The sequence below is a fragment of the uncultured Sphingobacterium sp. genome (assembly GCF_964277905.1).
Classification (GTDB): Bacteria; Bacteroidota; Bacteroidia; order Sphingobacteriales; family Sphingobacteriaceae; genus Sphingobacterium; species Sphingobacterium siyangense.
Genome location: NZ_CAXYKD010000032.1, coordinates 1 through 115,343, shown reverse-complemented (window position 1 = coordinate 115,343; position 115,343 = coordinate 1). Strand labels below are relative to the sequence as shown.

At 39.3% G+C, this 115,343-nt stretch carries 109 protein-coding genes, 1 pseudogene and 2 riboswitches (1 of these 112 running past the window's edge); of the genes and pseudogenes, 35 read left to right on the top strand and 75 right to left on the bottom strand.

Going from position 1 to position 115,343, the window contains the following annotated elements:
• Window positions 1–477, bottom strand: the 5' end (the start) of a protein-coding gene (locus tag ACHWSC_RS15230) for a lysylphosphatidylglycerol synthase domain-containing protein (protein ID WP_075994618.1). It extends 498 nt beyond the left edge of the window; 477 of the gene's 975 nt are visible here — the first part of the coding sequence; the start codon lies at window positions 475–477; its stop codon lies off the left edge, out of view.
• 100 nt (window positions 478–577) lie between these two features.
• Between ACHWSC_RS15230 and ruvC the strand changes: the two genes are divergently transcribed.
• Window positions 578–1,144, top strand: a complete 567-nt coding sequence (gene ruvC, locus ACHWSC_RS15225; protein WP_088160095.1) for a crossover junction endodeoxyribonuclease RuvC — start codon at window positions 578–580, stop codon at window positions 1,142–1,144.
• Here ruvC and ACHWSC_RS15220 read toward each other — a convergent pair whose 3' ends face one another.
• Window positions 1,145–2,191, bottom strand: coding sequence for a hypothetical protein (locus ACHWSC_RS15220; protein ID WP_046674895.1), 1,047 nt, complete (start codon window positions 2,189–2,191; stop codon window positions 1,145–1,147).
• 387 nt (window positions 2,192–2,578) lie between these two features.
• On the opposite strand from ACHWSC_RS15220, the gene ACHWSC_RS15215 reads away from it, so the two are divergent.
• Window positions 2,579–3,052 (top strand): Lrp/AsnC ligand binding domain-containing protein, encoded by a 474-nt coding sequence (locus tag ACHWSC_RS15215; protein ID WP_046674894.1) that lies wholly within the window; start codon window positions 2,579–2,581, stop codon window positions 3,050–3,052.
• A 35-nt stretch (window positions 3,053–3,087) separates the two neighbouring features.
• Here the strand turns inward: ACHWSC_RS15215 and ACHWSC_RS15210 are convergent, their stop codons facing one another.
• The 34 genes from ACHWSC_RS15210 to rplC form a co-directional block, all read right to left on the bottom strand.
• On the bottom strand, window positions 3,088–4,152 hold the full coding sequence (locus ACHWSC_RS15210; protein ID WP_394677299.1) for a M20 family metallo-hydrolase: 1,065 nt from the start codon (window positions 4,150–4,152) through the stop codon (window positions 3,088–3,090).
• Window positions 4,142–4,948, bottom strand: a complete 807-nt coding sequence (gene proC, locus ACHWSC_RS15205; protein WP_205399880.1) for a pyrroline-5-carboxylate reductase — start codon at window positions 4,946–4,948, stop codon at window positions 4,142–4,144. The genes ACHWSC_RS15210 and proC overlap by 11 nt, the downstream gene beginning before the upstream one ends.
• 27 nt (window positions 4,949–4,975) lie before the next feature.
• Complete coding sequence (gene argB / locus ACHWSC_RS15200; protein ID WP_205399882.1) at window positions 4,976–5,773, bottom strand: acetylglutamate kinase; 798 nt, start codon at window positions 5,771–5,773, stop codon at window positions 4,976–4,978.
• A gap of 51 nt (window positions 5,774–5,824) precedes the next feature.
• Complete coding sequence (locus ACHWSC_RS15195; RefSeq protein WP_394677298.1) at window positions 5,825–6,787, bottom strand: acetylornithine carbamoyltransferase; 963 nt, start codon at window positions 6,785–6,787, stop codon at window positions 5,825–5,827.
• Between the two features lie 144 nt (window positions 6,788–6,931).
• Window positions 6,932–8,077, bottom strand: coding sequence for an aspartate aminotransferase family protein (locus ACHWSC_RS15190; RefSeq protein WP_201666556.1), 1,146 nt, complete (start codon window positions 8,075–8,077; stop codon window positions 6,932–6,934).
• Between the two features lie 157 nt (window positions 8,078–8,234).
• Window positions 8,235–8,738 carry a 50S ribosomal protein L17 gene (rplQ, locus tag ACHWSC_RS15185; protein WP_120333132.1) on the bottom strand — a complete coding sequence of 168 codons (504 nt, stop codon included), beginning with the start codon at window positions 8,736–8,738 and terminating at the stop codon, window positions 8,235–8,237.
• Between the two features lie 108 nt (window positions 8,739–8,846).
• Window positions 8,847–9,839, bottom strand: coding sequence for a DNA-directed RNA polymerase subunit alpha (locus ACHWSC_RS15180; protein ID WP_046674887.1), 993 nt, complete (start codon window positions 9,837–9,839; stop codon window positions 8,847–8,849).
• 96 nt (window positions 9,840–9,935) lie between these two features.
• Window positions 9,936–10,544, bottom strand: a complete 609-nt coding sequence (gene rpsD, locus ACHWSC_RS15175) for a 30S ribosomal protein S4 (RefSeq protein WP_394677297.1) — start codon at window positions 10,542–10,544, stop codon at window positions 9,936–9,938.
• A gap of 60 nt (window positions 10,545–10,604) precedes the next feature.
• Window positions 10,605–10,994, bottom strand: coding sequence for a 30S ribosomal protein S11 (gene rpsK, locus ACHWSC_RS15170; protein ID WP_046674885.1), 390 nt, complete (start codon window positions 10,992–10,994; stop codon window positions 10,605–10,607).
• Window positions 10,995–11,004: 10 nt separating this feature from the next.
• Window positions 11,005–11,382 (bottom strand): 30S ribosomal protein S13, encoded by a 378-nt coding sequence (rpsM, locus tag ACHWSC_RS15165; RefSeq protein ID WP_046674884.1) that lies wholly within the window; start codon window positions 11,380–11,382, stop codon window positions 11,005–11,007.
• A gap of 30 nt (window positions 11,383–11,412) precedes the next feature.
• Window positions 11,413–11,529 (bottom strand): type B 50S ribosomal protein L36, encoded by a 117-nt coding sequence (ykgO, locus tag ACHWSC_RS15160; protein WP_013665024.1) that lies wholly within the window; start codon window positions 11,527–11,529, stop codon window positions 11,413–11,415.
• Window positions 11,530–11,574: 45 nt separating this feature from the next.
• A complete protein-coding gene (gene infA, locus ACHWSC_RS15155; RefSeq protein WP_002997456.1) occupies window positions 11,575–11,793 on the bottom strand; it encodes a translation initiation factor IF-1 in 219 nt (72 codons plus the stop codon).
• Between the two features lie 74 nt (window positions 11,794–11,867).
• Window positions 11,868–12,650, bottom strand: coding sequence for a type I methionyl aminopeptidase (gene map, locus ACHWSC_RS15150; RefSeq protein ID WP_120333131.1), 783 nt, complete (start codon window positions 12,648–12,650; stop codon window positions 11,868–11,870).
• Between the two features lie 9 nt (window positions 12,651–12,659).
• Complete coding sequence (gene secY, locus ACHWSC_RS15145; RefSeq protein ID WP_046674882.1) at window positions 12,660–13,997, bottom strand: preprotein translocase subunit SecY; 1,338 nt, start codon at window positions 13,995–13,997, stop codon at window positions 12,660–12,662.
• A gap of 3 nt (window positions 13,998–14,000) precedes the next feature.
• Window positions 14,001–14,447 carry a 50S ribosomal protein L15 gene (rplO, locus tag ACHWSC_RS15140; RefSeq protein WP_046674881.1) on the bottom strand — a complete coding sequence of 149 codons (447 nt, stop codon included), beginning with the start codon at window positions 14,445–14,447 and terminating at the stop codon, window positions 14,001–14,003.
• Window positions 14,448–14,566: 119 nt separating this feature from the next.
• Window positions 14,567–14,746 (bottom strand): 50S ribosomal protein L30, encoded by a 180-nt coding sequence (rpmD, locus tag ACHWSC_RS15135; RefSeq protein ID WP_046674880.1) that lies wholly within the window; start codon window positions 14,744–14,746, stop codon window positions 14,567–14,569.
• 5 nt (window positions 14,747–14,751) lie between these two features.
• Window positions 14,752–15,270 carry a 30S ribosomal protein S5 gene (rpsE, locus tag ACHWSC_RS15130; RefSeq protein ID WP_075990876.1) on the bottom strand — a complete coding sequence of 173 codons (519 nt, stop codon included), beginning with the start codon at window positions 15,268–15,270 and terminating at the stop codon, window positions 14,752–14,754.
• A gap of 12 nt (window positions 15,271–15,282) precedes the next feature.
• Window positions 15,283–15,636: a 50S ribosomal protein L18 gene (gene rplR / locus ACHWSC_RS15125; RefSeq protein WP_088160091.1), complete on the bottom strand. Its 354-nt coding sequence runs from the start codon at window positions 15,634–15,636 to the stop codon at window positions 15,283–15,285.
• Between the two features lie 5 nt (window positions 15,637–15,641).
• Window positions 15,642–16,196, bottom strand: a complete 555-nt coding sequence (rplF, locus tag ACHWSC_RS15120) for a 50S ribosomal protein L6 (protein ID WP_088160090.1) — start codon at window positions 16,194–16,196, stop codon at window positions 15,642–15,644.
• A gap of 21 nt (window positions 16,197–16,217) precedes the next feature.
• Window positions 16,218–16,619, bottom strand: coding sequence for a 30S ribosomal protein S8 (gene rpsH, locus ACHWSC_RS15115; protein WP_223584601.1), 402 nt, complete (start codon window positions 16,617–16,619; stop codon window positions 16,218–16,220).
• A gap of 136 nt (window positions 16,620–16,755) precedes the next feature.
• Complete coding sequence (rpsN, locus tag ACHWSC_RS15110) at window positions 16,756–17,025, bottom strand: 30S ribosomal protein S14 (RefSeq protein ID WP_028071569.1); 270 nt, start codon at window positions 17,023–17,025, stop codon at window positions 16,756–16,758.
• Complete coding sequence (gene rplE / locus ACHWSC_RS15105) at window positions 17,018–17,587, bottom strand: 50S ribosomal protein L5 (protein WP_046674875.1); 570 nt, start codon at window positions 17,585–17,587, stop codon at window positions 17,018–17,020. Before rplE ends, rpsN begins: the two co-directional genes overlap by 8 nt.
• Window positions 17,587–17,931, bottom strand: a complete 345-nt coding sequence (gene rplX, locus ACHWSC_RS15100; RefSeq protein ID WP_070570406.1) for a 50S ribosomal protein L24 — start codon at window positions 17,929–17,931, stop codon at window positions 17,587–17,589. Before rplX ends, rplE begins: the two co-directional genes overlap by 1 nt.
• 2 nt (window positions 17,932–17,933) lie before the next feature.
• Window positions 17,934–18,302: a 50S ribosomal protein L14 gene (gene rplN, locus ACHWSC_RS15095; RefSeq protein WP_046674873.1), complete on the bottom strand. Its 369-nt coding sequence runs from the start codon at window positions 18,300–18,302 to the stop codon at window positions 17,934–17,936.
• A gap of 1 nt (window position 18,303) precedes the next feature.
• Window positions 18,304–18,558: a 30S ribosomal protein S17 gene (rpsQ, locus tag ACHWSC_RS15090; RefSeq protein ID WP_046674872.1), complete on the bottom strand. Its 255-nt coding sequence runs from the start codon at window positions 18,556–18,558 to the stop codon at window positions 18,304–18,306.
• 14 nt (window positions 18,559–18,572) lie between these two features.
• On the bottom strand, window positions 18,573–18,791 hold the full coding sequence (gene rpmC / locus ACHWSC_RS15085; protein WP_046674871.1) for a 50S ribosomal protein L29: 219 nt from the start codon (window positions 18,789–18,791) through the stop codon (window positions 18,573–18,575).
• Between the two features lie 92 nt (window positions 18,792–18,883).
• Entirely contained in the window at window positions 18,884–19,306 is a 423-nt protein-coding gene (gene rplP / locus ACHWSC_RS15080) for a 50S ribosomal protein L16 (protein WP_046674870.1), read from the bottom strand.
• Between the two features lie 59 nt (window positions 19,307–19,365).
• Window positions 19,366–20,160, bottom strand: coding sequence for a 30S ribosomal protein S3 (gene rpsC / locus ACHWSC_RS15075; RefSeq protein ID WP_120333130.1), 795 nt, complete (start codon window positions 20,158–20,160; stop codon window positions 19,366–19,368).
• 11 nt (window positions 20,161–20,171) lie between these two features.
• Entirely contained in the window at window positions 20,172–20,606 is a 435-nt protein-coding gene (gene rplV / locus ACHWSC_RS15070; protein ID WP_077438121.1) for a 50S ribosomal protein L22, read from the bottom strand.
• A 6-nt stretch (window positions 20,607–20,612) separates the two neighbouring features.
• Window positions 20,613–20,879, bottom strand: a complete 267-nt coding sequence (gene rpsS, locus ACHWSC_RS15065; RefSeq protein WP_002997495.1) for a 30S ribosomal protein S19 — start codon at window positions 20,877–20,879, stop codon at window positions 20,613–20,615.
• Window positions 20,879–21,706: a 50S ribosomal protein L2 gene (rplB, locus tag ACHWSC_RS15060; RefSeq protein ID WP_046674867.1), complete on the bottom strand. Its 828-nt coding sequence runs from the start codon at window positions 21,704–21,706 to the stop codon at window positions 20,879–20,881. Before rplB ends, rpsS begins: the two co-directional genes overlap by 1 nt.
• A 6-nt stretch (window positions 21,707–21,712) precedes the next feature.
• Window positions 21,713–22,003, bottom strand: a complete 291-nt coding sequence (gene rplW, locus ACHWSC_RS15055; protein ID WP_075990874.1) for a 50S ribosomal protein L23 — start codon at window positions 22,001–22,003, stop codon at window positions 21,713–21,715.
• Window position 22,004: 1 nt separating this feature from the next.
• Entirely contained in the window at window positions 22,005–22,634 is a 630-nt protein-coding gene (gene rplD, locus ACHWSC_RS15050) for a 50S ribosomal protein L4 (RefSeq protein ID WP_075990873.1), read from the bottom strand.
• Between the two features lie 5 nt (window positions 22,635–22,639).
• Complete coding sequence (rplC, locus tag ACHWSC_RS15045) at window positions 22,640–23,257, bottom strand: 50S ribosomal protein L3 (protein ID WP_046674864.1); 618 nt, start codon at window positions 23,255–23,257, stop codon at window positions 22,640–22,642.
• Window positions 23,258–23,596: 339 nt separating this feature from the next.
• Here rplC and ACHWSC_RS15040 point away from each other — a divergent pair, with 339 nt between their 5' ends.
• Window positions 23,597–24,067, top strand: coding sequence for a DinB family protein (locus ACHWSC_RS15040; protein ID WP_394677296.1), 471 nt, complete (start codon window positions 23,597–23,599; stop codon window positions 24,065–24,067).
• A gap of 150 nt (window positions 24,068–24,217) precedes the next feature.
• On the opposite strand, the gene ACHWSC_RS15035 is transcribed toward ACHWSC_RS15040, so the two are convergent.
• The 7 genes and pseudogenes from ACHWSC_RS15035 to ACHWSC_RS15005 form a co-directional block, all read right to left on the bottom strand.
• The gene (locus ACHWSC_RS15035; protein WP_394677295.1) at window positions 24,218–25,171 is read right to left on the bottom strand and encodes a helix-turn-helix transcriptional regulator; all 954 of its coding nucleotides are present in this window, start codon (window positions 25,169–25,171) and stop codon (window positions 24,218–24,220) included.
• A gap of 512 nt (window positions 25,172–25,683) precedes the next feature.
• Window positions 25,684–25,875 (bottom strand): annotated as a pseudogene (locus tag ACHWSC_RS15030) (glucuronyl hydrolase); the annotation flags it as partial.
• Between the two features lie 132 nt (window positions 25,876–26,007).
• The gene (locus tag ACHWSC_RS15025) at window positions 26,008–26,472 is read right to left on the bottom strand and encodes a hypothetical protein (protein ID WP_394677294.1); all 465 of its coding nucleotides are present in this window, start codon (window positions 26,470–26,472) and stop codon (window positions 26,008–26,010) included.
• A 590-nt stretch (window positions 26,473–27,062) separates the two neighbouring features.
• Window positions 27,063–28,337 carry a glycoside hydrolase family 88 protein gene (locus ACHWSC_RS15020; protein ID WP_394677293.1) on the bottom strand — a complete coding sequence of 425 codons (1,275 nt, stop codon included), beginning with the start codon at window positions 28,335–28,337 and terminating at the stop codon, window positions 27,063–27,065.
• A gap of 42 nt (window positions 28,338–28,379) precedes the next feature.
• A complete protein-coding gene (locus ACHWSC_RS15015) occupies window positions 28,380–29,645 on the bottom strand; it encodes a DUF2264 domain-containing protein (protein ID WP_394677292.1) in 1,266 nt (421 codons plus the stop codon).
• A gap of 169 nt (window positions 29,646–29,814) precedes the next feature.
• On the bottom strand, window positions 29,815–31,575 hold the full coding sequence (locus ACHWSC_RS15010) for a RagB/SusD family nutrient uptake outer membrane protein (protein WP_394677291.1): 1,761 nt from the start codon (window positions 31,573–31,575) through the stop codon (window positions 29,815–29,817).
• 14 nt (window positions 31,576–31,589) lie between these two features.
• Window positions 31,590–34,868 carry a SusC/RagA family TonB-linked outer membrane protein gene (locus ACHWSC_RS15005; RefSeq protein ID WP_394677290.1) on the bottom strand — a complete coding sequence of 1,093 codons (3,279 nt, stop codon included), beginning with the start codon at window positions 34,866–34,868 and terminating at the stop codon, window positions 31,590–31,592.
• Window positions 34,869–35,004: 136 nt separating this feature from the next.
• On the opposite strand from ACHWSC_RS15005, the gene ACHWSC_RS15000 reads away from it, so the two are divergent.
• A complete protein-coding gene (locus ACHWSC_RS15000; protein ID WP_394677289.1) occupies window positions 35,005–38,880 on the top strand; it encodes a response regulator in 3,876 nt (1,291 codons plus the stop codon).
• A gap of 195 nt (window positions 38,881–39,075) precedes the next feature.
• On the opposite strand, the gene ACHWSC_RS14995 is transcribed toward ACHWSC_RS15000, so the two are convergent.
• Together ACHWSC_RS14995 and ACHWSC_RS14990 are read right to left on the bottom strand one after the other, a co-directional pair.
• Window positions 39,076–40,323 carry a glycoside hydrolase family 88 protein gene (locus ACHWSC_RS14995; protein ID WP_394677288.1) on the bottom strand — a complete coding sequence of 416 codons (1,248 nt, stop codon included), beginning with the start codon at window positions 40,321–40,323 and terminating at the stop codon, window positions 39,076–39,078.
• Window positions 40,324–40,492: 169 nt separating this feature from the next.
• Window positions 40,493–42,634 carry a glycosyl hydrolase family 95 catalytic domain-containing protein gene (locus ACHWSC_RS14990; RefSeq protein WP_394677287.1) on the bottom strand — a complete coding sequence of 714 codons (2,142 nt, stop codon included), beginning with the start codon at window positions 42,632–42,634 and terminating at the stop codon, window positions 40,493–40,495.
• A 384-nt stretch (window positions 42,635–43,018) separates the two neighbouring features.
• On the opposite strand from ACHWSC_RS14990, the gene ACHWSC_RS14985 reads away from it, so the two are divergent.
• From ACHWSC_RS14985 to ACHWSC_RS14975, 3 genes are all read left to right on the top strand, one after another.
• Entirely contained in the window at window positions 43,019–44,287 is a 1,269-nt protein-coding gene (locus ACHWSC_RS14985) for a Gfo/Idh/MocA family oxidoreductase (RefSeq protein WP_046674856.1), read from the top strand.
• Between the two features lie 12 nt (window positions 44,288–44,299).
• A complete protein-coding gene (locus ACHWSC_RS14980; protein ID WP_394677286.1) occupies window positions 44,300–47,701 on the top strand; it encodes a DUF1080 domain-containing protein in 3,402 nt (1,133 codons plus the stop codon).
• Window positions 47,702–47,852: 151 nt separating this feature from the next.
• Window positions 47,853–49,103: an ROK family transcriptional regulator gene (locus ACHWSC_RS14975; protein ID WP_075990861.1), complete on the top strand. Its 1,251-nt coding sequence runs from the start codon at window positions 47,853–47,855 to the stop codon at window positions 49,101–49,103.
• Here the strand turns inward: ACHWSC_RS14975 and ACHWSC_RS14970 are convergent.
• The 8 genes from ACHWSC_RS14970 to ACHWSC_RS14935 form a co-directional block, all read right to left on the bottom strand.
• A complete protein-coding gene (locus tag ACHWSC_RS14970; protein ID WP_182983476.1) occupies window positions 49,100–49,459 on the bottom strand; it encodes a CoA-binding protein in 360 nt (119 codons plus the stop codon). The genes ACHWSC_RS14975 and ACHWSC_RS14970 overlap by 4 nt on opposite strands.
• A gap of 128 nt (window positions 49,460–49,587) precedes the next feature.
• The gene (locus ACHWSC_RS14965) at window positions 49,588–50,778 is read right to left on the bottom strand and encodes a serine hydrolase (RefSeq protein WP_075990859.1); all 1,191 of its coding nucleotides are present in this window, start codon (window positions 50,776–50,778) and stop codon (window positions 49,588–49,590) included.
• Between the two features lie 382 nt (window positions 50,779–51,160).
• The gene (locus ACHWSC_RS14960) at window positions 51,161–52,792 is read right to left on the bottom strand and encodes a 2-oxo acid dehydrogenase subunit E2 (protein WP_394677285.1); all 1,632 of its coding nucleotides are present in this window, start codon (window positions 52,790–52,792) and stop codon (window positions 51,161–51,163) included.
• A gap of 29 nt (window positions 52,793–52,821) precedes the next feature.
• On the bottom strand, window positions 52,822–53,817 hold the full coding sequence (gene pdhA / locus ACHWSC_RS14955; protein ID WP_046674850.1) for a pyruvate dehydrogenase (acetyl-transferring) E1 component subunit alpha: 996 nt from the start codon (window positions 53,815–53,817) through the stop codon (window positions 52,822–52,824).
• 243 nt (window positions 53,818–54,060) lie between these two features.
• Window positions 54,061–55,443, bottom strand: coding sequence for a histidine--tRNA ligase (gene hisS / locus ACHWSC_RS14950; RefSeq protein WP_394677284.1), 1,383 nt, complete (start codon window positions 55,441–55,443; stop codon window positions 54,061–54,063).
• Window positions 55,444–55,467: 24 nt separating this feature from the next.
• Window positions 55,468–56,208 (bottom strand): ribonuclease III, encoded by a 741-nt coding sequence (gene rnc, locus ACHWSC_RS14945; protein ID WP_088160073.1) that lies wholly within the window; start codon window positions 56,206–56,208, stop codon window positions 55,468–55,470.
• 84 nt (window positions 56,209–56,292) lie between these two features.
• Window positions 56,293–57,546: a beta-ketoacyl-ACP synthase II gene (fabF, locus tag ACHWSC_RS14940; RefSeq protein ID WP_046674847.1), complete on the bottom strand. Its 1,254-nt coding sequence runs from the start codon at window positions 57,544–57,546 to the stop codon at window positions 56,293–56,295.
• A gap of 27 nt (window positions 57,547–57,573) precedes the next feature.
• Window positions 57,574–57,810 carry an acyl carrier protein gene (locus tag ACHWSC_RS14935; protein ID WP_028070665.1) on the bottom strand — a complete coding sequence of 79 codons (237 nt, stop codon included), beginning with the start codon at window positions 57,808–57,810 and terminating at the stop codon, window positions 57,574–57,576.
• 287 nt (window positions 57,811–58,097) lie between these two features.
• Here ACHWSC_RS14935 and ACHWSC_RS14930 point away from each other — a divergent pair, with 287 nt between their 5' ends.
• Complete coding sequence (locus tag ACHWSC_RS14930) at window positions 58,098–58,592, top strand: IPExxxVDY family protein (RefSeq protein ID WP_232475665.1); 495 nt, start codon at window positions 58,098–58,100, stop codon at window positions 58,590–58,592.
• A 134-nt stretch (window positions 58,593–58,726) separates the two neighbouring features.
• A complete protein-coding gene (pyk, locus tag ACHWSC_RS14925; RefSeq protein ID WP_394677283.1) occupies window positions 58,727–60,154 on the top strand; it encodes a pyruvate kinase in 1,428 nt (475 codons plus the stop codon).
• A gap of 47 nt (window positions 60,155–60,201) precedes the next feature.
• Here pyk and ACHWSC_RS14920 read toward each other — a convergent pair whose 3' ends face one another.
• Window positions 60,202–60,531 (bottom strand): hypothetical protein, encoded by a 330-nt coding sequence (locus tag ACHWSC_RS14920; protein ID WP_394677282.1) that lies wholly within the window; start codon window positions 60,529–60,531, stop codon window positions 60,202–60,204.
• A gap of 379 nt (window positions 60,532–60,910) precedes the next feature.
• On the opposite strand from ACHWSC_RS14920, the gene ACHWSC_RS14915 reads away from it, so the two are divergent.
• From ACHWSC_RS14915 to metE, 3 genes are all read left to right on the top strand, one after another.
• Window positions 60,911–62,743: a sensor histidine kinase KdpD gene (locus ACHWSC_RS14915; RefSeq protein WP_205399923.1), complete on the top strand. Its 1,833-nt coding sequence runs from the start codon at window positions 60,911–60,913 to the stop codon at window positions 62,741–62,743.
• A gap of 102 nt (window positions 62,744–62,845) precedes the next feature.
• A complete protein-coding gene (locus tag ACHWSC_RS14910) occupies window positions 62,846–63,535 on the top strand; it encodes a response regulator transcription factor (RefSeq protein ID WP_172840643.1) in 690 nt (229 codons plus the stop codon).
• A gap of 186 nt (window positions 63,536–63,721) precedes the next feature.
• Window positions 63,722–63,825, top strand: a riboswitch (SAM riboswitch).
• Between the two features lie 78 nt (window positions 63,826–63,903).
• Entirely contained in the window at window positions 63,904–66,216 is a 2,313-nt protein-coding gene (gene metE, locus ACHWSC_RS14905; RefSeq protein WP_120333103.1) for a 5-methyltetrahydropteroyltriglutamate--homocysteine S-methyltransferase, read from the top strand.
• Between the two features lie 100 nt (window positions 66,217–66,316).
• Here metE and ACHWSC_RS14900 read toward each other — a convergent pair whose 3' ends face one another.
• On the bottom strand, window positions 66,317–66,847 hold the full coding sequence (locus ACHWSC_RS14900; RefSeq protein ID WP_075994615.1) for a hypothetical protein: 531 nt from the start codon (window positions 66,845–66,847) through the stop codon (window positions 66,317–66,319).
• A gap of 422 nt (window positions 66,848–67,269) precedes the next feature.
• Here ACHWSC_RS14900 and ACHWSC_RS14895 point away from each other — a divergent pair, with 422 nt between their 5' ends.
• A complete protein-coding gene (locus ACHWSC_RS14895) occupies window positions 67,270–67,860 on the top strand; it encodes a helix-turn-helix domain-containing protein (protein WP_120333102.1) in 591 nt (196 codons plus the stop codon).
• Window positions 67,861–67,891: 31 nt separating this feature from the next.
• Here ACHWSC_RS14895 and ACHWSC_RS14890 read toward each other — a convergent pair whose 3' ends face one another.
• A complete protein-coding gene (locus tag ACHWSC_RS14890) occupies window positions 67,892–68,257 on the bottom strand; it encodes a hypothetical protein (protein WP_075990850.1) in 366 nt (121 codons plus the stop codon).
• Between the two features lie 174 nt (window positions 68,258–68,431).
• On the opposite strand from ACHWSC_RS14890, the gene ACHWSC_RS14885 reads away from it, so the two are divergent.
• The gene (locus ACHWSC_RS14885) at window positions 68,432–68,827 is read left to right on the top strand and encodes a single-stranded DNA-binding protein (protein WP_394677281.1); all 396 of its coding nucleotides are present in this window, start codon (window positions 68,432–68,434) and stop codon (window positions 68,825–68,827) included.
• A gap of 53 nt (window positions 68,828–68,880) precedes the next feature.
• Here the strand turns inward: ACHWSC_RS14885 and ACHWSC_RS14880 are convergent, their stop codons facing one another.
• The gene (locus ACHWSC_RS14880; protein WP_394677280.1) at window positions 68,881–69,288 is read right to left on the bottom strand and encodes a hypothetical protein; all 408 of its coding nucleotides are present in this window, start codon (window positions 69,286–69,288) and stop codon (window positions 68,881–68,883) included.
• Window positions 69,289–69,943: 655 nt separating this feature from the next.
• On the bottom strand, window positions 69,944–70,603 hold the full coding sequence (locus ACHWSC_RS14875) for a helix-turn-helix domain-containing protein (protein WP_394677279.1): 660 nt from the start codon (window positions 70,601–70,603) through the stop codon (window positions 69,944–69,946).
• A 91-nt stretch (window positions 70,604–70,694) separates the two neighbouring features.
• Between ACHWSC_RS14875 and ACHWSC_RS14870 the strand changes: the two genes are divergently transcribed.
• From ACHWSC_RS14870 to ACHWSC_RS14835, 8 genes are all read left to right on the top strand, one after another.
• On the top strand, window positions 70,695–71,084 hold the full coding sequence (locus tag ACHWSC_RS14870) for a YbjN domain-containing protein (protein WP_046674974.1): 390 nt from the start codon (window positions 70,695–70,697) through the stop codon (window positions 71,082–71,084).
• A gap of 4 nt (window positions 71,085–71,088) precedes the next feature.
• Window positions 71,089–71,796, top strand: a complete 708-nt coding sequence (locus ACHWSC_RS14865) for a PspA/IM30 family protein (protein WP_120333100.1) — start codon at window positions 71,089–71,091, stop codon at window positions 71,794–71,796.
• Entirely contained in the window at window positions 71,780–71,977 is a 198-nt protein-coding gene (locus tag ACHWSC_RS14860; protein WP_120333099.1) for a DUF4177 domain-containing protein, read from the top strand. Before ACHWSC_RS14865 ends, ACHWSC_RS14860 begins: the two co-directional genes overlap by 17 nt.
• Window positions 71,978–71,988: 11 nt before the next feature.
• The gene (locus ACHWSC_RS14855) at window positions 71,989–72,714 is read left to right on the top strand and encodes a hypothetical protein (protein ID WP_394677278.1); all 726 of its coding nucleotides are present in this window, start codon (window positions 71,989–71,991) and stop codon (window positions 72,712–72,714) included.
• 120 nt (window positions 72,715–72,834) lie between these two features.
• Complete coding sequence (locus ACHWSC_RS14850; RefSeq protein ID WP_394677277.1) at window positions 72,835–74,949, top strand: flotillin family protein; 2,115 nt, start codon at window positions 72,835–72,837, stop codon at window positions 74,947–74,949.
• Between the two features lie 82 nt (window positions 74,950–75,031).
• Window positions 75,032–76,462, top strand: a complete 1,431-nt coding sequence (locus ACHWSC_RS14845; protein WP_394677276.1) for a serine hydrolase domain-containing protein — start codon at window positions 75,032–75,034, stop codon at window positions 76,460–76,462.
• A 22-nt stretch (window positions 76,463–76,484) separates the two neighbouring features.
• Window positions 76,485–81,329, top strand: a complete 4,845-nt coding sequence (locus tag ACHWSC_RS14840; protein WP_394677275.1) for a DNA repair ATPase — start codon at window positions 76,485–76,487, stop codon at window positions 81,327–81,329.
• 155 nt (window positions 81,330–81,484) lie between these two features.
• Window positions 81,485–82,441: a Fic family protein gene (locus ACHWSC_RS14835; protein ID WP_394677274.1), complete on the top strand. Its 957-nt coding sequence runs from the start codon at window positions 81,485–81,487 to the stop codon at window positions 82,439–82,441.
• Window positions 82,442–82,582: 141 nt separating this feature from the next.
• On the opposite strand, the gene ACHWSC_RS14830 is transcribed toward ACHWSC_RS14835, so the two are convergent.
• From ACHWSC_RS14830 to ACHWSC_RS14785, 10 genes are all read right to left on the bottom strand, one after another.
• Window positions 82,583–83,038, bottom strand: coding sequence for a hypothetical protein (locus ACHWSC_RS14830; protein WP_394677273.1), 456 nt, complete (start codon window positions 83,036–83,038; stop codon window positions 82,583–82,585).
• A gap of 479 nt (window positions 83,039–83,517) precedes the next feature.
• The gene (locus ACHWSC_RS14825; protein ID WP_394677272.1) at window positions 83,518–85,224 is read right to left on the bottom strand and encodes a bifunctional alpha/beta hydrolase/class I SAM-dependent methyltransferase; all 1,707 of its coding nucleotides are present in this window, start codon (window positions 85,222–85,224) and stop codon (window positions 83,518–83,520) included.
• Between the two features lie 63 nt (window positions 85,225–85,287).
• On the bottom strand, window positions 85,288–86,724 hold the full coding sequence (locus tag ACHWSC_RS14820) for a hypothetical protein (protein ID WP_394677271.1): 1,437 nt from the start codon (window positions 86,722–86,724) through the stop codon (window positions 85,288–85,290).
• Window positions 86,706–87,461, bottom strand: a complete 756-nt coding sequence (locus ACHWSC_RS14815; RefSeq protein WP_394677270.1) for an SDR family NAD(P)-dependent oxidoreductase — start codon at window positions 87,459–87,461, stop codon at window positions 86,706–86,708. The genes ACHWSC_RS14820 and ACHWSC_RS14815 overlap by 19 nt, the downstream gene beginning before the upstream one ends.
• Window positions 87,458–88,486 (bottom strand): patatin-like phospholipase family protein, encoded by a 1,029-nt coding sequence (locus ACHWSC_RS14810; RefSeq protein WP_394677269.1) that lies wholly within the window; start codon window positions 88,484–88,486, stop codon window positions 87,458–87,460. The genes ACHWSC_RS14815 and ACHWSC_RS14810 overlap by 4 nt, the downstream gene beginning before the upstream one ends.
• Window positions 88,487–88,536: 50 nt before the next feature.
• Window positions 88,537–89,367: a phosphatidate cytidylyltransferase gene (locus ACHWSC_RS14805; protein ID WP_394677268.1), complete on the bottom strand. Its 831-nt coding sequence runs from the start codon at window positions 89,365–89,367 to the stop codon at window positions 88,537–88,539.
• On the bottom strand, window positions 89,360–89,962 hold the full coding sequence (locus ACHWSC_RS14800; RefSeq protein WP_075990835.1) for a CDP-alcohol phosphatidyltransferase family protein: 603 nt from the start codon (window positions 89,960–89,962) through the stop codon (window positions 89,360–89,362). The genes ACHWSC_RS14805 and ACHWSC_RS14800 overlap by 8 nt, the downstream gene beginning before the upstream one ends.
• A 162-nt stretch (window positions 89,963–90,124) precedes the next feature.
• Window positions 90,125–91,609 carry a TPM domain-containing protein gene (locus ACHWSC_RS14795; protein ID WP_394677267.1) on the bottom strand — a complete coding sequence of 495 codons (1,485 nt, stop codon included), beginning with the start codon at window positions 91,607–91,609 and terminating at the stop codon, window positions 90,125–90,127.
• A 180-nt stretch (window positions 91,610–91,789) separates the two neighbouring features.
• On the bottom strand, window positions 91,790–93,112 hold the full coding sequence (locus ACHWSC_RS14790; RefSeq protein ID WP_394677266.1) for a gluconate:H+ symporter: 1,323 nt from the start codon (window positions 93,110–93,112) through the stop codon (window positions 91,790–91,792).
• 16 nt (window positions 93,113–93,128) lie between these two features.
• Window positions 93,129–94,640: a gluconokinase gene (locus ACHWSC_RS14785; protein WP_394677265.1), complete on the bottom strand. Its 1,512-nt coding sequence runs from the start codon at window positions 94,638–94,640 to the stop codon at window positions 93,129–93,131.
• A gap of 11 nt (window positions 94,641–94,651) precedes the next feature.
• Between ACHWSC_RS14785 and ACHWSC_RS14780 the strand changes: the two genes are divergently transcribed.
• A complete protein-coding gene (locus ACHWSC_RS14780; RefSeq protein ID WP_183043864.1) occupies window positions 94,652–94,834 on the top strand; it encodes a hypothetical protein in 183 nt (60 codons plus the stop codon).
• Window positions 94,821–96,236 carry an NADP-dependent phosphogluconate dehydrogenase gene (gene gndA, locus ACHWSC_RS14775; RefSeq protein ID WP_394677264.1) on the top strand — a complete coding sequence of 472 codons (1,416 nt, stop codon included), beginning with the start codon at window positions 94,821–94,823 and terminating at the stop codon, window positions 96,234–96,236. The genes ACHWSC_RS14780 and gndA overlap by 14 nt, the downstream gene beginning before the upstream one ends.
• Window positions 96,237–96,359: 123 nt before the next feature.
• Here gndA and ACHWSC_RS14770 read toward each other — a convergent pair whose 3' ends face one another.
• The gene (locus ACHWSC_RS14770) at window positions 96,360–97,991 is read right to left on the bottom strand and encodes an ABC-F family ATP-binding cassette domain-containing protein (protein WP_075994613.1); all 1,632 of its coding nucleotides are present in this window, start codon (window positions 97,989–97,991) and stop codon (window positions 96,360–96,362) included.
• 84 nt (window positions 97,992–98,075) lie between these two features.
• On the opposite strand from ACHWSC_RS14770, the gene trmD reads away from it, so the two are divergent.
• From trmD to dusB, 6 genes are all read left to right on the top strand, one after another.
• The gene (gene trmD, locus ACHWSC_RS14765; RefSeq protein WP_394677263.1) at window positions 98,076–98,753 is read left to right on the top strand and encodes a tRNA (guanosine(37)-N1)-methyltransferase TrmD; all 678 of its coding nucleotides are present in this window, start codon (window positions 98,076–98,078) and stop codon (window positions 98,751–98,753) included.
• Window positions 98,754–99,011: 258 nt separating this feature from the next.
• Window positions 99,012–100,415 carry an anthranilate synthase component I family protein gene (locus tag ACHWSC_RS14760; RefSeq protein ID WP_394677262.1) on the top strand — a complete coding sequence of 468 codons (1,404 nt, stop codon included), beginning with the start codon at window positions 99,012–99,014 and terminating at the stop codon, window positions 100,413–100,415.
• A complete protein-coding gene (locus tag ACHWSC_RS14755; protein ID WP_075990830.1) occupies window positions 100,412–100,705 on the top strand; it encodes a chorismate mutase in 294 nt (97 codons plus the stop codon). The genes ACHWSC_RS14760 and ACHWSC_RS14755 overlap by 4 nt, the downstream gene beginning before the upstream one ends.
• The gene (locus tag ACHWSC_RS14750) at window positions 100,692–101,267 is read left to right on the top strand and encodes an aminodeoxychorismate/anthranilate synthase component II (RefSeq protein ID WP_070561612.1); all 576 of its coding nucleotides are present in this window, start codon (window positions 100,692–100,694) and stop codon (window positions 101,265–101,267) included. The genes ACHWSC_RS14755 and ACHWSC_RS14750 overlap by 14 nt, the downstream gene beginning before the upstream one ends.
• An 11-nt stretch (window positions 101,268–101,278) precedes the next feature.
• On the top strand, window positions 101,279–102,061 hold the full coding sequence (trpC, locus tag ACHWSC_RS14745; RefSeq protein ID WP_394677261.1) for an indole-3-glycerol phosphate synthase TrpC: 783 nt from the start codon (window positions 101,279–101,281) through the stop codon (window positions 102,059–102,061).
• Window positions 102,062–102,245: 184 nt separating this feature from the next.
• On the top strand, window positions 102,246–103,241 hold the full coding sequence (dusB, locus tag ACHWSC_RS14740; RefSeq protein ID WP_394677260.1) for a tRNA dihydrouridine synthase DusB: 996 nt from the start codon (window positions 102,246–102,248) through the stop codon (window positions 103,239–103,241).
• Between the two features lie 67 nt (window positions 103,242–103,308).
• Here the strand turns inward: dusB and ACHWSC_RS14735 are convergent, their stop codons facing one another.
• From ACHWSC_RS14735 to ACHWSC_RS14725, 3 genes are all read right to left on the bottom strand, one after another.
• Complete coding sequence (locus tag ACHWSC_RS14735; RefSeq protein ID WP_394677308.1) at window positions 103,309–104,778, bottom strand: lipopolysaccharide biosynthesis protein; 1,470 nt, start codon at window positions 104,776–104,778, stop codon at window positions 103,309–103,311.
• 44 nt (window positions 104,779–104,822) lie between these two features.
• Window positions 104,823–105,104 carry an acylphosphatase gene (locus tag ACHWSC_RS14730; RefSeq protein WP_046674815.1) on the bottom strand — a complete coding sequence of 94 codons (282 nt, stop codon included), beginning with the start codon at window positions 105,102–105,104 and terminating at the stop codon, window positions 104,823–104,825.
• Between the two features lie 118 nt (window positions 105,105–105,222).
• Window positions 105,223–106,398 (bottom strand): amidohydrolase family protein, encoded by a 1,176-nt coding sequence (locus ACHWSC_RS14725; protein ID WP_394677259.1) that lies wholly within the window; start codon window positions 106,396–106,398, stop codon window positions 105,223–105,225.
• 228 nt (window positions 106,399–106,626) lie between these two features.
• Window positions 106,627–106,752: riboswitch (TPP riboswitch) on the top strand.
• A gap of 54 nt (window positions 106,753–106,806) precedes the next feature.
• Here ACHWSC_RS14725 and ACHWSC_RS14720 point away from each other — a divergent pair.
• The 5 genes from ACHWSC_RS14720 to ACHWSC_RS14700 all read left to right on the top strand — a co-directional run bounded on the left by ACHWSC_RS14720 (window position 106,807) and on the right by ACHWSC_RS14700 (window position 112,378).
• The gene (locus tag ACHWSC_RS14720) at window positions 106,807–109,242 is read left to right on the top strand and encodes a TonB-dependent receptor (RefSeq protein ID WP_394677258.1); all 2,436 of its coding nucleotides are present in this window, start codon (window positions 106,807–106,809) and stop codon (window positions 109,240–109,242) included.
• A gap of 140 nt (window positions 109,243–109,382) precedes the next feature.
• Window positions 109,383–109,841 carry a D-aminoacyl-tRNA deacylase gene (dtd, locus tag ACHWSC_RS14715; RefSeq protein WP_075994611.1) on the top strand — a complete coding sequence of 153 codons (459 nt, stop codon included), beginning with the start codon at window positions 109,383–109,385 and terminating at the stop codon, window positions 109,839–109,841.
• Window positions 109,842–109,857: 16 nt separating this feature from the next.
• Window positions 109,858–110,184 carry a nucleotide pyrophosphohydrolase gene (locus ACHWSC_RS14710; protein ID WP_075990824.1) on the top strand — a complete coding sequence of 109 codons (327 nt, stop codon included), beginning with the start codon at window positions 109,858–109,860 and terminating at the stop codon, window positions 110,182–110,184.
• Between the two features lie 62 nt (window positions 110,185–110,246).
• The gene (ggt, locus tag ACHWSC_RS14705) at window positions 110,247–111,947 is read left to right on the top strand and encodes a gamma-glutamyltransferase (RefSeq protein WP_394677257.1); all 1,701 of its coding nucleotides are present in this window, start codon (window positions 110,247–110,249) and stop codon (window positions 111,945–111,947) included.
• A gap of 56 nt (window positions 111,948–112,003) precedes the next feature.
• Window positions 112,004–112,378: a hypothetical protein gene (locus ACHWSC_RS14700; protein ID WP_159731427.1), complete on the top strand. Its 375-nt coding sequence runs from the start codon at window positions 112,004–112,006 to the stop codon at window positions 112,376–112,378.
• 60 nt (window positions 112,379–112,438) lie between these two features.
• On the opposite strand, the gene groL is transcribed toward ACHWSC_RS14700, so the two are convergent.
• The 3 genes from groL to secG all read right to left on the bottom strand — a co-directional run bounded on the left by groL (window position 112,439) and on the right by secG (window position 115,235).
• Window positions 112,439–114,076 carry a chaperonin GroEL gene (gene groL, locus ACHWSC_RS14695; protein WP_070561631.1) on the bottom strand — a complete coding sequence of 546 codons (1,638 nt, stop codon included), beginning with the start codon at window positions 114,074–114,076 and terminating at the stop codon, window positions 112,439–112,441.
• Window positions 114,077–114,243: 167 nt separating this feature from the next.
• Window positions 114,244–114,519, bottom strand: a complete 276-nt coding sequence (groES, locus tag ACHWSC_RS14690; RefSeq protein ID WP_088160030.1) for a co-chaperone GroES — start codon at window positions 114,517–114,519, stop codon at window positions 114,244–114,246.
• Window positions 114,520–114,821: 302 nt separating this feature from the next.
• Window positions 114,822–115,235 carry a preprotein translocase subunit SecG gene (secG, locus tag ACHWSC_RS14685; protein WP_394677256.1) on the bottom strand — a complete coding sequence of 138 codons (414 nt, stop codon included), beginning with the start codon at window positions 115,233–115,235 and terminating at the stop codon, window positions 114,822–114,824.
• Window positions 115,236–115,343 lie beyond the last annotated feature (108 nt).

The window sequence follows — 115,343 nt, the reverse complement described above, 5'->3', positions numbered from 1 at the left end:
TGTTAAAGGAGTAGAAAGAAATTTACAGATAAACCAAGCGATACTTAGTGATCCCGCAACGCTTGTGAGCACCAATTGCGCAAATAATCCAACGCCCATCGCTACAGCTCCTTTTGCTCGATGTTGGGGCTGTAGAAAAAGTACCCGCCCGCCATATTCTCCAATCCTATTGGGTGTAAAAATAGCCCAGGTAAGCCCGCAGAAAACGGATTGGAAAGCCTTCCAAAATGAAATATGCTCCAGTTTAGATGCAAGATACCGCCATTTCACAACTTCAAGCAACCAATTGACAAGCATTAAAACCACAATTAAAATAAGGGTCCAAACAACCGAATGCTGCTCCAAACCGGCAATTAGGGTTTTGAACTTCTCAATATTGCTCCTATCGGATACCTTCACAACGATATACCAGGTCGCTAGGGCGAAAACCAGTATCTTCAATAAAAGACTGATGTATTTTTTTTGTCTTCCAGTCAACTTTTGATAATTAGAGAGCAATGTTACTAAATTTTAGCCAAATGATTAAGTTTTGTCGAACGCAATCCGCGAATAAAACGCAAAATTTGTATTATTGTATATGCAGAAGGAAAAGGCGAAAGAAAGAATAATTTTAGGTATAGACCCCGGAACAGTAATACTTGGATATGGTATTATCAAAGAAGTCGGCAATAACATATCCTTGGTCTCAATGGGGGTCATCAAAATGGGACATTTAGATGACCATGCCCTAAAACTACAACGTATATTCAAAAAAACTTCTGCTCTAATGCAGGAATACAATCCCGACTGCGTAGCTCTTGAATCACCATTTTATGGCAAAAACATACAGGTCATGCTCAAATTAGGGCGAGCGCAAGGTGTTGCCATGGCGGCGGCCCTGGCGCAGGATATCCCAATCTTTGAATATTCCCCAAGAAAGATAAAACAATCCGTTACAGGGAATGGAAATGCGACAAAGGAGCAGGTTTCCGCTATGCTAAAAAATCTATTAAAATTTGAGGAAACACCACAATTTTTAGATGCCACCGACGGATTGGCAATCGCTGTCTGCCACTCCTTTCAGAAAAATGCAGTATCAGGCAGCAGCAAGTCGTACACTGGATGGTCCGCCTTTATCAAAGACAACAAAGATCGAATCAAGTAATTACATTTGTACCTGACGAATCACATTCTTCACATTCAACTCAACAATATCCGTCATCGTTTTACACTTGAGGTAAGAGTTATTTTGATAAAATTCAGCATAGCCTTCACGTAACTGTTTGATATTCTCCTGCGTCGAAAGGACCTGCGTTTGCGAAGCATCCCTTAGATCAGCGATCCGATGTCTTTCACTTCGGACTCTATGCACAATGGAAGAACGCTCCTCCTGTTGGTATTGCAGCACAGTTTTTTCATTTAGATGTTCCATCGCTAATTTGACATAGGGAAGATTCTCCTTAAAAAATTGAGGCATATATACTTTCGGATTTCCTTCATAAAACTGCTGGTCAAAATCTATTGCCCGAATTCGAAACTGGAAATCATCAAAATCTGGTGTAATCTGCATCACAAAATTGTAGGCCCTCATATCCCCCAACAAGGTAATAATACATCGTTCATTAAACTTGACAAATTCTTTGGAAATCCGGGTCAGATTATAATCAGGCGAGAACATACGTGTTTTCGAAAAAGTGTCCCCGGGGATTCCAACAATATGTTCTTCAACCAAAGTATCATGGTCTACCATATAATTCACCTGATTGGGCGACAATATTTCTTCCAACTCCAATCCATATATTCGCGACGCATCGGCTTGCTTGATGTAAAAATAATCGTACACATCATTTAAACGGTTTACGATACGAATTCGAAATGGTTTAGTATTGCCAAAGCCACAGTACTCTACACGATCAATATACTTATGCTGGACGATTCGCGTATTACCTGATGCTTTCAGTTTAGCATAAATCACCTTCAATCCGTCATATAATTGGTCGATAAGATATTGCGGATACAGTGGAGTCTCCCAAAAAGTATCGTTGCCAAATTTATCCATGACAGGTACTGTCTCCGTAAAATTCAGTAGATCTTTGTATCCTATCGGCAACTTTTCGTCTCGCTGATACAGCTTAAGGTATTTATGAAGCCCTTCCCCTACTTCAAAAATTGGTTTCTTTTTCGAAATCTTTACATCTTGAACTTCTTCCATCTCTATTCCGTATTTTATTTTTCGTTTACTCAAACATCACACAGTCTGCTATATTTTGCCCCATCATATGCTAAATTCGAACTGATTAGATTTTCAATATGCTAACTGTTTTTCCTACTTCTAAAAAAGGCAATACTAAATTAATTTATCATAATCTTGATATCAAACATGAAAACAATCACTTAACCTATAATAAGATCACCATGAAACAATTATAATCACTTTCAATCAAAAACATATAACATTATCAATATGAATAAGTATTTTTTATTAAATTTACATCTATAAACCGAAAATTCTTAGTAATTTTGAAATAAATTTAATTATTTTAGCTATTGGTCAGATCTTGATGCAACGACCAATTAATGAACACAAAAACCATTGTTAATGGAAAATCAATATGCAAACTATGATCTAGACAATTTGGATATCCAAATCTTGTCTATTCTAATGAACGATGCCTCTATTCCTTATACAGAAATAGCAAAAAAGCTAATTGTATCAGGTGGTACAATTCACGTTAGAATGAAGAAGATGGAAGAACTAGGTATCATTAGAGGGTCAAATCTAATTATCAATCCTCAAAAAGTCGGATTTGATATCACGGCCTTTTTGGGTATCTATCTTGAAAAAGGTTCACAATATGCAGATGCGGTAGATAAATTGAAAGAAATCAAAGAAGTGGTCGAATTACACTATTGTACTGGCCAATACAGTATTTTTGCAAAAATTATCTGTAGAGATACAGTTCACCTGAGAAAAGTATTGAATGAAGATATTCAATCCGTACCAGGGATTCAACGTACCGAGACGATCATCTCTCTCGAGGAGAGTATCAAACGTCAAATCAGCTTAGTCTAGTATAAAAAAAGCTTCCATAAAAATGGAAGCTTTTTTTATACTATCTTTTCTAACATTGCGATATAGAGATCGATCCCTGCTCTAATTTCATCGATATAGATAAACTCATCTGCCATATGCGACCGCGCGCTATCGCCAGGTCCCAGCTTCAGAGAAGGGACAGGAATAAGAGCCTGATCGCTCATCGTCGGTGAACCGTATACTTTACGTCCCAATACAATGCCTGCTTTGACAATTGGATGCGTTTCAGGAATAGAAGAAGACTTCAGGCGCGTCGATCTCGCTGTGACCTCTGATTTTACATGAGCCTTGATAATATCCAACGTCTCTTCATTCGAATAAGCATCTGTGGTTCTGACATCGACAACAAAGTTACAAGTAGCCGGTACCACATTGTGCTGTGATCCTGCCTGAATCACGGTTACCGACATCTTAATTGGGCCTAAGGTTGACGAAGTTCTTTCAAATGTATAATTTTGAAACCATTCAATATCCTTGATCGCTTTATAGATCGCATTATCGCCCTCATTACGTGCGGCATGTCCAGCCGTTCCTAAAGCGGTACAATCCAACACCATTAGCCCCTTTTCTGCAATTGCCAAATCCAATAAGGTAGGTTCACCCACAATTGCAAAATCAATTGGACCGATATCATCCAAAACAGATTCTACACCGTTCTTACCTGAGATCTCTTCTTCAGCACTGGCGACCAGACAGAAGTTATACTTCAATTCCGTCTGCTGGTAAAAATACAAAAATGTAGCTATCAATGATACCAAACAGCCCCCAGCATCATTGCTCCCCAAGCCGAACAATTTATCTTCCTCTACAGTTGCTGCCAAAGGATCTCTCGTATAACCTGTATTTGGTTTTACTGTATCGTGATGGGAATTAAGCAATATCGTAGGTTTAGTGATATCATAATGGGCGTTATACACCCAGACATTATTGCCTTTCCGATGTGTTTTTATATCACGCTCCTGAAAGAAGCGATCAATTAAATCTGCCGTGAACTCTTCCTCTTTACTTAAAGACGACAGTCCAATTAATTGTTTTAAAAGGGCCAGAGCATCCTCAAATAGACGCTGTTTATCCTTCATGGTATAGTCCTCCTGCTTTATCCGCAGACAGTTTAATTCCTTTTATAAAAGCAGAACTAAAACCGTTATGTTCCATTTCGTTCAATCCCGCTATTGTACATCCCTTTGGTGATGTTACCTTATCAATCTCTCCTTCTGGATGAGCATTGGTATGCAATAACAAATCAGCAGCGCCTTTTGCAGTTTGAACTGCCATTTTTAATGCGTCATGCGCATGAAATCCGATTTCAACTCCACCTTGTGAAGCAGCACGAATAGCACGTAGGAAGAATGCGATACCGCAAGCACACAATGCCGTTGCCGATGTCATAAGGTCTTCATTAATGACAACCACTGAACCAACAGTTTCAAACATCTTCTCAACCTCCTTCAAACTATCGTCTGAAGCATTATCGCTGGCGATACAAGTCATTGATTGAGCTATTGCTATTGCTGTGTTGGGCATTGCCCGTATAACTGTGGTATCTGCCCCCAACTCTGCTTTTAAATCGGCACAAGAGACTCCTGACACGATGGAGACAAAAATCTGATTTGTCTTTTCAATTACAGGCGCCACTTCCACCAATACCTTTTTTAGTTGCTGAGGTAGTATTGCGAAAACAACAATATCAGCCCCCTTTACAGCTAGCCTATTATCATTACTTACTGAGAAGCCCTGGCTCGCTTCTTCGGCCAGTGCATTCAAATTTCTCCTCGTCAATGTAATATCGGCAGCATTCGCAAATTCACTTTTTACAAGTCCTTTTGCCAAAGAAAGACCGATATTACCGCTTCCGATAATGGTGACCTTTTTCATAGCGATCGTTGGGTTTAGGTTAGATTTTTATTTTAATGTCAAGCAAGTGCCAAATTGTCCTTGTTGAAACAAATGCAAATTATTAGCATTTCCAATATAGACCTCTTGAACACCTTTATTTATAGCATTGAATGCATTTTGCAACTTAGGGATCATCCCGTCATTCACCACGCCGGATTCCTTAAGATATTCAAACTCTTCTGACTTAATCGTTGGGATTACTGAATTCTCATCTGTTACATCGCGTAAAACGCCGTTCTTCTCAAAACAATAAACCAGAGAAGTTTCATATAATGAAGCCAAAGACACCGCCAATGAAGAAGCTATAGTATCCGCGTTGGTATTGAGCAATTGTCCAAGGCCATTGTGTGTAATAGCTGAAAACACAGGAACAAACCCTGCTTCCAAAAACTTTTTGATGGCCAGGGTATTTACAGAGTCATGCAACAAATCACCTACAAAGCCATAATCGATATCTTTTACAGGACGCTTTATAGCTTTTATGACATCCCCATCAGCTCCGGTTAATCCGACAGCATCGCATTTCAAATTTTGCAACTTAGCAACGATTGTCTTGTTTGTCAATCCAGCGTATACCATTGTTACAATGCGTAACATTTCCTCATTTGTAACACGACGCCCTTCTATCATTTGGGCTTCAATTCCAAGTTCACTAGCCAGGCGAGTCGCTATTTTACCACCGCCATGTACAAGAATCTTCTTCCCTGACAGTGCAGAGAACTTTTCCAAAAAAGAATCCAATTGGCGTTCATCATCAATAATATTCCCGCCAATTTTAATTATATTTAATACACTATTAGCCATTACGCAACTTTTCCCAATAAAAATAGTTTTTCAATAATCTATAGGATTGGACTATGCCAAATCCTCTAACATACGTTTCAAAACAACCTGAGCAGCCCATACACGGTTGCTAGCCTCTTTAATCACGAGTGAATTTGGTCCATCTAAAATCTCAGAAGACAATTCAAGATCTCTTCTTACTGGCAAGCAATGCATTACTTTGGCATCATTCGTCAAATTGAGCTTCTTGTTATCCATCATCCAATCTTCATCAACACCATATACCTCGCCATATTCTTGATAAGAAGACCAGTTTTTCACATAGACAAAATCAGCATTCTTTAAACTTTCTTCAAGATTATTAGATATGGTTGCTCCAGCAGTAAATTCTTCACTTAACTCATAGCCCATAGGTTGAGCTATCGTAAAATTGACTAATCCCTCTTCTTGTGCTTTGCACATCCATTCTGCAAAAGAATTAGGTACCGCTTGAGGTAATGCCTTAACATGCGGAGCCCAAGCCAATACCACTTTCGGCTTTTCAGTCTTCTTGTACTCAGTGATGGTAATCATATCTGTCAAACTCTGCAGTGGATGGCGTGTTGCACTCTCTAAAGAAACAACAGGAACACCACAGTACTTAATGAATTTGTTGAACAGGTCTTCACTATAATCCTCTTCACGATCTTTCAATTTTGGAAAGGAACGAAGTCCCAAAATATCACAATACTCGCCCATAACAGCAGCGGCCTCGCGAATATGTTCAACAGTTGTCCCGTTCATCACAACACCATCCTGTGTTTCAAGCGCCCAACCATCTTTATCCATATTCATGACCATCACATTCATGCCCAAATTCATTGCCGCTTTTTGTGTGCTCAAACGCGTACGCAAACTCGGATTCAAAAATACAAGTCCCAACGTTTTATGTTGACCAAGGTCCTGATTGTCATATGGTGCCGCTTTCAAAGCTAACGCTTCTTGAACAACGTCCGCTACACTAGACACATCCTTAACAGAGAAAAACTTTTTCATCTATATTTATTTATTCGAGTGCATTTCCAACGGGCAATCAATAGGCCCGTCACACTCAGTATATATTCTAACTACTACAGCGCAATCAAATTTACATGAGCCAATGTGTGGCTATTGGATAATTTGATCGACAGCTTTAAGGTTCTATGCAACCGTTACTGCTTTGATATGTGCTTTCAATGCCGATAAAAACTGATCAGCATGATCTTTCGTAATATTCAAAGCGGGCAACAAGCGAATCACATAAGGCTTAGCCTCTCCTGTAAAGATACGGTTCTTTAACAAGAGATCTTTCTTCACATGGGCCAAAGATTCAGGTAGTTCTATACCGATCATTAATCCTCGGCCTCTCACTTCTACAATTTCTTCGATTTGCTTAAGCTCATCAATAAGATATTGTCCGACTTGAGCCGCATTCTCCATCAGTTTATCTTGTTGGATAATCTCCAATACAGCCAGTGCGGCAGCACATGCGAGATGATTGCCACCAAATGTCGTCCCCAAACTCCCGTAAGTCGCTTTAAATTTGGGCGATATACTGATTGCACCGATTGGAAAACCATTGCCCATACCTTTTGCCATCGTGTAAATATCGGCTTCGACGCCCGAATAGTCCTGTGCATAGAATAAGCCTGTTCTTCCATATCCACATTGCACTTCGTCCGCAATAAACACAGCATTATATTGATCGCAAAGAGAGCGAATCAACTGAAGAAACGATACTGACGCTTCCCTGATTCCACCTACGCCCTGAATACTTTCTACGATAACAGATGAAATTTCATTACCATATGATGCGAAAGCCTCAGTCAAAGCCTCTTCATCATTGAAAGGAAGAAATACAATATTATCGGTCTCGTTGACGGGAGCCACGATACTCGGGTTATCTGTTGCCGCTACGGCCAATGAGGTTCTTCCATGAAAAGCTTTTGAAAACGCTATGACTTTTTTTCGCTTATTGTAAAAAGAAGCCAGCTTCAATGCGTTTTCATTTGCTTCCGCGCCAGAATTGCAAAGAAATAAATCATAATCAACCTTTCCCGAAACTTCCCCTAGCAATCGGGCAAGTTCACGCTGAATTGGAATCTCGACAGAGTTGGAATAGAACCCAATACGGTTCAATTGTTCTGTGATGCGTTGTACATAATGTGGGTGCGTGTGTCCGATCGATATCACAGCATGGCCACCATACAAGTCCAAGTAAGCATTTCCTTCGGCATCCCACACCGTTGATCCATTAGCCTTTACTATGTTAATGGGATTAATGGGATAAACATCAAATGGTTTCATCTTAATGAATTATAGATTGATAAACGAAATAGCTAGTAATAGAAAAAGCTATCAGATTTTAGCAATACAAATATATTAGTTATAACGGTAGGAATGGTCATAAAATAAAAAAAGTCCCCTTAAAAAGAGGACTTTTTTATGCTAGATCAGAAGAAGACTATTCTCCGTCTACTTTTTCTTCACTTTCTACTTCAGCTTTAACTTCTGCAGGAGCTTCAGTTTCAGCAGTAGTAGCTTTTTTAGCACCACCACGACGACGAGTAGCTTTTTTCTCAGCAGCAGCAGCTTTTTTACCGTAGATTTCGTTGTAATCAACTAGTTCGATGAAAGCCATTTCCGCGTTATCACCTAAACGGTTTTCCATTTTGATGATACGAGTGTAACCACCTGGACGGTTAGCTACTTTTTCAGAAATTTCGCGGAATAAGATAGAAACAGCGTCTTTATCTTTCAAATAAGCGAATACTGTACGACGAGAGTGTGTTGTGTCGTTTTTAGATTTAGTAATCAAAGGCTCAACATACGTACGTAATGCTTTAGCTTTAGCCAAAGTAGTTGTAATACGTTTGTGTAGGATTAATGATGTTGCCATGTTAGCCAACATTGCTTTTCTATGGCTATCCGTACGGCCTAAGTGATTTACTTTTTTTCCGTGTCTCATTTTGATTTTATTATACTAATCGTACCGTTTTTGTATATGTCATTTATGTGAACATCACATATCCAGACAGCCAAAAGGAATTACGACTAGTGGTCGCTTAATAAATTATTATTCTTCGTCTAATTTGTATTTTGCCAAGTTCATTCCGAATGATAAACCTTTCGATTTAACCAATTCTTGGATTTCACTTAACGATTTTTTACCGAAGTTTCTGAATTTCAACATATCAGCTACGTCATAAGTTACTAACTCAGCCAATGTGCGAATATCCGCAGCTTTCAAACAGTTCAATGCACGAACTGAAAGATCAAGATCTACTAATTCTGTTTTCAAGATCTTACGCATATGTAAGATTTCTTCATCAACAACTTTAGTTTCTTCTTTCGTTTGAGACTCAAGAAGCATATTCTCATCAGAGAATAAAATAAAGTGTTGAATTAAGATCTTAGCAGCTTCTTTCAAAGCTTCTTCGGGGTGAATTGAGCCATCAGTAGAGATATCCAACAACAATTTCTCGTAGTCAGTCTTTTGCTCTACACGGTAATTCTCAATGGTATATTTAACATTCTTGATCGGAGTAAAGATCGAATCGATTGCGATAACACCTACTGGAGCATCAACAACTTTATTCTCATCAGCATTTACGTATCCACGACCTTTGGCAATACTCAATTCCAATTCAATTGTCACTGAATTATCCATGTTACAGATTACCATGTCTGGGTTTAAGACCGTAAAGTTATTAGAGAATTTTGTGATATCACCAGCTAAGAATTGCTCTTGACCATTGATTACTACAAATACCTTTTCGTTGTCACCAATCTCACCTGTTTTTTTGAAACGAATTTGTTTCAAATTCAAGATAATTTCAGTTACGTCTTCAACAACACCTTTGATCGTTGAAAATTCGTGCGAAACGCCAGAAAACCTTATCGACGTAATTGCATATCCTTCTAAAGAGGACAATAGAATACGGCGCAAAGCATTACCAATGGTTACACCAAAACCAGGCTCCAATGGACGAAATTCAAACGTACCATCAAAATCCGTAGATTTTTGCATGATAACTTTATCCGGTCTTTGAAATGCTAAAATTGCCATTTATTTTCTTTTAATGTTTTATTTGTAATAATAATTGTAATACAATAGAAGATGCATACCCCAAAAATTGGACTATGCATTCTTCTATTTTATTTATTATTTAGAGTATAACTCAACGATTAAGTTCTCTTTGATGTTTTCAGGAATGTCAGCTCTTTCTGGATAGCTTAAGAAAGTACCTGTCAATTCTTTCGCATTCCACTCTAACCAAGAAAATTTGTTTACAGTACGACCTGTAACTGAATTTGTGATGGCTTCAAGTGTTTGAGAACGTTCACGAACTGCTACAACGTCACCTGGACGCAAGCTATATGATGGAATGTTAACAACTTCGCCGTTAACAGTAACGTGTTTATGGGATACCAACTGACGAGCAGCGGCACGAGAAGTAGCGATACCTAAACGGTAAACTACGTTATCCAAGCGAGCTTCTAACAATTTCAAGAAGATCTCACCTGTAATACCTTGTTTAGAGGCAGCTTTAACAAATAAGTTTGAGAACTGACGCTCCAATACACCGTAAGTGTATTTTGCTTTTTGTTTTTCTAACAACTGAATAGCATATTCAGATTGTTTACCTCTGCGTTTAGAAGCTCCATGTTGTCCAGGAGGGTAATTTTTCTTTTCTAACGCTTTATCTGGGCCGAAGATCGGCTCTCTAAATTTACGGGCAATTTTGGACTTAGGTCCTGTATATCTAGCCATTTTCTTTTACAATTAAAGTATCTATCAGCCTATAGCCGATGAATCTTATCTTTAAATTAATTAAACTCTTCTGCGTTTTGGAGGACGACAACCGTTGTGAGGAAGTGGAGTGATATCTTTGATAGTAGTCACATCAATTCCTACTGTTTGCAATGTTCTGATTGCCGATTCGCGACCAGCACCAGGTCCTTTAACAAACACTTCAACTTTACGTAAACCCAAGTCGTGAGCAACTTTTCCACAGTCTTGTGCAGCTTGACCAGCAGCGTATGGAGTGTTCTTTTTAGAACCACGGAAACCCATTTTACCAGCACTAGACCAAGAAATAGTTTGACCTTGATTATTTGTCAAAGTTACAATGATATTGTTAAACGTTGCGTTAATGTGAGCCTGACCTACAGGTTCGATAACAACGATACGCTTTTTTGCAGCTTTTTTAGTTTTAGCCATTTCTTATTTATTATTTAGTAGCTTTTTTCTTGTTTGCAACTGTCTTACGTTTACCTTTACGAGTACGTGAGTTGTTTTTAGTACGTTGACCACGAACTGGTAAGTGTTTACGGTGACGCAATCCACGGTAACAACCGATATCCATTAAACGTTTGATGTTTAATTGAATTTCGGAACGCAATGCACCTTCAACTTTCAATTCGTCGTTAATGATGGTACGAATTGCTGCCAATTGCTCATCATTCCACTCTTGTACCTTCACATCTTCGCTGATACCAGCTTTTTCCAAGATATATTCAGCTCTTGTACGACCGATACCAAAAATATAGGTAAGGCCGATCACACCTCTTTTGTTTTTAGGTAAATCAATACCTGCTATCCTTGCCATATAATATTAAGCTATTATTTTTTTAATGAATTAACCCTGACGTTGTTTAAACTTTGGGTTCTTTTTGTTGATTACAAAAACTTTACCTTTACGACGGATGATCTTACAGTCCGCGCTACGTTTTTTTATTGATGCTCTTACTTTCATGATATTTATTTTTTCAAAAGCTTGCGCTAATACAAGGGCTTACGGCTATTTATAGCGATAAGTAATCCTTCCTTTAGTCAAATCATACGGAGACATTTCCAATTTAACTTTATCACCAGGTAAAATTTTGATATAGTGCATGCGCATTTTACCAGAAATATGGGCAATGATTTCATGTCCATTTTCCAACTCTACCCTAAACATAGCATTAGAAAGTGCCTCTCTAATTATACCGTCTTGTTCTATTGAGGCTTGTTTAGCCATATATTCTCGATTAAATTTAATTTAAAAGCCTGCGAACAGGAGTGCAAAGATAAATAAAAATAATTGAAAACCAACTACTTTTTGTTCAAAACTTTCTCTACATGTTCGAATGTCAGCAACACATCTGGTTCTCCTTTTCGGATTGCAACCATCTGTTCGAAGTGCGCTGATAATTTCCCATCCACTGTACTTACTGTCCAACCATCATCCCAAAAACGCACACCCGCACGCCCCGCATTGATCATCGGTTCGATACAAATAACCAAACCCTCTTCCAATTTAGGACCAGCACCTCGTTTTCCATAATTAGGAACCTCAGGTTTTTCATGTAAGTGATAACCAACTCCGTGTCCAACCAGCTCGCGAACAATTCCGAATCCGAATTTGTTCACATACTCCTGAACAGCTGAAGAAATATCCCCAACACGTTTACCAGCCACCGCCTGTTCAACACCTTTGTACAATGATTCCTTTGTTACATCCAATAACAACTGTGCTTCCTCAGATATTTCACCTACACCAAAGGTGTATGCTGAATCACTGATAAAGCCGTTCAGATTGACACCACCATCGACCGAAACAAGATCTCCATCTTTAATTTCATAATCACTTGGAAAGCCGTGTACAATTTGATCGTTGACAGATATACACAAAGAATATGGAAATCCCTGATAATTTAAGAACGCAGGCGTCCCGCCGTTATCATGAATATACTCATAAGCTAATTTATCAAGAGATATAGTCTTTACCCCAGGTTTAATCACTTTTGCGATTTCACCAAGCAATTGCGAAAGCACATCTGCTGACTTCCGCAATTGCTCTATATCTTCTGCTGACTTATAAAATACTTTAGACATCTAAAGAAATTAAATTGCCGAATGATCCATTCCCTCAACAGACGCGGCCGAACGACCTTTAATACGACCTGTTTTCATTAATCCATCGTAATGACGCATCAATAAATGAGATTCGATCTGTTGCAAAGTATCCAACACCACACCTACTAAAATCAATAATGACGTACCACCGTAGAAGTGCGCAAATTGATTATTAATACCAAACAAACTTGCAATAGCAGGTAGAATAGCAATGATCGCTAGGAAAATTGCACCTGGAAATGTAATATTTGATATTACGCGGTCTATAAAATTACTAGTTTCCAATCCCGGTTTAATACCCGGTACAAAACCTCCGTTCTTCTTCATGTCGTCCGACATCTGTTGTGGGTTCACCATAATCGCTGTATAGAAAAACGTAAATGCGATAATTAACACCGCAAATGTCACGTTATATGCTACAGAAGTATAGTTACTCAACGAAGTCAAAAATTCCGACTGAAGATTTGGGAAGAACTGTCCTAAACTCATTGGCACAAACATGATTGCCTGCGCAAAAATGATAGGCATTACACCTGCAGCATTTACCTTTAAAGGTATATACTGACGTACTCCACCGACTTGCTTGTTTCCAACGATTTTCTTCGCGTATTGTACAGGGATCTTACGAACACCTTGTACGATCAAGATCGTAAAGATCACAACAAAGAACAAAGCTACAAATTCAAGCAACAATGGAATTGGACCACCACCACCTTTCGCCATTCTAGAAACCCATTCCGCAGTGATACCACTTGGCAATTGAGCGATAATACCAGTCATGATGATCAAAGAAATACCATTACCGATACCTTTATCAGTAATTTTTTCCCCTAACCACATCACAAATAAAGTACCGCCTGTCAAAACTATAGCAGTTAGAATAGTGAATAATGGGTCAGCTATTGTCTTAGCACTTGGCTCGATTTGAGTACGTACATAAGCAAAAGCCTGAAGCAAAGTAATCCCTAAAGTTAAATAGCGAGTAATTTGATTCATTTTTTGACGACCACTTTCCCCTTCCTTCTGCATCTTTTGGAAGTAAGGAACCGCGATGCCCAGCAATTGAACAACAATGGATGCCGAGATATATGGCATTACCCCTAAAGCAAAGATAGCCGAACGAGAGAAAGATCCCCCCGCAAACATATCCAGTAAGCCCAATAAACCCTCTTTTTGACCAGAAGCCAAAGCATGAGGATTTACACCTGGTAATACCACGTGACATCCAATACGGTAAATCAAAAGAAAAAGTAAGGTATTTAGAATACGCGTACGTAAATCATCGATTTTCCAAATATTGGTTAAGGTTGTGATTAGTTTCTTCATTTATTAAATTTTAACGATAGAACCGCCTGCAGCTTCAATAGCTTTTTGAGCAGAAGCAGTAAACGCGTGCGCTGTTACTTCAACTTTAGCTTTCAATTCACCGCGACCCAAGATTTTAACTTTGTCATTTTTAGACACTAAACCATGAGCTTTCAATGCGTCGAAATCTACAGCTGTTAAATTGTATTTCTCGATCAACGCTTGTAAAGTATCTAGGTTTACACCATTGTACTCAACACGGTTGATGTTTTTGAAACCAAATTTAGGCACACGACGTTGCAAAGGCATTTGACCACCTTCGAAACCGATTTTCGTAGAGTGACCTGAACGAGAACCAGCACCTTTGTGACCACGCGTTGAAGTACCACCACGACCAGAACCAGTACCACGGCCAATACGTTTGCTACTTTTTACTGCACCTTTTGCAGGTTTTAAATTACTTAAGTTCATTTTTAAACTAAATTGTGCTAGCCCTTCGCTCTCACTAAACAGGTACTAGCGATTAAAAAATAATGATTATTAATAACAAGTAATGGAAGAAGCCCAAAGACCTCTTCCATATGCTAATATTAAATAGTTTCGATAGCTACTAAATGGTTTACTTTACGTACCATTCCAATAATTGATGGAGTAGCTTCAACTTCTACTGAGTGGTTGATTCTTTTCAAACCCAATGCCTCAATAGTTTTCTTTTGGCGCTCGCTTCTGTCGATAACGCTCTTTATCTGGGTGATTTTGATTTTTGCCATGATAATTAACCGTTAAATACTTTATTCAAATCGACACCGCGGTGTTGTGCTACTGTATACGCATCACGCATTTCTGCTAAAGCAGTTACAGTTGCTTTTACCACGTTGTGTGGGTTAGAAGAACCTAATGATTTAGCCAATACATCTTTGATACCAGCAGACTCCAATACTGCACGCATTGCACCACCTGCTAAAACTCCTGTACCACCTACAGCTGGTTTAATCAAAACTGAACCACCAGAATATTTACCATATTGCGCGTGAGGAACAGTACCTTTGATAATAGGAACTTTTACCAAATTTTTCTTTGCGTCATCGATACCTTTCGTGATTGCTTCAGTTACCTCTTTAGCTTTACCTAAACCGTAACCTACGATACCGTTTTCATCACCTACTACAACAATTGCAGAGAAGCTGAAAGTACGACCACCTTTAGTAACTTTAGCTACACGTTGGATACTTACTAAGCGATCTTTTAATTCAATTTCGCTTGATTTTACTCTTTTTATATTGCTTAATGCCATTTCTTTCTATGATTAAAAGTCTAAACCGCCTTCGCGAGCACCTTCAGCCAAAGATTTGATACGGCCATGGTATAAGTACCCATTACGGTCAAAAACTACTTTATTAATACCTGCTGCTACTGCTTTTTCAGCCACCAATTTACCTACAGCTTTAGATTGATCAACTTTGTTACCAGATGCAACAAACTCTTTTGACAAGCTAGATGCAGCAACTAATGTTTTACCTGCATTGTCATCAATGATTTGCGCATAGATACCTTTGTTACTTCTAAAAACCGATAAACGTGGACGTTCAGACGTTCCAGCAAGGTTTTTTCTGATTCCTTTTTTGATTCTCTCTCTACGAGATGCTTTTTGTCCTGCCATGATTATTATTTTTTAGCTGATTTACCTGCTTTTCTTCTCAATACTTCACCTGCAAACTTAACACCTTTTCCTTTGTAAGGTTCTGGTTTACGGAAGCCACGGATTTTAGCCGCTACCTGACCGATCAATTGTTTGTCAGCACACTCTAAAGTGATTGTAGGGTTTTTACCTTTGTCAGCAGTAGTTGATACTTTAACCTCGTTTGGCAATACAAAAACAATCTGGTGAGAGAAACCTAAAGTTAACTCTAATACATTACCAGTACTTGAAGCACGGTAACCTACACCGACTAACTCTTGCGTAGTTTTGTAACCTTCAGTCACACCGTGAACCATGTTAGCCAACAGGGAACGGTATAGACCGTGTAATGCTTTGTGTTTCTTTTGATCAGTTGGACGTGTTACAACGATATTACCCTCTTCTTGAGCAATCGTGATGTCACGGTCAACTTGTTGTGTTAATTCGCCTTTAGGACCTTTTACTGAAACTAAGTTTTTGTCCGAAATAGTAACAGTTACCCCAGCAGGGATAGCGATAGGCGCTTTTCCAATTCTTGACATTTCTTTGTGCTTTTACCTAGATTAATAAACGTAACATAAAACTTCACCACCAACATTTTGAAGTCTAGCTTCCTTATCTGTCATTACACCTTTCGATGTTGACAAGATAGCAATACCTAAACCGTTCAAAACACGAGGCATAGTATCAACGCTTGCATACTTTCTTAAACCAGGTTTACTCACACGTGTCAACGTACGAATAGCCGGAATTTTGCTAATTGGATTATATTTCAATGCGATTTTGATCGTACCCTGTACGCCATTCTCATCGAATTTGTAATTAGCAATGTAACCTTTATCAAAAAGAACTTTAGTGATCTCTTTTTTTAGGTTCGATGCAGGAATTTCAACAACCCTGTGGTTGGCCTTGATGGCATTCCTTACTCGTGTAAGGTAATCCGCAATTGGATCTGTAGTCATTATATATGAAAATTTGTGACAGCGGTTTCCCTCCCAACCGTTGGTATGGGACCTTCTATCTGTTAAACAATTTTAAAATGCAAAAACCCCGGCAATCCTCAGTTGAATTGCCCGGGCAAAATTAAGTATTTTTTTTTAATTACCAAGAAGCTTTTTTCACCCCTGGGATTTTGCCATCTAAAGCCATCTCACGGAATGTTACACGAGAGATACCGAATTGACGCATATATCCTTTAGGACGGCCAGTCAATTTACAACGATTGTGTAAACGTACTGGAGAAGCATTTTTAGGCAATTTATCTAATGCAACGTAATCGCCAGCAGCTTTTAATTCTGCACGTTTTGCCGCATATTTAGCTACCAATTTAGCGCGTTTTACTTCGCGTGCTTTTAATCCTTCTTTAGCCATTGTTATTAGTATTTTGATTTTTAAATGGTAAACCGAATTGTTTCAACAATTCTAAAGCCTCAACATCATTTTGAGCAGAAGTCACGAAAGTGATATCCATACCTTGGATCTTGTTGATTTTATCAATGTTGATCTCAGGGAAAATGATTTGCTCAGTGATACCTAAGTTATAGTTACCACGTCCGTCGAAACCTTTATCGTTGATACCGCGGAAGTCACGAATACGTGGAAGCGATACTGCTACCAAACGATCCAAGAATTCAAACATATTGTTGTCACGTAAAGTAACACGTGCCCCTACAGGCATACCTTTACGTAATTTAAAGTTTGAAATATCTTTTTTCGATTTTGTAGCAACGGCTTGTTGACCTGTGATTAAAGTCAACTCAGCAATAGCGTTATCGATTAATTTTTTGTCAGCTGTTGCAGCTCCTACGCCTTGTGAAACAACGATTTTCTCAAGTTTAGGAACCTGCATAATACTTTTATACTGAAATTTTTCTTGAAGTGCTTTACGGATTTCTTCCGCATATTTCACTTTTAATCTTGGTACGTAAGTCATTATTTAATTTCCTCCCCTGATTTTTTAGCGTAACGAACTAATTTACCATCTGCATTTAACTTACGACCTACACGTGTAGTTGCACCTGTTTTAGGATCGATAACAGCTAAATTAGAGATGTGAATACCAGCTTCTTTCTCAATGATACCACCATTAGGATTAGCTGCACTTGGTTTAGTGTGTTTTTTTACGATGTTAGCGCCCTCAACGATAGCTCTATTTTTATCCACTAAAACAGTTAATACTTTTCCTTGAACACCTTTAGAGTTACCAGCGATAACTTTCACTAAATCACCTTTTTTAATTTTGATTTTGTGCGTAGTTGTTTTTGTTTTCTGTGCCATAATTATAAAACCTCCGGTGCTAATGATACAATTTTCATGAACTGTTTCTCACGCAACTCTCTAGCAACAGGGCCAAAGATACGTGTACCACGTGGTTCATCATTATTATTTAATAATACAGCGGCGTTGTCATCGAAACGGATATATGAACCATCTTTACGACGGATTTCCTTTTTCGTTCTAACGACTACTGCTTTAGAAACGGAACCTTTTTTCACGTTTCCTGAAGGCATAGCGCTTTTCACCGATACAACAATCTTATCTCCGATTGATGCATAACGCTTGCGCGTACCGCCCAATACACGGATTACTAAAACTTGTTTAGCACCGCTATTGTCAGCTACATTAAGTCTTGATTCTTGTTGTACCATGTTATTTAGCTCTTTCTATAATTTCAACTAATCTCCAGTTTTTTGTTTTACTCAGCGGACGAGTTTCCATGATTAATACCGTATCGCCGATACCGCAGGTATTAGTTTCGTCATGAGCTTTAAATTTAGTAGTTTTTTTAACGAACTTACCATAAATCGGGTGTTTCACTTTACGTTCCACTGATACCACGATAGATTTGTCCATCTTGTTGCTAACTACTAAGCCGATTCTTGTTTTTCTTAAATTTCTTTCCATTTCGACTTTAAATTTTACGCCTCAGAGGCTGTTTCATTTTTAGCTGCAGCTTTGCGTGCACTGATCTCTGTACTGATACGAGCGATAGTTTTGCGTGCTGCTTTGATCACGTTAGGGTTCTCAATAGCTGAAACAGCATGTGCAAATTTCAATTTTGTAAGGGCTGTTTTCTCTTCTACAAGACGAGCTTTTAAGTCCTCATTAGATAATTCTAAAATTTCTGAATTTTTCATGTTTTTTCAGTTGTTATTTGGGTTATCATCGCTTTATATATAGCGTTAGGGGTAACGGCCCTAACGCTTAAATGATGACATTACCAAGATTTTTATGCTTCAACGTAGTCTCTACGAATCACAAACTTAGTTTGAACCGGAAGTTTTTGAGCTGCAAGGCGTAAAGCTTCTTTGGCAATTTCCAAAGGCACACCTTCTGCTTCAAATAACATACGGCCTGGGCGTACTACTGCTACCCAGTATTCTGGAGCACCCTTACCTTTACCCATACGTACCTCTGCAGGTTTTTTCGTAACAGGTTTGTCAGGGAAAATACGAATCCAAACTTGACCTTCACGTTTCATATAACGTGTAACCGCAATACGAGCTGCCTCGATTTGACGACTAGTGATCCATGCTTGCTCCATTGTTTTGATACCGAAAGAACCGAAAGCTAACTCCGCTCCACGAGAAGCGTTACCTTTCATGCGGCCTTTCTGCATCTTTCTGAACTTCGTTCTTTTTGGCTGTAACATGTTCGTATACTTTTTAAATCTGCTTTTTCAGCAGGTTTTTGTTGTAATCTAAATAACTATTAATCTTTTTTCGGACCACGGTTGTTTCCACCACGGTTGTTTCCACCACGGTTGTTTCCACCGCGACCACCTTTGTTGTTACGGTTGTCACGACGTTCGCCACCACCTTCGTGGTTGCCACGTGATTTTACACCAGATGCTTGACCAATGTTTGGAGATAAGTCACGTTTACCGTAAACCTCACCTTTACAGATCCAAACTTTGATACCGATTTTACCGTATGTAGTCAATGCTTCAGCTAAAGCGTAGTCGATATCAGCACGCAATGTGTGTAAAGGAGTTCTTCCTTCTTTGTATTGTTCAGTACGCGCCATTTCAGCACCACCTAAACGACCAGAACACATGATTTTGATACCTTCTGCACCCATACGCATTGTAGAAGCGATTGAAGTTTTCATTGCACGACGGAATGAAATACGTGCCTCTAATTGTTTAGCGACACCTTCAGCTACTAACTTAGCATCTAACTCAGGGCGTTTGATCTCGAAAATGTTGATTTGAACATCCTTTTTAGTCAGTTTTTTCAACTCTTCTTTGATCTTGTCAACTTCTTGACCACCTTTACCGATAACGATACCTGGACGAGCAGTGTGAATTGTAACAGTGATACGTTTTAAAGTTCTTTCGATAACAACTTTAGCTACACCACCTTTTGCAATACGAACAGAAAGATATTTTCTGATTTTTTCGTCTTCAACTAATTTATCGGAATAGTTTTTACCTCCGAACCAGTTAGAATCCCAACCTTTGATGATTCCTAATCTGCTACCTATTGGATTTGCTTTTTGTCCCATTTCTCAATAAATTAGTTTTGTTCAACGTTTAATTTGCTATCAACTACCAACGTAACGTGATTTGAACGTTTACGAACTCTGTATCCGCGACCTTGAGGAGCTGGACGCAATCTTTTCAATTGACGACCGCCACCTACTGATACTTCTTTTACAATTAGTTCGCTTTCTTCCACTGATTTACCTTCGTTTTTGGCTTCCCAGTTTTTGATTGCAGATAATAATAATTTTTCTACACGAGCAGCAGCTTCTTTACTTGAGTGTTTCAAAATGTATAATGCATTTTCAACACGTTGACCGCGAATTAAGTCTACCACTAAACGCATCTTACGAGGCGAAGTAGGGCAGTTCAATAATTTGGCATCCGAAGCTCCTCCTTGTTGAGCTTTCTCTTGCTCTTTACGTTGTCTAATTAAGACAGACTTTTTAAGTTTTTTTGTTGCTTCCATTACCTATTATTTTTTCTTTTCTGCGTGGCCTCTGAATGTACGCGTAGGCGCGAATTCACCAAGCTTGTGACCTACCATATTCTCTGTTACATAAACAGGGATAAATTTATTCCCGTTGTGCACTGCGAAGGTATGGCCAACAAAATCAGGTGAAATCATTGATCTACGAGACCATGTTTTGATAACTGACTTTTTGTTAGTTTCATTCATAGAAAGAACTTTTCTTTCTAAGTTGTGATCGATATAAGGACCTTTTTTAATTGAACGAGCCATTATTTTTTCCTTCTCTCAATGATGTAACGATTCGATGTTTTCTTCTTGTAACGTGTTTTGAAGCCTTTAGCTAATACACCTGTACGTGAGCGTGGGTGACCTCCTGAAGTACGGCCTTCACCACCACCCATAGGGTGATCTACTGGGTTCATCGCAACACCACGAACTCTTGGACGACGACCTAACCAACGTTTGCGACCTGCTTTACCTAACACTTGGTTAGATCTTTCATGGTTCGATACAGAACCAATTGTAGCAACACAAGTCAATAAGATCATACGTGTTTCGCTCGAAGGCAATTTGATGATGGCATATTTACCATCACGAGCAGACAATTGAGCATAAGTACCAGCCGAACGAGCAATTGAACCACCTTGACCAGGATTTAATTCAATGTTGTGGATGATAGAACCCAATGGAATGTTTGCTAATGGTAATGTATTACCAACTTCTGGGGCAACTTTATCACCTGCGATTACAGTTTGACCAACTACTAAACCAGCTGGAGCAAGGATGTAACGTTTTTCACCATCAGCGTAATGCAACAAGGCAATACGAGCAGTACGATTTGGATCGTACTCGATAGTAGCTACTTTTGCAGGGATATCTTTTTTATCGCGTTTGAAATCAATTAATCGGTATACTTTTTTATGTCCCCCACCGAGATAACGCATAGTCATTTTACCGGAGTTATTACGACCGCCTGATTTCTTGTTGATTTTTACTACTAACGATTTTTCAGGAACGTTTGTAGTAACATCAGAGTAGTCAGCGCCTACTCTAAAACGAGTACCAGGGGTTACCGGTTTGAATCTTTTAACTGCCATTTTTTATTATATAGTACTGTAAAAGTCAATAGTTTCGCCGTCTTTAATAGTAATGACAGCCTTTTTATACTTAGGAGCTCTACCAGATACGAAACCTGCTTTTGTGTAACGGCTTTTTGCTTTACCAGCTACTACTGCAGTGTTTACAGCAAGAACTGTAACACCAAACATAGCCTCAACAGCTGCTTTAATCTGGATTTTGTTTGCTCTGTGATCTACTTTGAAAGCGTAACGGTTTAATTTTTCCGTTAACATAGAAGCTTTCTCAGTCAAGATAGGTTTTTTAATAATTTCCATATTACTTAGCTAATGCTTCCTCCAAAGATTTAACAGAATCTGTAGTCAACAATAATTTTGTTGCGTTCAATACATCATATGTATTTAAATCAGATGCAACAATAACTTTTGCTTTTTTCAAGTTTCTGCTTGATTTATAAACAATTTCATCGTAAGCTGGCAATACCAACAATGTTTTCTCATCAGCTACATTCAACGCATTGATTAAAGCAACATAATTTTTAGTTTTGATAGCATCGAATTTTACTTCATCCAATACCACAATGTTATTATCTTTTGCTTTGTAAGACAACGCTGATTTACGTGCTACTTGTTTCAATTTTTTGTTCAATTTGAACGAGTAGTCACGAGGTTGAGGACCGAATACACGACCACCACCATTAAACAATGGAGATTTGATAGAACCCGCACGAGCACCACCAGTACCTTTTTGTTTGTGTAATTTACGAGTAGAACCCGCGATTTCGTTACGTTGTTTAGATTTGTGAGTTCCTTGGCGTTGGTTCGCTAAGTATTGTTTCACATCCAAATAGATCGCATGATCGTTAGGCTCTAACCCAAATACCGACTCAGGAAGTTGCACCTTGGCACCTGTTTCTTTACCTGATAAATTTAAAACTTTAACTTCCATCTCTACTATTTGTCTACGATTACATAAGAACCTTTAGCTCCTGGAATGGAACCACTAACAACGATAAGGTTTTGCTCAGCGTAAACTTTCAACACCTGTAAGTTTTGAACTTTAACTCTGTCACCACCTGTACGACCAGCCATGCGCATACCTTTGAATACGCGTGAAGGCCATGATGAAGCACCTAATGAACCTGGAGCACGTAATCTGTTGTGCTGACCGTGAGTCGCACCACCTACACCACCAAATCCATGACGTTTCATTACACCTTGGAAACCTTTACCTTTTGAAGTACCGACTACATCTACGTACTCACCTTCTTCAAAAAGAGTAACGTCAACTACGTCACCAAGTTGTTTTGCATCTGGGAAAGTTTTAAACTCTACCAACTTACGCTTAGGCGTTGTGTTTGCTTTCGCAAAGTGCCCTTTCAAAGGAGCTGTCGTGTTTTTCTCCTTAGCTTCGTCGAAACCAAGTTGAATTGCCGAGTAGCCATCCTTTTCTTCCGTACGTATCTGCGTAACCACGCACGGCCCGGCCTGAATCACTGTACAAGGAATATTTTTCCCATCAGCGTTAAACAGGCTCGTCATTCCTACTTTTTTTCCAATAATACCTGACATGTTGTAAATTAATTAATTAAAAGTCCTTCGAAGCAGTAGGGCTTCGCTCAAGACATACTATTCCCATTAAGGGAATGCAAAGTTACAAACATTTTTATAACTGTCAAATAATTAGTGAATTATTTTTTTTATTTTCTAGATCTTTTCTTTATCCGCGTCAAATTTCCGAATAATACCTATCCAGCTCTCCGCTCCGATTAAATCACCTCCAGAAAAATAAAATTACTTGCATTTATTCCTGCTGCCATACAGTTGTCACAGATCACCCTAATTTTGAACTGTCGTACAACGCAGAAGGCGATGTATTGCTTACTATAAAAATTTTAAAATACGAGCATCATGAAAACAGAAATCATTTCCAAAAACGAGCTACTTCAGCATTGGTTAGGCCACAGAAACCTAACAAGACAGACTATTGAAAAATTTCCAGAAGAAGGATTGTTCAATTACAAAGTAGAAGGCATGCGCACTTTTGCAGATATGATTAAGGAGCTATTAGGTATTGCTGTGCCAGGACTCCAAGAAATTGTCACCAACAAGAGCGGCGAACTCAATGAGAATCTCAGTTATTCGACCAAAGCACAATTGCTTCAGGCCTGGGATGAAGCTACTCCTCAGATCAGTGAACTGTTCAATCAAATTCCAGAAGAACGCTTTGCCGAAGAATTCAACCTATTCGGCCAGTACAAATCGCCAGTCATTCACAGCATCCTCTATTTTATCGATAATGAAATCCACCACCGTGGCCAAGGATTTGTTTATCTAAGATTACTTGGTATAGAACCTCCATTTTTTTGGGAAAGAGGGTAAATAGATAATGTCTGCAATGAAAATTCCTTCTTAACAGAGCGCTGAAGCTTATTTTTAGTACAGCCTACAAATGACTTGTTCGGTACCTGGCCTTTCAGCCGAACAAGTTTTTTGCGTACAATAGCGCAAGGTTGATTTCGTCGTTTTTGACTAAACTTGCTCCAATGCCGATGAGAGCAGCCGCTTTACGACCTCTTTTAACGATTCGGGTTCAATAATTGTTCCTTTATCGGCAAACATCAGATACCAACGCGCAAAGCCATTCTCCATATTAATGCTTTCAAAATGCATTTCCACGTAGTTATCAGTGACCGTTTCTTTTTGGAAACCAAAATAGTGGCGATCCCATTCCATATAGCGGGCCATATCCTTGTCCACCTGCACAACAACTTTTGTCGTGGGAACGTCATGACGTTTATTCAGAAAAGATGAAAGTTCAGGATGCTCCTTTGCAAAGTCATCGGCAAGTATTCTAATCTTGTTTATTCTGTCCAAACGGAATTGCCTATAATCTTTCCGTAATCTACAAAAAGCAAGGACATACCAAAATTTGCTCTCCACAAAAATACCCACAGCTTCGATTTCACGCCTTTCTGGAGTTTTATCCGAAGGTTTGGAATAATAGATTTCCACACATTTCTTTGCTGCGATACTTTCGATCAGTATATTGGTGCCATGGGTAAGCTTCTCATTGAATTGATGACGCCCACCGCGCACCAGAAAGTTATCCCCTACTAAGGCCACCTGTTCTTTTTCGTTGCCCCGCAATATAGCTTTCATTTTCAGCAATGCTGTTGTAAAATGATGCGCAAGATTCCGATCTGTATACTTTTCCACCAGTTTCTCCGCTGCGACAAAACTCAATGCCTCCTCTCGGGTAAATTGCAGAGGTGGCATCTTATATCCCTCCACTAAAGAGTACCCACTTCCAGCTTCACCATAAATTGGTATTCCGGCCTGCATCAAAGAGCGGATATCGCGGTAGATTGTCCGCAGACTTACTTCATATTTTTCCGCCAACGCAGCGGCTGTCACCACAGGCTTTGCTTGCAGGTGCATATAAATAGCGAGTATGCGGTCGAATCTCTTTTGAATATCGGTCATTGGGATAAAGGTACAAAAAGCCCAAATGATTTAATGAATCTCACAAAAAATGGCAAAGTTTTAAATTATGCAACACGGCAAATATAATACAGCAAAATATATAGTTCTGCTCGTGTATCTTTATCGAAAGTATATCAAATATAAAGCTTACCTGTAACTGGCTTCTTCAAGAGCAAATAATTAACAAGTTAATATCAGATTCCTAATTAAAAAAGGAGTAATACTATTTTTACTAGGGGTTAATAGGGGTACTACCCCTGTTAACCCCCTGCTAACCCCCTGTTATCCCCCTATAAAACCCCTATTAATATAGAAAATAATATACTACCCATATGCACTAGATGAAAGAGATCGTATTTGACAGAAAATAGAATCAAATACCACATGAAGAAAGTTGTTTTTAGATTGAGAGCGTTAAATCCAATAAAACAAAAAAAAGTGAAGTACCTTATATACCTCACTTTTCCACATTGTGTTAATAACTTTGTTGAAAACTTAAAAAGGGTCACTCATTAGCGCTTGATTACCTTTTCTCCTCGGAGCAACCGGTCATATCGCACCAATGCCTCCACATAATAGTAATCGGCATAGGTCAAAGGCACATCTACTTCTGTTTTATGTGGAATTGATCCGACACTATACTTCAAGATATAGCCACCGGCTTCTTTATAATCTGCTTTGTAGGGTTTAGAAGAAAGCGACTGCTACATCTGCTTAGCCTTCACGATGTAGCGGATCAAAAATTCTTTCGGCTTCTACCATCGTATTCGACCGAAATAGTAAATAGCTGCCCCAATGAAGACATTGAGACAGCAATATTAATTATTTTGGGCAACTTAATTGCTTCCGACATCTAACGATGTACAGCCAGTATCGCTCAAATAAACATTTTCGAAAGTGAAAGATTGTCCGGAGCCCGAATGACCGCAGCTCATCGCATACCACATTGTTAACCAACTAGGGCAACTTGCATAAATATCATAATTTCCACTTTGAATATTAACGGGATAGGAAAGCGTATTCGCAGCGACTACAACATGCTGTGTGGTTCCTCCTGGAAAATTCCCACTAAAGGTCAAATAAATGGGGGAATTACTAAAGTTATACACATAGAAGTCGAATGTGCCACTTAGCGTTTTAATATTCGTTTTGGTATTTTTTTTTGCACCAACGTTTTCCGTAGAAATTACATTTCGTTTATTAGATAGTTTGACAACTGGTACACTCAAATCTCTAGCTTGAACGAACAAACCGGTGACAATAAATAACGCAAAGGCTATTACAAATGATTTTTTTAACATAATTTAAAAGTGTTTATAAATAATTGACTATTTCAATAAGCTTTTTTTGAGATATAGCTTATCAACAATTGGTTCTACCTTAACTAAATCATAAGCGGCCTCCTTTCTTTTAGATAAATTGACTAAAGTTTCTCAATCATTAGCGAAGATGCCTCATCATTAATAATTATGGTCGGAAGATCAACGGCGTATCGCTTTAAAAAATCCTCCGTAAAAAAATAGGTTTACTATCTATTAATCCGCCCAAATGATTACTTTGACCAAAGTATACTATTTTGAAATACAAGAACTTACCGACCCCTAAAAAAACACTAATCAGTGCAATTTCAATAAATCTGACTTTACTTTGTTTTTTTAATTCTTTATTAGATTTATGATATTGGCAACTTATAAACGGAGCGGTATAGATCTGACACATCCGAGTAACAGATCTCGCTAAATATGATGTGTCTGTCGCGACTATTATAACAGGAGATGCTCCAATGAAAATATGGGGTTGGTTGAAACGGTATTTTCCCAAGTACACAAACGTCTAAAACTGTCCCTAAAACAACACTTATTTTAAGAACAGTTTAAAGGTCCCGTATCGTCTATTGTTTAATCACTTTCTCGCCATTAAGCAACCGGTCATACCGAACCAATGCCTCTACATAATAGTAATCAGCATAGGTTAAAGGAACATCAACCTCTGCTTTATGTGGAATCGAACCAACACTATGTTTTAAAATATAGCCACCGGCTTCTTTATAATCTGCTTTGTAGGGTTTAGATGATAAAGACCGCAACATCTGCTCAGCCTTTGAGATATACAGCTGGCTTTCACCACCTGTTGTGTATTGCGCCAGTTCCAGCAAAGCCGAAGCGGTCACCGAAGCGGTCGACACATCACGAAGATCTTTCTGACTATAATATTTACTGTCCGGTGTAAGCTTGTTTTGGTCCATATCCCAATAGGGAATTAGATCTTTTGGAAGGTTGGGATGATTCAGATAAAACTGCGCAATATGTCGAGCTTGCTCCAAATATTTCTTGTCGCCGGTCTCGCGGTACATCATCGTATAACCATACAGTCCCCAAGACTGTCCCCTAGCCCATGCAGACTCATCAAACGCACCTTGAGCAGTCTTTCTCGAAATAATGCTTCCATCCTTTGGATTGTAATCCACGACATGGTAGGAACTGTAATCTTTTCGGTAGTGATTGACCATCGTTGTATTGGCATGTTGCACCGCAATATCACGATAACGCTTATCACCTGTCATTTTGGAAACTTCCGTCAGAAACTCCAGGTTCATCATGTTGTCAATAATCACTGGGTAAGTCCAAGGCTGGCCATCCCAGTTTCTGCCCCCATCCCATGATCGGATAGTTTTGGGTGCTTCGTGGAAACGGGTCGCCAATGAGGCTGCTCCGGTACTTAAAATTTCCTTATAAGCAGCCGAATCTCCCGTCAAGCGTAATGCATTACCAAAGCTGCAGTACAACATAAAACCCAAATCATGTGTTCCCTTGTTGTTCTTTTCCTTTTCGAGTTCCTTCAACTTACTTTTTGCTTCCGTCAAAAGTTTTTCATCCTTGGTATATTCATAGAGATAGAGTACTGTACCGGGATAAAATCCAGAGCACCACCAACTCGAACCCCAATTCACATATTTTCCATCTTTATAGGTTGTAGGCATATCCGATTCATCGATCGATGCTGCGAGGTAGGCGATCTGCTTGTGTGCATCTTGTAAATTGGTACGGACAAATTCTTTGTCAAGCCCCAATTTCACTGTCCCTAAGTTTCGCTGACTGGAACAGGAAATTCCCTGCATTCCTAGTCCGATCATTAAAGCCCCCGTAATATAGTGTTGTATCTTCATTTTATCCAGTCCTTAATCTTTACTTTTTTATTCTTTTTTCGTTTAATAACTTACATAATAGTCCTTGGGAAATTGCTCGGCACTCCAGCATTTCTGAGAAGTCCAGGGTTGTGAAGCACAGGTCCAGAACTCATCGTCTGCTGGTAATCCCAAAGGCAAGAATGACAGGGAGGCCACATACATAGACCCTGCATTTGTATAGTAATCTGCGAGATTGGATTGTTTATCACCCACCACTCCCATACGCAGCCATCCTGACGGGGCAAAGGTTTTGTCTATATAAATATGCCTTAATATCGCTGTAAGAGCTGCCCGGACCTGTCCTTTTGAGATATCTTCAGGTAGCTTGTTTTCTAAAGCAACTGTCGCCAAAGGTTGGAACGCTGCATTCTTATAAGTTGACGAGCGACCGACAACGACATAGTGACCTTCTGGAGAAATCATACGTTCCAAATGATGTGCATAGCGCTGCATTCGTTTATACGCTCTATCATACATTTCTTTATATTTTCCGCCGGCGGTAATATTATGGCGTAGCGACTCCACCTGCATGCAGTGAATCACATACCCATTGTAATGATCAAAACTAAAACGGGCGCCGTCGCTGTACCAGCCATCTCCGACATACCACTCCTGATCAAATTTATTGACTGCATAATCGATCTTCTCACGAGCGCACTCCTCCCCGATGCTATAGAGAAACGTCTCTGTCATCGCGGCAAACAGCAACCAATTACTCTCATTCGGCTTGATCTTCCGCAACAGTTTGAATTCTTCAACTACTCTTTTTTTACTCACTTGGTCCAAAGGCTGCCATAAAGCCTGTGGGGCCCTCAAAAAAGCCAGCGCAAGATGTGCCGCATCGACGAGTGTTTGGGATGAAGGGCCTCGCCAGGTAAAATAATCCGGCGATTTAGGATCGACACCATATTGTATACCGAGTAATGCTTGGTTACGTAATTTTTTACGCAATTGACCTTCTTCAGTTGGGTCATCCCGTAAGGCCAACCAAGGAGCCATACCTGCCAACAAGCGACCGAAAGCTTCCAAATAACCGACTCCAGGGTCTCGACTATCAAAAGTAGGACTCACTTCCATCGGCATATTTTTACGCCATTGTTGCTTACTGATATTGCTTAATATTGGAGCAGCCATCTTATGTAAAATAGATACCCAATAGGCGCGATCGTTTTCGTTAACGCTTGTCTTATTGTCCAAACTGCTTGCCTTTGCTTCCACTGGTAAAGACGCCGTTAATACACCAACGCCAGCTCCACCTAACAATTTTAATAGGAATCTTCTCTTCATCGATAATGGTTTATAAATTAATGTGAGCTAATTAACGCTACACAAAACATTAAAAATCTTTATTTTACGTTATAAAAGCAAGCAAAAAGAAATCAATCGCTCCAGCAAACGATTGCATGAGCGATTGATAACAACTTTTTTACGTGAAATAAAAAATTACACTTATTTTTTAATCTTCCCAGCCACTATTTTGTGTCAAGGCTGTGTTGCGTTCCCGCTCCACTTGTGGGATTGGCCATGTATAGAGCTGATCACCTCTCCAGTCATACGGAGAAACGACTCCTCCCCATGCTTGTTTAATACCATTTCCTGTATAAAAAGAAGTTTCTTTCAGTGTTTTCCAACGCAACTCATCAAAGTAGATAACACCTTCACACATCAACTCACGACGGCGTTCTTCACGAATTTCTTTCCGAAGATCCTGCTCACCAATTCCTAACGATAACTCGCCAACTCCTGCACGCTTTCTGACATCATTTACCTTAAGCACAGCTTCGCCTGGTTTTTTCGACTCATTCAATGCCTCCGCCCATAATAAAAGGATATCCGCATAACGCATGACGATATAATCATATGCGCCAGCTTCTCTGTTTGGGATACCTGGATTAGCACCTTCGTAAACAAACTTACGTGGGTAGTAGTAAAAATCAGTGACGATATCCGTTCTCAAATCAAATACGCTACCAAACTCCTGTCTATATGGCCATCTAGAAGTAAAGGTCTGATCTGTTGCACCATTGGCTCCCACAAATGTAGAATATGGTAGAATGACATTACTAGCTAATCTAGGATCACGATCTTCATAGGCTTTCTTCAGGCGTTCTTCATTACCGGTAGGCAAATACAAAGACATATCAAGCTTATTTTTCGTCCGTTTTTCTATGTTCGATATTTCAGTAGCAGTCAAATTATTCCGAAGGAAAAAAACTTCCCTTTGAGCCGGCGCCATCTGGTTATAACCAGGCAAGTAATCATCCCAATTAAACTTGGACCCATCTTTGCGCTGATAACGGTCTGCCGCATCAGGGTGAACTAAATAAGTATTCCAATTGGATCCAAATGCTGAGCGCGACCCAAATCTGAACTGATAATCCGAACCGTATCCTGCCAATGCGATATTCTGAATACTAAATATAATCTCCGGACTTTGTTCATTATCTCCTTTAAATAGAGACGCATAATTACTAAACAAACTGTGTCCCAGGTTTTTAACTTGCTCGAAATCAGCAATTGCTTTTGCCCATTCTTGCGTATACATATAAACCTTACCACGGAGCGCATAAGCGGCAGATTTTGTCACCCGGCCAAAGTTTGCATTTCCTTTATCATAGCGATTTGGTAACTGAGCTTCGTTGATACAATCCGTGAGATCTTTAATGATAAAGCTCCAAACTTCTTGTTCAGTATTCCTTGGTTTATCAACTTTGTCCCATTCGATTGGATCAGTATAAATAGGCACTCCTTTATACAACTGATTCAATCGATAATAGTAGTAGGCGCGCAAGAATTTTACTTCTGCAGCTAATTTAGCCTTTTTCTCTGCTCCCACTGGTGACACATTGGTTATCCCATATAACGCATTATTGCTGCGATGAACCCCCTCATATAAATTTTGCCATGTGGATGAAAAGATACCCGACGAACTTGTTGCAGTCGCATTCATTAAGGTTGAATTGTCCCTTCCCTGAAGGGTAGCATAGGTATCATACACATAAAGCATCTGACCAAGGCGCAAAGCTTGGTAAACACCATTTACCCCCTGATCTGTAAGATTCTCGGTCAACCACATATTGTTGGTTAATACTTGAGTTTTTGGTACCGTGTCCAACAAATCCTTCTGACAAGAAGAAAGTAAAGCCGCTGTACTAAACACTATTCCCCACATCACGTTCCTACTCCACACATTACATCTTTTTATATTATTTCTCATGATCTCTTTCTTTTTTAGAATCCAATATTCAAACCAAATGCAAATTGCTTCATTGTAGGATATTCTGCTCCAGATCCAACCTCCGGATCCAACCCAGGAAAATCAGTAAACATCAGTAGATTCTCTCCTGAGAAAAACACCCTTAAACTTCGTACTTTGATTTTTTCAGTTAATCTCTTGTCAAGGGTATAACCTACTTGTAGATTCCTGAGCTTCAAGAAATTTGCATTATACAACCAATAATCACTTGATTGATTATTTATATTCTCAGCAGAGGTACCTAGTTTTAATCTTGGTAAATATCCATTTTGATTAGTGCGTGGATCATCGGGTGACGCCGGATTATAGAAATAATGATTTTCCGCGACTCGTGTTGTCACTTGATTTCCACTTATTAAAATATTGCTATTATAGCCATGGTCAGTCCAATAATACTGACCACCTGCTTCTCCTGCCCAAATCATAGACATATCAAATCCTTTATAGGAGAATCCTAAATTGAAACCGTAAATGTATTTGGGACTTGTAGAAGTTCCGGTAAAATATTGATCTGCAGTATTCCCATAAATACCATCACCATTTAAATCAGCATAAATCAAGTCACCATAATACATTCTCGTCGTACCATAACTATCACCAATAGCTTGTGAGGAAGATAAAAATGAATACCCTGCAGCTTTCATTGCTTTTGCCCATTCGTAATCCTTATCTGTTCGGATCATACCTGTTGTTGGTCCACCATTGATATTAACAGAGCCATCTGCATTAAAATAAGTTCCATTACCTTTGTATACTTGACGCAAATAGAATTCATCTAGGCGATAACCTTCAAGTCTACGATTTAATCCTCCAGTGGATACATCACCTAAATTAGTCTGCCAGACCATTTTTCCGGATCCATCGTCTACCATTCCTTGTATCAACTTACCTTCATATTCCGTAACCCTATTTTTATTAAATGCAAAGTTGCCCCCTATATTATAATGGAAATCGCCAATTTTATCTCGCCAATTCAAATTTAGCTCAATACCATTGTTACGCATAGAAGCTTGATTATAATAAGGTGGGCTAGCTGTACCGGCTGAAATTGGCATCTGCGCTGTGCGAATGATGTTTGAAGTTTTACGATCATATAAATTAAACTCCACAAAGGCACGGCGATTTAATGTGGCAAATTCTAAACCCAATTCCTTGTTCTCAGAATCTTCCCACTGCAATACATTATTTCCAAATCGAGACAATCGAAGACCATTAGCCTGCGCCCCGTTGAAAGAATAACCCACCTGTCCATACACACCATGCCATCCATATACGTTCAGATCATCTCCGCCATCATTCCCTAGTTTACCCCACGATCCACGAATTTTAATATCTTGCACATAAGGATTTACTGCTTTCATAAATGATTCCTTAGACAATATATATCCTAACGAAACAGAAGGGAAAGTTCCATATTTCTTGCCAAGACCAAATTTTGAAGAACCATCTCTACGTAAGCTAAATTCGGCTAAATATTTCCCATCATAATCATAGCTAAAGCGTCCGAAGAAAGAACGCATTGAATTGTCAGATTCGAATCCTCCAATGCTGTTCATTTCTGTTCCCGTACCAACATTTGTAATAGTGGCGTCTATCAAACCTTTTGTCGAAGCACTAAATCCTGAATCATTATAATAAAATTCATTGTGGCCAACTAATGCACTAATCGAATGTTTATCAATAGTCGTACTATAGCGTAAAACATTATCAAAGGATTTTCGATAAATTTTTTCATAGGATTGTCCGGTCGTCGACTGTGCTAGATTAATAGGGCTCGTGATGATATTCATTGTAGAAAAATCATATCGTGGCGCCGGGTCTGACCAGCTTTTCACTTCATCAAAGCGGCTCTGATAGTTAAATTTGGTCTCAAACGTTAAACCCTTCCAAAGTTTGATATTGGCAAACAATGTTGAATTCAAACGTGTACGTTCATTGCTTCCCTTGTTATCATAAAGATAGGTCAGTAAGTTATTTAATTGAGAGGATTCCCCTGAACTCAGCACTGCCCCTCCAAATTTACCATCATACATCGGATAAATTCCTGGGGTAGTTTGACGCAAATAATTATAAAGGTTCGCATCCGAAGCCATAGAGCGATCTTCTTTGACAACAAATGTCTGTGTACCCACTGTTAGAAAGTCGGTAATATCTGTTTCCAAATTGACCCGCCCTTCATACCGTTTCATTCCTGTATTGTGCATAATACCAGGATTGTCTTGTATTCTTCCAGATAGGTTATATCGGATCTTATCACTGCCCCCCAATACACTTACATTATGACTCTTAAGCCAGCCATCCTCATAAATCCAATCACCCCAATTGGTATTTGGATAGGCAACGTAATTTGGTATACCCTGTGCAGTCAATCCATTTGGATCTGCATTAGCCGCTGTCCAAGCATCAATAGCACTTTGGGTGTAAGGACCTTTTTCGCCAATATTTTCAGCCGCTTCTTGGAACAAAAGCATATGCTTCAGATAATCGCTTTGAAAGACAGGTTTAATACTCGGTGTCGTACGGGAAAACAAACCTGAGTATTTTATTTGTGGAGCTTGTCCACCCTTTCCTTTTTTTGTTGTAATTAATATAACACCATTTGCTGCCCGCGCACCATATATCGCTGCAGATGAAGCATCCTTTAATACTGATATCGTTTCAATATCTTCCGGATTTACCGCATCCATTACCCCCTGAATACCGTCAATAATCACCAAAGCTTCATTATTGTTCATGGTACCTGTACCACGTACGCGAATGGTTGCTCCATCACTCCCGGGCTTACCATTACCGACTTTTACCTGAACTCCTGCGGCAAGACCCGAGAGTGCCGAAGATACGTTCGTTACCGCTCTACTTTCAAGCTTCTTGCCATCAATCGTCGCAACCGACCCTAACAATTTCGCCTTCTTCTGTTGTCCGTACCCCACGACTACAACTTCATCAATGGCAGCACTTGCACCGTCCATAGTTACATTGACGACATTGCGACCATTGACAACAACCTCTTGATTTTGATAACCGATATAGGAAACTAAGATGGTTGCATTGGAGCCAACTGACAATGAATAGGTACCGTTTGCATTTGTAGAAGTAGAAACACTTCCACCCTTTTCTCGAATCGTTACACCCGATAAAGGTGCTCCTTGACTGTCTGTAATCCGCCCCGTAATCGAAATTTTCTGTTGTGCCATACCCGCACCCACAGTAAACATCATCATAGCAGACAGTCCAACTTTGTAAAACTTTGCCATACTTTAGGAAATTAGTTTTATAATAAAAATTGGTTGTTTAATAGGCCAAAGATGAGTTTATGAGTAAATTAAGAGGGGTAAAATTCATAAATATTTGGGGGTAAAATCTTAAATTTGACACAAATACCCCATAACCATGAGCATACTACCTATTTTATCGCGACAATTTCTGCTGTTGATATCCATCATTTCCCTTTGTCATGCCCAGAATTTAAAATTTGAGACACTAAGCCAGGAGAACGTATTGGATAAACAGGCGATATTAACAATTGCTCAAGATAAACAAGGTAAACTTTGGTTCGGCGGCGGAGCCAACCTTTTTGTATACGACTCCCAGAATATCACTAATATTCTCGTACAGGATACCGTATTTAAAAAGGTAGGTTACATTAACAAGATTGCCATCAACGCAAACAATGACCTTTTCATTGCTACCGCAACGCAGTTATTTATTTTCGATATCGACAAACGCAAAGCGGTATTTAAACAAGGAAAACCCTTTCAAGAAAAAATTGCTGTCGCCGACATACAGTTCCTTTCAGACAAAATATTTCTGTGCACCGACAAAGGGCTCTATCAGGCTATTCCCACAGCGGGGACCTACAATCTCAAAAAACTCATTAACCAATCCAGAGTACAATCGATTATTCAGACAGGACCTGAAACCTATATCATGGCGAGCATGGATGGCATAACGTCTTTTTCATTGAAAAATAATCAAATTTCTACGAACCAGAATCTTATAGCATCTCCCCTGCCGTTAAAAGAGCAGATTTTCAGTACAATGTATCTTCATAAAAACATCCTGTGGGTTGGCACAAAATTGCATGGAATATTCCAATACAACTTCGCTGATAAAAAATGGAATAACCTAACAGAAACAAATAGCAATCTACTCAGCAATAACATCCGGAAAATTGTCCCAACTAAACAAGGAGACCTACTAATTGGAACACTAAAAGGACTCTCCATCTTTAATGGGGCACCACATTTCTTAAACTATAAACATAATACCTCCGTCAAAAACTCATTGAGTCAAAACTCTATCTATGATATCTTTATTGATCGACAACAGATCACCTGGATAGGAACTTATTTTGGAGGAATCAATGCCATCTACCCCGATCTGATCCCCATACAGCATTATTCAACACGTTCGCGTCCCGGTCTCAGCCTTAATAGCGATATCACCGGCAGTTTCGCAGAGTCAGAAAATGCGTTTTGGATTGGAACAGAAGAAGAAGGAATCAACAAAATTGACAAAAGAACAGAAACGACCTCTCCTTTGTCTAAATTAACCCAGTCAAACCTGATCAAGGATCTATACGTTAGAGATAACAAAATTTATGCAGCACAGTATGGCGGCGGTTATTCAATTATCGATGCACAATCTGGAAACACACAACACTTTTACCTTGAAAAAGATCTCCTGAATCTCAAAAATAATATTTATAGCATTTACGTCGATCCCGTACATCGCATTTACCTCGGAACCAATAAAGGGCTTTACATCGTCGATCCTGGAAAACCTGCAGCATATAACGCTGCATTAAAAACAGGTACAATTGATGATATCCAAGCGGACAATAGACAGCAGACTTATTTTCTCAGAGGAGGTACACTTTTTCGCAAAAAACCGAATGAATCAAACATAAAACCAATAAAACAGCTGGATACATTGACACTAGGTGGGTTTTATGTTCATCCGAACGGGGACATATGGCTGACATCCAAAGAATACTTATATCATTTTGATCAGCGCGATCACTTAACCAAGGTATCTCGCTTTCCGAACAATTCGCTAGGCTGGCCCATCTTTGTGAACAATCAGGTATGGCTTACCAGTAAAAATGGATTAATATGCTTTAATCCCAAAACAAAACATAGCTACCTCCTGAATCAGTATGACGGTTTACCGGTAAAAAATCTACTTGGAGCCAAAGTCTTTGCCAGCAAAACAGGAACACTATTCGTTACAACACTCAATGGTGTAGTTGCCCTGGATACCCGAACAATAATTTTCAATCAGACTATCCCCGAGGTACTCTTCCGAAATATCTTTCTCGAAGAGACACCATTGAACTACGGACGGCTTCAGAAAACAACAGATCCCAACAGCTATCAGCTCAAACTCCGACATGATGAAAACTTTGTTACAATTAATTTCTCAGGTTCTAATTTCATCAAACCACAAAAGAATAGATACCGATACAAACTCGATGGTTTTGACAAGGATTGGGTTGAAACAAGTACTCCGTCAATACGATATACCAATATTCCAGTCGGAATGCATACTTTGACCATATTCGCCAGTAACAACGATGGCATTTGGAGCAGTATACCCCTACGGATCAATATCGATATTAAACCTCCCTTTTGGAGAACCTGGTGGGCCTATCTGTTGTATGCCGGCTTGTTTACCTTGGGTGTACATTTTGTCATCAAGTTTGTTGTCGAACGTGAGATGTTGATCAATTCAGAACGGGAACAGGAAAAGAAAATAAAATTCTTTACACAGATATCGCACGAAATTCGCACACCGTTGACTTTGATTACAGCTCCATTGGACGAAATTATTTCCGAAACGGCCAATCTGACTTCTACACAAAACAAAGTAAAACGGATAAAAAAGAATGCCAGTAAACTCCTTGGTGTAATCAACGAGTTGCTGGACTTTAAAAAATTCGATGACAAACACTTTGTACTGAAGAAAACCGACATCTCTTTTAGAGAATACATAGAAGATACGTTCTACTTACTGAATGACCTTGCCAAAACAAAACATCTCAACTATTATATACGTCAGTTGGATGCTGTAGGACTGCAGTCCATCGATACGGTGCAATTTGACAAAGTGATGTTTAACCTACTCTCCAATGCCATCAAATACACGCCCGAATATGGTACGGTCTATCTGGATCTGATCGAAAGCGATGACTCGTTTTCCATAAACATAATTGATAACGGCATTGGCATTGCCACAGACAATCAGTTTAAAATATTTGAAGAATACTATCGTGAAGACCAAGCTAATGATGCGATCGGCACAGGCATTGGATTGGCACTTACCAAACAAATTGTACTGCAGCACAAGGGAGATATTCGTTGCTTTTCACAGGACGATGAAAAAGGAAAATGGACGGTATTTACGGTAACCTTACCGAAACAAGCTGGCGAGAAAGTAGAGCCGCAAGCAATAGGCCTCCTTGCAAAGGAAACAGAAGACGTTAGCATACTGGTACCAAGCACGCTTGATACTTCCTTGCAACAAACTATTTTAATTGTAGAAGACAATAAAGAATTATTAGCAACAGTTGTCAATCTATTTCAGGACACCTACACAGTCATTACAGCCGGCAATGGTGAAGAGGCTCTTTCCAAGGCATTGGAATATATCCCGGATCTGATTATTTCGGATCTAATGATGCCTTATATGGATGGTGCTCAGCTATGCCAGGCCATTAAAACAAATATGATGACCAGCCATATACCATTCATCTTGCTGACTGCTGTAACCGATAGCAATTCCCAAACTTTAGCCTTGGAACATGGCGCTAACATCTACTTGACAAAACCTTTCGACAATAAACAGCTTTTCCTTTCCGCTCAGAATCTCATGGCAGTCAGTCAGAAAAGAAGCACAGAATTTGAAGTCAAAACAGCTACTTTTGACAATGAGCTTGATGCACAATTCATCTCATCCTTAAATCAGTTGATCGAAGAAAATATTCAATCAGATGGCTTTGATGTAAATTTTATAGCGCGAACAATGGGAATGAGCGCTCCAATTCTCTATCGCAAGTTGAAGGCCATATCCAATTTGTCACTCAACAATTATGTCAAAACGTATAGGTTAAACAAAGCGAAAGAATTACTGACATCGACCATGAATATCAGTGAAGTTGCTTATGCAGTGGGCTTTTCCGATAGGAAATACTTCAGTAAGGAATTTAAAAAACAGTTTGGATACAATCCATCGGAACAGATCGCGACGCCTAACCAAAGTAGCTAAACCCTGCTATATCGAATTGTGGTCTCTATAAGACCCAATAAACTCCGTAAGACCCAATAAAAAGACAGAGGTGGCTACGCCACCTCTGTCTTTTAGCTTTAACTACGCTTTTAATCAAGTTCGAGTCTTACTTAAAACAAATCATTTTTTAAACGATCTGATCCCACTAAAATAAGCTTTTAGCTGTTGACAGCCTTATTTAGCAATCTCTTTGATCATTGGCTCGCCCGCCAATAAGCGTTGGTATCGGACCAGGGCCTCCACATAATAATAATCGGCATAGGTCAAAGGCACATCGATTTCCGAATTTAACGGTAGCGCTCCAACGCTGTGTTGTAAGATATAACCTCCATTTTGACCATGAGATGCCAGATAAGGGGCCTTGGACAGGCTTTTTAGAATCGTTTCTGCTTTTTCAAAATAATTCAGGGCTTCGCTTCCTTTTGTATATTGTGAGAGTTCTAACAATGCAGATGCATATAATGCCGCCGCAGACACATCTCGTAGATCCTTATTTGGATACATTTTATCTGACTGTGCAATTTTGTCTTTATCAAAATCCCAATAAGGAACCAGATCAGCAGGCAAATTCGGATTGCTTAAGATATACTTTGCGATTTGCTGGGCCTGCTTCAAAAATTCTTTCTTCTTTGTCTCGCGATACATCATGGTATAACCATACAGTGCCCATCCCTGCCCTCTTGACCATGCCGATTCATCAAATGCGCCCTGATGGGTCTTTTTACCAATGGCCTTACCTGTGTTTTTATCATAATCGATCACATGGTATGAACTATAATCTTTTCTAAAGTGATTTTTCAAGGTTGTTTCAGCATGAGATACCGCAATATCATAGAATTTTTTATCTCCAGTTAATTTAGACACCTGTGTCAAAAACTCCAGGTTCATCATATTATCGATTATAACCGGATACTGCCATGATCCGTGATCCCAAGAACGGATCGTTTTGGTAATGGGACTATAGCGAGATGCTAAGGAATTCGCACCGGTACTGAGTACTGGTTCATACTTTTGCGTATCGCCCGTGAGACGAAGTGCATTTCCGAAACTACAGAATAACATAAACCCTAAATCATGTGTGCCCTTGTTGTTCTTTTCTTTTTCTAGATAGGTCAATTTCTCGGTTGCTTTCTTTAGTAACCCTTCATCTTTGGTTCCTTCATATAAATACAACAATGTCCCTGGATAAAAACCCGAACACCACCAGCTCGACGAAGAAAATACCTCTTTGCCATTTTCGAAAGTTTTTGGAAACTTTTCTGTCGGAGTTTCGTTCGCCAGGACTTTTATTTGCTTCGCTGCATCATCTAGCTGCTGCTGAATAAACGCTTTGGATAGATTCGGTTTTGCCGTTTGCGCCTGAACGACAGTCGAAGTACCCAAAATGGCCAATAATAACACGGAAAGTTGTTTTAATTTCATTATTTTCTATTCTTTTATTTTTATTTGGTCAGCGCATTAGCGCTTTAATTCTATACCTAAATAATCCGCTCTTTTTCTCTATTTCAATTGATCGAGGAATATTAATCAATTGGCTCAGGGAGCTTGAATATTCAGTTTCCTCATCGTAATTTCTTTAACTTACCTTTTATCAATGTACATTAATCAAAGCGATTGCCCCCTTATCAAGCTTCAGATCAATTATTCCGTCTTTCCTTATATCAAACGTACCTTTTCCTTGTATCTTTACCTCTGGTATTCCGATATCGGATTTTAAACGTAGACGACCTCCATATTGACTTTTGATCCGGATGTTGGCCGTTTTTCCATTTTTCCGCTCTGCTGATACGAGATTTCCACCATCTGTCAAAAAATTGGTAAAGGAAACATCCTTCCATTTATGAGGAATAGCAGGAAAAACGCGTAATACACCATTCCAATACTGCATACATAATTCTTGAATACTGGCCATCGCTGCCAGTGGAGTTTCTATCACCGGACCGCTTTCAGCATATAGTGTATTGGCTTTAATATATTTCTGCAATAGCACATCCAGCGAAGCCAAAGCCGAGTCTCCTCTTCCCATCATGGCATACATAGAGGCAGCCCCCGTAAATGAATAGCCTTGCAACAATTGCTTTTTGCTCTGCCAACGTGCAATAGAGCGCTCAATAAGAGCTTGATTATTTACCTGATCCCAGTTTATATCGTAAAAAGGATAAATCATCATTAGATGCGAATAGTGACGATGCGACTCGCCATAGGGAAGATCTTTTGCGATCATAAAGCCGTCGACATCTTGTGGATAATCAATCAAGTTGGCCAATACCTCTTTCCAGACAGCATGAAGTTTATCCTTGCCGCCTCTTTCTTGATCCAGCTCAATAAGCGTCTTGAGCCCCCATTTAAAAATAGAAAGATCATAATTTGTATCATAAGCATACCCTTTTGAATATTCTGGTGAATAAGTTTTCACACCGATATGGTATTTTCCTGCTTGATTCTTTTCCAATAAGTGCAAATGATAATTTATCGCTTCCTTCAGTAGCGGAAATAAACGATCATATACTTCCTGCGACAGGGTCGCTCGATAATATTGATAATAACTATGCAACAGCCATACGAGATTCCCTAGCTCCTTTTCTCCATCGGAAGCCGCATCCAATGAAACATTTTTTGCCAGAAGAACAGGACTCCATAAGCTTGGCCCCGAAGAGCGACCTACAGCCAAACTGTTATAGCGATAAGGCTCGGGAACATTTTGTCTTAAATTATCTTTATTCCGATCAATCATCTGAATAAACGAGTTTGCAATACCGAGCTGGTTCGCTTTGAAAACAGGGGAATAAGCAAGTTGCATATTAAGATTAAGCCAGTACGCTGGCCACGGAGTTGGACTTGTCCAGGGCCCCTGTAAATCCATAGCGGGTTTATCTGACCTTGTTGCACTGGCAAGCTTATACAGTTGCATATCATAAAACTGCTTGTAAACCGTATCTGGCAGCTCCAGTGTAGATGCTGCAAAATAGTCTGTCCACCACTTGCGATGGGACGCCAGTCCCTTCGTTAACTTTTGCTCATTAAAATTCTGAACATAATTGATCGCCTTTTTGACATAAGCGGTTCCTTGCTGGTTATAATCCACAGTAATTAAATAGGTATCCACTTCTTTGCAGGATCTGCCACAATAAGCCGTCACATACCCTCCCCCCGCTAGAAGAGGCTGATCAAAATATTTTGTTTCGCCTTCGATGCCAAAACTTCCTTTTGGATTTGTCGGATAGTTTTTCGGTTTTTGCGTATAGCTGAATCCCATCCTTGGGCTGATGGCTTCGTCGGGTTTCCATGTAAGATGGTAATTCCCGTTAAAATCTTTTTTAAATACCTCTAGCAAAATAATGTTGTCATTTGATAAGGTGGTCGTCCGAATTCTCACCATCCCTTGGTCTGTGCCGACTTTCGCCTCAGCATAGGCATCTTTTAAATGAATTTCTCCTTGTGCCTGCACAATAGGGCTTTCAAATTCCAATTCAAAATGACCTAACGACATACGTGCCTGATCAAACAATTTATCGGCCGAATTCGCTCGATGATCATAAATATCAGTTCTTCCAATATCGACACGCATCGAATTCTTACCGGCTAAGTAAGTCATCGTTCCCAGGAGACCATTTCCGGTAAACACACCTTCATAAATGGTATACCCCAGTGCGGGAATTCTAAATTGTGCTGCCCCCAAAAATGGCTGGCATAGGATGCAAACGAGTAAAAACAGTATTCTTAGATTCATCATTAGGATTTAATGCTATCAGAGCGACCATAAAGATGCTGGATTATTCTCCTCAAATCAAGCCTCTTTTACGAAAACGATTGAGGAAAACCTAGATTCAAGCTCTTCTCTGTCCATCACATCGAATAGCTACCTCGCTGAAATGTAACAATTTAGTAGATAAAACAACACAGCATAGGCAATAATGGGGTAGCTATATATGAAAGAAATGAATTCAACAGTATTCTTTTGTTATTTTTTAACAAAACACAAATAAACAATACGTAAAATTTTAGTTATCAGTTTACATTTATCAGTTTTTTATCTATTTTTAAGATTAAATATCCAATGCCGTTATTTTTAACAGCCTAATAGTGGATCAATTATAAAACAACTAATCCAACCAAAATGAAAGAACAGAATTCATCAAGGCGTGATTTCATAAAAAAATCCGTGGTCGGTGCTGCGGCATTTTCTATTGTACCACGCTTTGTACTCGGAGGACAGGGCTATCTTGCTCCGAGCGACCATCTAACCAAAGGTGTAATTGGTGTCGGCAATATGGGCCGTGGACACTTTGGCTACGCCGGAACTAAAACAGTAGCCATTTGTGATGTGGACAAAACCCATCTAGCGGCAGCACAAGCAGACTTAGGCGGTGGTGTGAAGGAATACCATGACTTTAGGGAGTTGATTAAATCTCCAGAAGTAGATATTGTGCATATTGCTACTCCGCCACATTGGCATGGACTGATGTCCATTGAAGCGGCAAAAGCAGGAAAAGATATCTGGTGTGAAAAACCAATGACACGTACTATCGGTGAGGGTAAAAAAGTGAAAGAAGCCATTGCACAACATGGCAATATCTTCCGTTTAAATACCTGGTTTCGTTTCAAGGATGACTTTTATGGAATGAATGTTCCAGTAAGCAAAATCAAAAAATTAGTTGATACTGGCATGTTAGGTTGGCCTTTGAAAGTTACGATAAGCAAACATACCGGCTTTGACTGGAAGTTCTATTGGGTAGGAAAAGAAAATTTACCAGAGGAGAAAGTACCGGCTGAACTTGACTACGATTTTTGGTTAGGTCCGGCGCCATATAAGCCTTACAATAAACACCGCGTGCATACCACTTTTAGAGGATATTGGGATTATGATGGTGGCGGTCTAGGAGATATGGGACAACATTATATGGATCCTGTTCAATACTTCTTAGGTAAAGACAACGAAAGCCCGGTTACCGTCGACGTTGATGCTCCGCAGCAACATCCGGATGCCGTGGGCACATGGAGACGAATTACATTTACCTATGCCGATGGTTGTCAGATCATTTTAGACGGTGAAGCGAAAGATGAAAAGGCAGCCTATATTGAAGGTCCAAAAGGTAAATTATATCGAGGATTCCAATCAGATATACCGGATTTGGAAAGAAAACTTGCACAGTACCCTGAACCTGCACCACAGATTACTGACTTCTTGGAATCCGTTCGTACAAGAGAAAAGTTTGCACTGAATGAAATCAATGGACACCGCTCTTGTACCTTGGTCAACATGGGATTAGCAGCATTGCGACTGAACAGATCACTAAAATATGACTCCCAAAATGAGCTATTTATTAATGACGACGCCGCAAATAGATTAATTCACCAACCAATGAGAGGCCCTTGGTCTATTTAAAAAGATATCCTAATGAAAAGAATATTCAATTCGCTGACCGTATTGCTTCTTATATCTAGTGCAACCTACGCTCAGCAACCACAAAATAGAACGACTGCAACTAAAATAGCAGACGTATTGGCACAACAGCCGGCTGAAGAAAAAGAAAAGTTTTTACTTGCCATGCATGAGCTGGAAGGTTTTTCTTCTGATGATGTCGTTACGTTCCTCAAAGGACTTAAAACACCAGGCAGCAACAATGCTCCGATAGAGTTTGCGGCAAACAGCTATTCGTTTTACGTAAACCAACCAGGCAAAGAACAGCAGAAAAGAGTGTTTGTTGAAGGATTGGCAAAATCCATAGCGCAATTGAGTGAACCAACAAATCAGGTCTTTGCCCTACGCCTGTTACGTCAATGCGCCGATAATACAGCTATACCGGCTGTCGCTAATTGTTTGACAAACGATTATCTTGCCGATGCAGCAGCGAGAACCCTAGTATCTATTCGTACCCCTGAATCGACAGCAGCCTTAGAAAAAGCTTTAGCAGCATCCACAACAGAGAAAACGGCCATTGCCCTGGTTACAGCACTCGGAGATCTAAAAGATAAAAATGCTGAAAGTGCCATTTTAGGATTAACGCAAAAATATAATTCGGATGGCTTCCAAAGGACAGCATTAATCGCGCTGAGCAAAATCGGGGGCACAGCTTCTGAGTCGCTATTCCAGGAAAAACTAAATGCTGCCGGCTATAGCTATGACAAATTGGATGCAGTAGGACTTGGTATTGACTATGCTCAAGCATTGATCGACAATAAACACGACCAAGATGCGGTTAAGTTCCTAAACAAGTTTTTCCAGGAATCACAAAAAGTAAAATCGATCAACGGCCAAATTGCATCGCTTAAATTATTGACGACCATCGACCCAGCGAAACAACAAAAGAACTTGTTAGCAGCTGTTAAGAGCGATAATGGTGCTTACCGTAACATTGCATTACAATTACTCGGAAAATACGGAAAAGGCGCCGACGCGAAAAGCTTGCTTGCTTTAGCAAGCAAGGGTACGCCTGAAGTGCAAGAAAGTGTATTGAACTACTTAGCCCACAATGGTTCGGCAAGCAGCTTAAAACTAATCCAGGCATTAGTAAATAAAACACAGTCTCCCGTAACTAAATTAGCTGGATTAAGTGCACTAAATACACTATCTCAGGGTAAAGAAACCAATACCTTAATCCAGGCGCTCAACGCTGATCAACAATTCAACAATTCGGTAAAAGCATTAATCCTTTCATCGAAAGATGCAAATGTCGTTACTGATGTCAACAATGCACTTGCCACTGTAGACGACGACAAAAAGATTCAATTGCTGGATATTTTAAGTAAACGTTCAAACAATGCTTCATCCAAAGCTGTATTAGCCATAAAGAGTGCGAACCCTGCTGTCGAAGAAGCGATCAACAAAGCACTCCCAAATGTAGCCCAGGAATCGGACTTAGAAGAACTATTCAGTAGGTTAAACAATACGACAGACAATAAATCTGCCGTGCTATTGCAACGTGCCATTGTCAATGTGGTTCAGTCAAGCACAAATTCAAAAGGATTAACAGAAAAACTAGCAGCAAATATATCGAAGTCTGCAGCGCCTAATACCGCTAAGTATTTCCCTATTTTTGCTGGGCTTGGTGACGCCCAGTCATTGAAAGCTGTAACTGCATACCTTAACAACAATAATACAGGTCTACGGTCCGCAGCAATTGAGTCTTTGGCTGGCTGGTCTACCTCCAACGCACTACCAGAATTGGTATCTCTTTCCCGAACAGAAAAAGACGATAATCTTTTCAATACGGTATACAGAGGATTAATTAAATCAATTTCTTCTTCTTCGAATACACCTGAACAGAAAACTTTGCTATTAAGAGATGCATTCAACGTTGCCAAAACAGCAGATCAGAAAAAAGCAGCATTATCTGCGTTACAACCTACAGGAACATACCAGTCTTTAGTTTTTGCTGCCGATTTAATGAGCGACGCTCAACTTGGCGGAACTGCGGCCAATGTAGCGATGAACATTGCAATGGACAACAAGTTCTATGGCAAAAAGGTTAGAGAGGTTCTTGAACAGGTAATCGGTAAATTGTCGGGTAGTGAAAGTGGATACCTTAAAGAAGCTGTTGTTCGCTATCTCGCTGAAATGCCAATCAAAGAAGGTTATGTTTCGATGTTCAATGGTAAAGACCTAAGTGGCTGGAAAGGTTTGGTAGCGGATCCGATCAAACGCAGTAAAATGAACGAGAAAACTTTAGCAGCAGAACAAGCTAAAGCCGACGATATCATGCGCAAAGGTTGGACAGCATCCAATGGTGAAATTGCCTTCAGTGGTAAAGGCGATAATCTGGCGACCGTAAAGAAATATGGTGATTTTGAAATGCTGGTAGACTGGAAATTGGAAAACTATGGCGGTATAGAAGGTGATGCCGGTATCTACTTGAGAGGTACTCCCCAAGTACAAATTTGGGATATTGCGAATACAAGAGTCGGCGCCCAAGTTGGCTCTGGCGGGTTATATAACAACCAGAAAAATGAAAGCAAACCATTGAAGGTTGCCGACAATGCTACTGGCGAATGGAATACGTTTAAAATCAAAATGGTAGACGATAAAGTCACAGTTTGGTTAAATGGACAGTTAGTAACCGATAATATTCCTCTTGAAAACTATTGGGATAGAAACCAATCAATTTTCCCTACCGAACAAATTGAGTTACAAGCGCATGGTTCAGTTGTTTATTATAGAGATCTTTTTATCAAGGAATTCCCAAGAAAACAAATCTTTAAATTGAGTGATCAAGAGAAAAAAGAAGATTTTGAAGTACTTTTTGATGGAACAAACCTCGACAAGTGGACAGAAAACCAAGCTTATGTTGTCAACGACGAAGGTTATATCTGGGTGTATCCAAATGCAAAATTTGGTGGAAACCTTTACACAAAAGAAGAATATGCAGACTTCATTTATCGCTTCGACTTCAAATTAACGCCTGGTGCCAACAATGGTGTGGGAATACGCGCTCCTCTGGAGGGAGATGCCGCATATGAGGCTATGGAAATCCAGGTACTTGATGATGGTGCAGATGTTTATAAAGACTTGAAGCAATACCAATATCACGGTTCAATTTATGGAGTTGTTCCTGCAAAAAAAGGTCATTTAAAACCTGTAGGTGAATGGAACTCCGAGGAAATCGTGGTGAAAGGAAATCGCATCAAAGTTACACTGAATGGCGCGGTTATCGTGGATGCGGATATCGCCGAGGCAAGCAAAAATGGAACGCTGGATGGCAAACAACATCCTGGGCTCAAACGGACCTCTGGTCATATCGGGTTTCTAGGACACGGTACCGAAGTATTCTTTAAAGATATTCGAGTAAAAAAACTCAAATAGTCTAAACTTATACGCAGAGAGGGGATAAGGAATCTTATCCCCTCTCTGCTAATTAGCCCACTTGCTTGTCAAGTGAGAAAAATAACCAAATGATTCCAAAACTTTTGCTAAATTAAAGCCCTGAGGATTCTATTTCAAAATATGACGTTTTATGACTAAAGCCGTAAACTTACTGATTAACAAAAAATTGGAGAGTAAACCTGAAAAGAAAAATCTGTTCAATAAAATCTCCATTATAAAATTAATAGCCGAATTAGGATCTGTATCGGTAAATGACATTGTAAAAAACCTCTATTTAAGCCTGCCTACGGTAAATAGCCTCATTGCAGAATTGCTGGAAGATGATTTTATCCGTCAATTTGACAAAGGAGAATCTATTGGTGGACGTAAACCCAATTTATATAAGCTATGTGATGGATTATTTCAGGTGCTATCGATTGAACTCCAACGTTTCTCCATCACACTGAGCATAATGGACAACAACCAGAACATTATTGCTGAAACTGTTGAGCTGGATAATGAATTATCTCGAAATGGAGAAAATCTAGCCGCTATCACACAAATCGTTGATCAATATCTTATCGATAAATCAGTTGATACTGAGAACCTAACAGGGATTATTATTGGCATGCCAGGACTAATCAATGCTGAAGAAGGTACTAACGAGACTTTTTTACATGACGACAATCAATCCATAACAAACTATTTTGAGCGCATATATAAAAAACCGGTCTTCATTCTGAATGACGTCAAAGGCGCAGCTTATGCTGAATTGAAATTTGGATTGGCAAAAAACACAAAAAACAGTTTAATTATCCTAATGGATTGGGGGATAGGTTTAGGAATCGTGTCCAATGGCGAAGTCTACCTAGGCCGTGATGGCTACTCCGGGGAAGTAGGACACATGCCCTTTATCGACAACGGTGAACTTTGCTACTGTGGGAAAAGGGGCTGTTTGGAAACCGTAGCTTCCGGGATTGCTTTGGTTAACAACGCTAAACAGGAAATCCAAAAAGGAGAGCTGACTAAATTAAATGAATTGCAACCCGATGAATTACAACATTTAACACCGACACATATTATTGAAGCGGCAAACAAGGGTGATCAATTTGCAATAAATCAGATTTCAAAACTAGGGACAAACCTAGGAAAAGCATTTGCATCTTTAATACAGCTACTCAATCCCGAATTGATCGTGTTGGGTGGAAAAATTGCAAAAGCAAATGAATTAATCACGATTCCGATACAACAAGCCATAAATTCCTATACCATGGCCATTTTGAAGGAACATTGTGACATAAAAGTGTCAAGTCTAAATCTCGACAGCAATACCGTGGGTCTGACAAATTATTTTATCACGAAGTACTTATCGGTTGAATTGCTTCATAAATCCAAAATCTAGAACTGCCCTGTACTCAACAAGACAAGAGTACAGGCTCTTTCTGTCTTAATACCGTGCTCCATAGCGAGCTGTTCCAATTCTGCATTCTCCGCACCAGGATTAAATATTATTCGTTTTGGCTTCGTCGCTAATATATAATCGTAATATTCTTTCTGATTAGGCTCACTAAGATACATTGTCACAGTATCAATATCCGTATAGATCTCACCTTTCTTTTCAATAGGAACTCCGGCGGCTTCCCCTCCACTCAAGCCAATATTGACGATAGCATGCCCATGTTTATGCAACATATTTGCAGCTTTATTCGAATAACGTGAAGGATTGGTACTAGCACCTAAAATCAATGTTTTTTTCATCCCTTTTTATATCTTTTGTGTTTACCTGTTGTATGCATACTCAGTGCATGTAGATTATCTTCTTTGCCTTCTCGTTACAATAGGATAAAGAAGATAATCTAAATTCTCAAAGTAGCATCGCCCAAAAATTACTCATCGATGATAAAATCACCATGGTTGCTATACGCATTTTTACGCAATACTGGCATTCCCATGATTTTATAAAGCTCGTCCAATTTGACCAAGCTTCCATTTGTCATATTAGAAAGTAAAACAATAACTATGTTTCTCTTTAAATCTCTTACATAAATATGTCTAAAACCGTGCCACCAACCTGTATGGTATACGATATGATCATTACCATGCTCAAACGTACGCCAACCATAACCATAGCTAAAAATTCCCTTTTTGGCATCCGGATATCCTCGGTATGCCGAATCCAATGTTGACTGCTTTAACAATCGTCCATCTCTCAAAGCAAGATCAAAACGATAAAGGTCACGCACTGTACTATAAATTCCTTTGTCACCAAGCGGTCCATCCTGAAAATTTTGCACGACCGATCTTCGCCATACCTTGTCATGCCCAATAACGTTAGTCGGAATTTTATCATACACTGCCTTAGAAAGTGCAGCTGTATTTGTCATTCCTGCAACATTAAATACGCTATCTTTCATATACGTAGCGTAATCTTGCTTTGATATCTTCTCAATAATGGCCCCTAAGACCATAAAGTTGGAGTTATTGTAAAAGAAACGCCCTCCTGGCGCACCATAGCGATTGGGTTTAAATTCAGTCAGCATTTTCATCACATCCTGATTCGTCATTCCCTTCTTACGATCAGGCCAATGTTCCTCGGAAAAATAAACATAATTAGGTAATCCCGAACGGTGTGTCAATAACATTTTTATGGTAATACCAGGATAAGGAAAATCCGGATAGAAGTCATTGATCGTTTGATCGAGACGTAACTTTCCTGCCTCTACTAACTTTAAAATTCCGACAGCTGTAAGCGGTTTAGAAACGGAAGCGAGTTCAAATTTGTCATCAATTTTTAGACTATCCCGTTTTAAGTAATTGGCCCAGCCGAATGTATTCTGATATAAGATTTTACCATCTTTCGCAACAAGAACATTCCCATTGAATGCAGCTTTTGAATGAAGATTTTTCATAAAAGCATCGATCTTCTGATCTGCATTATTTGGATTATAGACGAGCCTTGTGCTATCCACTTTTGCCTGCGCTATCGCTGCTTCCTTCTGTTTTTTCTCTTTTGAACTACAAGCCACTGTAGATACAAACAAAAGAGCGACCATTCCCTTTAAAAAAAATAATTTCACTATACTAAGTCTCCCGGATTTTTGTGTTTTCTGTATTGTATATCAATAAATACCCCCTATTTCCTGTGTCCTAAATAATATCAAATTATTGAAGCTCGTAATAGAAGGACCAGCATACTGATAATAATGCTAAAATGAAGATTTTAGTATAAAAAAACGAATTTTTCCCTACAATAATTGTTATTCATCGTATATGTTACCTTTTTTACGCACAGCGTCTCTTTCACTATAGCGTTGAACAACGTGTGCTTCCTTCAACCAAACGGATAACGATAGAAATTATCGGTAAAAAAAGCTTTCCTGTGGAATGAGCTTAATCAATTAAGGCCATAAAAAAAGCCACTTTATTACTAAAGTGGCTTTTAATTCCTCTATTAAAGGATTATGCTAATAATCTTACTGGATTTTCAACCAAAGATTTTAATGTTTGCAAAAATGCAGCTCCAGTTGCACCATCAACCACACGGTGATCACAACCCAAAGTCACTTTCATTACATTACCAGGAACTACAGCTCCGTTTTTAACTACAGGAACTGCTTGAATAGCACCAACAGAAAGAATAGCTCCATCTGGTGAATTGATAATGGATGTAAATTCATCAATTCCAAACATACCTAAGTTGGAAACTGTAAATGTAGATCCTTCCCAATCCGCAGGCTGTAATTTTTTAGCTTTCGCCTTTTGGGCGAAGTCTTTCACCTCTGCAGAGATATGTGACAATGATTTACCATCTGCAAAACGCACAACAGGAACTAATAAACCATCTTCAACAGCCATTGCAACACCAATGTTGGTATGCTCATTGAAACGGATTTTATCGCCTTGCCATGAAGAGTTTACAGCAGGATGTTTTTTCAAAGCAACAGCAACAGCTTTTACAACGATATCATTGAAAGAAACTTTTACTGGAGCGACCTCATTGATCTGCGCACGAGCAGCCATTGCATTGTCCATGTCAATTGATACAGTCAAATAGAAGTGTGGAGCTGTAAACAATGACTCTGCTAGACGACGCGCAATAGTTTTACGCATTTGGTTAACTGGTTTTTCAGTATAGCGCTCTTCACCAACAAATGTAGGCAAAGTGATTGCTTTTGCTTCTGTTGCAGGAGCAGCTGCAGCTTTTGTCTCCGCAGGTTGTGCAGCAACAGGAACAAACGATTCAACGTCTTTCTTCACAATACGGCCACCATCTGCAGAACCTTTGATATCACTTAAATTGATCCCTTTTTCTTGTGCAATTTTACGTGCTAAAGGAGAAGCTTTCACACGAGAATCATCGCTTGAAGACGATGCTACCGGTGCAGCGGTTACAGCAGCAGCTGAATCAGCTTTAGGAGCTTCAGCAGTTTCCGCCTTTGCAGGTGCAGATTTTTGATTTAACAAAGGTGTGATATCAGTTCCAGCAGGACCAACGATCGCGATGATGTCGTTTACCTTTGCAGCTTGTCCAGCTTCAAGACCAACATATAACAAGGTGCCATCAGCATAAGCTGTAACCTCCATAGTCGCTTTATCAGTTTCTACATCAGCAATAGCATCGTCAGATTTAATCGTATCACCAACTTTGAAGTTCCATTGCGCAATGACCCCCTCTTTCATGGTATCACTTAACAAAGGCATTGTAATAACAGTACATCCCAATTCTTCAGGAGTTACAGTATTAGCCGAAGATTCTGGACCAGAAACTTCTTCTGCTTTTTTTTCTTCAGTTTCTTCTGGTGCTTTTTCAGCAGCAGGTGCATCACCACTCAACAATGCTTGAAAATCTTCACCCGGTTCTCCTAAAACAGCAATAACAGCATCAATAGCTACTGCTTCGCCTTCTTTGGGACCAATATATAAAAGAGTTCCTTCTTGGTAAGACTCAAAGTCCATCGTAGCTTTATCTGTTTCAATCTCAGCTACTAAATCACCAGAATTTACTTTATCACCAACTTTTTTGTGCCATTTCGCGATGACCCCTTCGGTCATTGTATCGCTCATTTTCGGCATTCTTACTACTTCAGCCATTCTTTATTATATTATCAAGTTAAAGAGTATTAATCTAAAATAAATGGATAGTCTTGTTGTACATATACATCTTTGTACAATTCATCTGCAGTTGGATAAGGAGATTCCTCTGCAAATTTCACCGACTCCTCAACAACCTTTTTCACATCAGCCTCAACTTCTGCAAACCAAGCGTCATCTGCATAGTTGTTTTCTAAAATAGCATGTTTAGTCGACAACAATGGATCACGGTCTTTATACGCTTCTAGTTCTTCTTTCGTACGATATTTAGCTGGATCAGACATTGAGTGTCCTTTGTAACGGTATGTACGAATTTCTAGGAATGTTGGACCTTCACCTGCACGAGCACGTTGAACAGCTTCGTCCATCGCATTGTGTACAGCAACAACATCCATTCCATCAACCGGAGCAGAAGGCATATCGAAACCTAAGCCCATTTTGTAAATATCCTGCATGTTCGTTGTACGTTGTACAGAAGTACCCATTGCATAACCGTTGTTTTCACACACGAAGATAACAGGGAGTTTCCACAACATCGCCATGTTCAATGTCTCATTGAATGCACCTTGACGCACAGCTCCATCACCCATATAACAGATATTTACATTATCTGTACCAAGATATTTCTCGGCAAATGCGATACCAGCACCTAAAGGAATCTGACCACCAACAATACCATGGCCACCCATGAATTTGTGTTCTTTGGAGAAGAAGTGCATAGAACCTCCCTTACCTTTTGAACAACCCGTGATCTTTCCATATAATTCAGCCATACAAGCATTTGCAGAAACGCCTTTAGCCAAAGCGTGGGCGTGATCACGATAAGCAGTGATTAAAGAATCTTCCGGTTTGATTACTGACATCGTTCCAGCGACTACAGCCTCTTGTCCTATGTACAAGTGACAGAAACCACGAATCTTTTGCTGTCCGTAAAGTTGACCTGCTTTTTCTTCAAACTTACGCATAAGTAACATAGACTTATACCACTCCAAATATGTCTCTTTTGTTATAGGTGTTGAACTCATTTCAAAGTTTTGATTTTCTTACTATTCTAGACTACAAATCTAATAATTTTGGACGAATTTCCTTGCCCAAAAATCAATTTTATTTATACTTTAAGACACTTCTAAGACATTTGATTTAAAGTATATAGCATTTGATTACAAATAAATGAACGGCACAATCAAATAAATCAAAAACTTATGAAAATAAAAAAGCCAAAGGACTTAATAATCATTTGGCTTAATCTATTTTATGCAAACTGTTTGCTATCGAAGTTTTTGTATCAGCTCACTTTCAGTTACCTTTACCTGTTCCCCGCTTTCCATGTCCTTTAAAGACAATTGCCCTGAAGTAGCCTCTTCGTCACCCACTAATAATACGTAGGGGATTCCTTTCCCATCCGCATAACCCATTTGTTTCTTCAATTTTACAGGAGAAGCATAGAGTTCCGAAGCGATATTTTCCTTCCGAAGCTTATTGAGTAAATTCAGGGTATAACTTTCCAGTTGCTTATCAAAATTTATAATCAGGAGTTTGGTAGAATCAGCCTTACCGATAGGAAATAAGTCCAGCTCTTCCAACACATCATAGATACGATCCGCACCAAAGGAAACACCGACTCCGGTCAGCCCCTTCAGCCCAAACATACCTGTAAGATCATCGTAGCGACCACCGCCACCGATACTTCCCATGGCAACCTCATTCGTCTTGACCTCAAAAATACAACCTGTATAATAATTGAGACCTCGAGCCAATGTAATATCCAGATCTATGATTTGATTAAGCAATTTTTCTTCAGCACCTAATTTGCCGACATAGTCAAACACTTCCTCAATCTCAGCGATACCATTTAAACCGACAGCAGAAGTTGCTAAAATAGTTTTTAAGGAAGACAGTTTCTCATCATTCGAGCCTTCCAATAAAATTATAGGTTTCAAAATGGCAAGATCTGCTTCTGTGAAACCTCTTTCCAACAACTCTTTGTTGACACCTTCCAACCCGATTTTATCCAATTTATCGATCGCGACGGTCATATCCACAATCAGTTCAGGTTTTCCGATGATTTCAGCAATACCTGAAAGAATTTTCCGGTTGTTGATTTTGATATTAAAATCTTTCAGTCCAAAACGTTCGAAGGCTTCTTGATAAATCAAAATAAACTCAGCTTCATTCAATAAACTTTCTGACCCGACCACGTCGACATCACATTGATAAAATTCACGGTATCTTCCGCGTTGCGGACGATCTGCACGCCACACAGGTTGTACCTGAAAACGCTTAAATGGTAAGGTAATATCATTTTGGTGCATCACAACATAGCGTGCAAACGGCACCGTAAGATCATATCTTAATGCTTTCTCTGATATATGAGGAATGAGTTTATTGGAGTTTTTATCATGAAGCAGGTTATCTGGCGTTTTCGCCAAGTAATCACCCGAATTAAGAATCTTAAAGATCAATTTATCACCCTCGTCACCGTATTTACCGGTAAGGGTTGTCAAATTTTCAAATGAAGGGGTCTGTATTTCATTATAGCCATATTTTCTGAATACCGTTTTCAGTGTATCGAAAATATAGTTACGTTTGATCATTTCGGAAGGTGAAAAATCACGCGTTCCTTTTGCCAAAGAAGGTTTTACTACTGCCATATTTGGCAAAGTTAATAAAATCCTTTATTCTACTTCTAGAATTTTAAGGAATTCACAGGCTTTTTCGGCTGCAGATTTCTCTGCAGATTTCTTATTAAAATCACGGCCAAGTCCACAAACAATGCCATCAACGACCGCTTCAATACTAAACATTTTAGAAGACTCCCCTTCCGGATTGTCTGTTTGCCGAAATACGATCTCTTTGCCCGTATGTTGACACCACTCAATCAACCGACTCTTAAAGTTTGTTTCCGTCTGTTCCAATAGATGAATATCGACGTGCGGTTTAATAATTCGATTCAACAAAAAGCTTTTTGTAAAAACATAGCCCCTATCCAGATAGACCGCCCCTACCAATGCCTCAAAAGCATCTCCCAATAAGGATCCCTGCTTATTCGGAAAACTGATCATTCGTGCATCAAACTGAATAAGCTCATTAAAACCTAACTTTCTGGAAAGCTGATTTAGGTTTGCTCTACTGACAATTTTTGAGCGCATTTCAGTCAGGAACCCTTCATCTTTATAAGGATACTTCTTAAATAACAGCTCAGCCACAACCGAACCCAAAACAGCATCACCCAAGAATTCTAAACGTTCGTTGCTATTCTTTGCGCCCTCTTTAATTGTAACGGCGACAGACTTGTGTCTAAAAGCCATCTTGTACAGATGTACATTTCCGGGGACAAATCCAAGCAGGTTTTTTAGTTTTCTAACGTATTCCCGATCTGGCGAAAAATATAATTTATATATCCTTGCAAAAGGCATCTCTTCTAAAAATAAGGCGACAAGTCCTAGTTAAAGAACCTGTCGCTAGCTCATATTATCAAACCATGTTTGAAGGATCAAACATTAAGCTTTATATTTTTTCACAATAACAGTAGCATTGTGGCCACCGAAACCGAATGTGTTGCTCAACGCCGCATTAACTATACGTTTTTGCGCTTTGTTGAATGTAAAATTCAAGTTATTATCAATTTCCGGATCGTCTGTAAAGTGATTGATTGTCGGAGGGACAATATCATTTTGAACAGCCAATATAGAAGCGATAGTTTCTATAGCTCCTGCAGCACCCAAAAGGTGCCCTGTCATTGATTTAGTTGAACTGATATTCAATTTATAGGCGTGTTCACCAAATAGGTCAACAATAGCCTTCGTTTCACTAATATCACCGACCGGTGTAGAAGTCCCATGAACATTGATATAATCAATATCTGAAAAATCCATCTCTGCATCATTTACAGCCATTGTCATAGCCAGTTTTGCGCCCAATCCTTCAGGATGCGATGCTGTAATATGATGTGCATCAGCACTCATTCCACCCCCTGCAATCTCTGCATAGATTTTTGCGCCACGTGCTAAGGCATGCTCCAAACTCTCTAAGATCAAGGCACCTGAACCCTCTCCCGAAACAAAACCATCTCTATCTTTATCAAAAGGACGTGAGGCTGTTTTAGGGTCGTCATTTCTGGTTGACAAAGCATGCATAGCATTGAACCCACCAATTCCGGCTTCATTGACTGTAGCTTCTGATCCACCCGTAACAATCACATCAGCTTTGCCCATACGAATATAGTTAAAAGCATCTATCATTGCATTGGTAGCCGAGGCACAAGCCGATACGGCAGAAAAGTTAGGGCCACGAAGACCATGACGCATTGAAATATGTCCTGGAGCAATATCAACGAGCATCTTAGGAATGAAGAAAGGATTGAAACGAGGTGTTCCATCTCCCTTTGCAAAGTTTGCAACTTCTTCAGTGAAAGTTGTTAACCCCCCTATTCCTGAGCCCCAAATTACTCCGATACGATTTGTATCTAATTTTTCAAAATCTAAGCCAGCATCTTTAATTGCCTCATCTGTTGACGCAATTGCATACTGGACAAAAGGATCGACTTTACGAGCTTCCTTACGATCCATAAATTCATGCGGATCAAACCCCTTTACCTCACATGCAAACTGAGTCTTGAATTTTGACGCATCAAAATGCGTAATAGGAGCAGCTCCGCTTACACCATTTATTAACGCCTCCCAGTAAGCTGAGACGGTATTTCCAATTGGTGTAAGGGCGCCTAATCCTGTTACTACTACTCTTTTAAGCTCCATTTATTACGATTAGCCTAATTAAATTAGTTAGTTAACGTTTTTTTCTAAATAAGCGATTGCTTGACCAACAGTACCAATAGTCTCTGCTTGATCATCAGGAATAGCAACGTTGAATTCTTTTTCAAACTCCATGATCAACTCAACAGTGTCAAGTGAATCAGCACCTAAATCATTAGTGAATGAAGCTTCTGGTGTTACTTCGTTTTCGTCAACACCTAATTTTTCAACGATAATTGCTTTTACTCTTGAAGCGATATCTGACATGATTTTATAGTTTAATTGTTTAATAAATCTGTGCAAAGAAAAATAAATTTCATCAAAATTCAAACCTAAATTGATATTTAGATGAAAGTCACCACGTTAGGCGACCGAACTTATTCGCGTCTTATACTAGCTAACCCACTCTATATTAACTTAGTTCAAGTATAACAAAAAATATTTTGTATTCCAAACGCTCAGCTAATTAACTCAAATTTTACACAAAAAGTATATTCCAACCTTAAATTTATTAGTACCTTCGTTAGCAGAGGAGCATATATTTAAGCATTAAAGTGGTCAATAAGTTAGTAGCAAGATTAGATATGGATATGGACGAAGAGTTGGATTTTACCCTACTCGCCATCACCTGTTCTCTGAAAGATTACCGACTCTGCCATTTTATCAACAAGGAGACTAATCTGAATTTTTCCAGAGGAAAAGAAAGTAAATACGACCATGATGGTCGACAAAAAAACAAACCCGAAGAAGAACTTGAATATCATATTATCTTTGACACAAAGAAAAAAATAAGCTACCACTTCACTGCTTTTCATTACCTTATCCCCGATGCCGATACGGAATATTTTCTTATCAACAATAAGAGCATCGAAGGAACTTATTTAATTCCCGAAAACCCCCACTTTGATTTTTTTATCATTATCAAAAACTACATCTGTGAGGATGACGTGGAACATATTATCAAAAGGATCAGCAAATTACCTGAAGTCGTCATTGCAAAAGAAATATCGCCAAAAATATTGAAATCTAAAGAAAATCTCATATTTTAGCAAACTGTAGGTTAGTGTAGCAAATACACCCCAGTTTAGATCTAAATTAATTCGATTTAGTTTTGACAAAACACAACAATATAGTTAGCTATTTGTTGTGATTAATGAAGAACATTTAAAATACAAAATAACAGATGGAAAAAGTTCAAAAAAGGACTAAAATTGTCGCAACATTAGGCCCTGCCTCGGCAGACAAACAAGTTTTGACCAACATGATTGCCAAAGGGGTTGATGTGTGCCGGTTGAATTTCTCTCATGGCAGCCAGGAAGATCACCTTAAGGTAATCGAAACTATAAATGCAATAAATAATGAAACAGGATTCAATGTTGCCATCTTAGCCGATTTACAAGGTCCAAAAATTAGGATCGGAAAAATGAAAGAAGGTGGCGCTATTCTCGTGAATGGTTCAAAAGTTGAAATCACAACACACGAACTTATCGGAGACGAAAACAGAATCTACATTACATACGAAAACTTTCCAAACGATGTTGAAGCCAACGAAATCATTTTACTTGATGACGGAAAACTTCAACTTCGTGTTTTAGAGACCAATCATAAAGACACTGTTACCTGTGAAGTTGTACACGGAGGTGTCCTTACTTCACGTAAAGGCGTTAACTTACCAAATACTAAAGTATCGATCCCTTCGTTGACCGAAGAAGATTTAGACAACTTGAATTTTGCCTTGGATCATGGTGCAGACTGGATCGCTATGTCTTTCGTCCGTTCGGCAGAAGATATTTTTCAATGTAAAAAAATCATTGAGGCAAAAGGAAGCCATGCACGTGTAATCGCAAAAGTTGAAAAACCAGAAGCGATTGAAAATATTGATGCAATTATCGAAGCTACAGATGCTGTTATGGTTGCTCGTGGAGATTTGGGTGTTGAGCTTCCAATGGAAGAAGTACCAGGACTTCAAAAGATCATCGTACAGAAATGTAGAGATCTTTCAAAACCAGTGATCATTGCGACACAGATGTTGGAAAGTATGATCACTACACCACGTCCTACACGTGCTGAAGTAAATGACGTAGCCAACTCCGTATTGGATGGAGCGGATGCTGTGATGTTAAGTGGCGAGACTTCAGTCGGTGAATTCCCTGAAATCGTTATCGAAACAATGAGCAAAATCATTATCCACGTGGAACAAACTTCTTATCCTTATTATAATGAGAAAGTTAGTGAAATCCACGACGGAACACTTATTCCGGATGCGATTTGCGCTTCTTCGGTTTACCTTGCTCAAAAAACAAATGCATCTGCAATTGCGGTATTGACATCATCTGGTGCAACAGCGTTTGAAATTACAAGTTATAGACCAAATGTAGATATCTTAGTTTTCACAGGAACACAAAAATTACTGAAACAACTCAGCCTACTTTGGGGAGTAAAAACTTTTATCTACGACAAGTTCGAAAGCACGGATGGATCTATCCATGATGTTAACAAATTTATTGTAAAAAATAACTACGTTAAACCTGGATCTATCATTATCAATACAGCTTCGACACCGTTAATCGAAAAAGGTAAAACAAATACAATCCGTGTTTCCCAGCTATAATGGATAATAAGGATTAAAGCAAAAAAAATAGCGTTCTATCTAGAACGCTATTTTTTTTGCTTGTTTGGATACAAGGAGTCGATTTTTAATTTAAAGTCCTTCACCTTTAGCGAATCATTCAAGCGCCTAAACGGAAGATTGTTTTCTTTCTCATCACCTTTGGGCATTTTTTCCGTTCCTGGCATTGGGGCTAGACCGTCCACACGATTTGGCTTCTTAATGGGCATATTGTACTTCTCATTAGAAGAATCCAATTTTAGGACGGGCATCTTTGCTTCCTTTTCCTCTATCAAAGGAATCTGCGGCTTTACCTTCACCTGCCCCAAAGCAATTGTTCCTATGGAAGATAATACCAATAATAATACATAACTTTTCATCTCTATATAGTTGTTAAGAGTATCTGCACTCAATTGCACCAATGAACACGTTATACTCGGCTTATTCACTTCTATAGCTGCCAGAATTAACCGTGTAGATTTAATTTATCAATAGGCCAATTCAGCACATAATTTATTTCTATTCACTAATTTACAAACAACAGCACCTATATTTAAACAGATTGCTGTTAAACATTGTTAAAACAGCTTCAAAACACATTAGCATCTTTATATTTGTAACAATTTAAGAAAATATGAGCTACCGGACCTTAAATGGCCACTCACATGGTATAAGGGATGGATACGCAAAAGGCAAATAAACTGAGTACTATAAACTTTGTGATATATTCAAAATACATTTATTTAACACCCAACCCTAATGAAGAAAAATAGCATTGTATTAATCATTGGACTGATGTCTCTAGCTCTAATTGGGGTATTGGCTATGCAATTCTATTTTCTGAGAGATTCATATCGTCAAAAATCCCAATTATTTGATGAGTCCGTCAATGCTGCGATTACAGCTGTTGCCGGAAAGCTTGAACGACGGGAGGTGGTCGACTTTGCTAAAGTTCAACAGGAACGTAACATTGAAAAATCCAAGCAGGAACAGGCCAAACAACGTCTGTTGGCCGAGCAACTCGAAATACAGTATAGAATTGAAGAATTAAAAAACAAACAACATGTTGTTTTCTCAAACTTCAAAGAGCAAGAAGACCAATTGCGTGCTTTATATCCAAATGTAATTGAAATCAAAAATTCTTTTTACGAAACATACATCAAAAGACCTGAGTACCAGAAATTTATCAAATTTTCTGTTTCAAATGAGCTTACCGACGATAATCTGGTGCAAGCTTTTATCATGTTAAATGCATCAAAGGTAGATGATCAGATTAGTGGAAAAGACGATAGCACACGGTTTGTTATCCCCCTAATGGACCCACTGGTGAATCAACAGACAAAATTCAGGGTAGCCACATTACCACCGAGAGAGAATGCGAAACTTGCAAAAACAATTTCTGATTTGGAAAAAAGATTGGATATCCTCAACAGAAAAAACGCTTGGAGTGGTTTTAATGTATACGATTCCGTTGCCATGCTGGGAGGCAAAAAAGCAGACTACATCGAAGATGTTGCTATTGGAATGGAGCTGGCTAAACGTCCGTTAAAAGATCGATTGAATGTTATCATTGTCCAAGAACTTATCAAAGAAGAGTTGGCTCAACGCGACATTAAAGCTCCTTTTAATATTGAAATATGGAGTACAAACAATATATTACTAAATAATATTTTAAACGAAGCCGCTTTAAATAACCCGACAAATACAACAAAATACTCGACCGCACTTTTTAAAGGTGATATCGGCGCTGCGCCAGGGAAATTAACAATCTATTTCCCCAATAAAAAGGCGATAATCGCAGATAATATGGGCTATCTGTTACTACCAATGCTGGCACTACTTTTCTTGTTAGTGGGTTGTTTTGCTTATACACTGATTATCATCTTCAGACAAAAGAAAGTTTCGGAAATGAAAACAGATTTCATCAACAACATGACGCATGAGTTTAAAACACCTGTTGCAACAATTATGATTGCCAGTGAGTCACTTAAAGATCCAGACATCAATGCCGACCATAAACGCGTTCAGAAATTGGCTAATATCATCTACGATGAGAATGTTAGACTCGGAAATCATATTGAACGTGTGCTTGACCTAGCCCGATTGGAAAAGGAAACATTAAAGTTAGACCAGGTGGATGTGCATATTAATGATCTTGTTTCAGCAGTTACCGACAGTATGCAGTTAAGGATGCAAAATATCGGCGGAAAATTTTCCATAGATCTAGCGGCGGCGAAAGATGTTGTTGTTGGTGATGAGTTACATTTTTCGAATGTATTTTACAATTTATTGGATAATGCCATCAAGTACAGCAAAGGAGATTTACATGTCAACATCAATTCAAAAAATGTCGGTGATACCATTGTCGTCACCATTGCCGACAACGGTATTGGGATGAGCCGGGATCACCTGCAAAAGATTTTCGACCAGTTCTACCGTATTCCAACTGGAAATGTTCATAATGTCAAAGGATTTGGTCTTGGCTTAAGTTATGTACAGGACATCCTGAGAAGGCTGAACGGAAAAATTACAGTTAAAAGTGAAAAAGATAAGGGCACGACCTTTGAAGTAATTTTGCCTATTAAAAAATAAAACGTTCCTTTTTTGTATATTTCCTCTTTAAAAAATTTCAAAGGTTGAGGAAAGCTGATTTATCAGCATCAAGGGACATTGGTGAAAATTAATATAATCATTATGCAAAAGATATTATTAGCAGAAGATGATCCTAATTTGGGGGATCTTTTAAAAGACTATCTCGAATTAAAGGGAAAATTTGACGTCACATTATGCACGGATGGAGATGAAGCGATTTCTCAATTCAAAAAAAATAACTACGACCTCTGTATTTTCGATGTCATGATGCCAAAAAAGGACGGATTTACAGTTGGACGTGAAATCAGAAAAACAAACAACACTGTTCCTATTATCTTTGCCACAGCAAAGGGGATGATGGAAGATAAAACCGAAGCCTTTGAATTAGGGGGAGATGATTATATCACAAAGCCTTTTCGAGTGGAGGAATTATTGCTCCGCATCAATGCTTTACTGAAGCGCAGTGTTCGAGACAAAGAAGAGGAAGTGGTTGCTGATAAATTTGAAATTGGCGATTATTTCTTTGATTATACAAGTCAGCAAATTTCTTACAAAGGACAGATGCAAAAACTATCCACCAAAGAAGCGGAACTACTGCGCTTGCTTTGTTTAAAGAAAAATGATGTGCTGACCCGAGAAGAAGCTTTATTAAAAATATGGCATGATGACAACTACTTTACGGGTAGAAGTATGGATGTATTTCTCAGTAAACTTCGTAAATATCTAAAAGAAGATAGTAAAGTTGAAATTGTCAATGTGCACGGAAAAGGTTACAAACTTTTGGTGAGCTAAAAAAATGGGGAATGAGAAACAGTCATTCCCCATTTTTTATGCTACACAGCGTATTGAAACATGGCATACACTAAATCATGGATGAAAAGAAAAGAACAAAACAATTTTATTCTTAGTAGAATATAAAAAATTGATGCACTTTTATAAAAAATTTGCATTTCAAAAAGAAATGTTCTAACTTAGCGTCGCTTATAGAGAAAGGCAGAGGGAATAGACCCGATGAAGCCTTAGCAACCTGTCCCTTGACAAGGTGCTAAATTCTACCCTACTTGATATGGGAATGATAAGCCGAAGTCACCGAATTCTAGTGTGTCCTTCTCTCTCTAGCAAGAAATATAGTTGAAAAAGAAATATTAAAAACATTCATTATGTTATTGACTAACAATTTAGGTTACCCTCGTGTGGGCGCGTTCCGCGAATTGAAAAAAGCCAATGAGGCCTATTGGGCTAAAAAATCTTCTGTTGAGGAATTATTGGACACAGCAAAAAAAATTCGTGAAGGCAATTGGAAAACACAAAAAGATGCTGGAATAGATTTGATCCCTTCCAATGATTTCTCTTTTTACGATCAAGTATTGGATTTAACCCTTACTGTTGGTGCAATTCCTGCTCGTTACCATTCTTTATTGAATAAAGTAGACAACAATTACAGCTTAGATTTATATTTTGCCATGGCGCGTGGTTTCCAACAAGAAGGAATCGACGTGACAGCAATGGAAATGACCAAGTGGTTGGATACCAACTACCACTATATGGTGCCAGAATTTACAAAAGATCAAGAATTCAAATTGACGTCCGAAAAGTTCTTAAATGAATATAACGAAGCAAAATCATTGGGCATCGATACTAAACCAGTTCTATTAGGTCCTATCACTTACCTTTTGATCGGTAAAGAAAAAGAAGCTGGCTTCGACCGCATCGATTTATTGGATAAACTTGTTCCAGTATATGAGCAAATATTAGCTAAACTAGCTGAGGCCGGTGCGCAATATGTTCAGATTGACGAGCCTTTCTTAGCATTGGATTTAGATGCTAAAGTAAAAGCTTTATATCAACCCACTTTCGAAAAATTAGCTGCAGCAGCAAAAAATATCAAATTAATCGCGACGACTTACTTCGAAGCTTTAAAAGATAACGAAGATATCGCAGTTAACCTACCTATCCATGCTTTACATTTGGATTTGGTACGCGGTGAAAACCAATTGGATACGGTACTAGCTAAAGTTCCTGCTTCATTAACATTATCTTTGGGTATTGTTGAAGGCCGTAACATCTGGAAAAATGATTACGAAAAATCATTGGTTAAAATCAAACAAGCTGTTGATGCATTAGGAAAAGACCGTGTATGGGTAGCTCCTTCTTCATCATTGTTGCACGTTCCTTTTGACTTAGACAATGAACACAATGAGCAATCGCTACCAGCTGAAGTAAAAAACTGGTTAGCATTTGCTAAACAAAAATTAGCTGAGGTAAAAGACTTAGCCGTATTAGCAGAAGGTGAAGTTGATGCTGAAACAGCAAAACGCTTCGAAGCCAACAAAGCTGCGGCTGAAAGCCGTCGTACTTCTCCACTGATCCACAAACCAGAGGTTAAAACACGTACAAGCAATATCACTGATGACGATGCGAAACGTACTTCAGCATTTGCTGACCGTAAAGCAGCGCAACAAGCGAAGTTCAACTTGCCAGCATTCCCTACCACAACTATTGGTTCATTCCCACAAACGAAAGATGTTCGTAAATGGAGAGCAGACCTGAAAAAAGGTGCTATCACGCAGGCAGAGTACGATAAAGCAATCGCAGAAGAAACTGAAAACACAATCCGTCTTCAAGAGCAATTGGATATCGACGTATTAGTACACGGCGAATTCGAACGTAACGACATGGTTGAATACTTCGGTGAACAATTGGCTGGTTACGCTTTCACACAAAACGGCTGGGTACAATCTTACGGTTCACGTTGTGTAAAACCTCCGATTATCTATGGTGATGTATACCGTCCTGAAGATATGACTGTCCGTTGGTCTTCATACGCTCAATCATTGACTAACCGTCCGGTTAAAGGTATGTTGACTGGTCCGGTTACCATCTTACAATGGTCTTTCGTACGTAATGACCAACCGCGTTCAACAACGACTTACCAAATTGCATTGGCGATCTTAGACGAAGTACAAGCGTTGGAAAAAGCAGGTATCAAAATCATACAAATCGATGAACCAGCAATCCGTGAAGGATTACCGCTACGTAAAGCTGATCAAAAAGATTACTTGAACTGGGCAGTACGTGCTTTCCGTGTTTCTTCATCAAATGTAGAAGACGATACACAGATTCACACACACATGTGTTACTCTGAGTTCAATAATGTAATCGAAGATATCGCTGCAATGGATGCTGACGTCATCACGATTGAGACTTCACGTTCTCAAATGAAATTGTTGAATGCTTTCGCTGGTGATTTCAAATATCCAAACGATATTGGTCCAGGTGTTTATGACATTCACTCACCACGTGTTCCAAGCAAAGATGAGATGGTAGATCTATTGCGTAAAGCAAAAGCAGTAGTTCCAGCAGAACAACTTTGGGTTAACCCTGACTGTGGTTTGAAAACTCGTGCTTGGCCAGAAACCAAAGCGGCTTTAGAGTCGATGGTTGAGGCTGCGAAAATCTTAAGAGCAGAATAATTCTTAAACTATATTGATAAAGCCCTAGATGAAATTTCATCTAGGGCTTCTTTATTGGACCTTGGTTCGAAACAAAAACCGTCATTCGGATAATGTGATACTATTTTCGAGTGTTCTTCCTTTCTTTCTTGTTTTCCTTTTCTTTCCCGTTCTTAATTTCCTGTTTCCCCTTAATCCGATCTTCAATCGACTTCAGGCTTGACGAAAAATCAAGATCAACATTCTCAAGTTGTGCCATTTTTAACGCCTTCAATGCCTTTTTGTATTTTCTCAATTTTTCAAATAAAAGAGCTTTCTTGATCCATATCCCTGTCAAGGGCATAGCCGGAAGTGTCAAAGCAAATTTAATCGTCTTTTTTGCAGCTTCATACTCCCCCATATCAATCAGTGTCTGAATGAAATAAGGATATACCTCCAATGCCTGCACATTATGCACCAAAGCTTCCTGGAAATACCTTTTTGCCTGTTCATAGTCCAATAGCTGTTCGGCATGAACTCTTCCCATCAAACACAGCGCCATTGTATTGGATTCATCATAAGACAGCGCATAGGATAAGGATTCCATGGTCTCCTCCAAATACATAGGATAGTTATCCAGTGCCTGAAGGACATATTTATTTACTGAATTCATAAAATTTTCTAAAACATAACATTCATATCCAGCTTTCACAATCAACTTGAAATTAACTGGATTTCTAAAACTCCATAATAAGCTAAGCATATTGGAACCGTGGGCCACCATTTAGAGAGCCAATTTTTAGCCAATATCAACGTAGGTTACTTAACGTATTAAGAAAGAAGATTAGGAAAGGGCCGTATTCCGAAGAATATTCCCGAGAATCTTCTCTGTGGACGAAGCGGGATTTTCTAATATTGCAAACATATTCTTCCGTTTTTATTAATTACTCTGTTAAATTGCAAAGATTCAAAATATTTACCAAATTCCCAAAAACTTTTGATTATTAATCTGTTATATCTTAAAGCACGATATTGGCATATTATTGTCGCATCAATTTTGCTGAAATTCAATGACTATTTTCCCATCTTTAGACTATGGAAAGTCAATCAGCTAATCAATTAATCAAACTATCAAGAAAACGTAAGGGACTAACGCAGCAGGAACTCGCCGATCAGGCGGGTGTATCGCTAAGAACAGTGCAACGCATCGAAAAAGGCACTGAAGAAATCAGCGGATTTAGTCTCAAACAGATCAGTCAAATCTTAGAAATACCTTTAGAACAACTCATTATGCCAAATGTAAATCAAATCAGTATCGACAACAATCAAACAGGAAGTATTAAAGCGCTATATTTAGCATCGCTCACCTTTTTGGTCAATCCATTATTAGGATTATTGGTCCCAGCGATTATGGGCTATACGAAGCAAAATAAAGACGCCTTATACAGTAAGCACCTAAAAAAAATAATTGTAATACATGCTGTTGGACTATTTTTTCTCGGAAGTTTCATAGGCTATATTATTATTGCAGATTTTTTTAAGATTTCACTACCGCCTTTTTTAAGCGATATATTCAATAGCGCCTATTTTTTACTCATCCCAGTATGCTACTACATATTGATTCTTACCTTCACTATTTTTAATTATATCACAATAAGGAAGGCCAAGCTCAGTGCTGCAAACTAAACCAATACAAATGAATTTATTGCATTCAAAATCATAGCGGTTTCTTTTGAACGATCAATACCCAATCATTCTCCAGCAACAGATAGCCTGTTTCATAAATAAAGTTATAGGTCTGTCCCTTGTTATTGGAAAAAGTATGTGTATGGAACTTAAAATCAAATCCCAACCGCTTTAACTTTTCCCGCTGTATCTTGACCATACCCTCCCCACTCAACGCTTCCAATAAAATACGGCGGTTTTTTCGTAGGATATTATTCACATTGCGCACCATATTGGTCTGGTCGCTATTTAATTTATTGTTATAGGCGTTCCGGCAAGCATCATCACAAAATCGCTTGTCAGAACGACCATATATACCCTTGCCACATTCAAGGCAGACTTTCTCGACAGAACTCATAACAGAAGATTAAACGACAACAAACGGTTACAATCGACTATAATCGAATACAAATGGTAAATAGACGACTATAGTCTTTTCCCCGCCCCACCTTTGCTTAAGATCATTTGGTATCAATAGCCAATGACCGTCAACTAAAATAAGAATTATTAAAAACATTTAAAAATTAGACGCATGAGCACATTACGCAACAAAGTACAATTGGTTGGTCATTTAGGAAACGACCCATTAATCAAAACAACTTCCACCGGCACAAATTATTCCGTATTACGTCTCGCCACCAATGATCTCTTCAAGAACAAAGCTGGCGAGTGGGTTGAAGAAGTTCAATGGCATACACTCGTGGTTTGGGGTAATCAAAACAATACCATTGAAAAGAAATGCCAACGTGGGACCAAACTCATGGTTGAGGGCAAACTCACCTATCGTAATTATGAGAATGCAGATGGGGTAAAACAATATGTCACAGAAATTAAAGTAGATAATTTCTTGGTTTTATCAGAGTCAAACGGTGCCAAAGAAGACAGCCCAACACTTCCGGATGAAACTGAAGATGACCTCCCCTTCTAGTAGGGTCGACGAGGTAGATTTTTCAAGCCTCTACCTCGTCGATTGTTCCTAACTTATTTTGTTAGGCTTGCTGTCAACTCTCTTCCTAGATTCTCAGCATAATCCTTCCATAATTTGGCATCTTCCGGTGTAAACTTAGAAACAGCTTCAGTTTCTTTGGTCGCCCATTCCTGTCGCTTGGACGCAAGCTCCTTAAGCTTAACAACATCGCCACTTTTAGCAACAGCGATAAATTCCTTAATATATTTTGTGTAATCCTTCGCCAATTTTTGTGTCTCAACAGAACTAAATTTAGGTATTGGCACTTCGCCACCTCTATTTTCCAACAGCGTTTTGGCCGTATCTTTTTTTATCTCAATAGCGGCAGTCGTATCTTTTACTTCGACTTTTTTAGTCGTGGAATTATTACAGGAAATAACAAAAAATCCAGCAATTAATGCTAATAAGGTTACTTTCTTCATCTATTTAAATTTAGTTTTTTATCCATGGTAATTTAGCCGTTTATGCATGTTGTACTGAAACTAAATAAATCACACTACTTTTAGTGGATCGACAAGTTCATCATTATCTATCTTACTTATAACATTACCGATTTATAACATTACCATCCTTGAGATTTATTCTTACCAATAAAAACCAACTCGCTATTGATGATACATTATCGTACTATCCAGGTGTTGGCTCCTGATCTTGGATCGGATCCTGCACAAATTTCCATTTTTATTGTGAGATCACAGCTTAGAATAAGCTCTCATGAACCAAAGACGTGAATCAACAGCGCAAAAGTTTTACTTCATTATCGAACTAATTTAATTACAATGCCCGACTTCACAAAATTTTTTGTGAGCATTCACATCTGCAGACCTGATTTAGTAGTCTTCTTTTCTTGCTGGACAGTCAGCATCAGATCAATTTCAAAGCCGCTTTTAGCAGGGGTATTACAAGGGGTTAACAGGGGGTTAACAGGGGTATAGCAGGGGTAAATCCCTGCAAACCCCTTGTTAACCCCCGGTAAGTATAGTACAATAACACCATTAACCTAGAATATGGTAACAATATGTAAATACGCTCGATACCGGCGGTACCAAATAAACAGCAGGGAAAAGTTCCACGCAATTAGATTCGCTCAAACTTGGCATACAATTTCCAGAAATATGCCTTCTCTCCCAAAGTGAAATCAACCTTCTTCCAGACATTTAAGGCTAAACTAATCTCTTTTTCCTGCAAACTGTATTTTCCAATAAAGAACTCTTCCGCGGAAAAATACAAACCAAAGGCCTTATCCAAAGTATGTAAGCTCTGAACATCAACTTCTTCAAAAAACAAAATGGATTGAGGGCTAGCCAAAAAATCGCTCGGTACCGGAATAGCGTCAGCATATTCGATTGCAATGAGACGGTTCCTACTTTGCAAAGGAAATTCAATTATTGGAAGCTCATCTAATTTCGAAAAATGAGTACTCGCTTCAAAAATAGCATCCCGTTCCAGCAGCGGGATTTGCAACAATCTTTTACGTCCAATAATAGAAACATTTGGCTCAAAATAATCATTGAAATTAAGAATTTCATTGACAGATAGATTTTTTTCAATAAGATGCTGCACAGGAATGCCAAAATAATTTGCAATCTTAAGAACAATCTCAATTTTTGGCTCCGCACGCATTTCTTCGTAAGACGAAATATTACCTCTAGTAAGATTAAAAACATCCCCAAATGCCTGTTGGCTCATTCCTTTCACTTTTCTTAATTTCTTAATATTGTTCCCTACGTTACTCATTTTAAAAAAAATTGAATTTTTATTGCAAAATATTTTTGCATTTTTATTACCTTTATGCAAAGAATATGTGCAATATATAAAAAACTTGATTATGTACTTCTCAAAAATTGAAAATTATATCGCCAACATCGGTTACACCATTACCCATAAGGATACAAAAGAAGGAATCTTTGTCATCGAAAATGAAGACGACGGAATTCGTAACCTCATTGTAGGCATTGCCCAACCCATCCTGATTTTTGAGCAATACCTTTTTACAATCAGCAATGACACCATGGATATGTTCAAATCATTATTGATAAAAAATAGAGATATTATCCACGGCGGATTTGCGTTAACGGAAGATGGTACCAAAGTTATATTTCGGTATACATTACAAATACATAATCTCGACCAGAACGAATTTGATGCAGCCATCAACTCGCTGAGTCTGTTGATGAGTGAATATTATAATCAGTTAATAAGTTTTTCAAAATTATAGAATAATGAATATTTTTAAGAGAATTTTCAGAATCGGTCAAGCAGAGATCCACGCAGTCGTGGACAAAATGGAAGACCCCATCAAAATGACGGAACAGGGTATCCGTGAGATGAAAGAGGACCTGGAACAATCGTTGGAAGCCTATGCTAAAGTGAAGGCCTTAGCCATACGTACCCAAAACAATTGTGAAAAGAAAAAAGAAGAAGCCAATGAATTTGAGAACAAAGCTATTCTATTACTCCAAAAGGCACAAAAAGGAGAGCTAACGGCAGAAAAGGCCGAAGGTCTGGCAAAGGAAGCGCTGTTGTTGAAAAAACAGTTATTAATCGAAGCTAGTGAACTGGAGAAACAAGCTGTGATTCATCAAAGTTCAGCCGATGAGCTGCACAAAAATGTAGACATTCTCAAATTCAATATATCGAAATGGGAAGGTGAACTCTCCACATTAAAGGCACGTGTGAAGGTCTCTAACGCAGCTAAAATGGTCAATCGGCAGCTCGCTAATATCGATTCAAATAGTACGATTTCCATGTTAGAACGTATGAAAGAGAAAGTCGAGGAAGACGAGGCCCTAGCGAAGGCCTATGGTGAGATTGCGCTAGGCAACAAAAGTAAAGTTGATGAGATTAACGAGACCATCGGCGGTTCTGAAGCCGTCAACAACGAATTAGAAGAACTAAAAAGAAAATTAAATAATGATGAAAAGATTTGAGTATAAAACGCTAAAAATTGAACCTAAGGGTTTCTGGGGAACAAAGTTGGACTCCGAAAAAATTGATGAAATCTTAAATGATCTTGGAAATCAAGGCTGGGAATTGGTAACCATGCAGGACCTTGAGGTCAATGGCAATTCCTGGTCGTTCCATTACACATTCAAAAGGGAGAAAATTTAAACAATAACACGATGACAGAACTAATCAATATCTTATTCAATCCATTATCCAATGGAATTATGACAGTCTTAACTGGCATGTCTGTAGTGTATTGGTTATTTATGTTTCTGATGGGTGATGGAGTACATCTCTTTGATGCCGATGCAGATATAGACCTCCATCCCACACCTGATGTTACGGACGTTGATGGATCACATGATATCGCAACTGAAGGGGGCGACCATACTCACCATCATCATACGGATACGGACGCTAATACAGATCCTGGTTTCTTTGCAAAAGCAATGGATTACATCAATGTTGGCAAAGTACCCATCATGCTTATTGTAACACTATTCAAATTTATAGGCTGGATAATTACCATTGTTTCTTCGCTCTTTATCGACGTTGCTTCATGGGGAATAAAGTCTGTATTAATCCTAATCCCCGTTTTCATTGTTACATTTATATTAATGCATTTTCTGACCAAACCCTTAGCTAAAATGTTTAAAACTATAGGTTACAATGGCGAAGAAAGTCACGATTTTCTTGGTCGCATGGGTAAAATGAGAGCCAGTATTGAAGGCAAGAAAATAGGTTCTGCCGAATTTATCATCCAACAGGATCCTATTCGCCTCAATGTTGTCAGCCACAATGGGGAGAAAATAGGCTACGGAGACGATGTCATTATTGTTGACGAATCCAAGGACAAGAAATATTATTATGTGACCAAAGAAATCACGATAGACAATATTTAATGAAAAAAGAATAAAAGAAAAGCATCGACACCTAAACAACTGTCCAAAAAGAACGGATCTTTATTCTTTTAAATCCTAATCGTAAACCCAACTATTAAAATCTAAATAAATACAAATCATATGCTATATCAACCTCTTTTATTTTTAAGTGGCTTAAACGGAATTATACTTTTAATTGTCGGATTGGCTGTCTTTTTAATTTTTGCATTCTTTGTTGTATTGAGTGCTTTCTATAAGAAAATTCCACAAGGGAAAGCAATTGTCCGGACTGGTGTTGGCGGTACAAAAGTAGCATTCAACAAAGGAATGTATGTTGTACCTGTATTTCACAAGATGGAGATCATGGACATCTCAATCAAAAAAATTGAGATTGCCCGTATGCAAGGTGAAGGTTTGATCTGCAAGGACAACATTCGTGCAGATATCAAAGTTGCTTTCTTCGTTCGCGTCAATAAAAGTGTGGATGATGTGATCAATGTTGCCCAAAATTTAGGTTGTGATCGTGCAAGTGAGCCGGAAACATTAAAAAGCATTTTTGAATCTAAATTCTCCGAGGCCCTAAAAACAGTCGGTAAGAAATTTGATTTCATCGAATTGTATGAAGCCCGTCGGGAATTTCGCGACGAAATTTTGGATATCATCGGAACTGACCTGAACGGTTATATTCTAGATGACTGTGCAATCGACTATCTTGAGCAGACAGATATTGAGCATCTCAATCCAAACAATATCTTAGACAGTGAAGGCATTAAAAAAATAACGGAGCTAACGGCCAAGCAAAATATCAATGCCAATTTTATCCGTCGTGACGAAGAGAAGTTGATCAGAAAGCAAAACGTGGAAGCTCGTGAAGCGATTTTGGAACTTGATCGTCAACTTGCTGAAAAAGAAGAAAAACAAAAACGGGAAATTGATAACATCAGAGCACGCGAAGAAGCAGAAATAGCAAAGGTCCGTGAAGAAGAACGTCTCAAGTACGAAAGTGTCCGGATTTCTACCGAAGAGCAACTGGCAGTACAGGAAGAAAATAAGCTGCGTCAGATTATCATTGCTGAGAAAAACAAACAGCGCACGGACGCAGTGGAAGCAGAACGCGTAGAGAAAGACCGTGCTTTGGAACAAACTGAACGTGAGCGCATTGTTACTTTAGCTCAAATCGACAAAGAACGCTCTATCGAGACGGAGAAGAAAAGTATCCAAGGTGTTATCAAGGAACGCGTACAATTGGAGAAAGGTGTTATTGAAGAGCAACAAGGCGTCCGAGACATCGAAGTATTCCGTGAAGTAGAACGTAAAAAACAAGCGGGTGTTATCGCGGCATCACAAGAAGCAGAAGAAAAATTAATATCCACTGTTAAGGCGGCCGAAGCTGCAAAAATTGCAGCAGAGCAGGAAGCGGAGAAAAAAGTAATCGATGCAGAGGCCGCTCGTAAAATTGCCGAAAAACGTGCTCAGGAATTATTGATAGATGCTGAAGCGAAAAAAGAAGCATCGCTGAAGGAAGCCGAAAGTCGTAAGATTATTGCTGAAGCACAAGCTAAAGAAGAAGCCGCGCTTGGCTTATCCGAAGCTGAAGTAATGGTTGCAAAAGCCGAAGCCGAAGAAAAACAAGGTACCGTTGAAGCTAATGTGATCGAGAAGAAAGCGGAAGCAATGCGTAAAGAGGGCTTAGCACAAGCGGAAGTTGTTCGTGAGAAAGCGCTTGCTGAAGCAAAAGGTATCGAAGAGAAAGCTGAGGCGATGAAGAAATTGGATGGTGTGGGCAGAGATCACGAAGAATTCAAATTGCAATTGCAAAAAGAACGTGATATTGAACTCGCTCACATCAATATCCAAAAAGACATTGCTCAAGCACAAGCTGGCGTATTGTCAGAAGCACTTAAAACGGCAAAAATAGATATCGTCGGTGGCGAAACCATGTTCTTTGAGAATATCGTCCGTCAAGTTTCCAATTCCAAAGGTTTTGATCACTTGATTGACAACTCTAAACATGCCACAGCTATCAAGAATTCACTTATAGGCCCAGATGGACAAGGAGACCTCGCAGAGAAGGTCCGCGGATTAGCCGATAAATATGGAATTTCTACAAATGACATCAAGAACCTCACCGTTTCTGCAGCACTGATTAAACTTCAACAAGCGGCAACTGACGCCGAAAATGGTGAAGATACTAGCTTTATCAATTCTTTGTTCGGATTGGCGAAGAACCTAGGAATTTCCAACAAGAAACTTTAAACACCGTCATTATCTTGAGCCTAACAAAGAGTAGAATCTTAACAGGCTCAAGATATTTTTAAAAATTTAGACCAGACGTAAGATGCGTTTTATCCTATTTTCTGTTTTTATATTCTTAAATACATTAGTTGTAACAGCGCAGACCGTTCAGCAAAGATTAGATTCATTGTTCCAATCGCTCAATCAAGACGGTGAACTCAGTGGAGCATTCTTAGTGGCCGACAGTGGTAAAGTTGTTTTTGAAAAATATTTAGGTTTTCAGGATGCTTCCAAAACAAAAAGAATAACGAGCAATAGCCGATTTGAGTTAGCTTCTGTCAGTAAACAGTTTACGGCAATGGCCATTATGCAGCTGGAAGAACAGGGCAAACTCTCCTACGAAGACGATATTACCAAATATTTCCCTCGTTTAAAGTTTAAAAATGTTCGCGTCAAAAATTTGTTGCGCCATACTTCAGGAATATCCGATTTCTTAGGATGGGATCCGCAATGGGTTGACACAAAAAAAATAAATACCAACAACGATATTCTAAAAATAATTGAAACCAAACTAGACAGTACTTCGTTTAAAGCTGGAGATCAACATTTTTATACGAATACAAACTATACGCTCTTGGCCTTGATTGTGGAAAAAGTATCTGGACAATCGTTTGAAAAATATATGCATCAGCATATATTCAAACCTGTTGGAATGAATAATACGACAGTATTTTCGGCTCGTTCACCAAATGCGGATCTTAGAAATTATGCACATGGAATGGCCTTTGATGTAAAGACAAATAGTTTCAAAAACGTCGATGACATTGCTATATACAAGTATGCGAAGTATTTTGATGCCGTAAGCGGCTCCTATGGAATAAGCAGTACAGCCCAAGATTTATTCAAATGGAATCAGGCTATTCAAAATAACATATTACTAAAGCAGAACAATTTTTTAAGAGCAATCTCTGCTGATAGACTCAATAATCGCAAGCTTATTCAGAAAGGAGACTGGTATTATGGATTTGGATGGGTTTTCAAAGACAGTACAGATAATAAAGATAAAATGCATTTTCATGATGGTGAGTATTCAGGATATAAAAACATTATTGTCCGTGAGTTCGCACATCAAAAATGTATCATAGTACTGATGAACAAATGGAATACTATTGATATACTTCCTTTGACATTTGCGATAGACGCAATTCTCAAAAAAAGAAAAACACCTGCTATTGAGCGAGAGAAACTTACAGGTGCTATCACGCTCGTTGAGTCCCAGGTAAAACAGCTATTGGGAACATATAAGTATACGAAACAGCCTGATTTGAATTTAAAAATTACAGCAGATGATAGTGGTAATCTATTTGCCCAATTATCGGGACAAGCAGCTATTGAAGTCTATCCCAAGAATAATCTAGAGTTATTTTATACTACTGTACAGGCCGTGCTGAAATTCAGTAAAGAAAATGATGAGGTGTCAACATTGACCTTATATCAAAATGGTCGAGAGTTAACATTCAATAAAGTGAAATAAGCGAAAGAACAAGCTGAAACCTATGCCAGAAGAAAACGTAATAAATCAGAACGACTCCCTTGATCAAGGTGCATACGAGATTATTCGGAAGCGACTTCTTACACAAAAAGAAGAGCTTTCTATCAAACTCCAGCAACTAAATAATGCCCGCAAGGAAGTCTTTAATGCGACAAGTTTTATACTCAAGGCCAACCAACGGATCACCACAGAAAATAACTGTGTTGCTCGCGGTATTTTAGCCCTGGATAATCTATGTATATTCGGCTATAACGTCCATTTTGGGTTACGTACCGAAATTAAACTCGAAGATGTTTTCAGTGTATATACGTTCGAAAACAATCAATTTATCCTACAATCACTCGATCTGATCAATGATCCTAATTTCATTGGCGATTACCAAAATTTATATAAATACTACCGCGACTCGATCTTTTCCAAGTTTCGACGTACGGAAAACTATCTTTATATGATCTTTCAGACCAGCAAAAATCCTGCTGACCTGAAGGCATTCAAGTGGTTGATTAAAGACGGAACGCTCCAATATCAGGACGACCGCAGCATTCATGAGGTTAAATTGCCTAATCAGTTTGAGTTTGACTGGACAAAAACAACCTTGGAAGACCGTCGCCTCGGAAAACACCCGCACATTTCCATTAAGGACAAGATCTTTATAGAAGCAATCAATGGCGATATTACTTTCAAAATTGAAAACAATACCGATACGGGGAAAGGAATTTTCTCCGAAAAAGTGTCAAACGCCGACCAACAATTGGATGATGCGGATTACTACTATGCAGACCTTGGCAATTTGATTGCCGTACGCATTAAACCGTATCAAGAAGATTTCCGTGCATTTGTCTTTAACCAACGGACAAAAGAAGTTGTGAACCTTAAATCACTTAATGAATCAGCCATTCTACTACCCGATAGTCAAGGAATCATTTTTTCTAACGGATACTACCTGCAGAATGGCACCCATAAAATCTTTGACGTCCAGTTTGACCAGGTTAGTTTCCTTAGACGCATAGCATCACCAAATGGCGAAGACTTTCTCTATATCTTTTGTCAGGAGGAAACGAATACCTACATCTTACTGTCTTATAACATCATTCAGCAGCATGTCGAAACTCCGATCATCTGCAATGGCTTCACACTTTTCAAAGACGGTAGTTTAATTTACTTTCACACAGAGGCTGAAGCAACAAGGCATCATCAGGTTCAGATTTGGGAAACCCCTTACATGGCCGTACTCAAAGAAAATGAGCTGAAAAAAGACGATCCGCTTTATAAGGTCGGTAATAAACAGATCGTACAAGCCATGGCCGAGGCACAAGAAGTCATACAGCTCATCAACAAAGAAGACAGTTATGAAGGTCTTTACGAGGATATACTCAAAAAATCGACGGTTCTGCTTGACTCTTATTTTTGGATAAAGGATGAAGCCTTGTCAAATCTTGGGCAGCCACTGGCACAGATCAAAGAGGTCGCCAATACGGCAATTGACGAATTTGTTAAGGTCCAAGCCCAACGTAAATACGCCACAGAGCTCAATAGCAGTGCCGAGAAAAAAATGGAAGAGCTTACCTTTTCCATCAATAGTACAGTAGTCGAAAAGCTTGATCAACTTGTTCATCAACTGGCAGATTCACGTCGTTTACAGGGCGAAATCATTGACCTCAAAAATGTCAAATATATTGATGTAGTCCGCATCGATGCTTTACTCGATAAACTACAGTCAATCACTACCGAACTCGCCGAAAAGACAGTTGCCTTCTTGCTTCGCGACGAGGCTTTACACCCCTATGAGCAGAAAGTGGAGCAACAGAAAAACAATGTTGCTGCAATTATCAAAGTCTATGACGCCAAGGCGATCGAGGAAGCCAATTCGGCTATATCGAGCGAGCTGGAGCTGTTGATCGATATTCTAAACAGTTTAAAAATCGACGACTCCACCCAAACCACCAAAATCATCGAAAAGATAGCTGTTATTTTCTCTTCCTTGAATGAAGTCCGGTCGCAGCTTACACGCAAACTCAATTCATTAAAAAGTACGGAAGCCATTGCAGAATTTTCTGCCCAACTTACGCTACTGGAGCAGTCTGTCACCAACTACCTTGAACTCTCTACGACAACAGAAAAAGTAGACGAGTATTATACCAAGGTCATTGTTCAACTGGAAGAACTTGAAAGTAAGTTCTCAGAATTTGAGGACTTCGCCCTGAAGATAGCAGATAAGCGCGATGAAATCATCAAAGCATTTAATTCCCGCAGAGAGCAAATCGTTGAACAGATCAACAAACGCAGCTCTTCACTCGAACAAATTGGCCTTCGTGTATTAAAGAATATCGAAAACAAGTCAAAGACATTTGCAACGCGTGAGGAAATTCTAAGTTTCTTTGCTTCAGATTTGATGATTGACAAAATCAGACAACTTGTGCAAGAACTGAAAACGCTCAGTGATGTTTCAAAAGCTGAAAATCTTGAAAACCTACTCAAAAAATCTCAAGAGGATGCATTACGCGTTTTACGTGACAAGAATGATCTTTTTGTAGATGGAGAGAACATTATTGCGCTTGGTAAGCATAAATTTGCCGTCAATAGTCAGTCACTCAGTTTAACGCTCGTACGCAAAAATGACGAAATATACTTCCATCTTACCGGAACGAGCTTCTATCAAAAAGTCAAAGGTTCCGAAATTGAAAACTTTCGAGATATTTGGGATCAGGAACTGATTTCCGAAAACAAAGATGTATACCGAGCTGAATATCTCGCCTATAAAACATTCCTTGCTTCCAAAGGACAACACGATTTTGATGCCAACCTGTTTATCAATCAGACTGTCGAGCAAAGTTATTCGGAAGGTTATGTCAAAGGAGTGCATAACTTTGATGCCCTGGTAATCTATGATACCATCAAACAGTTAGATAGCAAGCTTGATCTTTTACGTTACGATGCTCATTTGCGTGCTATGGCGCAGTTGTTTTGGCATTCACTGGCGCAAGACCAACAGGAAAAACAGAAAGCGTTGATCCAGTCTACACACTCCGTATTAAAAGCATTTCCAAATTCCACACGCTATCAATCTGTCGTTGACGAACTCACAAAATTATTCAACAATTGGGACACTCATTTGGATCGCTCGAAAATTAATGGAGAGGAGATCGCGAGCTATCTTTTCCAGACTTTCACAAGCTACAGCAAGTTTGTCGTCAGTGAGCAATCGGATGAACTGAAGAAGGCTTTCATCAGGCTATTGGAAAACAAAAAGAGTTTGAAACTCTTTGAAGCAGATATTCAGCATACACAATTTAGTCTCGTAGACCGTTTCTATTTGACTTTAAATTGGCTAAATTCTTTTATCGACGAGAACAGTGATTACCAAGCTTTCCACAAGTACATTGAGGAAACTGCAGTCACACTCCTTTATCCAAAAGATGAATACCAATTGATCATCGCCAAAGACAATGCGTTCATCCAGGGATTAAAGGGAAATCATCCGATCTTGAACAATGGAGAAGAGCAGATTCAATACCATCAATTTCTGAGTAGATTGAAGACATTTGCCGAATTGAATGTCCCTCGTTTTCAAGAATTCGCTTCTTTGAAGGAGCAGCTTGGAAAAACATATGCCAAAGAGCTGAAAATCGGAGAATTTGAACCAAAAGTCTTAACATCTTTTGTCCGAAATAAGTTGATCAACGAGGTTTACTTTCCATTGATCGGAAATAACCTGGCTAAACAACTTGGGGCAGCTGGCGACAATAAACGTACCGCCAGAATGGGTATGCTTCTCCTCATTTCTCCTCCAGGTTACGGAAAAACAACATTAATGGAATACCTCGCGAAAACCATGGGATTACATTTTGTGAAAATCAACGGACCTACAATTGGACATTCCATTACTTCAATTGATCCTGTGGAGGCGAAAACTTCCGGGGAACGTGAGGAACTTAAGAAGATTAATCTTGCCTTTGAAATGGCCGACAATGTGATGCTCTACCTCGATGATATCCAACATTTGAATCCGGAGTTCCTACAGAAATTTATTTCATTGGCTGACGGGCAACGTAAGATCGACGGTATTTTTGAAGGCGAGAGTAAAACATATGATTTGCGCGGGAAAAGATTCTGCATCGTAATGGCTGGAAACCCCTATACAGAAAGCGGGTCCAAATTTCAGATTCCAGATATGCTTGCCAACCGTGCCGATGTCTACAATCTAGGGGATGTGATCGGTGATACCGAAGCACTATTCAATCTAAGCTTGATCGAAAATGCGGCAATTGAAAACAGCTACCTTGAAAAAATAGCAAGCAAATCCTTCAACGATTTTTATGCTTTAGTGAACTACGCGCAATCGGTGGTAGACCAACTTCCCGATTTGGAAGGCAATTACCTGAAGCAAGATATCGATGATTTTATAACGGTATTAAAACATGTATTAAAGATCAGAAATGTTGTCATCAAGGTCAATCAAAATTATATTCAAAGTGCAGCCATGCAGGACAATTATCGAACAGAACCGCCGTTCAAAATGCAAGGATCCTACCGGAATATGAGCAAGCTCATTGCGCAGATCGTGCCCATGATGAACGATCAGGAAATCGATCAAGTTCTCCTCGCACATTATGAAAGCGAGTCACAAACCCTTACTGCCGATACAGAAAGTAATCTTCTAAAATTGAAAGAACTCGCCGGATTGATAAACAATGTGGAACAAGAGCGCTGGGAACACATCAAACAAATCTTCCGCAAAAACAATAAACATGGTGGTTTGGCCAAAGATGATAAGGTGTTTGCACAAATGCAGGACTTTAACGAAAATCTAGAGGGTATCATACAGGCCATTCGTGCTTATAAGAACTAATATTTAACATTGCTATTCCAGTGGACTTTACCTGTCTATTCAGCTGGAATAGCAGTATTTCTGATACGACTACTGTCAAATATTTTTTAAGCATTAGCTATTTTTAGGTTAATTAATGATTACCTTTGATAGTATCAAATGATAGTATCATCATAATGAAACCACCGTATATTATTACAAGTGAAACTTTAAAATTAATTAGTTCTATTTCAGAAAGAATAGGAGAAATTAATGCTGCTCATTTATATAAACCCACCACAGAGCTACGAAAAAAGAACCGTATAAAAACGATTCAATCGTCTTTAGAAATCGAAGGTAACACGTTAACTGAGGAACAAATTACCGCATTATTAGAAAATAAAAGAATTATTGCACCCAAAAAGGATATTTTAGAGGTACAAAATGCTATAAAAGTTTATGACAAATTAAATGATTTTAATCCTTATGAATTAAAAAATTTAGAAAAGGCTCATTCTGTCCTGATGAATGGGTTGATCGATAATGCAGGAAAATTAAGAACTACGAATGTGGGTATTGTAAAAGGTTCAAAAGTAAAACATATTGCCCCAAGTGGGACAATGGTTAAAGGTTTGATGAAAGATCTTTTTGCTTATCTAAAAAAAGACGCAGATTTAATTCTCATCAAAAGTTGTGTATTCCATTATGAATTTGAATTTATACATCCGTTTATCGACGGCAACGGCAGAATGGGGAGATTATGGCAAACATTGATTTTAATACAGCAATATCCTGTTTTTGAGTTTTTACCCATTGAGAGCCTAATCAAACAAAAACAAGATGCGTATTACGCAAAGCTCTCAGAGTCTGACAAAGAGGGTAGCTCAACACCATTTATTGAGTTCATGCTTGGGATTATTCTGACCGCTTTAGAAGAACTTTTACAAGCTCAAAATAAAACACTTCGTTTAGAAGACAGAATAAGTCTGTTTAAAGAGAAAATCGGTCAAAATAAATTTCATCGAAAAGACTATCTACAAAATTTTAAGAATATTTCCGCTCCCACTGCAAGCAGGGATCTAAAATGGGCTGTTGAACAAAATATTTTAAAGAAGTTTGGAGAGCAACGATTGACGGAATATCAATTCAAGTAATTTACTATATAATGAAAACAGCAAATCTATATTTAACATTCGGCTATACATTTAGTTCTTCTTGCTGACATTTGATGATATGATCACCCTCCTCAGGATATTTAGTGTGATATTTCGTTTCCATAATTGTTTTGCACTCTATTATACTATTTCATTAGAACCAAATAATACGACCAACTTCTGCGCGAAGGCTATCTTAGCAATGTCCAATAAACGTTCAAGTTCCACCATATCTGGAATGTGACGTTTCATACGCAATGTATCTTCATCTAAATCTTCAAAATCGGCTACACGCCAATTTATATAAGCATCAATATCTTTCTTGATCTGCCCCCGTAATTGTGGTAGTACTCTCGCTGCCATTTCTTCAAGTTCCTTACATGGGCGATTTAAATTCGGAACATTTAAAGAAAAAGTATCGATTACCAAACGGTAAATCTGTTTTAAACAAGACGATAAAAGGGTATGGGCAAGATCCGCAACAATTTCTTCATCACAAAGCAAGGTGTTACATTTTTCTAAAAAATGCTCGATTATCTTAACCCTATTATTAAACTTAGACCAGAAATTATCTTTAAAATTTTCCAGAGCCCCCATCGGGTTCTACCAAACGATAGGGACTTCCCGAAAACACCAAAAATTTAGATCGACAATGGGCAATATTGTAATAGCACCCGTCTTCCATTTCAGCTTCCCATCGGTCTCGCGAAAAGATATTAAACACGAGGGTACTCTGCTTCAAGCACACCAACTCAAGAATACTTTTTACGATCGGTTCATTCCGATCTAAATCATAAACATGGTCGATTAGCAAAAAACGATAAGGTATTCGGACAGCTACTGGACTTCAATGGAAATTTGGAACATATTGTTCAGGAGATTAGAGAATATAAGAACCGGATATCCATTTTACTTACCTCCATTTAAAAAAACCTGAGATAAGCAAAATCAAAGCTATTTCAATAAAAAGTTCCCGAAATGGGAACTTTTTATTGAGTTTGTTATAAGATTAAAAAATATTGAGAGTAAGATTAAAGAAAATACTACTAGGCTATGAGCTTTTCAATCTTTTACGATTATCCGCCCTTCACAGCCCCCGAAGAGACTGTAAATATGCCAAAGTCGTCGATTAGCATACGCTCCTTAACGACTCCATTGTAAGCCATCAGACGGTCTAATTCTTTCTGCGAACGGCGGCGCATCACCCAGTCTTTTTTCTGATGACTGTTTAACACGTAAGCAATCATCTTTAACTGTGGATGCCATGGCTGTCCGGTATAAACCAAATGACTGCTTTCTTCACAAATCGAAGTTGCACCTTTTACAGCCCTACTTGCCATTTCATTGTCACCAAAAAGTTCAAAAATACCTGAGATAATAACAATGTTAGGCTCAAATTCCAGTTTGGAATAGGTAGCTGGATCAAAACAATCGTAGTTGGTAAATCGTATTCCCTGCAATCCGTTTCTACGGATAATCTTCTCTCCTACCTCAATATTTGACAACAGAAATTCATTAATCACGATTTCGGCCTCGGGATATTTTTCTTTAATATCAAATAAGTAATTTCCGGTCCCACCCGCAATGTCCAATATCTTAACGGTTTTTCCAGCAGCTTTAACTTTTGTTATATGCTCTTCTAGCAACTGTAACAAGTGTTGTTTTCGAATGCGAATTCCTTTCCAGCCGATGGCCTCCAGATAACCACGGTCGAGGATGCGGCCAAAGCGATTTTTACCCTGCGATTCATTGCGATAGACGTAGTCCAGCGATATCCCAGAATCAAATCCAAACTGCAGGCCTAAATTCATTCCTTTACTTAAGGAACCTATTTTACCCAATGCCCATTTCTGGACCGCATAATTCAATTTTTCCCCCGCAGGAAGTAACTTATGGTATAATTGTTCATACTCTTTCACCGAAAACTCATCGGGTTCAAGCGTCAGCTCAGGACTTTGTCGGGCATAGGCCTTGTCGATAAAGTTTCGCAGATACTGGTACACCTTCTGCCGGTTTGTTTCAAATAGAATCCCATGGTAGAAATTACGTAATGTAATAAAGGTCTTCAACTTTGAAGCAATTGTCACAAAGAATTTTTTCTGTACCGAATTTTTGACCACATAATCTTTTTCAGCAGAAAGGACAATCACAGGAATATCAATCGCCGCAGCGTCTTCAACGATACGCTCGCCAGCTTTTAATAGATCAACCAACAAAGCGCCATTGATAGATTTGGAAATCAAAGGATCGGCATCGTATGCCTTCTGCTGATCGATATCGTGAGTCAACACTTTAGATTTGACATAACTCTGGATAATCAGATCCTTTTTTAGCTTTGTTCCCAAAGCAATCATCTGATTTGCCAAGGGCACATATAATTTAATTTCAAATGCAGGTGCCAACAATGCAATACCTGCCACTTTAGGCGCAAAATCATGTACCCAGGCACTGACAACAACACCTGCAATACTATTGGCGATAACGAAAATGTCTTTCGAATCAACCAAATATTCACGGCCTATATAATGAACGAAACTATCCAGATCCCGCACATAATCCATAAAGATCGGTGAAACTGGTTCTTTCGTATAACCATGTCCGCGCAAATCAAATGCAAAGATTGAATGATCGGCAAACTGTGGATCCGTAGCCATCTCCTGCAGACGTTCCGAATGCTCATGCCCACGGTGCAGTACAATCAATGCCCGCTGTCCAGCCTGATAATTCCAAACGCGATATAATAACTCCCCTTGATCAAAACTCTTGAAGTAACCTGATTTCATGTATAATTTTACTGACTAATATCAAATAGTATATTTAACAACAAAGATCATGCAAATGACCGTCTAGCTATTTCTCTCAACTAGCACCTCCATCAACTTAAGTGCATGTTTATGCAATACAAGATGCTTATTATGAGATTTAACCAAATCTATAGCATCCATTAAATCTAAAGATAATATTTTTTGTGACAATAGAACAGCAAAAATCATACTTCTGCTGTAGCCCATTGTACAATGTATAATCATATTTTCATCTCGCTGCAATTGCTGATAACGGATGACGAGCGCGGCCAATATCTTTTCGGCATCAGCCAGCGTAATCGCCGCTACATCCAACAATGGAAATGACTGATAATTTTCCTGTACATGTAGGATCGTTATTTCTTCCAATTCTGCAGCCAGGTCAAAAACAACCAGATGCTTATTCAGACCAAGCACACGGAGATCTCCTGCTGTCGTCCTCGGACCTACATAACAACGTGGTAAAATCTCAAGCAATGGCGGATTATTACGACGTCTTACGAATCGCCACAACAACCAATAAATCCATTGATATGGGCTATAAACCAATTTCTTAAACACGGGCATCCAACCTTTTTCATTTTTCAGAAACCTTGGATTATTGATAACATAATTTCTTCCCACCGCAATACAGACTAAGGATGGCCAACACAAAAGATATAATCCAAATGCATGAGTCCCGCCCCACAATGCTAGTAACAGTAAACACCAGCCGATGGCGTAGTAAACGTTGCCAATTCCCTGGTTTCTACGACAAACCTCGGCCTCCAAGTCTAATTTCCACTTTTCGTCTAATTTTATCTTTTCGGTACCGGACAAAAAGGGCAACCGCGCCGCCTTTAGCGTAGATAATGCACTATCATGAAGCAATCCCGATGGTGATGGGAATAGGACAAATCCAACATGAACCAGAATCAACGCGGTCAACACATCCACCAGATGGTGCTGATAAACGGTGAGTGTAGCAATTCCCATGAATAGCAGCCAAATCCCCACTACCCAGCGTGTCCAGCCTTTTAGCTGCCTACCGAGCACAGACCAAAACAGACATGCATACGCCACATGCAGCGAAGGTGCTTGGTTAAATGGAGAGTCATGCTTACTTAAAAAGGTGAAGAAGAATTTAAAAACAGGATGCTCAACGCTAGGCCTATCAAAAGAAAATCGCAAGGGAAAAATAAAAAAACAACAAATAGAGAAGATGGTAATGAAACTGAAACGCTTCGTATAGACCCAAAGCTCTTCTCGACTTCGACAACAGAAAGGAACCAAAGCGAAGAACAAACCGCTACTCATGTAGGGGATAATCATCCAAGAAACGAACGGCATAAAGTGTTCAAAAGGAAACACAAACGAAGATACAGTAGTCTGATTTGCAGCATGGACCGCAGCAGCAGAATAAGTCAACTGGAAAAATAGCGCACAATAAAGGAAGACAGCAAATTGCAGCCCCCTATTTTTCAGTCGTTTTTCATCCATTTGGCCTTCCTTGACATAATTTTATTCAACACAATATTTGGAAGTAGTCCCAGAGATGCCATCAACCACTTCATACGCTTCGGAAAAACGACTTGCTTCTTCTTCTGTTCGATAGCTGTCATTATACGCTGTGCTGCATCGTCTACAGGGATTAAGAATGGCTTTTTAGACAAATCTTGCTTATTGAGCGCTCTCAGTTTTTCCGTATCAACATAGCCCGGAGCAATAACAGTAACCGCAATTCCATACGGATGGAGTGCCCTACGATACGCATCAGCCACTTGGATTGCAGCACGCTTTGTCTTACTATATAGGCTTGAATTAGGAAAATGGAGCGTTCCCGAAACTGATGCAACGATTGCAATTTGTCCTTCCGACTGACCTTGCATAGCAGTTCTCGCCGCTTCAAAACAATTTAAAGTACCCATCATATTGACCTGGAGCATAGCCACCGCCTCCTGATAGCTTATTTGTTGAGCAACGTCATCCGCGTAACTCCCTGTACAATTGATAAAGAGGTCTAAAGGCATATGCGCACAAAATGAACTGACCGCATTTTGCAGGCTGCTCAATTGACATACATCGACTTCAAAACTTCTGATACTATGTCCCCAGAAATATGCTGACATTTTCGTCAGATTGCGCCCACAAACCGCTACCTCTGCTCCTTGATCAAGATAACGCTTGGCCAAAGCAAGGCCTATTCCACTTGTACCACCGGCAATAAATACTTTCATTTCAATGAATTTAATGTCACCTCATAGCCGTAGTTCCATTGCGCTTCCATCGCTTCAGCAAATTCTTGTTGATCAATCGGGAAAGACAGCGTAACTTCAAATTTAGACCAATCAATTCCTTTTTTACAGTATTTCCCAGCTAATTGTTCCGCGGCATCCTGTGTATCAATCCAATGTGCATACGGGAACTGCCGTTCCAAATCTGTTAATCGTTTATTTCCGCTAAAGCCTAATACTGCCCGAACCAACGCTTCTTCTTGCGGTTTATAAGGTTGTTTACGCTCACATATGATGTTTTGAGCAAGCGACTTTGCTAGCTCCATTGGTACAAGATCAATTGCTCCACCCGCGTAATAGGTTTTATTGGAGCATACAGGTTCAATATAAAACATATCGGACATCGAAATACGGGCCGCCTGTAGCATTGAAAATTCAGCGCTCAAATGAACCGCTTTAGCCACTGCACTATGCTCGTAATTACTATCCGAAATTCCTATTGCCTCAACGGGCACGTTTTCCAATACATCCTGAGTTCCCATCAATATCTTTTGATAGAGTTTCCGGTCCCCACGCCGCTTCCCAACTTCAGACGGACTGAACAGCACTTTAGCGCCGACCACAAGTGCTGGAATTGCTGTTGAGAATGGTCTATCCAATGTAGGCAATAGTAAGGAAAGATCCTGTTCCATATGGACGAGATAGCGATTAAAAACGTCCTCAATAAAGGGTGCCCGTTTCTTATTAAACTGTTTTTTCAAAACATACACGCCCAACCTCCCCAAACGACGCTGTTCTGTAAGCCGATGATGCAGGAAAAACTGATAAAGCTCGTCTGATTGCAGATAGGACTTGCGAGCTTCATGTGTATCAAAGGCCTGTATAACAGCCACTGCCATTGAACCACCGCAGCTCGCGATAAGCAGATCTGGCTTTAAGCCCAGCTCATCCAGCGCAGCATACATACCAAGATATAAACTAAACCGAGTTCCACCCCCCGAAAATAAAACAGCACGTTGATAAGCCATCAGATTGAAATTTTAGTTAGCCTTCTCTCTACCACATTCATCAAATCCTATTAATTCCCCAACAACAGGATAATCAAAGCATAAAACAGGGGCGCATTGAAGATCAGACTATCGATACGATCCAATAAACCACCATGCCCAGGAATCAATGTTCCAGTATCTTTTACTCCTGTCTTTCTTTTCAGATAGGAAAAAAGGACATCTCCCCAGAATCCCAAAATACCGAAAAACAAACCGAACAACGAAAAGTATAGAAAATTCTGAAATGGCAGTAAAAAATAGCCCAATAAATTACTCAATATAATTGTTAAGCTGATACCGCCCACACATCCCGCAATTGTCTTATTTGGACTAATACGCGGAACGATTTTACGTTTGCCAAAAAACTTACCCATCAGGTATTGAAAGACGTCATTCAATTCTGTTAACACAACAATATATCCGATTAATTTTAGTCCTAGGAAGGGGTTGCCATCCACTTTAATGGATCGGATAAAAGCTAAATGGCTAAATGCAAGCAAACAAGCTACCGCGCCTAAAAATAGTCCAAATACTGCTCCCTTTTTAACCTTTAAACCATATTTGAAAAACAAAACAGTCCCCAAACACAAGAAGCTAGCCAACAATAGATATTCTCGATAGGAACAAAAGTATAGGAGCAACGCTTGCAACAATGCCATGCAAAGAAAAACCAATGGTTGCGTCTTACATTCAGGGATAAACATACGAGCAAACTCGCGCATCCCTTGAAAGGTTATCCAGGCCACAAACAAGGGTGATATTGTTGGTGGAACGAAGGCAACCGCCAACACCAAGACAATATAACCCCAGCTTCTAACACGAACAGGAACATCTGCGAACTTGCTATTGGCATCAGCCATGCGCCAAAGCCTTTCTCAATCGAGTTACCGAACTCAAAAGTAAGAGTAAGCACAAAACACCAAAAATATAACCTGAAACAGTAACCATGGAAATATGCAATAATGCTAAAATTCCATATACCCCCAACAGCAAAGCACGATCACTTTTACCCATCGGCCCATCGTAACGACGATCATTGGCAATCACCTTCCCGATCAATCCACAAAATTCATTCACAACACTTAATACGATAAAAGCGACGATCAGATATATGCTTTCCGGATGAAACTTCAGCAAAGGAAAAAATAGCACGACATCCGAAACAATATCTCCGACTTCGTTCAATACTTCGCCCGTCTTGCTAGTCTGATTAAAAAGTCGTGCCATCATGCCATCTAAGGCATTCAAGGCCATTCGTAATAACAATCCGATTGGCAGGGCCAAAAAGAAAATCGGGAAACGATCAGCATACCAAAACAGTAAAGCAATGATCAAAGACAATACAATAGATCCGATCGTGATCTGGTTTGCCGTTACCTTTTTTCTATGTAAAAAGTTCAAGATTGGCATCAGCAACTGCTGAAATTTTGGTTTTAATTTATAAACAGAAATCATCTCGCGCTAGCTGTAATTTATTTTTTCATTTTTTTTAAAAAAAAATTTGCATAGTGTAATATATACACTATATTTGTGTCATCATAATTTAGGTTTATAATTGGTTATTTAAGGTTTTCATTCTCCCCGTTTGGAAACCTTTTTTTTGCCCTAAATTACCGACTACCATCTTCCACCGGCACCACCCCCACCAGAAGATCCGCCACCAAAGCTTCCACCGCCACCACTACTACTAGATCCTCCGCCAGAGCTACTCGATGTTGAGCGCACTTTAATTGGAGTCGAGTGTTCACCATGAGATACCCGATGTCCACAATTCTTACATAAGTCAAAGCGTTCCTCTAATCCCTGCGAACTATAAGTTGCTGCACGTATCGTCTTGGTACGTCCAGTCTCAAAAGTTCTATAATGACATGCAGGACATTCACTGAACCCAACATTCTCGTCCCAGGGAACCAGCTTTGTTTCATTGGTCGCCTGATCTATCCAGATTTCATACGAACGACTACCGATTTTTTCCTCCAAAAGCTGCCCCTTATCCAGGTACGCACTTTCACGGGTAGATACATCATCCTTATTCATGCGCAACCAACGACCAGATTGATCTGGCGGCATCAATCGAAGTTGATTCTTCCGAATGCGCTTGTTTAATCCAATGAGATCAAATAGAGCCAATGGACTCAGTAATAGTGGAACCAAACTCCAGACACGAAATTTACGCAGAGCCTTTTGAATATTTTCCTCATCCTGATAGGAATTAACAATTTGCGTGCGGCTTGCATTGTATTTCATGGCCAGGGTAATACTACCAAAAACAACTATAAAATAAGGTAGATTTTTCCACTGATAGACCTCCTCAAAATTATTGAGGGCAAACGCACAGATAAACACCGAGATAAACATTAATATCCCCATACAGCCGCATCCACTGACTAAAGGCGGAAAATATTTACTTTTTTTGGTCAACTTTCCTTTGATCGCTCGCGTCACCTCGCCCAACCAGATATAACAGATCGCAAATAAACCTAAAACCAACAGTGAATTTCGCAGGATAGGACTTTTAAAGCTCCAGACCGGCGTTGCCTCTGGCATCAAGCGTTCCAGCTCGGCCTTACTATCCGGTGAGGTAAGTATTGTCTTAATAAATTCTGCGGCCTCCGTAACACCGCGGTCGTAATCTTCATTCCTAAAATTGGGTACGAGATATTTTTCGCCAATACGTTTTAAATAGGCATCGGGCAAAATACTTTCCATACCATACCCTGTAATAAAACGGTATTCATGCCGGTCTTTAGCAATAAACAACAAAAGCCCATTGTTACTTTCCTTCTTACCGATACCCCAGGTATTGAATAATTTTAAGGCAAATTCGAAATCACTGTCGCCAACATAATCATTCACAACAACGATGGCAAATTCACCTTTTGTAGCAGCCTCAATCTGCATCGATAAGCCATCTAATTCGGCCACTGTACCCGAGGATAGAATCCCATCAGGATTGGAGACAAAATAATCCTGTCCCTGTAATTTGGGGCTTGGCAAATTGTCGACGGTATAGGCGATAAATTGCCCGAAAGCTGACAGCCCGGGGAGGCAGCTTCCTACGCAAATCAATAAAAAAATATAAAAACGATGTAATCTCTGCATAGTTTTAGAACAACAAAATTTGGCTCATTGTCACGATATTAAGAAAAAAAAATCAAACAAAGGTTTTCATCAAAAAAAAGCCCATAATCAACCGATTATGGGCCTATATAATTCAATATTCGTTTAAGACGCTCTGTCCTATTAATGTATCCTAGCAATATGAAACTTTCTCATTCGCTGTCAATGACCAAGCCAGTGTAAAACCAAGACACCGATCAATCCAATAACAGAAACGAGCGTTTCCATCACCGTCCATGAGCGAAACGTATCCTTCATGCTCACTCCAAAATAAGATTTAAACATCCAAAACCCCGGATCGTTGACGTGTGAGAACATGAGACTACCCGCTCCCGTCGCTAGCACCATTAATTCAGGCGTAACCTCTCCTGCCTGCACAATGGGAAGCATAATGCCCGCTGCTGTGAGCCCAGCAACACTAGCCGAACCGATAACTAGGCGAATGATACCGGCTATTAACCATGCAAGCACAAGAGGCGACAAGCTCAGGTCTGCGGTTAGGTCAGCGATGTAATTCGCTACACCACTATCTACCAAAATTTGCTTGAAAGCGCCTGATGCTGCAATGATAAAAAGGATCATCATTATCCCGCGGATTGCTTCTTCCACACTTGCTGACTGCTCCCGCAAACTTTTGCCTTGGCGGATACCCATTGTGTACATCGCCATTAGCGATGCAATCATTAAAGCCACCACCGGGTCACCCAAGAAACGTAGTGCCTTCAGCCAAGAGGAGCCTTCTAGAAATATTAGATGGGAAAATGAACCAAAAGCAATTAAAATTATTGGAAAAAGCCCCGTAAATATACTAATTGCAAATCCGGGAAGCTCTTTTCGATCTGCTTGATTGTGTTCAGGAAAAAACTCAGTGGGTGGGTTGGTTGGAATATGCTTAAGCATCCTGCCAAAGAGCGGTCCACCGATAATTATGGCAGGAATTGCCACAATAATGCCATATACCATTGTTAAACCTATATCCGCTTTGTAGGTAAGCGCTATGGCCGTAGCTCCCGGATGTGGAGGCAAATAACCGTGTGTCACGGACAGCGCTGCCAGCAACGGAATGGCGACGTAAAGCAATGGCATTTTATTGGAAGCACATACCATGAAAACGAATGGTACTAAGACGATAAAACCGACATTGTAGAATAAGGGAATTCCTACTAAAAAGCCCGTGAGAACCATTGCCCAAGGTAAGTTCTTTTTGCCAAATACAGCCGTTAGTACCGTTGTAATCTTTTCTGCAGCACCACCCTCCGCCATCAATTTCCCCAGTAGAGACCCGAAAGCCAACAATAGTGCCAACTGGCCCATAGTGGTACTCACTCCAGTTTCAACAGATTTAAGGATATCGACGGCACTCATATTCATCGCAAAACCGACCGCAACCGAGGTTATCAGTAATGAAAAGATCGTGTTTAACCTGACGACAGTGACTAAAATAAGTAGTAAAGCTACTCCCAAAATAACGATGATTAGAGGCATAATAATTTATATCTAGTTAAAACTCACCTTCCAATATATGGTACAGGTGTTCAAATTTCTGGAAGTTTTTAATATATACAGCGTGATGCTCCGCACTCGGTTTATAACAGTGCTCGGTATCTTGCTTTTCTTCCGTTTGTTTGTTTTTTATAGTAGGCTCACCTCCCTGTATACCCAATGCTTCCAAGCCTATCAATGCTGCTCCCCAAGCAGAGCTTTCTACTGTATTTTTGGTAAATACAGGTTTATTGAAAATGTCTGCAAGCATCTGCACCAACAACGATGAACGTGCTAAGCCGCCGCTTGCAAAAATCGTATGAATGGGACCGGTGTTCTCCTCTAATGCGAGTCCTACACTGTAAATTGCAAACAACATCCCTTCCATCATGGCACGTGCAAAGTGCGCCCTGCCGTGATGCAACTGTATTCCAAAATAAACGCCTTTTGCATTGGAATTCCAATGTGGTGCCCGTTCACCAGTTAGATAGGGCAAGAATATCAAGCCCTCCGCCCCGGGAACGACGGAGTCGACCAAAGCATTTAACACCGCAGAAGGATCCCCATCTGCTTCCATTTGGGTAAATTCGCACAAAAAGTTGTCTCGAAACCAGTTGCGTAATACACCGCCATTGTTAACCGCACCACCAATTATATATTCATTTGGTCTAAGTAGATATGTAAATAGTCTTTGTTTTTTTTCTTGATTTGCCCGCGAACTTGCTACGCGAATAGCCCCACTGGTACCGACTGTTACCGAAGCCACTCCAGGACTTATAGCCCCTACCCCGAGATTAGCCAAACAACCATCGCTACCACCTATAACAAAAGGGGTATCTTCAGGGATGTGCATCAAGGCCGCAATTTCTCGGCTAGGCATATTTAAAATATAATCGACCGGAACTGGAGATGCTAGTTGCTCTTCCGATATACCCGCCAAGCTTAACGCCTGATCAGACCATGTTAGGTGATGTATGTCGAAAAGCCCTGTTGCAGATGCGATGGAATGATCGACAACGTAAACTCCAAAGAGCCGGTAAAAAAGAAATTCTTTGATACCGATAAACTTGTGCGACTGCGCAAATAATTTTTGATCGTTGGACTTTATCCACATTAATTTGCAAAGCAAAGACATGGGATGTATTGGTGTACCCGTCTGCTGATAAAGTAGCCTGCCCATCTCACTTGCCTCCAAGGCAACCGCAATATTCTCGCTTCTGCGATCTGCCCATATTATGCAATTGCTAAGTGGCTGTCCCGCCGAGTCAACAGCGATCAGTCCGTGCATAGCACTGCTCACCGAAACACATACGGGTTTCGGTATCTCTGCACGAGATTGCCTTAAGTTAATCATTACATACCGAATAGACTCAATACATGCAGCATAAACAATCTCCGGATCTTGCTCGTACCAGCCTTCCGACGGGTTTAATATAGGATAAGGTACACTATGCTGGGATAAGATGTTCCCTTCGTAGTCAAATGCAACAGCTTTCGCAGATGATGTCCCAATGTCTAATCCAATAATCATAAATAAAATTGATGTTTAGGAAAGCTCAATATACGGATTATCTGTTGGTTTACAACAAAAGGCTCAATACCAGCAAACTAATTGAAGTGAGAGAAGTGCCACATACCGATCTGCTGATAATTGTCTTTCATAGTATAAACAAAAATGGTAAATTTCATCTTAGAAAAACAGCATTAAACGATGAGTATAGATAAAAATAATAACTACGATTTTGGAATAGTTGGGCTCGGCGTAATGGGACGTAATTTATTGCTGAACATCGCCGACAACGGTTTCGCAGTAGCAGGACTAGACCTAGATCCACAGAAAGCTGAGTCATTGGAAGCTGAAGCAAGCGAAGGACATCGCATCAAAGTGACGACCCAAGTAGAAGAGTTTATCGGGGCTTTGCAACAACCCAGAGCAATTATGCTATTGGTACCGGCCGGAAAGCCGGTTGATATGGCAATTGCCAGCCTTGTTCCGCTTTTGAATAAAGGAGATATCATCATCGACGGCGGAAACACGTACTTCGCGGATACAGACAGAAGGTTTAATGAGCTTTCCGTTATGGGTATACATTTCTTCGGAATGGGCATATCGGGAGGAGAAAGTGGCGCTCGTCGCGGGCCAAGCTTGATGCCCGGTGGCGACAGAAAGGCATACGAAAGACTAAGGCCAATATTTGAGGCAGTTTCGGCCAAGGTAATCGGCGAACCCTGTGTAGAATTTTTGGGCAACGGGTCGGCCGGAAATTATGTAAAGATGGTGCATAACGGTATCGAATATGGTATCATGCAGTTAATTGCAGAGACCTATGACCTGATGAAAAGATTATATGGTTTTGACACCCAAACCATACAGCAGACCTTCGAAGAATGGAACAAGGGCGAACTAAACTCATTCTTGCTTGAGATTACTGCTCAGATTCTAAAGAAAAAAGAAGGTGACCAGTATTTGGTGAACCTGATTTCAGATTGGGCAAGATCAAAAGGAACGGGTAAATGGACTTCGCAAAATGCGATGGATCTACAGGTGCCAGTTCCGGTGATTGATGCAGCGGTCAATATGCGCGATATGTCCAAATACAAACCTGAACGTTTGGAGGCGGCAAAATTACTTCAATGGGATGGACAAGCGGTTGATCTCCCCGCAGCAACACTCATTTCTCGCTTAAAAAATGCATTGTACTTTGTGATCATCACGACCTATGCGCAAGGTTTGGCACAGCTTACTGTTGCATCGGAAAGCTATAGCTATGAGTTAGATTTACAGGTGGTAACCAAAGTCTGGCGAGGCGGCTGCATTATTCGCGCGGCTTTGCTCGAGGATTTTAGAAAAGCCTATGCGGCTAATCCTGACTTGCGCAATATCCTACTCGATAGCACCATTGCACAAAAGTTGCTGAGCACGCAGGCCAGCCTTCGCGAGGTATTGAAAGATGCTATCGCAAATGGGATACCCGTATCCGGATACGTAAACGCACTCTCTTATTTTGATGCCTATCGATCGGAAAAATTACCTACAAATATTATACAAGCACAACGAGACTATTTTGGTGCACATACCTATGAACGTATTGATCGGGAAGGTATCTTTCACACGCTTTGGGATTAAGAAAAAAAAGCTTGAAGATTCGATTAATCTTAATTTAAAACGCAAAAAAGCGGCTTTTATATAAAAAAGCCGCTTTTAATAACTGAATCCCCTATTGGGTTTTATACTACGTTTATTTAGATGCTAACGTTCAATATCCTTCAAGCTACTCATCTTCTTGTATTCCAAGAAACCTTTAATATCTTCAAAATGCTCCCGTACGCGTTTATTTCCGAATTCAAAGACTTTCTCTGCCAAACCATCCAAAAAGTCACGGTCGTGTGAAACAAGGATCAGCGTACCATCGAAATCTTTCAAAGCATCTTTGATAATGTCCTTTGTTTTCATGTCCAAATGGTTTGTCGGCTCATCGAGAATCAATACATTTACCGGTTCCAACAACAATTTTATCATCGCCAGACGTGTTCTTTCTCCTCCGGACAGCACTTTCACCTTTTTAGTTGTATCATCACCACTAAACATAAAGGCTCCTAAAAGATCTTTCATTTTAACACGCACTTCACCTACAGCGATTTGATCAATGGTATCAAAAACGGTCATCTCTCCATCAAGCAATGCGGCCTGATTTTGTGCAAAGTACCCAATTTTTGCATTGTGCCCTACTTTCAGCGTACCTTCGAAATCGATTTCCCCCATAATTGCTTTGATCATGGTCGATTTACCCTCACCGTTCTTCCCGACAAAAGCGACCTTTTCACCACGTTCGATGACCATATTTGCTTTTTGAAATACGACGTGTTCATCATAAACCTTGGTTAGATCCTCAACGATAACAGGATATTGACCCGAGCGCGGGGATGGTGGGAATTTAAGACGCAGTGCGGAAGTATCTACCTCGTCGATTTCAATGATTTCCAATTTCTCCAACATCTTTACCCGTGATTGCACCTGCAATGTTTTAGAATAGGTACCTCTGAAACGATCGATAAACTCCTGATTGTCCGCAATAAAGCGTTGCTGCTCTTCATACGCTTTTAGCTGATGCTGGCGACGCTCCTGACGTAATTCCAAGTAATGACTATACTTGGCACGATAATCATAAATCCTTCCCATCGTCACCTCGATGGTCCGATTGGTGATATTGTCGACAAATGCCCTGTCGTGCGAAATAACGATAACTGCTTTAGCCGAATTGACCAAGAAATCTTCCAGCCATTGGATACTCTCGATATCCATGTGGTTGGTTGGCTCATCCAATAAAATCAAATCGGGCTTTTTCAATAATATTTTAGCTAATTCGATACGCATCCGCCAACCACCGGAAAACTCAGAAGTCTGTCTTGTAAAATCCGAACGCTCAAAACCGAGCCCCTTCAGGACCTTTTCAACTTCTGCATCATAGTTAACTTCCTCAATCGAATAGAACTTTTCACTTAATTCGGATACACGTTCGATCAATTGCATATAATCGTCAGACTCATAGTCTGTACGGATATTTAATTGCTCATTCAGGTTTTCCAACTCATCACGCATACCATAGACTTCTTCGAAAGCCTTTGATGTTTCTTCAAAAACAGTCACGTTATCCTCTGTTAACAAATGTTGCGGTAAATAGGCTATAATGGCATCTTTCGGACCAGCAACATTACCTGTAGTAGGTTTACCCACTCCAGCGATAATTTTCAGTAAGGTGGATTTACCAGCACCATTTTTACCCATCAATGCGATCTTATCATTCTCATTGATGGAGAAAGATACATCTGAAAAAAGAGTTGTTCCCCCAAAGGAAACAGAAATATTATTTACGTCAATCACTGTATATACACTTAATTTTGGCACAAAGATAAGCGAATCAATCTTATAAATAGACAATGGTGCATTTTTGTGTATCTTTGCCCCATGCGTTTTGATATTATTACGGTCTTACCTGACCTCTTGGAAAGTCCATTTGCACACTCTATTTTGCAACGAGCAAAGAACAAAGGCTTGGCTGAAATATATGTCCACAATTTAAGAGACTATTCAACAAATAAACACAAAAGTGTCGATGATTATCCGTACGGGGGCGGATCGGGCATGGTCCTTCAAATAGAACCCTTTGCCAAGTGTATAGAGCAATTGCAAGCTGAACGGGAATACGATGAGATCATTTACATGACTCCCGACGGTGAAACATTCAATCAGGATATTGCGAATGGATTATCTACAAAAGGAAATATGATGATTCTCTGTGGGCATTACAAGGGAATAGATCAACGTATCCGTGATATTTATGTAACAAAAGAGATCTCAGTCGGTGATTATGTACTGTCTGGAGGTGAGCTTCCAGCGGCGATTGTTACAGATGCTATTATCCGTCTGATTCCCGGAGTTTTGTCGGATGAGACATCCGCGCTTTCAGATTCTTTTCAGGATGGATTACTAGATGCGCCTATCTATACACGCCCTGCAGACTGGAAAGGCCACAAAGTACCTGATATTCTCCTTAGTGGTCATGAGGCAAAAATCGCTGCATGGAAAGATGAACAACAGTTAAAAAGAACGCAAGAAAGACGTCCTGATTTATTAAATGATTAAGAAATAAGGTGAATTTTTGTTTTTTTGTCACAAAAAGTTTGCTTATTTATTTTTTTTTATAAATTTGTGTAATAATGACACGAAGATATACAAATACAAATTGGTGGTGGCCTGAAGCAATAAGCATCGGGAACTAATTGGTATTGTCATAATATTTCATAATCAACCAAAACCATTTATGGAAATTCCAACCCCGATGCTGACCAGTATCGGGGTTTTTTTATGCATAGTTTACAACAAGAAGATAAGACACAAAAAATGAAGTATACATTCAAAACAAAAACCAGAAAGTTGCTTGCGGATACAACTACACCAGTGAGCATCTATCTTCGCCTAAGAGATATCTTTCCAAACTCATTGTTACTGGAAAGCTCCGACTACCATAGTCGCGACAACAACATCAGTTACATCTGTTGTCAACCAATCGCCGGAATCCAGCTCGATGACAAAGAGCTGACGCTCACTTATCCGGGTAAAGAACGTATCGTAAAAAATGCGCACGAAATCGAATTACGTCAAGAAGTTTCCGATTTTAGGAATTCCTTCGAAGATCATACAATTGCTGAACTTAACTTGATCTCCAATGGCCTATTTGGTTACTTCACCTTCGATTGTATTGAACACTTTGAGGACATCAAACTAACAACAATGGTAGATCCGGCACGGAAAATACCGTTTATGCAATATCATGTTTACAAATATGTCATTGCCATCGACCACTTCCGTAATCAACTCTATATTTTTGAACATCTGTTGGATGACGAAGAATCAGAACTTGAAAGAATGCAGTTCCTTATTCAGAACAAAAACTTTCCTGAATATACCTTCAAACTAGCTGGCGAGGAAAGCTCCAATCGTACCGATGAAGAACACCGTCAGTTGGTTAAGAAGATGAAAGAGCATATCCAACGTGGTGATGTATTCCAGATCGTTCCATCCAGAGGCTTTAAGACACCGTTCTCCGGTGATGAATTCAATGTCTATCGTGCGCTCCGCTCCATCAACCCTTCGCCCTATCTTTTCTATTTTGATTATGGTGACTTTAAACTTTTCGGATCATCGCCTGAGGCTCAACTGCGTATCCACGGGAAACAAGCGACGATTTTCCCTATTGCAGGAACATTCAAACGGACAGGTAACATGGAGGAAGATCAAAAGATAGCCACCAAGCTCAAAGAAGACCCAAAAGAGACCTCCGAACATGTTATGCTCGTCGATCTTGCCCGCAATGACTTAAGTAGACATTGCACCCAAGTTAAAGTTGAGTCTTACATGGAACCACAATATTACTCGCATATTATCCACTTGGTCTCCAAAGTAACGGGCACATTAAAAGATAATATCAACCCATTTGACATCGTAGGTGATACATATCCAGCGGGTACGCTTTCAGGAGCTCCAAAACATATGGCGTTGACATTGATTGATCGTTATGAAGGATTACAACGTTCATTTTATTCGGGTGCAATTGGATTCATGGGTTTTAACGGAGACTTTAATCATGCCATTATGATTCGTTCCTTCCTAAGTAAGCAAAACACCTTACATTATCAGGCCGGTGGCGGTATCGTACTAGATTCAGACCCCGAAATGGAGCTACAAGAAGTAAATAACAAAATTGCTGCGCTACGAAAAGCATTACAATTAGCAGAAACATTATGATCAGACCATTGGAATACTGTGTCAACAAGCAACATATCCATGATTCGGTAGACACCATTGACAACCGCATCGTTGAGCTATTGGCATTACGAAAAACCTATATCGGCAAAGGCAAGTCCTTCGAGGATGAGCAAAACGAAGAGCAGAATATTATACGGAACCTGGACAGTAATTATGTCCTACTAGCAAAAAGATTTCATTTGCCAATCGAATTTATTCAGTCCATATTCCAGGAAATTGAAAATTATATTAATCAAGATTTTATAGCAAAAGGTTATGAGCAACAATAAAATAGTCGTTATAGACAACTACGATTCGTTCACCTACAACTTGGTCCATTTGTTACAGGAATTAGATCAAGAGTATGTTGTATGGAGAAATGATAAATTTAAACTGGAAGATATTGATGCTTTCGATAAAATACTTCTTTCGCCGGGCCCAGGTATTCCAGAAGAAGCTGGATTATTACTTGATGTTATCCGTACCTACGCTCCACATAAAAGTATATTGGGCATTTGCTTAGGCCAACAGGCTATTGCAGAAGTCTTTGGTGGTACACTATTCAATATGGAAAAACCTTTGCATGGCGTAGCAACAAATATTACTGTTGTTGATGAGTCAGAGAAACTGTTTCGGGACTTCCCAAAAGATTCCAAAATTGGACGCTACCATTCTTGGGCTGTAAACAAAGACACCCTACCAGCTAGCCTCAAGGTAACGGCGATCGACGAGAATGGCATCATTATGGCCTTAACCCATACCGAATACGATGTAAGGGGAATGCAGTTCCACCCAGAGTCGGTATTGACCACAAATGGTAAAAAATTAATTGAAAACTGGTTGGGAATCTAACATCTAAAAAAATGACTATACTTGATAAAATCATTGAACGAAAAAAAATAGAAGTAGAAAAAGCAAAAGCTTTAGTTCCTTTGGAAGAGCTATTAAACTATCCCTATTTCAGTGTAGCTTGTCTATCGTTGAGAGAATCTATTCTTGATCCTGAAAAAACAGGAATTATAGCGGAATACAAAAGAGCATCGCCATCAAAAGGAGACATCAATAGTACTTCAGCAGTGGAAGATGTTGTAAAAGCATACGAGGAGGCAGGTGCTTCGGCAGTCTCGGTTCTTACTGATAGCGAATTTTTCAAAGGCAATTTAGAAGATCTATCGAAAGCACGCGAAGCTATTAGCATTCCTATCTTAAGAAAAGAATTCATCGTGGATAAATATCAGATCACCGAAGCGAAAGCTTATGGAGCAGATATCATCCTTTTAATTGCAGCATGTCTGAAAAAGGAGGAAATACAGGAATTTGCAGCCTATGCACACCAATTGGGTTTAAATGTTTTACTTGAGGTGCACAACGAACAGGAACTGTTGGATAATCTTTTCGATGACATTGACGCAATTGGTGTCAATAATAGAAACCTTAAAGATTTTTCTGTCGACATTCAGCATTCTTATGATCTCCTGAACAAAATACCAACAGAATATATTAAAGTATCTGAGAGCGGTATATCTGATCCTTCGACAATTAAAGCACTAAAAAAAGCTGGATTCCAAGGATTTTTAATTGGTGAAAATTTCATGAAGACAGCCGATCCTGGACAAGCTATCAAAGACTTTGTAAAAGAAATATAAGGAAATCGAACCCTGACAGTAGGACACTATACTCTCGTTTAACTATCGATTTGGCGGGGTTGGCGATTCGAACGGTCAACGTTCGACAGAATCTGAAGAGATCAAAAATCGGCTCTAAACTCGTGACAGTTAGCTAACTTTATACTAATGCCAAATTTTGTACCTTTGTAAAAAATTATCGAAGATGTCGGTCAAGATTGGTGAAAATATTGATTTGGGTAAATTCCCATTGTTATTAGCTCCGATGGAGGATGTAAGTGATCCTCCGTTTCGCTATGTATGCAAACAGAATGGTGTTGATTTAATGTATACTGAATTTATTTCCTCGGAAGGCTTAATTCGGGATGCTGCAAAGTCAATTCAAAAACTTGATATTTTTGAATATGAACGTCCTATTGGCATTCAGATCTTTGGTGGAGATATTGAAAGTATGCGTCAATCTGCTGAGATCTGCGCAAAAGCAGGGCCTAATTTAATCGACATCAATTACGGCTGTCCAGTTAAAAAAGTAGTCTGTAAAGGAGCTGGTTCATCCCTGCTACAGGACATCGATAAAATGGTTGCAATGACAAAAGCTGTCGTTGAGGCTACGGATCTACCCGTAACGGTGAAAACACGTCTTGGCTGGGATGACAACACAAAAAATGTATACGAAGTTGCCGAAAGGTTACAAGATGTGGGGATCAAAGCACTTGCGATTCATGGACGTACGCGCGCGCAGCTGTATAAAGGTCAGGCCGACTGGTCTATGATTCGTGATATCAAACGCAATCCGCGCATCAAGATTCCAATTTTTGGCAATGGCGATGTAGACTCTGTCGAAAAAGCTGCGGCATGGCGGCAGGAGTTTGAAGTGGATGGCATTATGATTGGCCGTGCAGCAATCGGATACCCCTGGATCTTTAGAGAAATAAAACATTTTTTCAATACTGGTGAGCGTTTAGAAGGACCAACTATTGCCGAACGTGTCGAGGTTTGCAGAACACATCTGAACAAATCCATTGAATGGAAAGGTGACAAATTGGGTATTTTTGAAATGCGCAGGCATTATGCGAATTACTTCAAAGGAATCCCCAACTTTAAAGAACACCGAATGAAATTGGTTAGCCTTCAAAGCCAGGCAGAGATTCTTGAGGTACTTCATGAAATTGAACACAATTTCTCGGCAGAAATGGTATAATCCTGAAGTCTACGATTTATAAAGAAAAAGGTCGTGCTAAGTTAACATTAGCACGACCTTTTTTCGTTTAAGCGTCTTTCTTTATGAATCGCTTGAGCTGATTTCTTTCCATCAGAAATACACCTCCTATGTAAGCAATCAAAAGCCCATTACCAACGAAGGTATTATGATTAAATACAAAAAAGGATAGATAGGAGAAACATATTCCTACAACTATATACATCAGGATCTTGCCCAATTTATAAGGTATAGGATAATGTTTTTGTCCCCATACATAAGATAGCACCACCATAGAAAAGTAGGCTAAAAATGTGACTATTGATGCTCCAACATAACTGTATCTAGGAATCAGATAATAATTCGCAACGACAGTTATTCCTGCGCCTACCAATGAAATATACAAAGCGTACCGCGTTTGGTCAGAAAGCTTATACCATACCGAAAGATTCATATAGATTCCCAGCAGCACATAATTGAATAGTAATAGCGGAACGATGAAAAGTCCAGACCAATATAAGTCACGAGTTTCCACATTTCCTTTAATAAAATACTTCAGCCAGTCAATATTCGCTGTAATCCCCAGCATAACTAACATCATGGCAATTACGAAATATTCCATAATCAACGCATAGGTCTTCTTTGCATTAGCATTTTTTGCATAAGAAAAGAAAAATGGTTCGGCACCCAATCGAAAAGCCTGAACAAAAATACTCAGAAACATCGCTAATTTTCCAACGGCTCCATAGATCCCCAAATCGCGATCACCAATATCCTTAGGCAGGTAGATTGGCAACACAATTTTATCTAAATTTTCGTTGATGATATAAGAAATATTGGCAATTAAAATCGGAAAGCTATACGAAAGCATCTTTAAGATTAACTGCTTTTCGGGTTTAAAATAGAAACCCCTCATCTCAGGAAGGAGCAATAGAAAGGTTGCTGCACTTGCCACAATATTAGAAATAAATACATAACCTATCCATTCATTTCTATACCAGCTGGAACACCAAGTGCCCAAAGCACCACCATCTTTTATCAAATAGGGAACTAGCGCAATAAAGAACAGGTTAAGAACAACCATAATACCGATGTTGGCCAATTTAATGGCACCAAATCGAATAGGCCTTCCCTCCGATCTCAATTTCGCAAAAGGAACAATAGCTAAAGCATCCAATGCCAATATCAGGGCAAAATACTTCACATAGCTCTCGTAATCGGCATTGTAAGTTCCCTTATTCAACCAGCTACCAATAGTGCCAGCAAAGACAAAGGCCGTTATAAAAAATAATACTGCTAGAGAGGCAATGACGATAAAACTGTTATTGAAAACCTGCTTTTTATCCTTTTCTTCGACTTTTTGGAGAAACCTAAAAAAAGTTGTTTCCATACCAAATGCCAAAACAGCATTGATCATGGACGCCCAGGCATACATATTGGTAAATATTCCGTAGGACGCAGGTGGATATTTGAGGACATACAATGGCGTCATGACGAAATACAGCATACGGGCTATAATCGTACTCAGGCCATAAATCATGGTCTGTCCGGCGAATTTTTTAAGTACTGACAAGGCGAAACGGCTTAAGATTGAACTCTTTTAACTACTTCAAAATTGGAAAAGCCCTTCATTTCGCCTTCCTTTACCTCAACACTTTCAACGATTGCACCCTCGGGTCCTTCTTGGCAGAACTCCAATAGTGAATCTAGCGCAAAATCGTCGCCCTCGCCCTCTATATAGACAGAACCATCTTTTAAATTGACAACAAAGCCTCTAACACCGACTTGATCTGCAACCGCCTTGGTTGTCAATCTAAAAAAGACACCCTGTACTTTACCTCTTATTGAAATATTCAAATGTTTCATCTGTAACTTATTTTTTCTTCCATCGGTCAGATGGAACTTTCCATGACTATAGTTTCGTTATTATAGTCATGGACGGTTCAATAAGAGCAAAAGTACAGAAGTTTTGGGGAATTAAATACTACGCTAAACGTTTTACCTTAACATCTTCATTTAGGCGCATGTGTTCCATACCTTGCAACAACACAATCCCAGGTTTTTTACCCACTTCAAGGGAGCCAAATTCATCCTCAATGTTCAACGCGATAGCACCATTGATTGTAGCCCATTGAATAGTCTGCAAGAAATCCAGATCCTCAAAGTGCGCATGCAATACCTTTAGCTCCTCCAAAATGGACAATGTATCGTTTGAAGCTAAACTGTCCGTTCCGATTACTAAACGCTGTCCAGCATTCATAAAATTCTGAACCTTTGGCAATGTTCCCTCAATATAAAGGTTGGCCTTTGGACAGAGACACCACATCACATCACGATCCATACGTTCTACGAAATCCAAATCTTTAAGAGAGGTATAGGTGTTATGAACCAACAATAATTTATTTGGATAAGGCAAATAAGGAAGATAAGACTGAATCGAATTTCTTGCCTGCGCCTTAATCGCATCAGCATTTTTTCCTATACTTTTATAAAAGTCCAAGAACTCACCCATTTTATAACGGAACAGTTTATTCTCCTCTTCACTTTCTTGATTGTGAATACTGATAATATTTGTTTCCGGAACCATCTTCTTGAATTTTTTAAAAAGGACCTTCGAACAAGAATAGGGAGCGTGCGGAGTAATGGATACATGCCCATTCCTAAACTCTTGGGTCAACGATTTAGCCTCCTTTAACTTAAAGTCAGCTTCTTCAGGTTCAATCCCGAGCACCTCCACAAATGTGTGATATAATATCTGCGAATCTTCCTTCAATTTTGAAGAATTATCAGTGTTGGCGTGATCTCCAACTGCGACAATACCATTTTCATACATATCTCGATCGGCTTTGGCCATAGCGTCATCTATTTTTTTCATCGATGCCGACCGCGTTGTCATCACCTTACTGAGAAAGCTCGGGAGCCCCATACCTTTAGGAACAATACCTTTCATATGCGACAATTCAATGTGGCAATGTGCATTGATAAAACCGGGAATTATCACTCCTTCATATCTCTCAACCTTCGTTTTATCTGAAGGTGTAAATGAAGTTGGGCCATAGATACCTTGAATTACCCCCTCCTCATCTACCGAAACAATACCGTCTTTTATTGGCATTGAAGTAATCGGCAGAATATAATTAGCGCTTAAATATTTTAACATTTTATCTCCTCACTATCAATTTAGTAACTAAAATTTTTTGACCTGTATGAATACATACCTTTAGTAGAAAAATTCATGCCAAGGTACCTAAAAAGAACAATAAATACCAAAAACAACAATTTGCACAAATTTTTAACCAAAAAGAAATAATACCGCAAATCTGCTCTTTTCCATTTGTCATAAATTACTTCTTTATACTTCATTTCAATTTTAAATTTATATATTCGCAGCATCGAATAGGGGTGCCTTGTTTTGTCAGGAACACAAATAAAGGCTGAGATTATACCCAACAGATTAAATTCTGTACACCTGATCCAGATAATGCTGGCGTAGGGAGAGGTTAGTTAAATAGTGCGGTCATAGTAACCCCTTGCTATGATTTGTTTAACTCAAACAAAATACATTACCATGATCAAATTTTTGATTTGTAGCTCCTTAGCTACTATTTCAAGCCAAATTGCCATTGCGCAACAAAATCTGACAATTAAAGCTGTAGACAATACCAATCAGACCCCCTTACAGTATGTTTCCATATCTATAGATGGACAAGCATCCTTTGCTGGCCAATCGGACAAAAATGGGCTGATTAAACTATATCGTATCAATACAGGTAAGCACCAGATCCAGGTATCTTCTCTTGGATATAAAACATGGAGCCAAAATGTGGATGTTAAAGACAATTTGGAGCTTACGGTAGCGTTAGAACCTAGTACAATTCAAATGGAAGAGGTGCTTGTTCAATCTACCCGTGCCAAAAGAAATGCTCCTACAACCTTTAAAAACATCTCCAAAGAAGAAATAACGCGTAACAACCTCGGCCAGGATATCCCATTCCTTTTAAATCAGACTCCATCCGTGCAGGTCAATTCCGATGCCGGTGCAGGCATAGGTTATACCGGAATGACAATCAGGGGATCGGATAATCAACGAATCAACGTAACATTAAATGGAATCCCTTTAAATGATGCGGAGAGCATGGGTTCATTTTTTGTAAACCTTCCCGACTTTGCCTCTTCTACCGAGAGCATCCAAGTTCAGCGTGGTATTGGGACTTCGACGAATGGTGCCGGATCATTTGGAGCCTCATTAAATATTCAGTCCAATACTTTAGTCGAAACCCCTTACGCAGAACTCAACAATTCATTTGGCTCCTACAATACCTGGAAAAATACAGTCAAGGTAGGTACCGGACTAATTAACGACAAATTTGCCTTCAATGCCAGATTATCTCGAATCAATAGCGATGGTTATATCGAGAGAGGTAGTTCAGACTTACAGTCTTTCTATGTGGACGGAGGCTATTATGGCAAGAAACATATTTTAAAAGGAATTGTATTCTGGGGAAAAGAAAAGACATATCAAGCCTGGAATGGCGTTCCTGAACCATTGATTACTGGCGATCGATCGCGCATGGATGACTATGCTGATAATGCACTCGAAATCTCGGGCGCAGAGAAGGATCGTTTCATGAACGCTGGCCGGAATTATAATCTATATACGTATCAAAATCAAACAGATAATTATACGCAGAAACATCATCAACTTCATTATACCAATATCCTGAACGACAAATTGACACTCAATACAGCCCTACACTATACAAGAGGTTATGGTTACTATGAAGAAATGAGACCGGGAGATAAACTAAGTAAATACGGTTTGACTAACGTCATCATTGGTAAAGATACCATACAAAAAACAGATCTCGTCCGTAGGAGATGGCTTGATAATTATTTTTATGGCATGACCTATGCCCTAAATTACAGACCGAATGATCAGCTTGAAATTACTTGGGGTGGAGCTTATAATCAATACAAAGGAAAACATTATGGCCAGGTGATTTGGGCACAATATGCATCAACCGGTTTTCTTGACGACAAATATTACTTCGGGAAATCACAAAAAAATGATTTCAGTAATTTCTTAAAGGTCGATTACAAACTAGACAAGTGGATATTAATGGCCGATATTCAATATCGGAATGTAGATTACCACATGTATGGTGATGATGATAAGGTGAAAAATTATAATTATCATCCTAAGTTTAATTTCTTGAACCCTAAAGCTGGTGCAACTTATTTGCTAAATGACCATTCAAATGTATACGCTTCTTATGCCTTTGCACAAAAAGAACCTGTTCGCAAGGATTTTATAGAGAAAAATAGCGCCTTACCAGACCCTACCCCGGAGAAAATGCAGGACATCGAATTTGGCTATCGTTTTACAAATGAAAAATTCAACATCGGATTGAATGGATATGGCATGTTTTACAAAGATCAGTTGATCCCAACAGGCGAAATCAGTGATACTGGCTCTCCAATTCGACAAAATGTCAAAGATAGCTATAGAATGGGGCTTGAATTCGATGGATCATGGAACATCAGCAAACAGTTCAACTGGAAAGCAACAGCTAGTTTCAGCCAAAATAAAATTAAAGACTTTGAAGAGGTAATCGGTGATACAAGGATATTTTATTCAAAAACAAACATTGCTTTATCTCCGGGAACGATTTTGTCAAGTAATTTTTCTTATAGTCCGATAACATCACTTACATTCTCTCTTCTATCCAAATTTGTAGGAACACAATATCTAGATAATTCATCGGCGAAAGAGAGGAGCATTTCTTCTTATTTTGTCAACAATCTGTTAGCAAATTATAGCTTTACAGCATTAGGTATCAAAAACATCAGTGCAACTTTACAGGTCAACAACATCTTAAACGAAAAGTACGAAGCCAATGGCTACACCTTTGGTTGGATGGAAGGTGATACCCGAAAATATTATAATTTCTATTTCCCACAAGCACCAACAAATTTCCTATTGGGCTTGAATTTCAAATTTTAGAAACAATTTATTTAAATAAAAAAACGTCTCTTTTTTCCTGAGGAAGCAAGAGACGTTTTTTATTTAATATGGCGGATAAATTGCACATTACATCGTGTTTAACAATCGGAATTTTTACCTTTGGTTTTATACTTTTCATTATGCGCGCAGTTATACAACGAGTGAAAAACGCCTCTTGTACGGTAGATAATCAGATTACAGGCAAGATCCAGAAGGGTTTAATGATTTTATTAGGAGTTGAAGAAGCTGACACAACAGAAGATCTGAAATGGTTAGGACAGAAATTCATCAACTTACGCATCTTCGAGGATGAACAGGGCCTGATGAATAAATCGATACAGGACATAGACGGAAATATCTTACTCATCTCACAATTCACCCTCTTTGCTCAAACAAAAAAAGGAAACAGACCTTCTTTTATCAGAGCAGCAAGACCGGATAAAGCCAAACCAATGTATGAAGAGATGGCTTTATTGTTAAGTCAATTGCTCCAAAAAGAGGTTCAACTTGGCATATTCGGAGCAGATATGAAAATCGACCTACTGAATGATGGTCCAGTTACCATCGTCATGGATACAAAAGATAAGGACAACTTTTAATTTTTTATTGAAAAAGATGACAATTAAAGAAGCACAAGAGGTTATTGACAAATGGATCAATAGTACCGGAGTACGTTATTTCAACGAACTGACAAACACCGCAATACTCATGGAAGAAGTCGGTGAGGTTGCCCGAATAATGGCTCGACAATACGGAGAGCAATCTTTCAAAAAATCAGACAAAGAAGTCAATTTAGCAGATGAAATGGCCGATGTATTATTCGTTTTGATGTGTCTTGCCAATCAAACGGGAATTGATCTAACAGAAGCTCTGGAACAAAATCTTCAAAAGAAATCAATTCGGGATGCCGACCGCCATAAAAACAACGAAAAACTTAAATAATTGGAGATAGTATTGTTTGTACAAATCTTTGAGATAATATTTAAAGTTTTAAATCGAATACGATGTATAAATTCATAACCTATTCGCTCATAGCGAGCATATGCCTTGCCTCTTGTGCGACAAAACAACAGCTAAATTCTAAGGTCGAGCAGGCCAGTACTTTTAATAAGGCTGCCGTAGTTACAGCGCATCCTTTGGCTTCAGAAGTCGGCGTAAAGATTTTAAAACAAGGTGGGAACGCAATAGATGCTGCAGTTGCCGTGCAATTTGCTTTGGCAGTTGTTTATCCAAATGCAGGAAATATTGGCGGCGGCGGCTTTATGCTCTACCGCGATCATCGGGGTAATTTAGATGCCCTAGATTTTCGTGAGAAAGCTCCTCAAAAAGCATCCCGGGATATGTATCTCGATGCCCAAGGTAATGTTATTCCTGAGTTGAGTCTTTACAGTCAATTGGCCTCAGGCATCCCTGGGTCTGTTGCCGGTATGTGGGAAGCACACAGAAAGTATGGCAAGTTGCAATGGAAAGATCTCGTACTCCCAGCAATACAGCTCGCCAAAACAGGTTTTAAAATCAGTCAACGACAAGCCAATGAGTTTGAAAGCCATAAAGATCGTTTTGTCAAGCTGAATCCCTCTGGTGCTGCAATTATCAAAACCACAGCTTGGAAAACAGCTGACCCATTTATCCAGGAGGAACTCGCGAAAACGCTGGAAAGAATCGCGATAGAAGGGCGAGACGGCTTCTATAAAGGTAAAACGGCCGACTTAATTGTTGCCGAAATGGACAAAGGGAAAGGCATTATCAATCATCAAGATTTACTGGATTATCAGGCAATTTGGCGTACCCCAATTTCCACAAATTACAGGGGGCACAAAGTTATTTCCATGCCGCCGCCTTCGAGTGGGGGAACATCTCTTTTGGCCTTGCTCAAATCAGTCGAACAGTTTCCACTTCAACGCTGGGGCTTTCAAACCGATTCAACCATTCGTGTCATGGTCGAAGCTGAACGCTATGTATATGCCAATCGGGCCAAATATTTAGGAGATCCTGATTTTATTAGGGTACCCGTCCAACAGCTTATTGACTCCAGCTCAAATGCACATAAACTCAATTCATTCAATTTCCGTAAAGCGACATTAAGCAAAGATGTCAATGCAGATGTCATTCCTGGCTATGAAAGTGAACAAACGACACATTTCAATATCGTAGACGAGCAAGGGAATGCAGTATCCATTACAACAACACTCAATGATTCTTATGGCTCGGGAGTATTTGTGGCCGGCGCAGGTTTTCTCCTAAACAATGAAATGGATGATTTCTCGGTGAAGACCGGTGTCCCAAACATGTATGGGCTTACAGGGGAAAAAGCGAACGAGATTCAGCCCGGCAAAAGAATGCTCAGCTCAATGACACCCACTATTGTAGAAAAAGATGGCAAACTATTCATGGTTGTGGGAACCCCGGGGGGATCAACCATCATTACCTCTGTTTTTCAGACTATCCTCAACGTTATTGACTTCCGACAAAATGCACAATCTGCTGTGAGTCTGCCAAGATTTCATCATCAATGGCTTCCTGATCGCATTGATGTCGAAAATAACGCTATCAATGCCAATTTACGTGGCCAATTGACAAAAGATGGCTATACGATAAATCCGAGAGGGACAATCGGCCGTGTGGAGAATATACTTGTATTACCAAATGGTAAATTACAGACAGGAGCCGACCCACGTGGAGACGATACAGCGAAAGGTTATTAGATTAAAAATGATTAAACTATTTGATACAATCCCTATCTTACAAGAAATAACATATTATGATTCAAAGGAACTACAACAGGATTTTCAGAGCAACATTAGCGACCATATTTACGTTGATTTTATTTTCAAACTGCAAAATACTTCAAGGGCCTGATCTTACAAAGATACAAGTTGGTATGACCAAAGCACAAGTTATTCAAAAACTTGGAAAACCAGATGCTATTGTGGCTGCTAAGAAGTATCAGGAAGGCATCTTAGAAATATACGAATACAATACTCCTCAACTTGAAAATCCAGTAGATTCAGCCTCAGGATTGCGTCAATATTGGTTACATTTTTTTAATGATGAGCTGCAGGAATGGGGTACTAAACGTAATTATTCACCTCGAGAGTACGATCATTATTACGAGAAATATAGAAGGCGTCATTAAGTACAAGACATAAAAAAACCTGTTATCTAAGATAACAGGTTTTTTTTATAAGGATGAATCTTACATCATTCCACCCATACCGCCACCCATTGGAGGAGCACCAGCACCTACAGGGTTTTCTTCAGCTTCGTCAGCTAATACACACTCCGTAGTCAATAACATTGAAGCAACTGAAGCTGCATTTTCCAATGCTACACGAGATACTTTAGTTGGATCAATTACACCAGCAGCGATTAAGTTTTCGTAACGGTCTGTACGCGCGTTGTAACCGAAATCTGCAGTTCCTTCTTTCACTTTCTGAACGATTACTGCACCTTCAATACCAGCGTTATTACAGATCTGACGTAATGGCTCTTCGATAGCACGTTTAATGATGTCAATACCGATTTGCTCATCTTCATTGTCACCTTTAAGGTTTACCAAAGCTTCAGTTGAGCGAATGAATGCAACACCACCACCAGCGATAATACCTTCTTCAACAGCTGCACGAGTTGCATGTAAAGCATCATCAACACGGTCTTTTTTCTCTTTCATTTCAACCTCAGTAGTCGCACCTACATATAACACAGCTACACCACCTGACAATTTTGCCAAACGTTCTTGTAGTTTTTCGCGATCGTAATCAGAAGTTGTTGTTTCGATTTGTGAACGGATTTGAGCAACGCGTGCTTTGATATCCTCTACATTACCAGAACCATTGATAATAGTTGTGTTATCTTTGTCAACTTGAACTTTTTCAGCTTGACCCAAGTAAGATAACTCAGCATTCTCTAATTTGAAACCTCTTTCTTCAGAGATAACAGTACCACCAGTTAAGATAGCGATATCTTCTAACATTGCTTTTCGACGGTCACCAAAACCTGGAGCTTTAACAGCTGCAACTTTCAACGAACCACGGATTTTATTAACAACTAATGTTGCTAGTGCCTCACCATCTAAGTCTTCAGCAATGATCAATAATGGTTTACCAGTTTGAACTTGTTTCTCCAAGATAGGCAACAATTCTTTCATGTTGCTGATTTTCTTGTCGTAGATCAAGATGTATGGGTTATCTAATTCCGCTTCCATTTTGTCAGAATTTGTCACAAAATATGGCGATAAATAACCACGGTCAAATTGCATACCTTCCACAGTTTTTACTTCTGTTTCAGTACCTTTTGCCTCTTCAACAGTGATAACACCGTCGTTACCTACTTTTTCCATTGCTTGAGCGATCAAAGCACCAATTACTTCGTCATTGTTCGCTGAAATAGTAGCAACTTGTTTAATTTTATTATTGTCTTGACCAACTTCTTGAGATTGAGATTTCAAGTTAGCAACAACAGTTGCAACAGCTTTGTCAATACCACGTTTTAGATCCATTGGATTAGCTCCAGCTGCCACAGATTTGATACCTGGAGCAACGATTGCTTGCGCTAATACTGTAGCAGTTGTAGTGCCGTCACCAGCTTGATCAGCTGTTTTGGAAGCTACTTCTTTTACCATTTGTGCACCCATATTTTCTAAAGCGTCTTTCAATTCGATTTCTTTCGCTACCGAAACACCATCTTTAGTAATTACTGGAGCACCAAATTTTTTCTCAATAATTACGTTACGTCCTTTAGGACCCAATGTTACTTTAACTGCATTAGCTAAAGTATCTACACCTTTTTTAAGGGCCTCGCGAGCCTCAACGTTATATTTTACTTGTTTTGCCATTGTTATATGAGTATTTAGTATTTCTAAGAAGCATAATTAGGCGTTGAAATAGAACCGTAAACCAATTTTATCTTTTAATACGTCTAATTTTAAAACTTCACTAGAATAATCTATTGAATTCCTATTTGAGCCAGCAAGCTCATTTTTAAATAACCTGTTCGTATTAATTAGATAACAGCGTAAATATCAGACTCACGCATAATTAAGTACTCTTTTCCTTCATAAGTGATTTCAGTACCTGCGTATTTTCCATACAATACTTTATCACCAACTTTAACAGTTAACGGCTCGTCAACTTTACCTGTACCTACAGCAACTACTGTACCTTGAGATGGTTTTTCTTTCGCTGTATCGGGAATATATAACCCTGAAGCTGTTTTTTCTTCTGCAGGAGCAGCCTCTACTACTACTCTATCTCCGATAGGTTGGATACTTAATGCCATAATTAATTTACTTTTTATCTGTTATTGAATTTATTTTAATGTTATAATCGTTATAAACACATCATCTTTTATGCCAATTGTAAATAAGACAGCTTATAAGACAATTTTTCACAGAAAAGTTAATATCTCCATCGACAAAAATTCATTTTGCTGTCACACTGTCATTCCCGGCCTGCCAGTCTTACTTCCGTCGACCGCCCTCCCAATAAAATTAACGGTACAGGTCTGCCTTAGACAAAATACCCAACATAAAAAAGCCCCGTCTGTGAAAACAAACGGGGCTCATAATTCTTTACTGACAACTATTTCTTAGCTTCTTCTGCTGGTTTTGTTGCCGGTGTAGTCACTGGGGCCTTTTCTTGCGATTGAGCCGGAGCAGCTTGCTCTTGTCCCGCAGGAGCACCAGCAGGTTGTTGTCCAGTACCCAAATTCAATGGACCTTGTTGTTTAGGCGCTTCAATTTGACCTCCCAATCCACCTTTAGATGTACTTGGAGACGTACCAATAACATTTACACCTAAGCTAAATACCATAATGGCAATAACCATGATCCAGGTACCTTTTTCCAAAAAGTCACCTGTACGTTTTACTCCCATAAGATTCGTTCCACCTGAAAAACCAGATGACAAACCACCTCCTTTTGGATTTTGGATTAAAACCAAAAACGCTAAAATAATACTAGCTAATATGATTAGACCGATTAATAATCCTTGCATCTCTTTATGTTATTAATTTAATTTCTTTTCTAATTCTGTTATGCGTGCCGCAAAGTAAGCATTTTTTTCTGGATATTTCAAAACTAATTTTTTGTAAACCTCTATTGC

Bases quoted from the DNA above. Each gene is read 5' to 3' on its own strand.
- ruvC (WP_088160095.1), top strand. From the start codon at position 578: ATGCAGAAGGAAAAGGCGAAAGAAAGAATAATTTTAGGTATAGACCCC.
- ACHWSC_RS15220 (WP_046674895.1), bottom strand. From the start codon at position 2,191: ATGGAAGAAGTTCAAGATGTAAAGATTTCGAAAAAGAAACCAATTTTT.
- ACHWSC_RS15215 (WP_046674894.1), top strand. From the start codon at position 2,579: ATGGAAAATCAATATGCAAACTATGATCTAGACAATTTGGATATCCAA.
- ACHWSC_RS15210 (WP_394677299.1), bottom strand. From the start codon at position 4,152: ATGAAGGATAAACAGCGTCTATTTGAGGATGCTCTGGCCCTTTTAAAA.
- proC (WP_205399880.1), bottom strand. From the start codon at position 4,948: ATGAAAAAGGTCACCATTATCGGAAGCGGTAATATCGGTCTTTCTTTG.
- argB (WP_205399882.1), bottom strand. From the start codon at position 5,773: ATGGCTAATAGTGTATTAAATATAATTAAAATTGGCGGGAATATTATT.
- ACHWSC_RS15195 (WP_394677298.1), bottom strand. From the start codon at position 6,787: ATGAAAAAGTTTTTCTCTGTTAAGGATGTGTCTAGTGTAGCGGACGTT.
- ACHWSC_RS15190 (WP_201666556.1), bottom strand. From the start codon at position 8,077: ATGAAACCATTTGATGTTTATCCCATTAATCCCATTAACATAGTAAAG.
- rplQ (WP_120333132.1), bottom strand. From the start codon at position 8,738: ATGAGACACGGAAAAAAAGTAAATCACTTAGGCCGTACGGATAGCCAT.
- ACHWSC_RS15180 (WP_046674887.1), bottom strand. From the start codon at position 9,839: ATGGCAATTTTAGCATTTCAAAGACCGGATAAAGTTATCATGCAAAAA.
- rpsD (WP_394677297.1), bottom strand. From the start codon at position 10,544: ATGGCTAGATATACAGGACCTAAGTCCAAAATTGCCCGTAAATTTAGA.
- rpsK (WP_046674885.1), bottom strand. From the start codon at position 10,994: ATGGCTAAAACTAAAAAAGCTGCAAAAAAGCGTATCGTTGTTATCGAA.
- rpsM (WP_046674884.1), bottom strand. From the start codon at position 11,382: ATGGCAAGGATAGCAGGTATTGATTTACCTAAAAACAAAAGAGGTGTG.
- ykgO (WP_013665024.1), bottom strand. From the start codon at position 11,529: ATGAAAGTAAGAGCATCAATAAAAAAACGTAGCGCGGACTGTAAGATC.
- infA (WP_002997456.1), bottom strand. From the start codon at position 11,793: ATGGCTAAACAAGCCTCAATAGAACAAGACGGTATAATTAGAGAGGCA.
- map (WP_120333131.1), bottom strand. From the start codon at position 12,650: ATGTCTAAAGTATTTTATAAGTCAGCAGAAGATATAGAGCAATTGCGG.
- secY (WP_046674882.1), bottom strand. From the start codon at position 13,997: ATGAAGAAACTAATCACAACCTTAACCAATATTTGGAAAATCGATGAT.
- rplO (WP_046674881.1), bottom strand. From the start codon at position 14,447: ATGAACTTAAGTAATTTAAAACCTGCAAAAGGTGCAGTAAAAAGTAGC.
- rpmD (WP_046674880.1), bottom strand. From the start codon at position 14,746: ATGGCAAAAATCAAAATCACCCAGATAAAGAGCGTTATCGACAGAAGC.
- rpsE (WP_075990876.1), bottom strand. From the start codon at position 15,270: ATGGCATTAAGCAATATAAAAAGAGTAAAATCAAGCGAAATTGAATTA.
- rplR (WP_088160091.1), bottom strand. From the start codon at position 15,636: ATGGCAGGACAAAAAGCATCTCGTAGAGAGAGAATCAAAAAAGGAATC.
- rplF (WP_088160090.1), bottom strand. From the start codon at position 16,196: ATGTCAAGAATTGGAAAAGCGCCTATCGCTATCCCTGCTGGGGTAACT.
- rpsN (WP_028071569.1), bottom strand. From the start codon at position 17,025: ATGGCTAAAGAAGGATTAAAAGCACGCGAAGTAAAACGCGCTAAATTG.
- rplE (WP_046674875.1), bottom strand. From the start codon at position 17,587: ATGACTTACGTACCAAGATTAAAAGTGAAATATGCGGAAGAAATCCGT.
- rplX (WP_070570406.1), bottom strand. From the start codon at position 17,931: ATGGCACAGAAAACAAAAACAACTACGCACAAAATCAAAATTAAAAAA.
- rplN (WP_046674873.1), bottom strand. From the start codon at position 18,302: ATGGTACAACAAGAATCAAGACTTAATGTAGCTGACAATAGCGGTGCT.
- rpsQ (WP_046674872.1), bottom strand. From the start codon at position 18,558: ATGGAAAGAAATTTAAGAAAAACAAGAATCGGCTTAGTAGTTAGCAAC.
- rpmC (WP_046674871.1), bottom strand. From the start codon at position 18,791: ATGAAAAATTCAGAAATTTTAGAATTATCTAATGAGGACTTAAAAGCT.
- rplP (WP_046674870.1), bottom strand. From the start codon at position 19,306: ATGTTACAGCCAAAAAGAACGAAGTTCAGAAAGATGCAGAAAGGCCGC.
- rpsC (WP_120333130.1), bottom strand. From the start codon at position 20,160: ATGGGACAAAAAGCAAATCCAATAGGTAGCAGATTAGGAATCATCAAA.
- rplV (WP_077438121.1), bottom strand. From the start codon at position 20,606: ATGGAAGCAACAAAAAAACTTAAAAAGTCTGTCTTAATTAGACAACGT.
- rpsS (WP_002997495.1), bottom strand. From the start codon at position 20,879: ATGGCTCGTTCAATTAAAAAAGGTCCTTATATCGATCACAACTTAGAA.
- rplB (WP_046674867.1), bottom strand. From the start codon at position 21,706: ATGGCAGTTAAAAGATTCAAACCGGTAACCCCTGGTACTCGTTTTAGA.
- rplW (WP_075990874.1), bottom strand. From the start codon at position 22,003: ATGGAAATTATTAAAAAACCTATCTTGACTGAGAAAGCTTCTATGTTA.
- rplD (WP_075990873.1), bottom strand. From the start codon at position 22,634: ATGGAAGTTAAAGTTTTAAATTTATCAGGTAAAGAAACAGGTGCCAAG.
- rplC (WP_046674864.1), bottom strand. From the start codon at position 23,257: ATGTCAGGTATTATTGGAAAAAAAGTAGGAATGACGAGCCTGTTTAAC.
- ACHWSC_RS15040 (WP_394677296.1), top strand. From the start codon at position 23,597: ATGAAAACAGAAATCATTTCCAAAAACGAGCTACTTCAGCATTGGTTA.
- ACHWSC_RS15035 (WP_394677295.1), bottom strand. From the start codon at position 25,171: ATGACCGATATTCAAAAGAGATTCGACCGCATACTCGCTATTTATATG.
- ACHWSC_RS15025 (WP_394677294.1), bottom strand. From the start codon at position 26,472: ATGTTAAAAAAATCATTTGTAATAGCCTTTGCGTTATTTATTGTCACC.
- ACHWSC_RS15020 (WP_394677293.1), bottom strand. From the start codon at position 28,337: ATGAAGATACAACACTATATTACGGGGGCTTTAATGATCGGACTAGGA.
- ACHWSC_RS15015 (WP_394677292.1), bottom strand. From the start codon at position 29,645: ATGAAGAGAAGATTCCTATTAAAATTGTTAGGTGGAGCTGGCGTTGGT.
- ACHWSC_RS15010 (WP_394677291.1), bottom strand. From the start codon at position 31,575: ATGAGAAATAATATAAAAAGATGTAATGTGTGGAGTAGGAACGTGATG.
- ACHWSC_RS15005 (WP_394677290.1), bottom strand. From the start codon at position 34,868: ATGGCAAAGTTTTACAAAGTTGGACTGTCTGCTATGATGATGTTTACT.
- ACHWSC_RS15000 (WP_394677289.1), top strand. From the start codon at position 35,005: ATGAGCATACTACCTATTTTATCGCGACAATTTCTGCTGTTGATATCC.
- ACHWSC_RS14995 (WP_394677288.1), bottom strand. From the start codon at position 40,323: ATGAAATTAAAACAACTTTCCGTGTTATTATTGGCCATTTTGGGTACT.
- ACHWSC_RS14990 (WP_394677287.1), bottom strand. From the start codon at position 42,634: ATGATGAATCTAAGAATACTGTTTTTACTCGTTTGCATCCTATGCCAG.
- ACHWSC_RS14985 (WP_046674856.1), top strand. From the start codon at position 43,019: ATGAAAGAACAGAATTCATCAAGGCGTGATTTCATAAAAAAATCCGTG.
- ACHWSC_RS14980 (WP_394677286.1), top strand. From the start codon at position 44,300: ATGAAAAGAATATTCAATTCGCTGACCGTATTGCTTCTTATATCTAGT.
- ACHWSC_RS14975 (WP_075990861.1), top strand. From the start codon at position 47,853: ATGACTAAAGCCGTAAACTTACTGATTAACAAAAAATTGGAGAGTAAA.
- ACHWSC_RS14970 (WP_182983476.1), bottom strand. From the start codon at position 49,459: ATGAAAAAAACATTGATTTTAGGTGCTAGTACCAATCCTTCACGTTAT.
- ACHWSC_RS14960 (WP_394677285.1), bottom strand. From the start codon at position 52,792: ATGGCTGAAGTAGTAAGAATGCCGAAAATGAGCGATACAATGACCGAA.
- pdhA (WP_046674850.1), bottom strand. From the start codon at position 53,817: ATGAGTTCAACACCTATAACAAAAGAGACATATTTGGAGTGGTATAAG.
- hisS (WP_394677284.1), bottom strand. From the start codon at position 55,443: ATGGCAGTAGTAAAACCTTCTTTGGCAAAAGGAACGCGTGATTTTTCA.
- rnc (WP_088160073.1), bottom strand. From the start codon at position 56,208: ATGCCTTTTGCAAGGATATATAAATTATATTTTTCGCCAGATCGGGAA.
- fabF (WP_046674847.1), bottom strand. From the start codon at position 57,546: ATGGAGCTTAAAAGAGTAGTAGTAACAGGATTAGGCGCCCTTACACCA.
- ACHWSC_RS14935 (WP_028070665.1), bottom strand. From the start codon at position 57,810: ATGTCAGATATCGCTTCAAGAGTAAAAGCAATTATCGTTGAAAAATTA.
- pyk (WP_394677283.1), top strand. From the start codon at position 58,727: ATGGAAAAAGTTCAAAAAAGGACTAAAATTGTCGCAACATTAGGCCCT.
- ACHWSC_RS14920 (WP_394677282.1), bottom strand. From the start codon at position 60,531: ATGAAAAGTTATGTATTATTATTGGTATTATCTTCCATAGGAACAATT.
- ACHWSC_RS14915 (WP_205399923.1), top strand. From the start codon at position 60,911: ATGAAGAAAAATAGCATTGTATTAATCATTGGACTGATGTCTCTAGCT.
- ACHWSC_RS14910 (WP_172840643.1), top strand. From the start codon at position 62,846: ATGCAAAAGATATTATTAGCAGAAGATGATCCTAATTTGGGGGATCTT.
- metE (WP_120333103.1), top strand. From the start codon at position 63,904: ATGTTATTGACTAACAATTTAGGTTACCCTCGTGTGGGCGCGTTCCGC.
- ACHWSC_RS14900 (WP_075994615.1), bottom strand. From the start codon at position 66,847: ATGAATTCAGTAAATAAATATGTCCTTCAGGCACTGGATAACTATCCT.
- ACHWSC_RS14895 (WP_120333102.1), top strand. From the start codon at position 67,270: ATGGAAAGTCAATCAGCTAATCAATTAATCAAACTATCAAGAAAACGT.
- ACHWSC_RS14890 (WP_075990850.1), bottom strand. From the start codon at position 68,257: ATGAGTTCTGTCGAGAAAGTCTGCCTTGAATGTGGCAAGGGTATATAT.
- ACHWSC_RS14885 (WP_394677281.1), top strand. From the start codon at position 68,432: ATGAGCACATTACGCAACAAAGTACAATTGGTTGGTCATTTAGGAAAC.
- ACHWSC_RS14880 (WP_394677280.1), bottom strand. From the start codon at position 69,288: ATGAAGAAAGTAACCTTATTAGCATTAATTGCTGGATTTTTTGTTATT.
- ACHWSC_RS14875 (WP_394677279.1), bottom strand. From the start codon at position 70,603: ATGAGTAACGTAGGGAACAATATTAAGAAATTAAGAAAAGTGAAAGGA.
- ACHWSC_RS14870 (WP_046674974.1), top strand. From the start codon at position 70,695: ATGTACTTCTCAAAAATTGAAAATTATATCGCCAACATCGGTTACACC.
- ACHWSC_RS14865 (WP_120333100.1), top strand. From the start codon at position 71,089: ATGAATATTTTTAAGAGAATTTTCAGAATCGGTCAAGCAGAGATCCAC.
- ACHWSC_RS14860 (WP_120333099.1), top strand. From the start codon at position 71,780: ATGATGAAAAGATTTGAGTATAAAACGCTAAAAATTGAACCTAAGGGT.
- ACHWSC_RS14855 (WP_394677278.1), top strand. From the start codon at position 71,989: ATGACAGAACTAATCAATATCTTATTCAATCCATTATCCAATGGAATT.
- ACHWSC_RS14850 (WP_394677277.1), top strand. From the start codon at position 72,835: ATGCTATATCAACCTCTTTTATTTTTAAGTGGCTTAAACGGAATTATA.
- ACHWSC_RS14845 (WP_394677276.1), top strand. From the start codon at position 75,032: ATGCGTTTTATCCTATTTTCTGTTTTTATATTCTTAAATACATTAGTT.
- ACHWSC_RS14840 (WP_394677275.1), top strand. From the start codon at position 76,485: ATGCCAGAAGAAAACGTAATAAATCAGAACGACTCCCTTGATCAAGGT.
- ACHWSC_RS14835 (WP_394677274.1), top strand. From the start codon at position 81,485: ATGAAACCACCGTATATTATTACAAGTGAAACTTTAAAATTAATTAGT.
- ACHWSC_RS14830 (WP_394677273.1), bottom strand. From the start codon at position 83,038: ATGGGGGCTCTGGAAAATTTTAAAGATAATTTCTGGTCTAAGTTTAAT.
- ACHWSC_RS14825 (WP_394677272.1), bottom strand. From the start codon at position 85,224: ATGAAATCAGGTTACTTCAAGAGTTTTGATCAAGGGGAGTTATTATAT.
- ACHWSC_RS14820 (WP_394677271.1), bottom strand. From the start codon at position 86,724: ATGGATGAAAAACGACTGAAAAATAGGGGGCTGCAATTTGCTGTCTTC.
- ACHWSC_RS14815 (WP_394677270.1), bottom strand. From the start codon at position 87,461: ATGAAAGTATTTATTGCCGGTGGTACAAGTGGAATAGGCCTTGCTTTG.
- ACHWSC_RS14810 (WP_394677269.1), bottom strand. From the start codon at position 88,486: ATGGCTTATCAACGTGCTGTTTTATTTTCGGGGGGTGGAACTCGGTTT.
- ACHWSC_RS14805 (WP_394677268.1), bottom strand. From the start codon at position 89,367: ATGGCTGATGCCAATAGCAAGTTCGCAGATGTTCCTGTTCGTGTTAGA.
- ACHWSC_RS14800 (WP_075990835.1), bottom strand. From the start codon at position 89,962: ATGATTTCTGTTTATAAATTAAAACCAAAATTTCAGCAGTTGCTGATG.
- ACHWSC_RS14795 (WP_394677267.1), bottom strand. From the start codon at position 91,609: ATGCAGAGATTACATCGTTTTTATATTTTTTTATTGATTTGCGTAGGA.
- ACHWSC_RS14790 (WP_394677266.1), bottom strand. From the start codon at position 93,112: ATGCCTCTAATCATCGTTATTTTGGGAGTAGCTTTACTACTTATTTTA.
- ACHWSC_RS14785 (WP_394677265.1), bottom strand. From the start codon at position 94,640: ATGATTATTGGATTAGACATTGGGACATCATCTGCGAAAGCTGTTGCA.
- ACHWSC_RS14780 (WP_183043864.1), top strand. From the start codon at position 94,652: ATGTTTAGGAAAGCTCAATATACGGATTATCTGTTGGTTTACAACAAA.
- gndA (WP_394677264.1), top strand. From the start codon at position 94,821: ATGAGTATAGATAAAAATAATAACTACGATTTTGGAATAGTTGGGCTC.
- trmD (WP_394677263.1), top strand. From the start codon at position 98,076: ATGCGTTTTGATATTATTACGGTCTTACCTGACCTCTTGGAAAGTCCA.
- ACHWSC_RS14760 (WP_394677262.1), top strand. From the start codon at position 99,012: ATGAAGTATACATTCAAAACAAAAACCAGAAAGTTGCTTGCGGATACA.
- ACHWSC_RS14755 (WP_075990830.1), top strand. From the start codon at position 100,412: ATGATCAGACCATTGGAATACTGTGTCAACAAGCAACATATCCATGAT.
- ACHWSC_RS14750 (WP_070561612.1), top strand. From the start codon at position 100,692: ATGAGCAACAATAAAATAGTCGTTATAGACAACTACGATTCGTTCACC.
- trpC (WP_394677261.1), top strand. From the start codon at position 101,279: ATGACTATACTTGATAAAATCATTGAACGAAAAAAAATAGAAGTAGAA.
- dusB (WP_394677260.1), top strand. From the start codon at position 102,246: ATGTCGGTCAAGATTGGTGAAAATATTGATTTGGGTAAATTCCCATTG.
- ACHWSC_RS14735 (WP_394677308.1), bottom strand. From the start codon at position 104,778: ATGATTTATGGCCTGAGTACGATTATAGCCCGTATGCTGTATTTCGTC.
- ACHWSC_RS14730 (WP_046674815.1), bottom strand. From the start codon at position 105,104: ATGAAACATTTGAATATTTCAATAAGAGGTAAAGTACAGGGTGTCTTT.
- ACHWSC_RS14725 (WP_394677259.1), bottom strand. From the start codon at position 106,398: ATGTTAAAATATTTAAGCGCTAATTATATTCTGCCGATTACTTCAATG.
- ACHWSC_RS14720 (WP_394677258.1), top strand. From the start codon at position 106,807: ATGATCAAATTTTTGATTTGTAGCTCCTTAGCTACTATTTCAAGCCAA.
- dtd (WP_075994611.1), top strand. From the start codon at position 109,383: ATGCGCGCAGTTATACAACGAGTGAAAAACGCCTCTTGTACGGTAGAT.
- ACHWSC_RS14710 (WP_075990824.1), top strand. From the start codon at position 109,858: ATGACAATTAAAGAAGCACAAGAGGTTATTGACAAATGGATCAATAGT.
- ggt (WP_394677257.1), top strand. From the start codon at position 110,247: ATGTATAAATTCATAACCTATTCGCTCATAGCGAGCATATGCCTTGCC.
- ACHWSC_RS14700 (WP_159731427.1), top strand. From the start codon at position 112,004: ATGATTCAAAGGAACTACAACAGGATTTTCAGAGCAACATTAGCGACC.
- groL (WP_070561631.1), bottom strand. From the start codon at position 114,076: ATGGCAAAACAAGTAAAATATAACGTTGAGGCTCGCGAGGCCCTTAAA.
- groES (WP_088160030.1), bottom strand. From the start codon at position 114,519: ATGGCATTAAGTATCCAACCTATCGGAGATAGAGTAGTAGTAGAGGCT.
- secG (WP_394677256.1), bottom strand. From the start codon at position 115,235: ATGCAAGGATTATTAATCGGTCTAATCATATTAGCTAGTATTATTTTA.